General features: G+C 64.3%; 115 protein-coding genes, 2 tRNA genes and 1 riboswitch (2 of these 118 only partly in view). Of the genes, 20 read left to right on the top strand and 97 right to left on the bottom strand.

What is annotated here, in order from left to right:
- The 19 genes from dnaE to ATJ78_RS12035 form a co-directional block, all read right to left on the bottom strand.
- Nucleotides 1-3035, bottom strand: partial view of a DNA polymerase III subunit alpha gene (gene dnaE / locus ATJ78_RS11945; protein ID WP_098408179.1) — the 5' portion only. The gene continues 487 nt to the left of window position 1, outside the view; 3035 of the gene's 3522 nt are visible here — the first part of the coding sequence; the start codon lies at nt 3033-3035; its stop codon lies off the left edge, out of view.
- 33 nt (nt 3036-3068) lie between these two features.
- Nucleotides 3069-3989, bottom strand: a complete 921-nt coding sequence (locus ATJ78_RS11950) for an RluA family pseudouridine synthase (protein ID WP_098408184.1) — start codon at nt 3987-3989, stop codon at nt 3069-3071.
- Nucleotides 3989-4630 (bottom strand): signal peptidase II, encoded by a 642-nt coding sequence (lspA, locus tag ATJ78_RS11955; protein ID WP_098408200.1) that lies wholly within the window; start codon nt 4628-4630, stop codon nt 3989-3991. Before lspA ends, ATJ78_RS11950 begins: the two co-directional genes overlap by 1 nt.
- 3 nt (nt 4631-4633) lie before the next feature.
- The gene (locus tag ATJ78_RS11960; protein WP_098408203.1) at nt 4634-5275 is read right to left on the bottom strand and encodes a DivIVA domain-containing protein; all 642 of its coding nucleotides are present in this window, start codon (nt 5273-5275) and stop codon (nt 4634-4636) included.
- A gap of 162 nt (nt 5276-5437) precedes the next feature.
- Nucleotides 5438-5734: a YggT family protein gene (locus ATJ78_RS11965; RefSeq protein ID WP_281253393.1), complete on the bottom strand. Its 297-nt coding sequence runs from the start codon at nt 5732-5734 to the stop codon at nt 5438-5440.
- Between the two features lie 7 nt (nt 5735-5741).
- Nucleotides 5742-6224, bottom strand: a complete 483-nt coding sequence (locus ATJ78_RS11970; protein ID WP_098408207.1) for a cell division protein SepF — start codon at nt 6222-6224, stop codon at nt 5742-5744.
- A gap of 163 nt (nt 6225-6387) precedes the next feature.
- A complete protein-coding gene (ftsZ, locus tag ATJ78_RS11975) occupies nt 6388-7584 on the bottom strand; it encodes a cell division protein FtsZ (RefSeq protein WP_098408213.1) in 1197 nt (398 codons plus the stop codon).
- Between the two features lie 159 nt (nt 7585-7743).
- Complete coding sequence (locus tag ATJ78_RS11980; RefSeq protein ID WP_098408219.1) at nt 7744-8757, bottom strand: cell division protein FtsQ/DivIB; 1014 nt, start codon at nt 8755-8757, stop codon at nt 7744-7746.
- On the bottom strand, nt 8754-10160 hold the full coding sequence (gene murC, locus ATJ78_RS11985) for a UDP-N-acetylmuramate--L-alanine ligase (RefSeq protein ID WP_098408224.1): 1407 nt from the start codon (nt 10158-10160) through the stop codon (nt 8754-8756). Before murC ends, ATJ78_RS11980 begins: the two co-directional genes overlap by 4 nt.
- Nucleotides 10161-10192: 32 nt before the next feature.
- Nucleotides 10193-11266, bottom strand: a complete 1074-nt coding sequence (locus ATJ78_RS11990) for a UDP-N-acetylglucosamine--N-acetylmuramyl-(pentapeptide) pyrophosphoryl-undecaprenol N-acetylglucosamine transferase (protein ID WP_098408230.1) — start codon at nt 11264-11266, stop codon at nt 10193-10195.
- Complete coding sequence (gene ftsW / locus ATJ78_RS11995; RefSeq protein WP_098408234.1) at nt 11263-12468, bottom strand: putative lipid II flippase FtsW; 1206 nt, start codon at nt 12466-12468, stop codon at nt 11263-11265. The genes ATJ78_RS11990 and ftsW overlap by 4 nt, the downstream gene beginning before the upstream one ends.
- Nucleotides 12431-13966 (bottom strand): UDP-N-acetylmuramoyl-L-alanine--D-glutamate ligase, encoded by a 1536-nt coding sequence (gene murD, locus ATJ78_RS12000; protein WP_098408238.1) that lies wholly within the window; start codon nt 13964-13966, stop codon nt 12431-12433. The genes ftsW and murD overlap by 38 nt, the downstream gene beginning before the upstream one ends.
- Nucleotides 13963-15075, bottom strand: coding sequence for a phospho-N-acetylmuramoyl-pentapeptide-transferase (gene mraY / locus ATJ78_RS12005; RefSeq protein ID WP_098408240.1), 1113 nt, complete (start codon nt 15073-15075; stop codon nt 13963-13965). Before mraY ends, murD begins: the two co-directional genes overlap by 4 nt.
- The gene (locus ATJ78_RS12010; protein WP_098408242.1) at nt 15072-16484 is read right to left on the bottom strand and encodes a UDP-N-acetylmuramoyl-tripeptide--D-alanyl-D-alanine ligase; all 1413 of its coding nucleotides are present in this window, start codon (nt 16482-16484) and stop codon (nt 15072-15074) included. The genes mraY and ATJ78_RS12010 overlap by 4 nt, the downstream gene beginning before the upstream one ends.
- Nucleotides 16485-16523: 39 nt before the next feature.
- The gene (locus tag ATJ78_RS12015; RefSeq protein ID WP_245836304.1) at nt 16524-18302 is read right to left on the bottom strand and encodes a peptidoglycan D,D-transpeptidase FtsI family protein; all 1779 of its coding nucleotides are present in this window, start codon (nt 18300-18302) and stop codon (nt 16524-16526) included.
- A 29-nt stretch (nt 18303-18331) separates the two neighbouring features.
- Nucleotides 18332-18928, bottom strand: a complete 597-nt coding sequence (ftsL, locus tag ATJ78_RS12020; RefSeq protein ID WP_098408246.1) for a cell division protein FtsL — start codon at nt 18926-18928, stop codon at nt 18332-18334.
- Nucleotides 18925-19881 (bottom strand): 16S rRNA (cytosine(1402)-N(4))-methyltransferase RsmH, encoded by a 957-nt coding sequence (gene rsmH, locus ATJ78_RS12025; RefSeq protein WP_098409356.1) that lies wholly within the window; start codon nt 19879-19881, stop codon nt 18925-18927. The genes ftsL and rsmH overlap by 4 nt, the downstream gene beginning before the upstream one ends.
- Before the next feature lie 97 nt (nt 19882-19978).
- On the bottom strand, nt 19979-20410 hold the full coding sequence (mraZ, locus tag ATJ78_RS12030) for a division/cell wall cluster transcriptional repressor MraZ (protein WP_098408249.1): 432 nt from the start codon (nt 20408-20410) through the stop codon (nt 19979-19981).
- Between the two features lie 378 nt (nt 20411-20788).
- The gene (locus ATJ78_RS12035) at nt 20789-21163 is read right to left on the bottom strand and encodes an SCO2097 family morphological protein (RefSeq protein ID WP_098408252.1); all 375 of its coding nucleotides are present in this window, start codon (nt 21161-21163) and stop codon (nt 20789-20791) included.
- 83 nt (nt 21164-21246) lie between these two features.
- Between ATJ78_RS12035 and ATJ78_RS12040 the strand changes: the two genes are divergently transcribed.
- A complete protein-coding gene (locus ATJ78_RS12040; RefSeq protein ID WP_098408255.1) occupies nt 21247-22338 on the top strand; it encodes a polyprenyl synthetase family protein in 1092 nt (363 codons plus the stop codon).
- On the opposite strand, the gene ATJ78_RS12045 is transcribed toward ATJ78_RS12040, so the two are convergent.
- The gene (locus ATJ78_RS12045) at nt 22335-22676 is read right to left on the bottom strand and encodes an Rv2175c family DNA-binding protein (RefSeq protein WP_098408258.1); all 342 of its coding nucleotides are present in this window, start codon (nt 22674-22676) and stop codon (nt 22335-22337) included. The genes ATJ78_RS12040 and ATJ78_RS12045 overlap by 4 nt on opposite strands.
- Nucleotides 22677-22908: 232 nt before the next feature.
- Between ATJ78_RS12045 and ATJ78_RS12050 the strand changes: the two genes are divergently transcribed.
- Nucleotides 22909-24285, top strand: coding sequence for a muramidase family protein (locus ATJ78_RS12050; protein WP_098408263.1), 1377 nt, complete (start codon nt 22909-22911; stop codon nt 24283-24285).
- Between the two features lie 85 nt (nt 24286-24370).
- Nucleotides 24371-26314: a Stk1 family PASTA domain-containing Ser/Thr kinase gene (gene pknB / locus ATJ78_RS12055; RefSeq protein WP_098408267.1), complete on the top strand. Its 1944-nt coding sequence runs from the start codon at nt 24371-24373 to the stop codon at nt 26312-26314.
- Nucleotides 26315-26369: 55 nt separating this feature from the next.
- On the opposite strand, the gene ATJ78_RS12060 is transcribed toward pknB, so the two are convergent.
- The 3 genes from ATJ78_RS12060 to ATJ78_RS12070 form a co-directional block, all read right to left on the bottom strand.
- Complete coding sequence (locus tag ATJ78_RS12060; protein ID WP_098409357.1) at nt 26370-27698, bottom strand: class II 3-deoxy-7-phosphoheptulonate synthase; 1329 nt, start codon at nt 27696-27698, stop codon at nt 26370-26372.
- A gap of 101 nt (nt 27699-27799) precedes the next feature.
- A complete protein-coding gene (locus ATJ78_RS12065; RefSeq protein WP_098408271.1) occupies nt 27800-28489 on the bottom strand; it encodes a lysophospholipid acyltransferase family protein in 690 nt (229 codons plus the stop codon).
- Nucleotides 28490-28516: 27 nt separating this feature from the next.
- Nucleotides 28517-29473: an ROK family glucokinase gene (locus tag ATJ78_RS12070; RefSeq protein WP_098408279.1), complete on the bottom strand. Its 957-nt coding sequence runs from the start codon at nt 29471-29473 to the stop codon at nt 28517-28519.
- A gap of 177 nt (nt 29474-29650) precedes the next feature.
- Here ATJ78_RS12070 and ATJ78_RS12075 point away from each other — a divergent pair, with 177 nt between their 5' ends.
- Nucleotides 29651-31471, top strand: coding sequence for an AMP-dependent synthetase/ligase (locus tag ATJ78_RS12075; protein ID WP_098408284.1), 1821 nt, complete (start codon nt 29651-29653; stop codon nt 31469-31471).
- A gap of 45 nt (nt 31472-31516) precedes the next feature.
- Here the strand turns inward: ATJ78_RS12075 and def are convergent, their stop codons facing one another.
- The 3 genes from def to ATJ78_RS12090 all read right to left on the bottom strand — a co-directional run bounded on the left by def (nt 31517) and on the right by ATJ78_RS12090 (nt 37055).
- Nucleotides 31517-32008 carry a peptide deformylase gene (def, locus tag ATJ78_RS12080; protein ID WP_098408288.1) on the bottom strand — a complete coding sequence of 164 codons (492 nt, stop codon included), beginning with the start codon at nt 32006-32008 and terminating at the stop codon, nt 31517-31519.
- 13 nt (nt 32009-32021) lie between these two features.
- Nucleotides 32022-33554 carry a MinD/ParA family ATP-binding protein gene (locus tag ATJ78_RS12085; protein ID WP_245836305.1) on the bottom strand — a complete coding sequence of 511 codons (1533 nt, stop codon included), beginning with the start codon at nt 33552-33554 and terminating at the stop codon, nt 32022-32024.
- Between the two features lie 96 nt (nt 33555-33650).
- Complete coding sequence (locus ATJ78_RS12090; protein ID WP_098408293.1) at nt 33651-37055, bottom strand: pyruvate carboxylase; 3405 nt, start codon at nt 37053-37055, stop codon at nt 33651-33653.
- A gap of 77 nt (nt 37056-37132) precedes the next feature.
- Between ATJ78_RS12090 and ATJ78_RS12095 the strand changes: the two genes are divergently transcribed.
- On the top strand, nt 37133-37975 hold the full coding sequence (locus tag ATJ78_RS12095) for a ParA family protein (RefSeq protein WP_098408297.1): 843 nt from the start codon (nt 37133-37135) through the stop codon (nt 37973-37975).
- Between the two features lie 84 nt (nt 37976-38059).
- Here the strand turns inward: ATJ78_RS12095 and ATJ78_RS12100 are convergent, their stop codons facing one another.
- The 4 genes from ATJ78_RS12100 to ATJ78_RS12115 form a co-directional block, all read right to left on the bottom strand.
- The gene (locus ATJ78_RS12100; RefSeq protein WP_098408301.1) at nt 38060-38605 is read right to left on the bottom strand and encodes a MerR family transcriptional regulator; all 546 of its coding nucleotides are present in this window, start codon (nt 38603-38605) and stop codon (nt 38060-38062) included.
- Nucleotides 38606-38736: 131 nt separating this feature from the next.
- The gene (gene ftsR, locus ATJ78_RS12105; protein WP_098408304.1) at nt 38737-39444 is read right to left on the bottom strand and encodes a transcriptional regulator FtsR; all 708 of its coding nucleotides are present in this window, start codon (nt 39442-39444) and stop codon (nt 38737-38739) included.
- Nucleotides 39444-39914, bottom strand: coding sequence for an FHA domain-containing protein (locus ATJ78_RS12110; protein ID WP_434061512.1), 471 nt, complete (start codon nt 39912-39914; stop codon nt 39444-39446). The genes ftsR and ATJ78_RS12110 overlap by 1 nt, the downstream gene beginning before the upstream one ends.
- A 50-nt stretch (nt 39915-39964) precedes the next feature.
- Nucleotides 39965-40582 (bottom strand): CDP-alcohol phosphatidyltransferase family protein, encoded by a 618-nt coding sequence (locus ATJ78_RS12115; RefSeq protein WP_245836307.1) that lies wholly within the window; start codon nt 40580-40582, stop codon nt 39965-39967.
- Between the two features lie 119 nt (nt 40583-40701).
- Between ATJ78_RS12115 and ATJ78_RS12120 the strand changes: the two genes are divergently transcribed.
- Together ATJ78_RS12120 and ATJ78_RS12125 are read left to right on the top strand one after the other, a co-directional pair.
- A complete protein-coding gene (locus tag ATJ78_RS12120) occupies nt 40702-41556 on the top strand; it encodes an SGNH/GDSL hydrolase family protein (protein ID WP_169923451.1) in 855 nt (284 codons plus the stop codon).
- Nucleotides 41557-41560: 4 nt separating this feature from the next.
- Nucleotides 41561-41941, top strand: coding sequence for an RNA-binding S4 domain-containing protein (locus ATJ78_RS12125; protein WP_098408313.1), 381 nt, complete (start codon nt 41561-41563; stop codon nt 41939-41941).
- A gap of 14 nt (nt 41942-41955) precedes the next feature.
- Here the strand turns inward: ATJ78_RS12125 and ATJ78_RS12130 are convergent, their stop codons facing one another.
- The 6 genes from ATJ78_RS12130 to orn form a co-directional block, all read right to left on the bottom strand.
- Nucleotides 41956-42774 (bottom strand): PfkB family carbohydrate kinase, encoded by an 819-nt coding sequence (locus ATJ78_RS12130; RefSeq protein WP_098408317.1) that lies wholly within the window; start codon nt 42772-42774, stop codon nt 41956-41958.
- Nucleotides 42771-43568 (bottom strand): YggS family pyridoxal phosphate-dependent enzyme, encoded by a 798-nt coding sequence (locus tag ATJ78_RS12135; RefSeq protein WP_245836308.1) that lies wholly within the window; start codon nt 43566-43568, stop codon nt 42771-42773. The genes ATJ78_RS12130 and ATJ78_RS12135 overlap by 4 nt, the downstream gene beginning before the upstream one ends.
- Before the next feature lie 34 nt (nt 43569-43602).
- Nucleotides 43603-43675: transfer RNA gene (locus tag ATJ78_RS12140), tRNA-Arg, on the bottom strand.
- An 82-nt stretch (nt 43676-43757) separates the two neighbouring features.
- A complete protein-coding gene (locus ATJ78_RS12145) occupies nt 43758-44090 on the bottom strand; it encodes a DUF7882 family protein (protein WP_098408320.1) in 333 nt (110 codons plus the stop codon).
- Between the two features lie 155 nt (nt 44091-44245).
- Nucleotides 44246-44321: transfer RNA gene (locus tag ATJ78_RS12150), tRNA-His, on the bottom strand.
- A gap of 50 nt (nt 44322-44371) precedes the next feature.
- Nucleotides 44372-44992: an oligoribonuclease gene (gene orn / locus ATJ78_RS12155; protein ID WP_098408324.1), complete on the bottom strand. Its 621-nt coding sequence runs from the start codon at nt 44990-44992 to the stop codon at nt 44372-44374.
- 99 nt (nt 44993-45091) lie between these two features.
- Between orn and ATJ78_RS12160 the strand changes: the two genes are divergently transcribed.
- Together ATJ78_RS12160 and ATJ78_RS12165 are read left to right on the top strand one after the other, a co-directional pair.
- Complete coding sequence (locus ATJ78_RS12160) at nt 45092-45433, top strand: metallopeptidase family protein (protein WP_098409362.1); 342 nt, start codon at nt 45092-45094, stop codon at nt 45431-45433.
- 56 nt (nt 45434-45489) lie between these two features.
- A complete protein-coding gene (locus tag ATJ78_RS12165) occupies nt 45490-46722 on the top strand; it encodes a D-alanyl-D-alanine carboxypeptidase family protein (RefSeq protein WP_098408328.1) in 1233 nt (410 codons plus the stop codon).
- Between the two features lies 1 nt (nt 46723).
- Here the strand turns inward: ATJ78_RS12165 and ATJ78_RS12170 are convergent, their stop codons facing one another.
- The 10 genes from ATJ78_RS12170 to gatC form a co-directional block, all read right to left on the bottom strand.
- Entirely contained in the window at nt 46724-47290 is a 567-nt protein-coding gene (locus ATJ78_RS12170; protein ID WP_098408333.1) for a nucleoside/nucleotide kinase family protein, read from the bottom strand.
- Nucleotides 47283-48065 (bottom strand): energy-coupling factor transporter transmembrane component T family protein, encoded by a 783-nt coding sequence (locus tag ATJ78_RS12175; protein WP_098408338.1) that lies wholly within the window; start codon nt 48063-48065, stop codon nt 47283-47285. The genes ATJ78_RS12170 and ATJ78_RS12175 overlap by 8 nt, the downstream gene beginning before the upstream one ends.
- Complete coding sequence (locus tag ATJ78_RS12180) at nt 48062-49468, bottom strand: ABC transporter ATP-binding protein (RefSeq protein WP_342744796.1); 1407 nt, start codon at nt 49466-49468, stop codon at nt 48062-48064. Before ATJ78_RS12180 ends, ATJ78_RS12175 begins: the two co-directional genes overlap by 4 nt.
- 65 nt (nt 49469-49533) lie before the next feature.
- Complete coding sequence (locus ATJ78_RS12185) at nt 49534-50154, bottom strand: ECF transporter S component (RefSeq protein WP_098409363.1); 621 nt, start codon at nt 50152-50154, stop codon at nt 49534-49536.
- Between the two features lie 33 nt (nt 50155-50187).
- A riboswitch (TPP riboswitch) is annotated at nt 50188-50297 on the bottom strand.
- Nucleotides 50298-50332: 35 nt separating this feature from the next.
- The gene (locus ATJ78_RS12190; protein WP_098408344.1) at nt 50333-50689 is read right to left on the bottom strand and encodes a spore germination protein GerW family protein; all 357 of its coding nucleotides are present in this window, start codon (nt 50687-50689) and stop codon (nt 50333-50335) included.
- A 48-nt stretch (nt 50690-50737) separates the two neighbouring features.
- The gene (gene dinB, locus ATJ78_RS12195; protein WP_098408348.1) at nt 50738-51994 is read right to left on the bottom strand and encodes a DNA polymerase IV; all 1257 of its coding nucleotides are present in this window, start codon (nt 51992-51994) and stop codon (nt 50738-50740) included.
- Between the two features lie 33 nt (nt 51995-52027).
- Nucleotides 52028-52621 (bottom strand): hypothetical protein, encoded by a 594-nt coding sequence (locus ATJ78_RS12200; protein ID WP_098408351.1) that lies wholly within the window; start codon nt 52619-52621, stop codon nt 52028-52030.
- Between the two features lie 97 nt (nt 52622-52718).
- Nucleotides 52719-54215 (bottom strand): Asp-tRNA(Asn)/Glu-tRNA(Gln) amidotransferase subunit GatB, encoded by a 1497-nt coding sequence (gatB, locus tag ATJ78_RS12205; RefSeq protein ID WP_098408354.1) that lies wholly within the window; start codon nt 54213-54215, stop codon nt 52719-52721.
- On the bottom strand, nt 54215-55729 hold the full coding sequence (gene gatA, locus ATJ78_RS12210) for an Asp-tRNA(Asn)/Glu-tRNA(Gln) amidotransferase subunit GatA (protein WP_098408357.1): 1515 nt from the start codon (nt 55727-55729) through the stop codon (nt 54215-54217). Before gatA ends, gatB begins: the two co-directional genes overlap by 1 nt.
- Nucleotides 55729-56028: an Asp-tRNA(Asn)/Glu-tRNA(Gln) amidotransferase subunit GatC gene (gatC, locus tag ATJ78_RS12215; protein ID WP_098408361.1), complete on the bottom strand. Its 300-nt coding sequence runs from the start codon at nt 56026-56028 to the stop codon at nt 55729-55731. The genes gatA and gatC overlap by 1 nt, the downstream gene beginning before the upstream one ends.
- Before the next feature lie 96 nt (nt 56029-56124).
- On the opposite strand from gatC, the gene ATJ78_RS12220 reads away from it, so the two are divergent.
- The gene (locus ATJ78_RS12220) at nt 56125-57810 is read left to right on the top strand and encodes a long-chain-fatty-acid--CoA ligase (RefSeq protein WP_098408364.1); all 1686 of its coding nucleotides are present in this window, start codon (nt 56125-56127) and stop codon (nt 57808-57810) included.
- Nucleotides 57811-57816: 6 nt separating this feature from the next.
- Here the strand turns inward: ATJ78_RS12220 and ligA are convergent, their stop codons facing one another.
- The gene (ligA, locus tag ATJ78_RS12225) at nt 57817-60132 is read right to left on the bottom strand and encodes an NAD-dependent DNA ligase LigA (protein WP_098408369.1); all 2316 of its coding nucleotides are present in this window, start codon (nt 60130-60132) and stop codon (nt 57817-57819) included.
- A 64-nt stretch (nt 60133-60196) separates the two neighbouring features.
- Here ligA and ATJ78_RS12230 point away from each other — a divergent pair, with 64 nt between their 5' ends.
- Nucleotides 60197-60940 carry an IclR family transcriptional regulator gene (locus ATJ78_RS12230; RefSeq protein ID WP_141896947.1) on the top strand — a complete coding sequence of 248 codons (744 nt, stop codon included), beginning with the start codon at nt 60197-60199 and terminating at the stop codon, nt 60938-60940.
- A 1-nt stretch (nt 60941) separates the two neighbouring features.
- Here ATJ78_RS12230 and mnmA read toward each other — a convergent pair whose 3' ends face one another.
- Both mnmA and ATJ78_RS12240 read right to left on the bottom strand, forming a co-directional pair.
- Entirely contained in the window at nt 60942-62072 is a 1131-nt protein-coding gene (mnmA, locus tag ATJ78_RS12235) for a tRNA 2-thiouridine(34) synthase MnmA (protein ID WP_098408377.1), read from the bottom strand.
- A gap of 30 nt (nt 62073-62102) precedes the next feature.
- Entirely contained in the window at nt 62103-63317 is a 1215-nt protein-coding gene (locus ATJ78_RS12240) for a cysteine desulfurase family protein (RefSeq protein ID WP_098408382.1), read from the bottom strand.
- Between the two features lie 105 nt (nt 63318-63422).
- On the opposite strand from ATJ78_RS12240, the gene ybaK reads away from it, so the two are divergent.
- Nucleotides 63423-63908, top strand: coding sequence for a Cys-tRNA(Pro) deacylase (gene ybaK / locus ATJ78_RS12245; RefSeq protein ID WP_098408385.1), 486 nt, complete (start codon nt 63423-63425; stop codon nt 63906-63908).
- Nucleotides 63909-63945: 37 nt separating this feature from the next.
- On the opposite strand, the gene ATJ78_RS12250 is transcribed toward ybaK, so the two are convergent.
- Nucleotides 63946-64914 carry a tetratricopeptide repeat protein gene (locus ATJ78_RS12250; RefSeq protein WP_098408387.1) on the bottom strand — a complete coding sequence of 323 codons (969 nt, stop codon included), beginning with the start codon at nt 64912-64914 and terminating at the stop codon, nt 63946-63948.
- Nucleotides 64911-66743 (bottom strand): DUF8094 domain-containing protein, encoded by a 1833-nt coding sequence (locus ATJ78_RS12255; RefSeq protein WP_098408390.1) that lies wholly within the window; start codon nt 66741-66743, stop codon nt 64911-64913. Before ATJ78_RS12255 ends, ATJ78_RS12250 begins: the two co-directional genes overlap by 4 nt.
- A gap of 189 nt (nt 66744-66932) precedes the next feature.
- On the opposite strand from ATJ78_RS12255, the gene ATJ78_RS12260 reads away from it, so the two are divergent.
- Entirely contained in the window at nt 66933-67985 is a 1053-nt protein-coding gene (locus ATJ78_RS12260) for an AI-2E family transporter (protein WP_098408393.1), read from the top strand.
- Here ATJ78_RS12260 and ATJ78_RS12265 read toward each other — a convergent pair.
- From ATJ78_RS12265 to rpsB, 9 genes are all read right to left on the bottom strand, one after another.
- Nucleotides 67982-68707, bottom strand: a complete 726-nt coding sequence (locus tag ATJ78_RS12265; protein ID WP_098408395.1) for an alpha/beta hydrolase — start codon at nt 68705-68707, stop codon at nt 67982-67984. The genes ATJ78_RS12260 and ATJ78_RS12265 overlap by 4 nt on opposite strands.
- A complete protein-coding gene (locus ATJ78_RS12270; RefSeq protein WP_098409364.1) occupies nt 68704-69000 on the bottom strand; it encodes an Rv1322 family protein in 297 nt (98 codons plus the stop codon). Before ATJ78_RS12270 ends, ATJ78_RS12265 begins: the two co-directional genes overlap by 4 nt.
- A 27-nt stretch (nt 69001-69027) precedes the next feature.
- Nucleotides 69028-69708, bottom strand: coding sequence for an aggregation-promoting factor C-terminal-like domain-containing protein (locus ATJ78_RS16115; RefSeq protein ID WP_245836309.1), 681 nt, complete (start codon nt 69706-69708; stop codon nt 69028-69030).
- A 57-nt stretch (nt 69709-69765) separates the two neighbouring features.
- Complete coding sequence (locus ATJ78_RS12280) at nt 69766-70308, bottom strand: DivIVA domain-containing protein (protein ID WP_098408397.1); 543 nt, start codon at nt 70306-70308, stop codon at nt 69766-69768.
- Nucleotides 70309-70344: 36 nt separating this feature from the next.
- The gene (locus ATJ78_RS12285; RefSeq protein WP_245836310.1) at nt 70345-71325 is read right to left on the bottom strand and encodes a phosphatidate cytidylyltransferase; all 981 of its coding nucleotides are present in this window, start codon (nt 71323-71325) and stop codon (nt 70345-70347) included.
- A 27-nt stretch (nt 71326-71352) separates the two neighbouring features.
- Nucleotides 71353-71907, bottom strand: coding sequence for a ribosome recycling factor (gene frr, locus ATJ78_RS12290; protein ID WP_098408399.1), 555 nt, complete (start codon nt 71905-71907; stop codon nt 71353-71355).
- 35 nt (nt 71908-71942) lie between these two features.
- Entirely contained in the window at nt 71943-72653 is a 711-nt protein-coding gene (gene pyrH, locus ATJ78_RS12295) for a UMP kinase (RefSeq protein WP_098408402.1), read from the bottom strand.
- A gap of 110 nt (nt 72654-72763) precedes the next feature.
- Entirely contained in the window at nt 72764-73591 is an 828-nt protein-coding gene (gene tsf, locus ATJ78_RS12300; protein ID WP_098408405.1) for a translation elongation factor Ts, read from the bottom strand.
- A 26-nt stretch (nt 73592-73617) separates the two neighbouring features.
- On the bottom strand, nt 73618-74523 hold the full coding sequence (gene rpsB / locus ATJ78_RS12305) for a 30S ribosomal protein S2 (RefSeq protein ID WP_098408408.1): 906 nt from the start codon (nt 74521-74523) through the stop codon (nt 73618-73620).
- A gap of 288 nt (nt 74524-74811) precedes the next feature.
- Here rpsB and ATJ78_RS12310 point away from each other — a divergent pair, with 288 nt between their 5' ends.
- Entirely contained in the window at nt 74812-75393 is a 582-nt protein-coding gene (locus ATJ78_RS12310; RefSeq protein WP_169923452.1) for a M23 family metallopeptidase, read from the top strand.
- Here the strand turns inward: ATJ78_RS12310 and ATJ78_RS12315 are convergent.
- From ATJ78_RS12315 to ATJ78_RS12355, 9 genes are all read right to left on the bottom strand, one after another.
- Entirely contained in the window at nt 75356-76279 is a 924-nt protein-coding gene (locus ATJ78_RS12315) for a tyrosine recombinase XerC (protein ID WP_098408413.1), read from the bottom strand. The two genes, ATJ78_RS12310 and ATJ78_RS12315, sit on opposite strands and share 38 nt — an antisense overlap.
- An 80-nt stretch (nt 76280-76359) precedes the next feature.
- Nucleotides 76360-77556 carry a DNA-processing protein DprA gene (gene dprA / locus ATJ78_RS12320; protein ID WP_169923453.1) on the bottom strand — a complete coding sequence of 399 codons (1197 nt, stop codon included), beginning with the start codon at nt 77554-77556 and terminating at the stop codon, nt 76360-76362.
- Complete coding sequence (locus ATJ78_RS12325; protein WP_098408418.1) at nt 77553-79091, bottom strand: YifB family Mg chelatase-like AAA ATPase; 1539 nt, start codon at nt 79089-79091, stop codon at nt 77553-77555. Before ATJ78_RS12325 ends, dprA begins: the two co-directional genes overlap by 4 nt.
- Nucleotides 79091-79450 carry a YraN family protein gene (locus ATJ78_RS12330; RefSeq protein WP_098408421.1) on the bottom strand — a complete coding sequence of 120 codons (360 nt, stop codon included), beginning with the start codon at nt 79448-79450 and terminating at the stop codon, nt 79091-79093. Before ATJ78_RS12330 ends, ATJ78_RS12325 begins: the two co-directional genes overlap by 1 nt.
- A 142-nt stretch (nt 79451-79592) precedes the next feature.
- Nucleotides 79593-79916 carry a DUF2469 domain-containing protein gene (locus tag ATJ78_RS12335; RefSeq protein WP_098408423.1) on the bottom strand — a complete coding sequence of 108 codons (324 nt, stop codon included), beginning with the start codon at nt 79914-79916 and terminating at the stop codon, nt 79593-79595.
- A gap of 12 nt (nt 79917-79928) precedes the next feature.
- A complete protein-coding gene (gene rnhB / locus ATJ78_RS12340) occupies nt 79929-80570 on the bottom strand; it encodes a ribonuclease HII (RefSeq protein WP_098408425.1) in 642 nt (213 codons plus the stop codon).
- Between the two features lie 11 nt (nt 80571-80581).
- On the bottom strand, nt 80582-81316 hold the full coding sequence (lepB, locus tag ATJ78_RS12345) for a signal peptidase I (protein ID WP_098408428.1): 735 nt from the start codon (nt 81314-81316) through the stop codon (nt 80582-80584).
- A 64-nt stretch (nt 81317-81380) separates the two neighbouring features.
- Nucleotides 81381-81728, bottom strand: coding sequence for a 50S ribosomal protein L19 (rplS, locus tag ATJ78_RS12350; protein ID WP_098408431.1), 348 nt, complete (start codon nt 81726-81728; stop codon nt 81381-81383).
- A gap of 165 nt (nt 81729-81893) precedes the next feature.
- Entirely contained in the window at nt 81894-82409 is a 516-nt protein-coding gene (locus tag ATJ78_RS12355; protein ID WP_098408434.1) for an MFS transporter, read from the bottom strand.
- A gap of 86 nt (nt 82410-82495) precedes the next feature.
- On the opposite strand from ATJ78_RS12355, the gene map reads away from it, so the two are divergent.
- On the top strand, nt 82496-83260 hold the full coding sequence (map, locus tag ATJ78_RS12360; RefSeq protein ID WP_098408437.1) for a type I methionyl aminopeptidase: 765 nt from the start codon (nt 82496-82498) through the stop codon (nt 83258-83260).
- Here map and ATJ78_RS12365 read toward each other — a convergent pair.
- Genes ATJ78_RS12365 through rpsP form a run of 5 tightly spaced genes read right to left on the bottom strand, consistent with a single transcriptional unit; the run spans nt 83247 to nt 85891 of the window.
- Nucleotides 83247-83885, bottom strand: a complete 639-nt coding sequence (locus ATJ78_RS12365) for a UdgX family uracil-DNA binding protein (RefSeq protein ID WP_098408439.1) — start codon at nt 83883-83885, stop codon at nt 83247-83249. The two genes, map and ATJ78_RS12365, sit on opposite strands and share 14 nt — an antisense overlap.
- Before the next feature lie 51 nt (nt 83886-83936).
- A complete protein-coding gene (gene trmD / locus ATJ78_RS12370) occupies nt 83937-84623 on the bottom strand; it encodes a tRNA (guanosine(37)-N1)-methyltransferase TrmD (protein ID WP_098409366.1) in 687 nt (228 codons plus the stop codon).
- A gap of 38 nt (nt 84624-84661) precedes the next feature.
- Nucleotides 84662-85231 (bottom strand): ribosome maturation factor RimM, encoded by a 570-nt coding sequence (gene rimM, locus ATJ78_RS12375; RefSeq protein ID WP_098408442.1) that lies wholly within the window; start codon nt 85229-85231, stop codon nt 84662-84664.
- A 1-nt stretch (nt 85232) separates the two neighbouring features.
- The gene (locus ATJ78_RS12380) at nt 85233-85469 is read right to left on the bottom strand and encodes an RNA-binding protein (protein ID WP_098408444.1); all 237 of its coding nucleotides are present in this window, start codon (nt 85467-85469) and stop codon (nt 85233-85235) included.
- Nucleotides 85470-85471: 2 nt separating this feature from the next.
- Nucleotides 85472-85891 (bottom strand): 30S ribosomal protein S16, encoded by a 420-nt coding sequence (gene rpsP / locus ATJ78_RS12385; RefSeq protein ID WP_098408446.1) that lies wholly within the window; start codon nt 85889-85891, stop codon nt 85472-85474.
- 242 nt (nt 85892-86133) lie between these two features.
- Here rpsP and ATJ78_RS12390 point away from each other — a divergent pair, with 242 nt between their 5' ends.
- Nucleotides 86134-87264 carry a glutamate--cysteine ligase gene (locus tag ATJ78_RS12390; protein ID WP_098408449.1) on the top strand — a complete coding sequence of 377 codons (1131 nt, stop codon included), beginning with the start codon at nt 86134-86136 and terminating at the stop codon, nt 87262-87264.
- On the opposite strand, the gene ffh is transcribed toward ATJ78_RS12390, so the two are convergent.
- The gene (gene ffh / locus ATJ78_RS12395; RefSeq protein WP_098408452.1) at nt 87261-88814 is read right to left on the bottom strand and encodes a signal recognition particle protein; all 1554 of its coding nucleotides are present in this window, start codon (nt 88812-88814) and stop codon (nt 87261-87263) included. The two genes, ATJ78_RS12390 and ffh, sit on opposite strands and share 4 nt — an antisense overlap.
- Nucleotides 88815-88917: 103 nt before the next feature.
- On the opposite strand from ffh, the gene lipB reads away from it, so the two are divergent.
- Together lipB and lipA are read left to right on the top strand one after the other, a co-directional pair.
- On the top strand, nt 88918-89559 hold the full coding sequence (gene lipB / locus ATJ78_RS12400) for a lipoyl(octanoyl) transferase LipB (RefSeq protein WP_098408455.1): 642 nt from the start codon (nt 88918-88920) through the stop codon (nt 89557-89559).
- Nucleotides 89556-90578 (top strand): lipoyl synthase, encoded by a 1023-nt coding sequence (gene lipA, locus ATJ78_RS12405; RefSeq protein ID WP_098408458.1) that lies wholly within the window; start codon nt 89556-89558, stop codon nt 90576-90578. The genes lipB and lipA overlap by 4 nt, the downstream gene beginning before the upstream one ends.
- A gap of 8 nt (nt 90579-90586) precedes the next feature.
- Here the strand turns inward: lipA and ATJ78_RS12410 are convergent, their stop codons facing one another.
- From ATJ78_RS12410 to ATJ78_RS12480, 15 genes are all read right to left on the bottom strand, one after another.
- Nucleotides 90587-91087, bottom strand: coding sequence for a DUF2004 domain-containing protein (locus ATJ78_RS12410; protein ID WP_098408460.1), 501 nt, complete (start codon nt 91085-91087; stop codon nt 90587-90589).
- Entirely contained in the window at nt 91088-91966 is an 879-nt protein-coding gene (ftsY, locus tag ATJ78_RS12415; RefSeq protein WP_098408463.1) for a signal recognition particle-docking protein FtsY, read from the bottom strand. It abuts the gene before it with no gap.
- Nucleotides 91967-91992: 26 nt separating this feature from the next.
- Entirely contained in the window at nt 91993-95658 is a 3666-nt protein-coding gene (locus ATJ78_RS12420; RefSeq protein WP_098408465.1) for a chromosome segregation SMC family protein, read from the bottom strand.
- Between the two features lie 138 nt (nt 95659-95796).
- A complete protein-coding gene (locus ATJ78_RS16305) occupies nt 95797-95886 on the bottom strand; it encodes a zinc finger domain-containing protein (RefSeq protein ID WP_434061497.1) in 90 nt (29 codons plus the stop codon).
- A 162-nt stretch (nt 95887-96048) separates the two neighbouring features.
- Nucleotides 96049-96744 (bottom strand): MAE_28990/MAE_18760 family HEPN-like nuclease, encoded by a 696-nt coding sequence (locus ATJ78_RS12430; RefSeq protein WP_098408468.1) that lies wholly within the window; start codon nt 96742-96744, stop codon nt 96049-96051.
- Nucleotides 96734-97870, bottom strand: a complete 1137-nt coding sequence (locus ATJ78_RS12435) for a DUF262 domain-containing protein (protein WP_098408470.1) — start codon at nt 97868-97870, stop codon at nt 96734-96736. Before ATJ78_RS12435 ends, ATJ78_RS12430 begins: the two co-directional genes overlap by 11 nt.
- A gap of 504 nt (nt 97871-98374) precedes the next feature.
- Nucleotides 98375-99271, bottom strand: coding sequence for a bifunctional DNA-formamidopyrimidine glycosylase/DNA-(apurinic or apyrimidinic site) lyase (gene mutM, locus ATJ78_RS12440; protein ID WP_098408473.1), 897 nt, complete (start codon nt 99269-99271; stop codon nt 98375-98377).
- Nucleotides 99255-99977: a ribonuclease III gene (rnc, locus tag ATJ78_RS12445; protein ID WP_098408476.1), complete on the bottom strand. Its 723-nt coding sequence runs from the start codon at nt 99975-99977 to the stop codon at nt 99255-99257. The genes mutM and rnc overlap by 17 nt, the downstream gene beginning before the upstream one ends.
- A gap of 1 nt (nt 99978) precedes the next feature.
- Nucleotides 99979-100182, bottom strand: a complete 204-nt coding sequence (gene rpmF / locus ATJ78_RS12450) for a 50S ribosomal protein L32 (protein WP_098408479.1) — start codon at nt 100180-100182, stop codon at nt 99979-99981.
- A gap of 3 nt (nt 100183-100185) precedes the next feature.
- Entirely contained in the window at nt 100186-100680 is a 495-nt protein-coding gene (locus ATJ78_RS12455; protein ID WP_098409367.1) for a YceD family protein, read from the bottom strand.
- 77 nt (nt 100681-100757) lie between these two features.
- Entirely contained in the window at nt 100758-103001 is a 2244-nt protein-coding gene (locus ATJ78_RS12460; RefSeq protein ID WP_143741418.1) for a transglutaminase TgpA family protein, read from the bottom strand.
- Nucleotides 102991-104166 carry a DUF58 domain-containing protein gene (locus tag ATJ78_RS12465; protein WP_098408484.1) on the bottom strand — a complete coding sequence of 392 codons (1176 nt, stop codon included), beginning with the start codon at nt 104164-104166 and terminating at the stop codon, nt 102991-102993. Before ATJ78_RS12465 ends, ATJ78_RS12460 begins: the two co-directional genes overlap by 11 nt.
- 7 nt (nt 104167-104173) lie before the next feature.
- Complete coding sequence (locus ATJ78_RS12470) at nt 104174-105196, bottom strand: AAA family ATPase (RefSeq protein WP_098408486.1); 1023 nt, start codon at nt 105194-105196, stop codon at nt 104174-104176.
- A complete protein-coding gene (coaD, locus tag ATJ78_RS12475; protein ID WP_098408489.1) occupies nt 105193-105675 on the bottom strand; it encodes a pantetheine-phosphate adenylyltransferase in 483 nt (160 codons plus the stop codon). The genes ATJ78_RS12470 and coaD overlap by 4 nt, the downstream gene beginning before the upstream one ends.
- 44 nt (nt 105676-105719) lie before the next feature.
- Nucleotides 105720-107891: an ATP-dependent DNA helicase RecG gene (locus tag ATJ78_RS12480; RefSeq protein WP_098408492.1), complete on the bottom strand. Its 2172-nt coding sequence runs from the start codon at nt 107889-107891 to the stop codon at nt 105720-105722.
- A 49-nt stretch (nt 107892-107940) separates the two neighbouring features.
- Between ATJ78_RS12480 and ATJ78_RS12485 the strand changes: the two genes are divergently transcribed.
- On the top strand, nt 107941-108537 hold the full coding sequence (locus ATJ78_RS12485; RefSeq protein WP_098408494.1) for an RsmD family RNA methyltransferase: 597 nt from the start codon (nt 107941-107943) through the stop codon (nt 108535-108537).
- Here the strand turns inward: ATJ78_RS12485 and thiL are convergent.
- Nucleotides 108507-109523, bottom strand: a complete 1017-nt coding sequence (thiL, locus tag ATJ78_RS12490; protein ID WP_098408497.1) for a thiamine-phosphate kinase — start codon at nt 109521-109523, stop codon at nt 108507-108509. The genes ATJ78_RS12485 and thiL overlap by 31 nt on opposite strands.
- Nucleotides 109524-109544: 21 nt before the next feature.
- Here thiL and ATJ78_RS12495 point away from each other — a divergent pair, with 21 nt between their 5' ends.
- On the top strand, nt 109545-110021 hold the full coding sequence (locus tag ATJ78_RS12495; protein ID WP_245836311.1) for a DUF3515 family protein: 477 nt from the start codon (nt 109545-109547) through the stop codon (nt 110019-110021).
- Here ATJ78_RS12495 and ATJ78_RS12500 read toward each other — a convergent pair.
- The 6 genes in view from ATJ78_RS12500 to leuC are tightly spaced (at most 20 nt apart) and all read right to left on the bottom strand, a layout consistent with a single transcriptional unit that may run on beyond the window.
- Entirely contained in the window at nt 110018-111115 is a 1098-nt protein-coding gene (locus ATJ78_RS12500) for a D-alanine--D-alanine ligase family protein (RefSeq protein WP_098408499.1), read from the bottom strand. The two genes, ATJ78_RS12495 and ATJ78_RS12500, sit on opposite strands and share 4 nt — an antisense overlap.
- A complete protein-coding gene (locus ATJ78_RS12505) occupies nt 111018-112145 on the bottom strand; it encodes an NAD(P)H-dependent glycerol-3-phosphate dehydrogenase (RefSeq protein WP_245836312.1) in 1128 nt (375 codons plus the stop codon). Before ATJ78_RS12505 ends, ATJ78_RS12500 begins: the two co-directional genes overlap by 98 nt.
- Entirely contained in the window at nt 112135-112917 is a 783-nt protein-coding gene (locus tag ATJ78_RS12510; RefSeq protein WP_245836313.1) for a lysophospholipid acyltransferase family protein, read from the bottom strand. Before ATJ78_RS12510 ends, ATJ78_RS12505 begins: the two co-directional genes overlap by 11 nt.
- A gap of 7 nt (nt 112918-112924) precedes the next feature.
- The gene (murA, locus tag ATJ78_RS12515) at nt 112925-114289 is read right to left on the bottom strand and encodes a UDP-N-acetylglucosamine 1-carboxyvinyltransferase (protein ID WP_245836314.1); all 1365 of its coding nucleotides are present in this window, start codon (nt 114287-114289) and stop codon (nt 112925-112927) included.
- A 20-nt stretch (nt 114290-114309) separates the two neighbouring features.
- A complete protein-coding gene (leuD, locus tag ATJ78_RS12520; RefSeq protein WP_098408510.1) occupies nt 114310-114906 on the bottom strand; it encodes a 3-isopropylmalate dehydratase small subunit in 597 nt (198 codons plus the stop codon).
- A 5-nt stretch (nt 114907-114911) separates the two neighbouring features.
- On the bottom strand, nt 114912-115343 hold the final stretch of the coding sequence (leuC, locus tag ATJ78_RS12525; protein WP_098408513.1) for a 3-isopropylmalate dehydratase large subunit. The gene runs 1002 nt beyond the window's last position; only the last 432 of its 1434 coding nucleotides appear in the window; its start codon lies off the right edge, out of view; it ends in the stop codon at nt 114912-114914.

Here is a 115343-nt window from a genome sequence, read left to right on the forward strand (position 1 = left end):
CCGTCTTGCGTGTGCTCGGACGTCGTCAGATCGGTGATCGTCGTACTCGCCAGCTTGGCCAGCTGCACTTCGAGTCCCGCGAGCGGGTGGTCCGAAACGTAGAGGCCGAGCATCTCTCTCTCGAACGCGAGCTTGTCCCGCTTTGACCATTCGGGTCTCTCGGGAACCTGAGTCTCAACCGCTTCACCGACCTCGGCGAAGAGACTGTCGAAGTCGAACCCGACCTGACCTGTCGCCTCCATGCGCTTGTCGCGAACGGCGGAATCGACAGCATCCTCATGAATCTCGACGAGTGCACGTCGCGATGACTTCATTTCGTCGAAGGCGCCCGCCTTGATGAGCGATTCGACGGTGCGCTTATTCGTGACGTGCGCGGGGACCTTGCGCAGAAAGTCGTGGAAGTTCTCGAATTTTCCATCTTTCTCGCGTGCGGCCACAATGCCGTCGACGACGTTGCCCCCCACGTTGCGGACGGCACCGAGTCCGAAGCGGATGTCTTCGCCGACCGCGGCGAAGAAGTTGATCGATTCGTTGACTTCGGGAGGAAGCACGCGAATGCCCATGCGCCGGCATTCGTTCAGGTACATCGCCAGCTTGTCGCGCGAGTCGCCGACACTCGTCAGCAGGGCTGCCATGTACTCGGCGGGATAGTGCGCCTTGAGGTAGGCCGTCCAGTACGCAATGACGCCGTATGCCGCCGAGTGCGCTTTGTTGAACGCATAGTCGGAGAACGGCAGAAGAATATCCCACAACGCCTTGATGGCGCCCTCGGAGTAGCCGCGCTCGGTCATGCCGCCGCTGAATCCGACGTACTGCTTGTCGAGCTCCGACTTCTTCTTCTTGCCCATCGCGCGCCGAAGAATATCTGCTTGGCCCAGCGAGAAGCCCGCGACTTTCTGCGCGATCGCCATGACCTGCTCTTGATAGATGATCAGGCCGTACGTCGTGTCGAGGATGTCGGCGAGAGGCTCCTCGAGCTCGGGGTGGATGGGCGTGATCTTCTGCAGGCCGTTCTTGCGCAGCGCGTAGTTCGTGTGGGAGTCGGCGCCCATTGGTCCGGGACGGTACAGCGCGATCACGGCGGAGACGTCCTCGAAGTTGTCTGGCTTCATGAGGCGCAGGAGGCTGCGCATGGGGCCGCCATCAAGCTGGAAGACACCGAGTGTATCTCCGCGCGCCAGCAGATCGTACGACGGGCGGTCATCGAGCCCGAGCGTTTCAAGGTCGAGCGTCTCGCTGCGGTTCGTCTCGATGTTCGCGAGAGCGTCGGAGATGACCGTGAGGTTGCGCAACCCCAGGAAGTCCATCTTGATCAGTCCGAGGGACTCGCACGATGGGTAGTCGAATTGCGTGACGATCTGCCCGTCTTGCTCGCGTTTCATCACGGGGATGATGTCGAGAAGAGGGTCGCTCGACATGATCACGCCTGCAGCGTGAACGCCCCACTGCCGCTTGAGGTTCTCGATGCCCAGTGCAGTGTCGAAGACATTCCTCGCATCTGGATCGGTCTCGACAACGGAGCGAATATCGGAGGCCTCGCGATAGCGCGGATGCTCTTTGTCGAAGATTCCCGTGAGCGGGATGTCCTTGCCCATGACGGGCGGCGGCATGGCCTTTGTGAGCTTCTCCCCCATTCCGAACGGGTAGCCGAGAACCCGTGCAGAGTCCTTGAGCGCCTGCTTCGCCTTAATGGTGCCGTACGTGACGATCTGCGACACGCGCTCGTCGCCGTACTTCTCTGTCACGTACTTGATGACCTCGCCGCGACGACGGTCGTCGAAGTCGACATCGAAGTCGGGCATCGACACCCGGTCCGGGTTGAGGAAGCGCTCGAAGATCAGGCCGTGCTCAAGCGGATCGAGATCGGTGATGCGCATCGCGTATGCCGCCATCGACCCTGCTCCGGAGCCGCGACCGGGACCGACCCGGATGCCGTTGTCCTTCGACCAGTTGATGAAGTCGGCGACGACGAGGAAGTACCCGGGGAACCCCATTTGCGAGATGACGCCGATCTCGTAGTCGGCACGTTCCCGCACGGCATCCGGGACCCCACCCGGGTAGCGGTAGTCGAGCCCCTTATCGATCTCCTTCACGAACCACGACTGCTCGCTCTCGCCCTCCGGAACGGGGAAGCGCGGCATGTAGTTCGCCGTCGTGTCGAAATTGACGTTGCAGCGTTCGGCGATCTCGAGCGTGTTGTCGCAGGCGTCCGGGTGGTCTCGAAACAGTAGACGCATCTCTTCGGCCGATTTGAGATAGAACTCATCGGCGTCGAATTTAAACCTGTTCGGGTCGTCGAGCGTCGCACCTGACTGCACGCACAGCAGCGCCGAGTGGCTTTTCGCATCGGATGCGTGCGTGTAGTGCAGATCGTTTGTCGCGACAAGCTTCAGACCGAGATCCTTCGCCAAATCGAGAAGCTCTGTAGCCACACGCTTCTCGATGCCGATGCCGTGATCCATGAGCTCGCAGTAATAGTTCTCGTACCCGAAGATGTCGCGGAACTCTGCGGCTGCCTCTCGCGCCTCTTTGTATTGCCCGAGTCGCAGCCTGGTCTGCACTTCGCCGCTGGGGCATCCTGTCGTCGCGATGATCCCCTTGGAGTACTGCGACAGCAGTTCACGATCCATGCGGGGCTTGAAGTAGTAGCCCTCGATCGATGCGCGGGACGAGAGGCGGAACAGGTTGTGCATGCCCTCTGTCGTCTCGGCGAGCATCGTCATGTGCGTGTACGCGCCCGATCCCGAGACGTCGTCGCCACCGCCGTTTCCCCAGCGCACCCTCGTGCGATCGCTGCGGTGAGTTCTCGGCGTGATGTACGCCTCTGTGCCGATGATGGGCTTGATTCCCGCTGAGGTGGCAGTGCTCCAGAAGTCGAACGCGCCGAACATGTTTCCGTGGTCGGTCACGGCGAGGGCGGGCATCTGCTGATCGGCCGCTGCCTTGACGACCTCGTTGATGCGCGCTGCACCGTCGAGCATCGAGAACTCGCTGTGAACGTGCAGATGGACGAACGAGTCAGTTGAGGACACCATTACTCCGAGTGACGACGACGGTACGCTTCCAGACTAGTCGCGGGCGAGGACATCGAGCGCGTGCTGCAGGTCGGGAGCGTAGGGCGCCGAGAACGAGGTCCACTCCCCCGTTGCCGGGTGAGCAAAAGACAGTCGAACGGCCTGCAGCCATTGCCGCGTGAGCCCGAGCCGCTCCGAAAGCGTCGGATCGGCCCCGTAGAGCGGGTCGCCGACGCAGGGATGCTTGACGGCGGCCATGTGCACGCGAATCTGATGAGTTCGACCGGTCTCGAGCCGCACCTCGAGCAGACTCGCGTACGGGAATGCCTCGAGTGTCTCGTAGTGGGTGACCGAGGGCTTGCCGTCGCTCGTCACGGCGAACTTCCAATCGTGTTTCGGGTGACGCCCGATGGCAGCGTCGATCGTTCCGGTGAAAGGGTCTGGATGCCCCTGGACGACCGCGTTGTAGATCTTCTCGACCTCACGGTCGTGAAATGCGCGTTTGAGCGCGGTGTAGGCGCGCTCGGTTTTCGCGACGACCATCAGGCCGCTCGTGCCGACGTCGAGCCGATGCACGATGCCCGCGCGTTCGGCCTGTCCGGACGTCGCGATTGTGTAGCCCGCCGCGGCAAGAGCGCCGAGCACCGTGGGCCCCGTCCAGCCGACCGAGGGGTGTGCGGCCACCCCCGTCGGCTTGTCGACGACGACGATGTCGTCATCGTCGTGCACGATTGCGAGGTCGTCGACCGCGATGGCCTCGATCACGGGCTCGTGGCGTGGCGTCCATGACACCGTGAGCCAGCCGTTTGCGCGGAGCCGATCGGATTTCTGCAGCCTCCGCCCATCGAGCTCCACGCCGCCGGCGTCGATGACCTCAGCGGCGAATGAACGCGAGAATCCGAGGAGCTTCGCGATTCCGGCATCCGCTCTCACACCCTCGAGGCCGTCCGGCACCGGAAGACTGCGGGATTCCATCAACTGCCCTTCTGCGGGTTCGGGCTCTCGGGGGTGCTGTCACCGTCCTCGACGCGCTGATCGGCGACCACGCCGTCGTGAGCACCGTCATCCGCCGCATTCGCCGACTCTGCGCTCTCGTCTGGCTTAGGCTGGCGCTTTCCATCAAGTCCAACGCCCAAGAGAGTGAGCACGATGAACAGCGCCATCGCCACGCAGATCCCAATGTCTGCAACGTTGTAGATCGCGGGCATCATCCAGGGCGTTGAGATGAAGTCGACGACATGCCCGAGGCCGAATGACGGCTCGCGGAACAGGCGATCGAGAAGGTTGCCGAAGACACCGCCCAGCAGGAGGCCGAACACAAGACCCCAGCGCACGGAGCGGATGCGGCGAGCCATGACGATGATCGCGACGACGACGCCGGTCGCGAGAATCGAGAAGATCCACGTCGCGCCGCTCGCGAGCGAGAATGCGGCCCCGGGATTGCGCACGAAGACGAACTGCAGCACATCCCCGATGACAGGGATGCGCTCGTTCTCGTGCATGTTTGTGACGACGAGGTGCTTGGTGAGCTGGTCAAGGCCCACCCACAGCACAGCCACGGTCGCGAGGACGCTGAGTGCCCTGACCGTGGCTGTGCGTGAAGGTGATTCGGGCAAGACCTAGTTGCTCGTCGATGACGACAGCTGCGAGGAGCCGTTCGACGGGCTTGCCTTGTCGAGGTCCTTCAGGTGGCCCTCGATGTAGCTGCGGAGATTGGTGCGGTACTCCCGCTCGAACACGCGCAGTTCGTCGATCTTCTTCTCGAGGCCCGACTTCGCGGTCTCCAGCTTCGACAGCTCTTCGCGCTGCTTCGCCTCGGCCTCGGAAACGACGCGGGCAGCGGTGGCGTGCCCCTCAGCGATGAGCTGGTCGCGCTTCTCGGAGCCCTCGCGCACGTGCTCGTCGTGAAGACGGCGTGCGAGCACAAGAAGGCTGTTCGAGCTCTCGGACTCATCGCCCGACTCTGCCGCTGCCTGCGCCGGAGCCTCGGTCGACGCCGGTGCGGCAGGAACGGGAGCGGGAGTCGCCGGAGCCTGCTGCTGGGCGACGAAGTCTGTCTTCGAGCCGTTGTCGCCCGATGCGGCGGAGCTGGACTCGGCCTTGGAGACCTGCTCCTTGAGGTCCTGGTTCTCCTGGATCAGGCGGCGCAGCTCAACAACGACCTCGTCGAGAAAATCGTCGACCTCGTCCTGGTCGTACCCCTCGCGAAACTTTGTCTGCTGAAACTGCTTATTGACTACGTCTTCCGGAGTGAGCGCCATGGCTTACCACCTTCATGTGTTCTGTGTTCATGTATAGCGTGCCCACGTTAGCAAACACGACGGCAAATTGCCGGGACGCACGACGCGTGACGCTTGTCCCAGATTACAGCCCTCGTGTCTGAAACGGCGGCCACTTTATTCGGAGAGTCTCAAAGTCCTGCGTCAGAGGAATCCGACGAGAAACATCGCGACGATGACGCAGAGCATGGTCAGCGACCATCCGAGATCGAGTGCGACTGCGCCCAAGCGAACGGGAGGGAGGATGCGACGAAAGAAGTTCACGGGCGGATCGGTGACGGAGTACACGACCTCTGCCGCGACAAGCCCGGCCCCCCGAGGTCGCCACGCACGGTTGAAGGTTCGCATGAGGTCGAGAATGAACCGGCCCCACATCACGAAGAAATACAGGAGCAGCAGGAGATAGAGGATGCTGCCGATCAGAGAAATGACGGAACTCACCCGTCAATTATTGCTGAGCGAAGAAGGTCGCGTCTGCTTCTGGCTTGCTGTCGCTCTCTCCGGAGATCGACACATGCGACGGTGACAGAAGGAACACCTTCGACGTCACGCGCTCGATCTTTCCGTAGAGGCCCTGCGACAGGCCGCTTGCGAAGTCGATGAGACGACGAGCATCGCCATCGCTCATCTGCGACAGATTGATGATCACAGGAACTCCGTCACGGAAGCTCTCGGCAATCGACTGGGCGTCGCGATACTGCTTCGGGTGCACCGTGAGAATCTCGCTGAGCTCGGTCGGTGCTGCCTGCTTGACAGCAGTGGGACGGCGCAACGGGGTAACAGGCGCGGCGCGGTGAGTCGTCGCGGGCTGGGCTGATGCCGTCGACTGCGCGGGTTGAGAGGGAGCCTGCTGCTGAGCCTGCTCCTCGTACTCAAGCTCCTCGTCTGCGAGCCCAAGGTACATCATGGTCTTCTTGAGGGGGTTCGACATCGCTTCCTCCGATAATGGTTCGTCCCTTCCGAGGTTAATGGCCAGGTTGCCGGTTTCCGCTCATTGAACCGGGCAATTCGTCCGCGTGTCGCGACCGTGGAACAAACACAGCGCCCGTATCCGCGAACGGAGTACGGGCGCTGTGCTCGGAGGAGGTTGGCTGCTACTTGAGGAAGTCGGGAATGTCGAGCTCGTCGTCGTCAGAGAACGACGCGTCTGCGGACGCCGATGCCGGGATGTGCTGAGGCGCACGCGGTGCTGTCCAGGGTGAACGTTCTGGCTCTGCCTCGGGCTCAGCGTCGGGAGCGCTCTGGCCGTCGTCGGACGCAGACTCCGCGTCGGGGTTCGATGCCATGACGCCGCCCGTTGTGATGACGGCATCCTTCATCGGCTCAACCTGGCGAGCAGGCGGCTCGCCTCCGTCGAAACCCGCGGCGATGACCGTGACGCGCACTTCGTCGCCGAGTGTGTCGTCGATGACCGCGCCGAAGATGATGTTCGCCTCGGGGTGCACGGCCTCCTGAACGAGCCTGGCAGCGTCGTTGATCTCGAAGATGCCGAGGTTGGAACCACCCTGGATCGAGAGCAGCACACCGTGGGCGCCTTCGATGCTCGCTTCGAGCAGCGGAGAGGCGACCGCGAGTTCAGCGGCCTTGATGGAACGGTCAGCGCCCCGCGAGGATCCGATGCCCATGAGAGCCGAACCCGCGCCCTGCATGACCGACTTGACGTCGGCGAAGTCGAGGTTGATGAGCCCGGGCGTCGTGATGAGATCGGTGATGCCCTGCACACCCGCGAGGAGAACCTGGTCTGCCGTTGAGAACGCCTCAAGCATGCTGATGCCGCGATCGCTGATCTCGAGGAGACGATCGTTGGGCACGACGATGAGCGTGTCGACTTCTTCTTTCAGAGTCGCCACGCCGAGTTCGGCCTGCTGCTGACGGCGTCGTCCCTCGAAGCTGAATGGCTTGGTGACGACACCGATCGTCAGGGCGCCGATCGACTTCGCGATGCGAGCGACGACGGGTGCACCTCCGGTGCCCGTGCCGCCGCCCTCGCCCGCAGTGACGAAAACCATGTCGGCACCGGCGAGAGCCTCCTCGATCTCTTCTGCGTGATCCTCGGCGGCACGGCGGCCGACCTCGGGGTCAGCTCCGGCACCGAGTCCGCGAGTGATCTCGCGCCCCACGTCGAGCTTGACGTCGGCGTCGCTCATGAGCAGCGCCTGCGCGTCGGTGTTGATGGCGATGAATTCAACGCCCCGCAGCCCGAGTTCGATCATGCGGTTGACGGCGTTCACGCCGCCGCCACCGATGCCGACCACCTTGATCACTGCGAGGTAGTTCTGGTTTGTAGTCACGTCCGGCCTCCGATGAGAACTTTCAACCTCTAGTTAAGGGTTAAAGTTATGCTCAGTATGCATTTCCTGAGGTTCACGTTATGCGTGCAGAGTCGGCATGCTCGGGTGACACGCGGGCGTGTCGCAGAGCCACAGGCAGATTTCCCGAATCGTGGCCGATCAGCGCGGTTTGACGACGGCGTTCTCCGTGCTCGAGACGTCGTAGAGCGACACGGTGTCTGGCGGGTACGACTCCATCAGAACCGCAAGGATGCGCGCCTTCTCGGCGGACTCTTCTGCACTTCCCCAGCGCACCTCCGCACCACTGTCTGCGAACACGAGAACGACATCGTCGCGTGTCGTTGCGGTGACGGAGTCCACAGTGGCGCGCACGTCGTCTGGCAGAGCGCGCAGCACGGCGACCGCCGCCTGGAATCCCTTGCTCTCGGGATCAGCATCTGTGTCGATGATCGGGAAGCCGTCAATCCGCTTCTCCGACGCGCGCAGTGTTACACCGGCCGCGTCGACGAGAGCGAATCCCTTGTCTGCGGCAATGAGGCCGAGAGGTTCTCGTTCGACGAGTCTGACAACAAGCGTCGACGGGGGCACCGCCTCGACCGTGTAGCTCTGAATGAGCGGATACTTCACAAGTGACGCCTTGATCGCTCGCTGGTCCACGAGGGGAAGCGGCGTTCCGATCTGGGACTGAAGATCGTTGACGATGCCGTCGCTGTTCACGAGCCGCGCGCCCTCGACCGTGATCGTCCGCACCGCCATCACCGGCGAGTACGCCGTCGCAATAGCCGCGATCGCCACGACCAGAACGGCGCTGAGAGAAATCCACGTATTGCGTCTGCGCCGGCGCTGTCTCGCCGTGAACCGGCGAACCTCGGAACGCTCGACGCGCTTACGCGCCCGAATCGCTTGACGGAGCGACCACGATGTTCCCATGGAGTTCCGGCGGCCGCCGTAACTCCGTGAGATCTCTGGTTCCTTGTGCGTGCCCGCATCAGCATCAGGGCCTCGTTCCGCAGCGGCGGCCGACGCGGCGTCATCGGCCCGACCGGCGTCCCCGTCGGCATCCGGTCTTCCGAAACGTCCGATGAACGATACAGGAGCCGGTGATTCGTCTGGTGCGTCGTTCGGCCCGCCCTCCGCTCCCTGCTGGGGCGAAAACCCGCCGGGCCGCCTCACACGTCCTGCCCGCGTTCGCGCTCGAGTGAGGCAAGCAGCTGCGGAATGATCAGATAGACGTCGCCGCAGCCGAGGGTGATGATGTAGTCACCGTCCCGCGCGATCTCGGCCGTGCGATCCGCGGCCTCCTGCCAGTCCGGAACATAGTCGACGTGCGCCGCATCAGCGAACCGCTCCGAGACGAGAGCGCCGGTGACTCCGGGGATCGGATCTTCCCGAGCACCACAAACGTCAAGGACGATCGTGTGGTCAGCATGCTTCTCAAGTGTCTCGGCGAACTCTCCCGCAAACGCCTTGGTGCGACTGTAGAGGTGCGGCTGATGCACCGCGATGATTCTGCCGTCGCCCACAACGCTTCGCGCTGCCGACAGTGCGGCGGCAACCTCGGTCGGATGATGCGCGTAGTCGTCGAATACGCTCACGCCGCCGATAACGTCGTGCAGCTCGAACCGTCGCTTCGTGCCGCCGAATTCTGTCAGCGCAGCGACGATCGCGGCGGGCTCGAAACCGAGTCCGACGAGCACGGCGAACGCGCCCGCGGCATTGATCGCGTTGTGAACCCCGGGAACGGCTAAGGATGCCGTAATGCGCTGCCCCTTGTAGGCAATCGTGAACGACAACGGTCCAGATCGGCTGATGTCAGTCACCCGGACATCCGCGGACTCCGACTGTCCGAACGTGATGACGTTCTGGTGCGACAGGCGAGAACGCACATCGCGTGCTCCGGGGTCGTCGGCTGAAATCACGACGCTCTCGGACGAGCGGTCTGCGAATTCGACGAAGGCCGCGAGGAAGTTCTCGCGCGTACCGTAATGATCGAGGTGGTCGGGATCCACGTTGGTGATCAGGGCGACGGCCGTGTTGTAGAGCAGAAACGAACCGTCCGACTCGTCGGCTTCGACGACGAAGAGGTCGTCTCTTCCCGGCGCCGAGCTGACGCCGAGAGACTCGATCACACCGCCGTTGACGAAGCTGGGGTCGGCGCCGAGCGCGAGAAGGGCAGTGACGATCATGCCCGTCGACGTTGTCTTGCCGTGTGCACCGGCGACCGACACGAGACGCGAATCGGCAACGAGCCATGCAAGCGCTTGTGACCGGTGGAGCACCGGAACGCCGCGATCGCGAGCGGCCACGAGTTCAGGGTTGTCGGGCCAGAGAGCACTCGTCACGATGACCGCGTCGACGTCCCCGACGTTCGCTGCATCGTGGCCCACGTGTACCGTCGCGCCCAGAGCGCGAAGCTGCTCGACGTTCTCGGACGGGCCACGATCGGAGCCCGTGACGGTGATGCCTCTCGCGAGGAACAGCCGGGCGATTCCGCTCATTCCGGAACCTCCGATGCCGACGAAATGCACCGAGCTGAGGCTGTCGGGAACGGGAGCTGAGAGATCTGGCTTGATCACTGTCTGTCTTTCGAAGTCGGGTGAGCGTTGTGTCAGTCGTCGAGCGCGTCGTCGATCAGCTGAAGCATACGCTGTGAGCCTTCACGCGAGCCGATGTGACGGCTCTGCACCGCCATGTCGTGCAGCTTCACGCGGTCGCTCAACAAGGGAATGAGCGTCGCACGAACCCACGAGGGCACGAAGAGTGCGTCGGCGATCAGCAGGGCGCCGTTCGCGCCGACAACGTCAGATGCGTTCAGCCTCTGCTCACCGTTGCCCACGGGATAGGGCACGTAGACGGCCGGGACGCCGACAGCTGTCAGCTCGGACACCGTCGCGGCACCTGCCCGCGACACGGCGAAGTCCGCAACGGCGAGGGCAAGTTCCATCCGATCGCAATAGCGAACCATGTTGTAGTGCTCGATCTGCGGATCGGTGACGTCGGCTTTTCCTCCGACGAGGTGAATGATCTGCCAGCCGCCGTCGATGATCTGCTGCGCGGTCTCGATAACCGTCGAGTTCAGTCGGCGCGCTCCCTGCGAGCCGCCCGTGACAAGCAGCGTTCGACGCTCGGGATCCAGATCGAAGAATGTGATGCCCTCTCGCCTGGCGTCATCGATGTCGATGCGCTCGATCTCGGGCCGAAGCGGCATTCCGACGAATCGTGCGTGTCTCAGGCGAGTGCCGTGAAAAGCGACGCCGACGAATCGCGTGTATCGCGCTCCGAGACGGTTTGCCAGGCCGGGGCGAGCGTTGGCTTCGTGAATGACGAGCGGCACGCGGGACTTCTTCGCCGCGACGTACGCCGGCGTCGATGCGTAGCCGCCGAAACCGACGACGACGTCAATCGCACGTTCTGCAATGACACGGATCGTCTCACGTCGAGCCTGCCGAAAGAGTCCGGGAAATCTCAGCGCGGCGCCATTGAGCTTTCGGGGAAACGGAACCTTGGGAATGGTGACGAGTTCGTACCCGCGCTCTGGAACGAGCCGAGACTCGAGTCCCTCCTTGGTTCCGAGAACGATGACCTCAGAATCGGGCTCCCGTTCACGAATCGCGTCAGCGGTTGCGAGCAGCGGATTCACGTGACCGGCTGTTCCGCCCCCGGCGAGGAGATATCGAGTCATTGTCCTGCCTTTGCGCGAGCGAGGCTCGCGTCATCGTGGCGCGCGCACGAAAGCACGACGCCGATCGCCATCATTCCCGTGAGCAACGCGGTTCCACCCGCCGAAATGAACGGGAGTGGAACCCCGAGCACGGGGAACACCCGAAGCACGACTCCGATATTGACGAAGGCCTGTCCGATGATCCAAACCATAACTGTACCCGTCGCGATGCGCGTGAACGGGTCGGTCGACGATCTCATGATGCGCACGAAGACGATCGTCATGACGACGAACAGCCCGAGAAGCACCACGCATCCGATCAGGCCGAGCTCTTCTCCGATGATGGCGAAGATGTAGTCATTGGATGCTGCGGGGAGCCACGCCCACTTCTCATGCGAGTTTCCGAGTCCACGCCCGAAAATGCCTCCGCCGGCCAGAGCCCACGTTCCGTGCAGGGGCTGCCAGCACAGTCCCTCGTAGTCCAGGCACTCCGCGTCGAGAAACGACGTGATGCGCCGCATGCGGTTCTCACTCGTCAGCGCGAACGCCGCGAGAAGCGCCACCCCGCCGATTACCGGAACGGCAAGAAAGCGCAGCTTGACGTTGGCGAAGAACAGGGCGCCGAGCACGATCGCGGCCATAATGCTCACGGTCCCGAGGTCATGGCCGAGCAGAACGAGTCCGATTGCGAGACCGGCGACGGGAAGCACGGGAATGAGCACGTGCTGCCACTTGCCCAGGAGCGGCTGCTTGCGCGCGAGGACCGTTGCCAGCCAGATGACAAGCGCCACCTTCACGATTTCCGAGGGCTGCCCGCTGATGGGACCGATCGCGATCCAGTTCCTGTTTCCGCCGTCCTCGATGCCGAGCGGTGTGAAAACCAGCATCTGCAGTGCAACGGACCCGACGATGACCGGCCACGCCCAGGCCTTCCAGAACGAGATCGGAAATCGGCTCATGACGAGCATGAGCGGAATGCCGATCGCCGCGTACGTCGCCTGCTTCCAGAATCCGCCGAAGAAGCCGTTGGAATCCAGGTACGAGTCAATCGTCGACGACGACGCGACCATGACGAGGCCGAACGCGACCAGAAAGAGTGTGACGCCGAGCAGCAGCACGAAGTTCGAGGGCAGAGACGTTTCGATCTTGCCCAGCGAGATCCGCGCTGACGTGAATCCTCTGCGTTCAGTCCTCGCGTCGGTGAGGCTTTTCTCGCTGGTCATTGGCCCCACCTCCCTGAATCTCGTTGACGGCCTTCGCGAAGAGGGCTCCGCGCTCGTCGTATCCCGTGAACTGATCAAGGGATGCTGCCGCCGGAGCCAGCAGCACGACATCACCCGCTTCGGCCATTTCGCGCGCGGCATCGACTGCACGCACCATCACAGAATCAGTTTCGGTCGGGTCGACCCGAAAAACGGGAATGTGCGGCGCGTGTCGCTGCAATGCGGCGGCGATGACGTCCTGCTCCGTGCCGATGATCACCGCACCGCGCAGTCGGGACGCGTGTCGTTCCACCAGCGGGTCGACGTCCACACCCTTGAGAAGCCCCCCGAGCACCCAGACGACGGAGTCAAATGCTGAGAGCGACGCATCGGCTGCGTGGGGGTTCGTCGCTTTCGAATCGTTAATCCAGCGGATGCCGCCGAGCTCGACGATTAGCTGAATACGATGTGCGTCCAGCGAGAAGCCGTGTAGGGCCACTCTGATGACCTCGGGCGCTATTCCGTACGCGCGGGCGAGCGCGCTTGCGGCCAGGATATTCGCGACGACGTGCGGTGCATCGAGACCGCGCGTGCGCAGATCGTCGAGGGTGATGATCTCGAGCGCGGAGCTGCGGCGGTCGTCGAGGAACGCTCGATCACACAGAATCCCGTCGACGATGCCGAGATCGCTCGGGCCTGGGACGCCGAGATCGAAGCCGATCGCGCGAGCGCCCTCGATGACGTCAGCGTTCTCGACCATCGTCCTCGTGGCAGCATCCGCCTTGTTGTAGACGCATGCGACGCGCGTGTTCTCGTACACGCGCGACTTGGCCTTTCGGTACGCCTCGAACGAGCCATGCCATTCCAGGTGGTCGCGCGCGATATTGAGGCACACAGCAGAATGCGGCGTCACAGGCGCCTCGGTCAGGGCCAGGTAGTGCAGCTGATGACTCGATAATTCAACAACGAACACATCGAAGCCCTGGGGGTCGCGAACGGCGTCGAGCACGGGTACGCCGATGTTTCCGCACGGCGCGACGCGGTGTCCAGCTGCGGCGATGAGCGTCGCTGTGAGCTGCACCGTCGTCGTCTTGCCATTTGTCCCCGTGATGAGGATCCATTCGGCCGGTGTGCCCACTTTGTCGCGCACCCGCCAGGCGAGCTCGATGTCGCCCCACAGGGGAATGCTCTCCGCCGCCGCCCACTTGATCAGCGGGTGATGCGGAGCGAAGCCGGGAGACGCGACGATGAGCTCTGGGTCGTGCTCGATGAGTTCGGTTGGTGGATGCTGCAGGTCACCGACGACGAGTCGAGCGCCGATCACGGGGATGAGCTTCGCGTGCTCTTCGGACGCCGTCTCGGCAACGACGAGAACGTCGGCACCGAGTTCGGTGAGGGTGTCGGCGACAGAGAACCCGGTGGCGCCGAGCCCGAGCACGGCGACGCGAAGCCCGCTCCAGTCGGCGTGCCAGCTCGTGAGCTCATCCAGTCGTCCCGGCGCAGCGTGCTTCGGGCTCATCGCGAGATCCACTCGAGATAGAACGTGCCGACGCCCGCCGCGACAAGCAGACCTCCGATGATCCAGAAGCGCACGACTACCGTGATCTCCGCCCATCCCTTGAGCTCGAAGTGGTGGTGAATGGGGCTCATCAAGAAGATCCGTCTGCCGTGCGTGAGTTTGAAGTACACCCGCTGGACGATGACGGACCCCGCCTCGATCACGAACAGTCCGCCGATGAAGATGAGAAGGATTTCGGTGTGGGTGAGGATCGCGAGGGCGGCAACGGCCCCGCCCAGCGCAAGCGAACCGGTGTCGCCCAGGAAGATCTGCGCCGGGGTGGTGTTCCACCAGAGAAAGCCGATGAGCGATCCGACGATCGCCGCGGCAACGATCGCCAGCCCCAGTGGGTCAACGACCTCGTAGCACTTGTACGCGAGGTCTCCCTGCAGCCCCGTGCTGAAGCAGGACTGGTTGTACTGCCAGAATCCGATCACGACGTACGAGCCGATTGCGAGAATGCTCGCACCGGTTGCGAGGCCGTCGAGTCCGTCGGTGACATTGACTCCGTTCGACGTCGCGGTGACGATGAACGAGATCCAGACGAAGTACAGGATGAACCCGAGGATCGTTCCGGCAAGACCCCACTGCGTCAGCGCGAGAAAGTCGATGTTGAGATCTCTGATGAACGAGATTGCGGTTGAGCCCGGTGTGACGCCCTGACTGTTGGGAAAGCCGATAGCGAGCACGGCGAAGATCGCGGCGACGATCACCTGACCGACGATCTTCTCCCACCCGCCAAGGCCGAGGCTCTGCTGCTTACGAGTCTTGAGAAAGTCATCGACGAACCCCACCACGCCGAGCCCGACCATCATGAACAGCACGAGAAGAGCCGAGACGCTGATGCGATCGCCCGTGATCAGCATCGCCGTGAAGTACCCGAACAGCACGCCGACGATCACGACGATGCCGCCCATCGTCGCCGTGCCCTTCTTGGAGTGGTGCGACTGTGGTCCGTCGTCGCGAATGAACTGTCCCCAGCCGAGCGCGCGGAAGAGTCTGATGAACAGCGGCGTCATGAAAAGCGAGAACGCTCCCGAGAGGGCTCCGGCCGTGAGTAGTGCAATCACGAGAACAATTCTCCCAATCGGTCGCCGAGAAATCGCAGTCCGACGGAATTCGACGACTTCACGAGCACCGTGTCACCGGCACGCAGCTGCTGCTCCAGGTACTCGTACGCGTCGTCCGCGGTCTCTACGTAGACGGACTCGCCCGCCCACGACCCTTCGTTGATGGCGGAGATGTGCAGTCGGCGGGCTTCGGGCCCCACGACGACGAGCTGATCGATGCCGAGGCGAACCGCCAGCAGACCGATCCGATCATGCTCTTCGCCCGAGAACTCTCCCAGTTCGCTCATGGCGCCCAGCACGGCAACGGTGCGCTGGCCCCTCTCCGTCACGAGTGCGAGCGTCTTGAGTGCTGCCGACATCGAGTCGGGACTCGCGTTGTACGCGTCGTTGATGATGGTGACACCGTCGCGGCCGCCCATCACTTCCATGCGCCAACGCTCGGCTCGCGACACGGACTCGAGGCGACGAACGGCGACGTCCATCGGCACGCCCAGTTCGCGAGCGGCGGCGAGGGCTGCGAGAGCGTTCCACACGTGGTGCTCGCCGAGCACTTTGAACGACACAGGGATGCTGTCGCCATCGGGCGTTATCACGGTGAAGTGCGTTCCCGTCGCTGTCACGACGATGTCTGATGCGCGGATGTCGCTCTCGTCGTGCTCGCCGAACCACACCACGCGAGCCGGAGTCTTGTCGGCCATCGCGACGACGCGCGGGTCGTCGCGATTGAGGATCGCGACGCCGTCAGCAGGAAGAGCGGCGACGAGCTCTGTTTTTGCCGCAGCCGTCTGCTCGATGCCGCCGAATCCTCCGGCATGTGCCATGCCCACTTTGAGCTCGATGCCGATCTTCGGCCGGGCGAGAGCGGCCAGGCGTGCGATGTGGCCCGGTCCAGACGCACCCATCTCAGAGATGAGGTAGCGCGTGCCCTCGGTAACGCGAAGCATCGTGGTGGGAGCTCCCACGGTGTTGTTGAACGAGTTTCGCGGCATCACGGTCTCCGCGTCGGGCGAGAGGATCGCGCCGAGCAGGTTCTTCGTCGTGGTTTTGCCGTTCGAGCCGGTGATACCGATCACGGTGAGGTCGCCCGCCGCCTTCACGCGACGCACCACCTCTGCTGCCAGTGCTCCGAGCGCTATGACGGCGTCGGGAACGACAATTTGAGCGACCGCGACGTCAACCGTGTGCTCCACGATCGCCAGTGCAGCCCCGTTATCGACTGCCGGCCCGACGAAGCGGTGGCCGTCTGTGACGTCTCCTGGCTTGGCGACGAAGATTCCGCCGGGCTCGATCTCGCGCGAGTCCGTCTCGACGTAGCCCGACACGGGCGTGAATTCGGACGCGTCCGTGCCCGCAGCCTCGAACCGACCCGATACGGCGGCGGCGATCTCGCCGAAGGTGAGAGTGATCACCGGTGCTTTGTCTCCTTCGTGTTCGACCGACGCGAGTGGTCAGAATCGCGTGGGCCAGTTTGGAGCCGGCTCCGTCGACGGCGGAACGTCGTACGACTTCAGCACCTGAGTCATGACCTGCTGAAAGGTGGGAGCCGCGGCCGCAGACGACCTAATGGTAGTCGGGTTCGCGATCGTCACCGAAACAACGTACTCAGGATCATCGGCCGGAGCCATGCCCGTCATCGACACGATGTACGTCGATTTGAGGCCGCCCTGACCGTCGCCCTGCTGCGCCGTTCCCGATTTGGCTGCGACACGATATCCCGGAATCTGCAGGGTTGTCGAGAAGTGTCCATCGGTGGGAACGCTCTCGAGCATCTGCACCGTGAGATCCGCAGCGTTCTCTGAGACAACGCGTGTTCCCTCGCCGGACGGCACATTCGTCACGGTGCCGTCGGGCTGAACGCAGCCTTCCACGAGCTGCACGGGAAGCCGGACTCCCCCGTTGGCGAGGGTCTGATACGCGCTCACATCCTGAATGGCCGTTGATGTCAATCCCTGGCCAAACATCGTCGCGTAGAACGTCTGGTTGTCCCAGTTCTTCCACGGGTGGAGCACGCCGGAAGATTCGCCGGGAAACCCGACCGAGGTTTCTGTTCCAATCCCGAACTTCTGCAAGTATTCGTATCGGTCCTTCGCCGACATTCGTTCTCCGAGCTGAGAGATCCCGGTGTTCGACGACTCCGCCAGCACCCCGGTGAGTGTGAGGTTCATGGGCCCATGCGGAAAGGAGTCCCTGATCTCTGCGCCGTTGCTGGGGTAGTACCATCCATCGGCAACCACATGCGTTGTGGGGTCGGCGAGCCCTGCGTCGATGAGCGATGCGGCCAGAAGCGTCTTGAATGTCGATCCGGGTTCGTACGGCGTCGTGAACGCGCGCGCGCCGCGGTCCGCAGGGTTGCTCGAGGCGACGTCTGTCGGATCGACCGATGGATACTCGGCGACAGCCTTGAGCTTTCCCGTCTTCGCCTCCATCACGGTGACGATCCCCCACGTGCCGTTCGTCGCCTCGACCTGCTCCGCCAGCCGCTGTTGGGCGTACCACTGCAGATCCGCGTCAAGTGTGAGCTTGACCGTGCCGCCATTCTCTGCGGGCTGCGTCGTCTGCATCGATCCGGGAATCGCGACGCCGTCTTTGCCCCGCTGGTATGCCTGCGTGCCGTTCTGTGATTTGAGGCACGAGTTCATGTAGCGTTCGACGCCCGCGAGAGGCGACTGATCAGAGCCGACGAAACCGATGATGTTTCCGGCGACGGCGCCGTTGGGATAGAAACGGGCCGGATGCTGTTTGGCGTACAGCCACGGAATATCCAGTGCTTCGACCGCGCGGTACTTGTCTACGTCAACTGACTTGGCGATGCGCGCGTACAGCGAGTTCTCGTTCTCCTCAAGCGCACCAGCGACGACATCGAGAATGTGCTTGCCCGAGACACCGATGATGTCTCCGAGCTCACTCGCCGCCTGTTCGACGCTCACCTTCGACGTGGAACCGTCATCGTCCGTGCGTGTGAATTCATTCACGTTGACGGGAGCCACAGAGAGGTCGTACCGCATCACGCTTCCGGCCAAAACTTCGCCTTCGGAGTCGACGATGTCGCCTCGTTCCCCGTAGACGACCAGCTCGCCGGACGTCTTGTCCGAGGCAGCCGTCTGCAGCTGCGACGCATTCACGACCTGAATGTCGATGAGGCGAATCACGAATGCGGCGAAGACTCCCAGCACGCAGATGACCGCGACGAAAGCACGGCGTCTGCTGGTTCGGTTCGTGTGTTGCACTTGTGGATCCTCACGACGGCGCGGCTACGTCAATGGGTTTTCGGCGACGGTAGACCGTTTTCGAAGATTACCTGCGCCGGTGGCGGATTCGAGCTCGACTCGCCTGCCCCTGTCGAATCCTCAGACTCCTTCTTCTCGGCAGCATCCTTGTCGCTGCCGACCGGTCCGAGCTGGTCGACGAGGCTATTGCTCACGGCGCCGTCAGCGAGAGGACGTTCGGTCGCTTCCCCGCCGGGTCCGGGCTGACCGAGCACGCTCCCGTCGGAGAGACGAATGTAGACAGGGCTCTGGTTGATAACCATCCCGAGCTCTTGCGCGCTCTCTGAGATGTACTGCGGCGAGCTCAGCACTTCGACCTGCTCGGTGAGCGACTGCTGCTCGAGCTTGAGATCACGCTGCTGCGATTTCAGCGCGGACAGTTCGTATGCCCCTTGACTCAAAGCAACGCTCGACAGCAGCTGAGCCACGACGATTCCGCTGACGGCGGCGATCGTCGTGATGGCGTACGCGATCTTCGGTCGCGCCCGCCGCACGCTGCGGACCGGTACGGCGCGAAGCGGCGTGCGCTGCGGCTGCCTCTCCGGCGACCGGAGCGGGCGAATGCTGTGTGCCACTCCCGTGCTCATGCGTTGTTCCCCCTGATTCGTTCTGCTGCGCGCAGCCTCACGGGCGTCGCGCGCGGGTTCGCAGCCATCTCTGTCTCGCTTGCTCGCTCTGCCCCACGAGTGAGCAGGCGGAACTCCGGCTGGTGCTCGGGCAGCTCTACCGGAAGTCCCGCGGGTGCGCTCGATTGCGAGGCTGTGTGGAACGCTCTCTTGACGATGCGGTCTTCGAGCGATTGATACGACATGACGACGATCCGACCCCTAAGGGCCACTGCGGCCAGCGCAGCGGGAATCGCGTTCTCAAGCACGGCGAGCTCACGGTTCACTTCGATGCGCAGCGCTTGAAAGACACGCTTTGCCGGGTGCCCGCTCCGTCGCGCGGCAGCGGGAGTCGCGTCGTCGATCACGGCCACGAGCTGCGCCGAGGTGCGCAGCGGCTCGTCGTCGCGCGTGCGCACGATCGCTCGCGCATAGCGCGCCGCGAGCTTCTCTTCGCCATAGCGCTGAAAGATGCGCCGCAGCTCTGCCTCGCCGTACTCCGCGAGCACGCGCTCCGCCGTGACGTCGCTGTCCGCGTCCATGCGCATATCGAGGGGAGCATCCTGCGAGTACGAGAATCCGCGCTCGGCCCTGTCGAGCTGCAGAGACGAGACACCGAGATCGAAGAGGATGCCGTCGACGCGATCGACTCCTGCCTGATCGAGCGCGCCGGCGATGTCGTCGTACTCCGTTTTGACGAGGGTCGTTCGGTCGCTGAACGGTGAGAGCCGCTCGCCCGCGAGCTCGAGAGCGTCTGCGTCCCTGTCGATGCCGACGAGGTGAACATCAGGAAACCGCTCGAGCATCGCCTCGCTGTGCCCGCCGAGCCCGAGGGTCGCGTCGATGACGATTCGGGCTTCGCCCTCGAGAGCGGGCGCGAGCAGTTCGACGCAGCGGTCGAGAAGTACCGGGGTGTGAATGTCGTTGCGTGCCATGGTGTTTGCCGGGCCCTCATCGCTGATCCCCATCCGTTCGACCTGGCACCGGGGAAGTGTGTCAGGGCGCCAACGGCTGGGAGTCGGCGACGAGGGATCAGAACAGTCCCGGGATCACCTCCTCCGCTGTATCGGAGAACGCGGACTCCTGCTCGGCGAGGTAGGTCTCCCACGCCTCCGAGTCCCAGATCTCGGCACGGCTTCCCGCACCGATGACGGTCAGCTCACGATCGAGACCCGCGTACGTGCGCAAGTTCTGCGGAATCGTTATGCGGTTCTGCTTGTCGGGCGTCTCAGGACTCGCTCCCGAGAGGAAGACGCGCAGATAATCGCGTGCCTGCTTCGAGGTCACCGGGGCCTGCCGGATCTTCTCGTGCATCTCCTCGAACTCGCGCGTGCTGAACACGTAGATGCAGTTCTCCTGGCCGCGTGTCATCACGACGCCTCCTGCAAGCTCATCGCGAAACTTCGCCGGAAGAATGATGCGCCCTTTGTCGTCCAGCTTCGGAGAGTACGTGCCGAGAAACATCGGACCCTCCCCCCCCTTTTTCGCCGGCCAACGTGGAGATATGCTCCACTTTACTCCACAAACATCCACAAACTGAAGCACTTGACCGCAATTGCTCCAAACGTACCGAGAACTTCCGCGGAAACACAAAGAAAATGGCAGTGGAGAGTAGTGGAGGAAGTTTGCCGTAATTGGCGCAGAATGCAGCGTTGAACCGTGAATCATCACGTGCGTTGTGTCGCGATCGACCGACCAGAGTCAAAAACGACAGGATGCTGTCAGCTCGCGCAGCCGTGGTGGGGCAAAGTGGAGGATGGTCCGAGAAACTCCCGTTAACGACAAAAAGGACCGACCCTCAGGTCGGTCCTTCTCCGGGCTCCCGCCGAAGCTACATCATTGTCAGCGGTCGTTATCCTGCCGGCGATCCCATCGGTCGTTCAGCTTGTCCATAAGATTGCCACGGCTGTTCCCTGTTCGCGCCTGCCGTGCACTCTCGCCCGATGGCGCGGGAGCGTTCTTCGATGGCTTCATTGCCAAGAGCACGCCGCCGAGCATGACGACGAAGCCGATCACTCCGACGATCGGCTGCTGAATCATCACAGCAGCGACGAGAGCAGCGATGCCGACGAGCACCACGAGGCTGCCCAGGGCGATGCTGCGATACGAGGGGCGTCCCCGTCGGTCTCCCGACGTCGAGACGAAATCTGCGTCATTCCTGTAGAGGTGACGCTCCATCTCATCGAGGAGCTTCTGCTCCTGTTCTGATAGTGGCATCGCCTTCCCCCTTCTCACGAGTTCGGATGCGACTCAATGTCTACACCGATTCTATCCCGACCGCCTGTGGCTAGGCTAGATGCGTGCCCGATCCACAACGTCTCCTCACGTTCATCCAGAACCGACTCGACGAATTTCTCGACGCGCGCACGACTATTCTCGCCCGTGTCGCGCACGAGGCGACGGAATTCTCTGGCTTCTCAAGGGAGTTTCTCAGTGGTGGAAAGCGGTTCAGGGCGCGGTTCTGCCACCAGGGCTGGTTTGCCGTCACGGGCGAATCCGCGACAGACGCATCGTCCCCCATCGTCGGCGCCGGCGCCGCGCTCGAGATCTTTCACGCAGCCGCGCTCGTCCACGACGACATCATCGACAACTCAGACACGCGCCGGGGCCGTCCATCTGCACACCGTCGATTCGAAGCGCAGCATCGCGACGCTGCATGGGCGGGCGACTCCGCGGAGTATGGCCGCTCTGCGGCGATTCTGCTCGGAGATCTGCTTCTGGGCTGGAGCGATGAGCTGCTCGACGATGCTCTCGCTGCACTGCACGACGCCGAGGCGGCCCGGAGCGCACGTGATGAGTTTCGGCGCATGCGCACGGAGGTGACCGCGGGGCAGTTTCTCGACATCCTTGAAGAGCAGTCCTGGTCGACGCACAGTGACGCAGAGCAGATCCAACGTGCCGAGACGGTCGCCACCTTCAAGTCGGCCAAGTACAGCATCGAGGCTCCGCTTTCCCTCGGTGCGCTCGCGGGGGGCGGGAGCCACGAGCAGATCGGCGCACTTCGCGCCTACGGACTTCCCCTCGGCATCGCCTACCAGCTGCGCGACGACCTTCTCGGCGTGTTCGGCAACTCAACCGTGACGGGCAAGCCCAGCGGCGACGATCTTCGAGAGGGGAAGCGAACGGTGCTCATCGGGCTCACACGCACGGCGGTCTCCACCCAGCAGCGCGCCGAACTCGATCGGCTTCTCGGCAACCCGGAGCTCACCGACGCCGATATCGAGCGCGTTCAGACCATGATCCGCGAAAGCGGGGCGGAGGCGCGCCTCGAAGAGCGCATCAGCGACGAGGTCAGCAAGGCGACGAGCGCCCTGGAAGATGCGCCTATGAACGCAACAGCCGTCGACGGGCTCATGGCACTCGCGGATGCTGTCACACAGCGTGACGCCTAGGCGAGGGCCTGGGCGACGCGGCGCACCTCCGACTTCCGTCCGGCTCGCAGCGCATTGAGTGGCGTGTCCCCGATGGCGTCGTCGGTTTCGAGAAGCCACGCGAGGATCTCTTCGTCATCGAACCCGGCGTCGGCGAGCAGAATAATCGTGCCGCGAAGCTCCTTGAGGGGCTCCCCATCGCGAACGAAGTCCGCGGGAACGACAAGCACACCCTCTCGACGCACGGCGAGAAGATGCCGCTCCTCGATCAGCCGGCGCACTCGGCTGAGCTTGAGATCGAGAATTTCGGCGAGGTCAGGGATGGTGTGCCATTCAAATGCAGCGGCGTGTTGGGTCACCGTTTGAGTGTCGCACGGTTCGGCACCGCGGGCCAGCGGCGGCGCACACCAGCATCCATCTGGATTCTTCAAGACAGAATTGTTTTATAACGTTCGCCACATTTACAACACTGATAACTCCAGCCTCAGTAATCCGTCAAATAACACACATCTCACTGTTCTCGTTTATTGACACGCTTCACACGCCTGTGCCACGGTTGGGACGTTGTATGACAAATCGAGGGGGAACAGGATGCCGACGACACGCGTCACAAGAGGCATCGTGCCGATTGCGCTCATGAGCGCCGTGGCCGCCGGAATGCACATTGCGCCGGCGAGCGCAGCCGAGCACGACACCGCCGACTATGGACCCGATGGATTCACCCGCGGATCCGGGCTTCCGACCCAGAAGCCGCATTTTCTTCCGGCCCCGGCGTCGTACACGGTCAGCTCAAGCGACACTCTCCACGTCATCGCGACCCGGTTCGGTCTCGACGCCGGGACGGTCGCGGCCCTCAACGGACTGGCATCGGACAGCTCTGTTCACGAGGGGCAGACTCTCGCTCTCACCGCGGGCAGTACTGGAACGGCGTCACCGGCAGCGGCGAGTGCCTCGACCGCGGCAGTTCACGTCGTCACGTCGGGAGACACCGTCAGCAGAATCGCGTCGTCGTTCGGCGTCAGCACACAATCGGTTCTCGATGCGAACGGCCTGTCGTGGTCAAGCGTCATCTACCCGGGCCAGAAGCTGACCATTCCGGGCGCCTCCGCGCCATCGTCCACTCCTGAGACCGAGTCGAAGAGCAGCGGGTCGTCGACGGGCAGCACCTACACGGTCGTATCCGGAGACACCGTCGGCGCCATCGCGTCGTCGTTCGGCGTCAGCACGCAATCGGTTCTCGACGCGAACGATCTGTCGTGGTCGTCGGTGATCTACCCCGGCCAGAAGCTCACGGTCCCCGGTGCATCGTCGAGCCACTCTGAGTCGAAGAAGTCCGAGTCGAAGAAGTCCGATTCACGTGACTCGACGTCGAAAGGCGGGACGTACACGGTCGTCTCGGGCGACACGGTCAGCAGCATCGCGGCTACGCACGCCGTCAGCATTCAAGCGATTCTCGACGCAAACGGACTGTCGTGGACGAGCATCATCTACGTCGGCCAAACGCTCACGATCCCCGGCAAGGCGTCGCCCGAATCCGAATCGTCGAAGAAGGTGACGGACGACTCGGTCACACCGCTCACCGCCGAAATGTCGACGAACGCCCAGACCATCATCCGGGTCGGTCGATCGCTTGGTGTCAGCGACTACGGGCTCGTCGTCGCCCTCGCGGCGGCCATGCAGGAGTCAAGCCTGCGCAACGTCGACCACGGCGATCGTGACTCACTCGGCCTCTTCCAGCAGCGAACGAGTCAGGGCTGGGGAACCGAAGAGCAGATCATGAACCCGGAATACGCAGCGAAGGCGTTCTTCGTCGGCGTATCGGGAAAGACGCGGGGCCTGCTCGATATCTCCGGGTGGAAGAACATGTCGGTGACGGAGGCGGCGCAGGCTGTGCAGGTCTCGGCCTACCCCGATGCGTATGCGAAGTGGGAGACGTCGGCCCGCGCCTGGCTCGCACAGCTTGGCTGACAATCCCATAACGAAGCTCGGCGAATTAGGCACACACTCCGTGTGTCCGTGCGTGCACTCAGTGTGCTCTTCGTAGACTCGTGTCGTGACGACTAGCCAGCAGACCGACCCTCTGATCGGCCGTGTGATCGACGGTCGATACGAGGTGCGCTCGCGCATCGCGCGAGGCGGCATGGCCACAGTCTACGTCGCCACAGACCATCGGCTGGAGCGGCGTGTCGCCATCAAGGTCATGCACGGTCACCTGAGCGACGATCAGGCGTTCACGAATCGCTTCGTGCAAGAGGCACGCTCCGCTGCTCGGCTCGCGGACCCGCACGTCGTCAGCGTCTTCGACCAGGGGCAGGATGGCGACATGGCCTATCTGGTCATGGAGTACCTGCCGGGCATCACGCTGCGCGAGCTGCTTCGAGACCACGGCGCTCTCTCGCCACAGCACGTCGTCGACATCATGGATGCTGTGCTCACAGGACTCGCCTCGGCACACAGGGCAGGCATCGTGCACCGCGACGTGAAGCCAGAGAACGTGCTGCTCGCCGACGACGGGCGCATCAAGATCAGCGATTTCGGCCTCGCCCGAGCGGCGTCGGCGAACACGGCGACGGGACAAGCGCTGCTGGGAACCATCGCATACCTCTCCCCCGAACTCGTCACGCGGGGCACGGCAGACACCAGAAGCGACATTTACGCGCTCGGCATCATGATGTACGAGATGCTCACAGGCGAGCAGCCGTACAAAGGCGAGCAGCCCATGCAGATCGCCTATCAGCACGCGAATGATTCTGTGCCGCGCCCCAGCACCCGAGCCGCCGACATACCGGACGAGATCGACGACATGGTGCTCTGGGCCACGGAACGCGACCCTGACGAGCGACCGGCTGACGCGCAGGAAATGCTCGACCGGCTTCACGAGGTCGAGGCAGAGCTCGGGTACACGCTCTCGAGCATGCCGGTTCAGCACACCTCGGTGCTTCCTCTGGATGACACGGTTGCACTGGGCGCGACGACCTCGTTCGAGCCTCAGCGATCGACAACGGGTACCACAGACCCGCTCGGCCCCATGATCGCCACGACGGGCTCGGTCAAGCAGCTCACCGCCACCGTCGATCGGCGGCGCCGCAAGGGGCTGTGGATGTTCCTGATCGTGGTGCTGCTCTGCGCTGTCGTGGGAGGCACGGGCTGGTATTTCGGCACGGGCCCTGGATCGCGCGTCGCCGTGCCCGACAACCTCGTGGGCGGCTCCCCTGACAAAGCCGCCGCCGCGCTGAGCGACCTCGGCCTCATCGTCGAGCCTGGTGAAGAGTACAGCCTCGAGGTCGAGAAGGGTGCCGTCACCAGCACAGATCCCGCAGCGGGAGATCTCGTGTACCCCAACTCGACCGTCACCGTGAATGTTTCGCTCGGGCCGAAGCCCGAGACTCTCCCGTCGCTGGCGGGCGTGAGCTTCGACGACGCGAAGGCTACCGTCGAGGACCTTGGTCTGATCGTCGGCGACGCCGCCTACCAATTCACATCGGACGTAGCTGCAGACGGCGTGATTGCAGCATCCATCGACGGTGAAGACGTGACGGCGGGCGCCGACACCTTCCAGGGGAAGACCGTTGACTTCGTCGTCTCGGTCGGCGCGGTGCCCGAGCTCGTCGGGCAGTCGCAGGATGCCGCGACGGCAGCGCTCGATGAGGCCGGTCTCGCCCTTGGCTCTGTCTCTGAGAAGTTCAGCGATTCGGTCGCGAAGGGCAACGTGATCTCAGCCCACTACGACACTCCGCTCGCGCCAGGAGACAGCGTCGACCTTGTCGTCTCGAAGGGTCAGGACCTCGTTCAGGTGCCCGACGTTGTGGGAATGACGGTGAACGAAGCAAAGCAGACGCTTGAAGACGACGACTTCGCCGTGACGATCGACTCGAACATTCCCGAACAGTATTGGGACGCCGTCATCAACGATCTTTTCGCCGTCGACTCGACGGACCCTGCCGCGGGAAAGATGATCAAGCGCGGCTCAACCGTGACGATCGTCGCCAACCTTTAGACGAGCGACGTGGGGCGACCCGACGGTTGCACCCCACGTCGCTGCGCCCCGAGCCTTAAGCGTTCCCCAGCTGCTCGGCAACGAGGAAGGCGAGTTCGAGCGACTGCATGTGATTGAGTCGCGGATCGCACAGGGACTCGTAGCGCGTTGCGAGCGTCTCTTCGTCGATGTGCTCGGACCCGCCGAGGCACTCGGTCACGTCGTCGCCCGTGAGCTCGACGTGGATTCCTCCCGGGTGGGTTCCGACGGCCCTGTGAGCTTCGAAGAAGCCGCGGACCTCGTCGACGACGTCATCGAAACGGCGCGTCTTGTAGCCGGTGGGCGTCGTGATGCCGTTGCCATGCATCGGGTCCGTAACCCAGAGAGGGTTGGCTTCTTCGTTCTTGATGCGCTCGAGAAGAGGCGGAAGCGCGTCGCGAATCTTTCCCGCACCCATGCGCGTGATGAACGTGAGCCGTCCGGGACGGCGCTCGGGGTCGAGCTTGTCAATGAGTCGCAGCATGTCATCGGCCGACGTCGTCGGACCGAGTTTGACGCCGATCGGGTTGTGCACGCGCGACAGGAAGTCGACGTGCGCACCGTCGAGGTCGCGAGTTCGCTCGCCGATCCAGATGAAATGTCCAGAGGTGTTGTACGGCTGACCCGTGCGCGAGTCGATGCGCGTCATGGGGCGCTCATAATCCATGAGCAGCCCCTCGTGCGCCGTGTAGAACTCCACGCGCTTGAGCTCGTCGAAGTCCGCACCAGCGGCCTCCATGAACTTGATTGCGCGATCGATCTCCTTCGCGAGGTGCTCGTAGCGCTGATTCGCGGGGTTCGCGGCGAATCCTTTGTTCCACGAGTGCACTTCTCGCAGATCGGCGAAGCCTCCCTGTGTGAACGCGCGAATGAGGTTCAGCGTCGACGCGGCCATGTGGTACCCGCGCAGGAGCCGGTTCGGATCTGCGCGTCGTGACTCCGGGGTGAAGTCGTAGCCGTTGACGATGTCGCCTCGGTAGGCGGGAAGCGTCACATCGCCGCGCGTCTCGGTATCGCGCGAGCGCGGCTTGGCGAACTGACCCGCCATGCGTCCCATCTTGATGACGGGCATCGAGGCGCCGTAGGTGAGCACGACGGCCATCTGGAGGATCGTCTTGACCCGATTGCGGATTTGATCTGCGGTCGCTCCGGCGAAGGTCTCTGCACAATCGCCGCCCTGCAAGAGAAACGCCTCTCCGCTGGCGGCACGAGCGATGCGCTCCCGGAGAAGGTCGACCTCACCGGCGAAGACGAGGGGCGGCAGCGTCTCGATCTCACGCGAAACCTCAGCGACAGCATCCTGATCCGGCCACTCCGGCTGCTGCTTGATCGGAAGCTCGCGCCAATAGTCGAGACCGGCGATCACTGATTCATCAGCCTTCACTACCGGGTCGTTTGACGTTGTCACGGGCGTTCCTATTTCTCTTGAGAGCGGAGGGCGGACGTGCGCAATGCGCGGTTTTCAGCCTACCGTGAAACGCGAGACTGCTTGTCCTTCACTGTCGTCGCGTACACGTCCACGTACTCTTGCTTGCTGAGCTTCTGAAGCTCGTACATCAGCTCGTCTGTCACGGAGCGCAAAATGAAGCGATCCCCCTCGAGGCCTTCGAAGCGGCTGAAATCGAGGGGCTCGCCGAAAATCAGTCCCGGTCGCTTGATGCGCGGCACCGTCGTACCGATCGGCATGATCTGCTCGGTGTTGACCATGACAACGGGAATGATCGGGACGCCGGCCTCGAGAACCATGCGTGCGACCCCCGTGCGCCCCCGGTACATGCGGGCATCAGGACTGCGCGTGCCCTCGGGGTAGATGCCCAGAAGCTCACCGCGCCCGAGAACCCCGAGACCGGTGTTGAGCGACGCCTCCGACGCTTTTCCGCCCGAGCGGTCGATCGGAAGCTGTCCCGTTGCGTTCATGAAGGCTCGCGTCGCCCAGCCCTTAAGGCCTTTTCCCGTGAAGTAGTCGCTCTTGGCGAGAAACGAGATGCGGCGGTCGAGATACAGCGGGAGAAAGATCGAATCGATCACGGAGAGATGGTTGCTCGCGATGATCGCGGGCCCCTTCGTGGGAACATTCTCGGCGCCGACGACCCATGGCCGGAAGATCGCCGTCACCAGGGGGCCGACGATCACGTTCTTCATGATCCAGTAGAACATCGTAGATAACAGTATCTCGCGTGAGGACTAAGCCTCTTGTTTGGCGGCCGCGATGCGGGCAAGGTCCGCGGCTCCGACAACCCCAGCGTCGTTAACCAGTTCCGCGATCACGAACTCCGGCTCCGGGTGGAATCCGCGTGCAGGCAGGCTGTCGAGATATGCCGATCGCACGGGCTCAAGCAGAAGCTCCCCTGCCTGAGCGACACCGCCGCCGATGACGAACATCTGCGGATCCAGCACCGCTCCGAGTGTCGCGCAGCCCTGGCCGATGTACGAGCCGAGGCGACGCAGAGCCGTGATGGCGCCGCCATCTCCTGCGACGATGAGTTCGTAGATGTCTGCGCCAGAAAGCGTACCGCCCGCCGCTTCACGCTTATCGGCGAGCACTTGTCCGATTCCCCCAGCATCCGCAAGCTCATCGGCGAGGCGGCCGAGCGCGCGCCCTGACCCGTACTGCTCGAGACAGCCGCGAACTCCGCATCCGCATGGCAGTCCTCCGGGAACAAGGCGGATGTGCCCGAGCTCGCCTCCGGTTCCGAACCCCCCGCGAAAGAGTTCGTCGCCCGTGACGATCGCACCGCCGACGCCGGTTCCGATCGTCAGCATCACCATGTCGCTCACCAGCTGAGCTGCTCCGAATCGGAATTCCGCCCAACCCGCAGCGTTCGCGTCGTTCTCGATGACGACGGGCATCGACAGACGCGCGGTCAGCTTGGCGCGGAAGGGCTCATTGCGCCAGCTGAGGTTGGGGGCGTAATACACCGTGGACTGCGCGGCGTCGATGAAACCGGCTGCCGCGACTCCGACTCCCGCAATCTCTCGTCCGTCTCGGAGCCGGGAGACCATCTCGACGACAGCATCCTCAATGGCCGAGCTGTCGCGTGCGGGCGACGGAACGCGGTCTTCGGCGACGATCACGCCATCGTCATCGACGACGGCGCCGGCGATCTTGGTTCCCCCGATGTCGATCCCGATGGCGTGCACGCTCTACCTCCACACATGATTATGTCGCGCGAACTGACGAATCCCACAAAAAATGGCTTGCTCCTGCGCGTTCCGTGCAGGGAAATCCCCGAGCGGCCGCGGCCGATCGCGTCTACGCAGGCGTCCTCACTTTAGAGTAGAGGAAGCCGTACCCGACCACGTACCGAAGGAGCTACTGTGGACCACCACACCGTACCGCCCCTCGTCCCTGCCGACCCTCAGGCAAACGCCTCTGACCTCTTGCTCGATCGAGTCAAGGCGACCCCCGACGCCGCCCTCTTCTCGGTTCCTTCCGGGGATGGCTGGACGGATGTGTCGAGCTCGGAGTTTCTCCGTCAGGTGACGGCACTGGCGAAGGGCTTCGTCTCTGCGGGCATCAACCCGGGAGACAAGATCGGCTTCATGTGCAAGACGAGCTACGAATGGAGTCTCGTCGATTTCGCCGCGTGGTTCGCAGGCGCTGTGCTCGTTCCCGTCTACGACACGAGCTCGCCGTCACAGATCCAGTGGATCCTCAGCGACTCCGGCGCGACGGCGATGATCGTCGAGACGCCAGAGCACTTTGCCCGTTTCGATGAGGTGCACGGAGAACTCCCCGACGTGGGCACGGTGTGGCAGCTTCACCTCGGAGATATCGACAAGCTGTCTCAGAGCGGCTCCGACGTCGACGACAGCGAGATCGAGCGCCGGCGCGCACTCGCCACAGGCGAGGACATGGCCACGCTCATCTATACCTCGGGCTCAATGGGCAGGCCGAAAGGCTGCGTCCTCACGCACTCGAACTTCGTCGAGCTGTCGCGCAACGCTGCAGTCGCGATGAAGGAGGTCGTCGCTCCCGGTTCGTCGACACTCTTGTTCATCACCATGGCGCACGTCTTCGCGCGGTTCATCGCCGTTCTCGCCATTCACGCCGGCGTGAAAGTCGGCCACCAGCCGGACACGAGCCGGCTTCTCGAATCGCTTGGCTCGTTTAAACCGACGTTCCTCCTTGCCGTGCCTCGCGTGTTCGAGAAGGTGTACAACTCCGCTGAGCAGAAGGCGGAGGCCGGTGGCAAGGGAAAGATCTTCCGCAAGGCGGCGGCTACGGCCATCGAGTACAGCAAGGCGCTCGAGTCCGGGTCTGTGCCGTTCGGTCTGAAGATGCGGTTCATGCTCTTCGACCGGCTGGTGTTCGCCAAGCTACGAGCAGCAATGGGCGGGAACGTGCGCTATGCGGTCTCAGGCTCTGCTCCGCTCGGCGCGCGGCTCGGGCACTTCTTCCATGCACTGGGAATCACGATCCTCGAAGGGTACGGTCTGACAGAGACCACGGCACCGGCGACAGTGAATACGCCCTCGGCGTCGAGGATCGGAACCGTCGGACCACCGCTTCCCGGCATGAGCGTGCGAATCGCAGACGACGGCGAGATCCAGGTCAAGGGCATCGACGTCTTCAAGGAGTACTGGAACAACCCAGAAGCGACAGCGGAGACCTTTGTCGATGACTGGTTCTGCACAGGCGACCTCGGCGCTCTCGACGATGATGGGTTTCTCACAATCACCGGCCGCAAGAAGGAGATCATCGTGACCGCCGGCGGCAAGAACGTCGCGCCTGCGGTTCTCGAGGATCCCGTGCGCGCAAACCCCATCGTCGGTCAGATCGTCGTTGTCGGCGACCAGAAGCCGTTCATTGCCGCGCTCGTGACTCTCGACTCCGAGATGCTGCCGACCTGGCTGCAGAACAACGGTCAGGACGCGTCGATGTCGGTCGCTGAGGCCGCGACGCATCCTGTAGTCCTCGCTGAGGTTCAACGTGCCATCGACGCCGCGAACACACGGGTTTCGCGAGCAGAGTCGATCCGCAAGTTCGAGATTCTCGACACGGAGTTCACCGAAAGCTCTGGCCACCTCACGCCGAAGCTGAGCATCAAGCGAGGCGTGATCGTGAAGGACTTCGCCGACACGATCGAGCGGATGTACACGACGCCGCAGCCCACTCAGGGCCTCTCGCTCTCCTGACCGAGAAGGTGGCGGGGTGCATGATCAGCGCACCCTGCCACCGGTTTAAAACCAGTCGGACTCTCGAACCTGCTTCATCGCGGAGCGGCGCTCGTCCCTCTCGAGACGGTCGAGGTACACGTACCCGTCGAGATGATCGACCTCGTGCTGCAGGGCCTGCGCGAGCACGCCCGTTCCCTCTACCGTTACCGCTCGTCCATCAAGGTCGATCCCCGTCACTCTCGCATACGGGTGCCGTGGAGTCGGGTGCCACTGCTCCGGAACCGAAAGGCAGCCCTCGTCGATGAGCTCCTTGTCGCCCCGAACCTCAGCGATGACCGGGTTGATCACATAGCCGACGCTGCCATCGACGTTGTAGCTGAACGCCCGCAGCCCGACTCCGATCTGGTTCGCCGCCACGCCGGCGCGTCCGGGAAGCTGAACGGAATCGAGAAGGTCGGTGATCAGTGCTCGGACGCCGTCGTCAATCGTCGTGATCTCCTCGCACGGCGCCTTCAGCACTGGATCGCCGAAAAGTCGAATGGTGCGTTCGGTCATGTCTGTGTTCCCTTCACTGAACCGCGAGTGTCGGACGTTGGGCTGGGAGGCCGTCGACGACGGATGCTGCAAGCAGTCGAGCAGCGTGGCGGGTCTCCGGTCGAAGCGCGTCGAAGTCGACGGCAGCACCAGAAGCCAGCACTGGATCGTAGGGAATTCGCGTCACGGCACGCACGCGAGACGAAAAGTGCGCGTCAAGCTCGTCGAGCTTCACCATTGAGCGTGACGACGTGCGGCTGTTGATGGCGACGACAGCGTTCTTGGCCAGCTGCGTGTGACCGTTCGCCTCCAGCCATGAGATCGTCTCTGACGTCAGGCGCGCCTCGTCGATGCTCGTCCCCGACACGATGACGACGCTGTCGGCATGATCAAGCGTTGCGCGCATGACATCGTGCACCATTCCGGCGCCGGAGTCGGTGATGATCATCGAATAGTACTGCGAGGCGAGAGATGCGACGACTCCGTAATCGGCGTCGCTCAGCGCAGACGAGACGGCGGGGTCGGTCTCGGAGGCGAGAACATCGAGCCGCGTCTCGTCGCGAGCGACGAGCGTCGAGAATTCGGTGTATCCGGTGATGTCGCCGGTGCGTCTGATGGCGTCCCTCACCGTATAGTCGCTTGTTCCCCTCACGCGGTCGCACAGAGTGCCTCGGTCGGCGTTCGCGTCGATAGCGATGACGCGATCTTCCCGCGCATCGGCGAGCGCCATGCCGAGCAGCAGAGAGACGGTCGTCTTGCCGACACCGCCCTTGCGCGTGATCACCGGAACGAAGCGGGCTGCACCGGCGAAGGGCTTGGCGATGCGGTGCGTCAGGTCCTTGCGAGCGCGTGCCTTCCTGCTGTCGCCCAGGTTGACGAGCTGCCCTGTCGCCCGATAGACGAACCGTTGGATGCCGCCGTCCGGCGCCCGCCCGCGGGCGCTCCGATCGTCGAGAAGACGCTCCGCCGTGAGCATGCTCGCGCTCTCCGATCCGCCGTTGGTAGCTTGACGAGCGCTCATGCTCTTTACCTGAGCAGTCTCCTCCGGTCGAGCGGATGCTGCGGGTGCGCTGGATGCGGCGTGCTCAGCGGCCTGCGTCCCCGATGTCGCTGGTCCAGCGCCGGCCGAGCTCTTCGCGCTGCTCCCGGCTGGTGCTGACGAGGTCTGCTTTTCCGTCGCGCGCTGCTTCGGCCGTTCCATGGCGGGCGATACAGGTGCGGGAGTTGACCCGGAGGACTTCTGTGATGCGGCTGCCTTCTTTTGGCGTGGCGCCGCCTTCTGTGCACTGCCGACGCCCCCGGCCGCGGGCGTCGGAGAGGGTACTTTCGGGTCCGACTTTGCCGTCGTCGCAGCAGGTGCAGATGTCCCGGTTGCCGGATCGCTGTCGACGCGCTTCACGACGTCGTCGCGGATCACATCGTCATCGTCGAGTTCGTCATCGTGGCTCGTGGGAATCGTGACGCTGATGGTCTGGCTGCGGAGTTGCGGCTTCTCAGGTGAGGAAGCCAGTTCTCTGCTGTCGCTCTCCGGCTCAGCGGGCTTTCTTTCGTCATGCTTCGAGGGCATGGTGATGATGCTCCTAGGGGTTGCGGCGCACACGAGCGCCAAAATCGTCCGTGAACAGTGTAATGAACAGCGAGCGAGCCGGACGCCCGCCCCTGCTCAGGATGCCGTGACCGACACGATCAGATCCCCGGACTCGACCTGCTGAGGCGAATTGATGGCGACGCGTTCCACCGTGCCGCCGACCGGACTCGTGATCGCGGCCTCCATCTTCATCGCTTCGATCGAGGCGACGGCCTGACCGGCTTCGACCTGGTCTCCTGGAGACACCTTGACCGTCACGACACCGGAGAACGGTGCGGCCACCTGACCGGGCCTGCTCACGTCTGCTTTCTCTGCCGCCTTCGTCTCGACCTCGACTGATCTGTCGCGTACGAAAACGGGGCGAAGTTGCCCGTTCAGAATCACCATGACCGTGCGCATCCCCTTGGAATCGGGCTCGCCAACGGCCTCAAGACCAACGTACAGGCGCACACCCTTCGCGATCTCAACATACGTCTCGCGCCCCTGCTCGAGACCGTAGAGGTAGTCAGCCGTCTCGAGCACGGATAGGTCTCCGAAGAGCTCGCGGCGCTGCTCGAACTGCCGGGTCGGAGCGGGGAACAGCAGACGGTTCAGCGCAGCACGCCGTTCGGCCGACGTGCCGTTCAGCCGCGCGCTGTCTTCGGTGCTCAGCGGAGTGGTTCCGATCGTGATGTCTCTTCCGCTGAGCACCTTCGAACGGAACGGCTCGGGCCAGCCTCCCGGCAGCTCCCCCAGTTCTCCGGCCATGAATCCGATGACAGAGTCGGGAATGTCGTATCTGTCGGGGTTCTCAGCGAAGTCGCGCGGGTCAGCGCGCACTGCGGCGAGATGCAGCGCAAGATCGCCTACGACCTTCGATGAGGGCGTCACCTTGGGAACTCGTCCGAGTATCGCGTCGGCGGCCGCATACATGTCCTCGATCAGCTCGAAGTCGTTCTCGAGCCCGAGCGCGATCGCCTGCTGACGAAGATTGGACAGCTGCCCGCCGGGAATCTCGTGCTTGTACACGCGACCGGTGGGACCGGGCAGTCCCGACTCGAACGGGCGATACAGGTGCCGCACCGATTCCCAGTAAGGTTCGAGGTCCGACACGTTCGTGAGTGACAGTCCGGTATCGCGCTCTGTGTTTGCCAGCGCAGCGACAAGCGCGGAGGCCGATGGCTGGCTCGTGGTTCCCGACATGGGAGCAGATGCGACGTCAACAGCATCCGCCCCGGCCTGCGCAGCCGCAAGCAGAGTCGCGAGCTGCCCGCCTGCGGTGTCGTGCGTGTGCACATGCACGGGCAGGTCGAAGCGCTCGCGCAGGGCTGAGACGAGCGTTGCGGCCGCCGCCGGGCGCAGAAGACCCGCCATGTCTTTGACCGCGAGAATGTGAGCGCCGGCGTCGACGATCTGGTCGGCGAGGCGCAGATAGTAGTCGAGAGTGTAGAGGTCCTCGTCGGGATTCAGGAGGTCGCCGGTGTAGCAGACGGCGACCTCGGCAACGGAGCGATCCGTCGCGAGTACAGCCTCGATCGCCGGACGCATCTGGTCAACATCGTTGAGGGCGTCGAAGATGCGAAAGATGTCAACGCCCGTGCGCGAGGCTTCAGCGACGAAGGCGTCGGTGACCTCGGTCGGGTACGGCGTATAGCCGACGGTGTTTCGTCCCCGAAGCAGCATCTGGATCGCCACGTTCGGCAGCGCCTCTCGCAGGCTCTCCAAGCGCTCCCACGGGTCTTCGCCGAGGAACCGCAGCGCAACATCGTACGTTGCCCCTCCCCAGGCTTCGACCGAGAGCAGCTCCGGTGTCAGCCGGGAAACATAGGGAGCGACGCGCAGCAGCTCCTTTGTGCGAACGCGTGTGGCCAAAAGCGACTGGTGGGCGTCTCTGAACGTCGTGTCGGTGACCGCGAGCGCCGTCTGATCGCGAAGATCGATCGCAAAGTTGCGCGGGCCGAGCTCGAGCAGCCGCTGGCGGGAGCCCGCGGGCGCCGGAGACCCCAGGTCGATGTGGGGAAGCTTCTCTTCGGGATTGATGCCGACGGGGCGGGGGCCGTTCGGCTGATTGACGGTGACGTCAGCGAGCCAGTTCATCACCTTCGTGCCGCGGTCTTTCGACGTGCGTCCCTGCAGGAGCTCCGGGCGTTCCTCGATGAACGAAGTGCTGATGTCTCCCGCGAGGAACGACGGGTCGTCGAGGACGCCCTGGATAAACGGGATGTTCGTGGCGACACCCCGAATACGGAATTCTGCGAGCCCGCGGCGGGCACGAGCCACGGCTGTCGGAAAGTCCCGACCGCGGCACGTCATCTTGGTCAGCATCGAATCGAAATGGGGGCTGATCTGGGCGCCGGGGTTGATCGTGCCGCCGTCAAGACGAACCCCGCTGCCGCCGGGAGAGCGATACGTCGTGATCTTGCCGGTGTCGGGCCGGAATCCCTGCGTCGGGTCTTCGGTCGTGATGCGGCACTGAAGCGCTGCTCCCCTCAGCGTCAGCGACTCCTGCGACAGTCCCAGGTCGTGGAGGCTCTCGCCTGAGGCGATGCGCATCTGAGACTGAACGAGGTCGACGTCGGTGACTTCTTCTGTCACCGTGTGCTCGACCTGAATGCGCGGATTCATCTCGATGAACACGTGCTCGCCAGCGCGTTCCCCGGCAGTGTCGACGAGAAACTCGACAGTGCCCGCGTTCACGTAGCCGATGGACTTCGCGAAGGCGACAGCATCCCGGTAAAGCGACTGCCGAAGCTCGTCGCTGATGTTGGGAGCGGGGGCGATCTCGACGACCTTCTGATTGCGTCGCTGCACGGAGCAGTCACGTTCGAACAGATGGATCGTGTCTCCATCGCTGTCGGCGAGGATCTGCACTTCGATGTGCCGTGGGCGGATGACCGCCTGTTCGAGAAACATCGTCGGGTCGCCGAATGCGCTGTCTGCTTCTCGCATCGCCTCGGCAAGCGCAGGCGCAAGAGCGTCCTTCGTTTCGACGCGTCGCATGCCGCGCCCACCGCCACCAGCGACGGCCTTCGCGAACAGCGGGAACCCGACGGCGTCTGCACCGTCGAGGAGCACATCGATATCGTTCGATGCCGGTGTTGATCGAAGCACGGGCACGCCCGCGGCAATGGCATGCTCTTTCGCCGTCACCTTGTTGCCGGCCATCTCGAGAACCGAGGTATCGGGACCGATGAAGGCGATTCCCGCGGCAGCGGCTTTCTCGGCCAGTTCGGGATTCTCGGACAGAAATCCGTATCCGGGATAGATGGCGTCGGCGCCGGCATGCCGTGCGACTCGAATGATCTCGTCAACGTTGAGATATGCGCGAACAGGATGCCCCGGTTCGCCGATCTCGTACGCTTCGTCGGCCTTCAGGCGGTGCAGCGAGTTCCGATCCTCGTGGGGGAAAACAGCGACCGTGTGGGCGCCGAGTTCGTAGGCGGCACGGAACGCCCGGATCGCGATCTCTCCCCTGTTGGCAACGAGAATCTTCTTGAACACGCGATGTCCTCCTTGGCGTTGTACCGCTCAGCCAACATTTAGGTTCTCCAACCTTAGTAACGGTAACGTATGTGATTGTGCACGTATTAAGCGTCAGCAGCCTCAAAGGCGGCGTCGGCAAGACCACGGTCAGTCTCGGACTGGCGTCGGCTGCGTTCGCTCGAGGCGTTCGCACGCTCGTTGTGGACCTCGACCCGCAGTCCGATGTCTCAACGGGACTCGACATCTCGCTGTCCGGCCGTCTCAATATCGCCGACGTGCTCACTTCTCCGAAGGAGAAGACCGTGCGGCAGGCGATCGCTCCATCGGGCTGGACCACGACCCATCCGGGCAAGCTCGACGTCATGATCGGCAGCCCCTCGGCCATCAATTTCGATGGTCCTCATCCTTCGATCCGTGACATCTGGAAGCTTGAGGAAGCACTCGCCTATTTGGAGAACGAGTACGACCTCGTTCTCATCGACTGTGCGCCCTCGCTCAATGCGCTGACGCGCACGGCGTGGGCGGCAAGCGACCGTGTGAGCGTCGTCACGGAACCAGGCCTCTTCTCGGTTGCCGCCGCCGACCGTGCACTTCGCGCGATCGAAGAGATCAGGCGCGGGCTTTCCCCCCGGCTGCAGCCGTTGGGAATCATCGTGAACCGCGTGCGCAATCAGTCCCTTGAACACCAGTTCCGTATCAAAGAGCTTCGGGACATGTTCGGACCGCTTGTTCTCAACCCGCAGCTGCCTGAACGCACGTCTCTACAGCAAGCGCAGGGAGCGGCGAAGCCACTGCACATCTGGCCGGGCGACAGCGCACAAGAGCTCGCCCACTGCTTTGACCAGCTTCTTGAGCGAGTGCTTCGCACCGGCCGTGTCGGAGAGTACGCTGATAATGCCGCCGCCGACAAAGCCGAGCCGATCGAACCGGTCTCCTAGTACACGACGGTTCTCGTGACGGCATTCGCTGTCACGCGCCGATCAGCGGCGAGAGTCAGACCGCGCTGGCGCAACGCGATGATGTCAGGCGCTACGGGCTGCGCGTCGGGCAGCGAGTTCATCCATCGGGTCTGGAGCCTGCGGGTCGAACTCGATGAGCGTGGTCTCGACCTCGCGCAGCACCTTGCCCACGGCGATGCCGAAGACTCCCTGGCCTCGACTCACGAGGTCGATAACCTCATCGTTCGACGTACACAGGTAGACGCTCGCACCATCGCTCATGAGCGTCGTCTGCGCCAAGTCGTATACCCCCGCGGCATGCAGCTGGTTGACGGCCGTGCGGATCTGCTGCAACGAGATCCCGGTGTCAAGCAGTCGCTTCACGAGTTTGAGAACGAGGATGTCACGAAAACCGTAGAGCCGCTGCGTACCTGATCCCGACGCATTGCGGATCGTCGGTTCGACGAGCCCTGTTCTCGCCCAATAGTCGAGCTGGCGATAGCTGATGCCCGCCGCGCGAGCCGCAACGGCACCTCGATACCCGGCATCGGCGTCGAGGTCGGGAAGGCCGTCGGTGAACAGAAGGCCAAGGTCGTAGCGAGCGCTATCGTCGCGGCTGAGTTCGCTCATCGTTCTCCCTTGCTCCTTCCGCACGGCTTTCAGTGCGCTTCCTCTACGCTATCGACAGATGGTCGATATGCGTACGACATTCGCTCGAACGAGGTCGGCGTGTCGAGTCCGAGAGTTCCTCTGACGACAGTCTAAGCCTCGGGACTGATTCGTCCTAGTGCTGTTCGCACCAGACTCGTGCGAACGGTTTCGAGACTGCTCGCGATGTCACCGGCGAGTTCGGCAGCTCGGGCTCGGCTCGACGCGTCTTTGCGACGAAGCATCGGCGTCAGCGCACTCTCGATGAGATCGACTTCCCTGGCGGCCGCAGTGCGAAAACCCCGCAGATGCCGCGGCTCGATGCCGCACTTCTGCAAGCTGACGAGAGACGAGAGCATGACAAGCGCATCGTCGCCAAACGATTCTCCTGGCTGAATGAGCGACGCCGAGATCGCGTCCGCAAGCAAGGCCGGAGTCGCTCCCGACTCGCGGAGCAGGTCGCTCTTCTTATAGCGCTTTCCCCCGGGAATGATCGTCGGCGTTGCTGACCCGTCTGGCAATCCGGGAAACGCAGGCGAACGCCCCGCGTCTCGTTCCGACAGGTACACGCGAATGACCTTGAGCGGGAGGTAGTGGTCGCGCTGCATCGACAGGATGAGCCGCAGGCGTTCCACATCGTCCATGCTGAACTTGCGGTATCCGCTCGCCGTGCGCGATGGAGAGACGAGACCTTGCTCTTCGAGAAAACGAAGCTTCGAGTTTGACAGATCAGGAAAGTCTGCTCGCAGACGCGCCAACACCTGACCGATGTTCAGGAGTTGCGCCCCCGGTGCCTGCGACCTGGCAGCCCCCGCAGCCACTAGCTTCCAGTCGTGGTTCGCATGTCTCGACGCGACGCGTAGAACGTGAGGCGATACTTGCCCACCTGCACTTCCGCTCCGTCGGACAAGAGGGCTGTGTCGATGCGCACACCGTCGAAGTAGGTGCCGTTGAGAGAGTTGAGATCAGCGATCTCGAACGTCGTGCCGGAACGGCGAAACTCGGCGTGGCGGCGCGAGACCGTGACGTCGTCGAGAAAGATGTCGGCTTCGGGGTGGCGCCCGACCGACGTGATGTCTGAGTCGAGGAGGAAGCGCGCGCCCGCGTTCGGTCCGCGCCGCACGACGAGAAGGGCCGACCCCGAGGGCAGAGCAGCGATCGCTTCCTGCTCCTCGCGTGAAACCGAGGCGTCGAGCCCGGCAAGGGCGTTGCTGAAGTCTTCACCGTAGCCGACAGTGGTGTCGTGCAGTCCGCCGCCAGCGTGATCGTCCGGCGAGGATCCGCGCCTGATCACACCGGTGGCCGGGTGATTGTTTTCGGGTTGGGGCACCGTGGTCCTCCTTACGTATCCAGCGTATCTGATGAATCAGACTCTGGAACAGGCCGATCGAGAATCAACCGGCGAGTCTGAATAACGTAGATGATTCCCGCAGCCCAATACAACACGGCACCGAGAACGGAGAACGCGAGCCCGAACGGGAGCGCGTACTCTCCAATGTCCGGCAGTGCCGCGGAGAGCATGAGGAGGGGCAGGCCGACGAAGAGAGCCGCTGTCGCCGCCTTCCCCGTCTTCACGACGGGAAGCGCGCCAATTCCGTGCTTGGCCAGCACACCGCCGAGCACGAGCAGCATGACATCGCGCGCGACGATCACGATCGCCAGCCAGAACGGAATCAGCTCGCGCCAGCCCAGACCGAGCAGCGCGGCAACGATGTAGAGCCTGTCAGCTGCGGGATCGAGAATCTGCCCCAGACGAGTCACTTGATTCAGGCGTCGTGCCAGGAACCCATCGAGAAAATCGGTGAATCCTGAGACGCCGAGGACGATGAGGGCAGCGACGTCGTTCCCCTCGACGAGAAGAATGAGAAAGACCGGTACGAGAGCAAGACGCAGAAAGCTCAGCAGGTTCGGCAGCGTCACGATGCGATCGCTGACCTCGGTGCTGCTCGGTTTGCCCACGCTGCGAGCATAGCCAACCGGCCTCACGAAATCCTGCGCGCCCGTCTCCAGCTGACGTCCCCCGGATGAGGGTCGGGGTCGATTCGGGAAAATGCTTCTCGCGCGCGTACCCTATACGCATGACTCGAAGGGATGCTGCCCGAAGCCCGCGCACCGTTCGATGGAGAATCACCGCCATTCTGGCGTGCGCTGTCGTTGCAGCATCCATCGTCACGGGCGTGATCGCTGCGGTGCGACCGGTCGACTCGCGGCCGGTGACGATCGCGCAGCAAGATCCCGAGACGGGTGGCACGGCAGTGCTCGCGTCGATTCCGTTCACCGAGGCCTGGAGCAGGATCTCGCAGGCCGACACGCCCTTCGTCGTGACTGTCGCCGGTGACTCAACAGGCAATGCGCCTGGCGAGTGGGTCGATCGCGCATTCCACACTCTCGCCGCAGAGAAGGAGCGTCCCCTCGTCATCCACTTCTGGAATGAAGAGACGCACAAGTACGATCTCGTGTCGCGCGCCAACAGTGACGCGGAGGGCGCACCGATCGTCGTGTGGAACGGCTCCGCCTCGGGCAAGACGGCCGCATACTCGCTGAAGCACATCGACCTTCTCGTTCCTGAGCAGCCTGACGCCGTCATCATCAACCACGGACTCAACAACGTTCGCAACCCCGACAGCGCAGCGCCGCAGATTCAGGCATTCGTGCGGGCCGTCGACGAGCGCTGGGAAGAGACGATCGGGTACGCGGTCATTCTCGAAAACCCGCGGTTCGACCGGTGGAAGGAGCCGTTCGAGGATGTCGTCTCGAACGTGACCGACTGGGCGCAGCCGCTCAGCAACGTTCTGCTCATCAACGTGTACGAGGCATACCTCGATTCGGAGAACCTCGACCAGCTGCTGTTCGACGACAGGTTGCACCCCAACACGGCAGGATCGCAGTTTACGGCTCAGGTCGTGCTCACGGCGATTCAGGACGCCTCCTGAGACCATGCCAGCGGAGACGTCTGACGCTGTTCGCGTTGACAGCTGGATCTGGGCCGTACGGCTCGCGAAGACCCGGTCGGCAGCCACGACGGCGTGCAAGGCCGGGCATGTGCGCGTGAACGGCGATCGCGCAAAACCGGCTCAGCGCATCCGCGCAGGAGATGACGTGCGCGTGAGACGCGGCACTGTCGAGCACATCGTCACCGTGACGAAGCCGATCGTGAAGCGCGTTTCTGCAGCCGCCGCTGCCGAGTGCCTCATTGATAGAACTCCTCCACGCCCGAAGAAGACGGATGCTCCCGCGGCTGTCGTGCGCGAGCGCGGAGCGGGCCGTCCGACGAAGCGAGACCGCCGCGCAATCGACCGGCTCCGCGGGCGACCCTGAGCGCACCGGGCGCCTCAGCCAGGCGCTGTCTCGGCGCTCCGGATGGCATCGGCCACCGCGATTCCGGCGAACTCGGCGGCCTTCTCAACCGAGTCACCCGCAAGTAGGCGCACGACAACGGTCGCGGCGAAGATATCTCCGGCGCCCTTGGCGTGGGTTGTGATACGCGCGTGCTCGACGGTCGTGCAGCCTGCATCGGTCACGACGAGGTTGCTCACGCTATCGTCAGCGGAGTGTCCCGCACTGGTCACGATCACCCAGCCGTCGGGGCTGCACAGGCGCGAGGCGGCCTCCGCGATGCTCGCGGCGTCGTCGACAACAGCATCCGTCAAGAGTCCCAGTTCGAACCGGTTGGGGGTGAGGCCGGCGGCGAGGGGAAGCAGGTGCTCTCCGTAAGACGCGGCGACGGCGGGCTCGGTGTACATTCCGACGTCATCGTCGCCCATTGCCGGATCGACGACGAGCCGAACGTCTGGCAGCCTGTCGCGGAGCCGAGTGAACCACGAGGCGATCATGCGCGCCTGTTCGGGATGCGCGAGGTATCCGACGAGCACGTACTTCACGGAGTCGAGCGCGTCGAGCTCCAGCAGGTCGTCAAGGATGCCGGCGAGCCACTCATCGGGAAGGGGCCCGCCGTGCAGGCGGTCGTAGTGCGGGAGCGTCCCCAGTATCACGGTAGGAATGTGCACACAGCGGTACCCCGCTTCAGTGAGCACACGAACTGTCGCAGTGTTCCCGACCGCCCCGTACGCCACTTGCGAGCTGATCACGACGGCATCGACAGGGCGCCTGTCCATCTCCCAGCCGCTCGTGAGTACGGTGACGTCACTCATGCGGTTTCCGCGCCGCCGCTTCCTGCAGGCCAGTAGTGGCTGTCGGGAAGGGCTCGGGCGCCGAAAATCGCCTGTCCGACGCGAACCGTCGTCGCGCCCTCGTCGATCGCCGCCTCGAAGTCTCCCGACATGCCCATCGAGAGCTTGTCAGGACGCATGCCGCCAGGCGCGGTTTCGCACACGCGATCACGCAGCGATCGCAGCATCCGAAAGCACTCGCGAACGCGCGCTTCGTCTGCGCTGAAGATCGCGAGGGTCATGAAACCGACGATGTTGAGGCGATCGAACGGGGGCAGCTGTGCGACGAACTGCTCGACGTCGTCTGGCTGGAGACCGAACTTGCTCTCTTCGCCCGACGTGTTGACCTGCACGTAGACGTCGAGCGTGCGGTCTTCGATCTCGAGGCGCCTCTGCAGCGCCTCGGCGGTCTTGATCTGGTCGAGCGCGTGAAACTCGGAGGCGAAACGCGCGACGTCCTTCGCCTTGTTCGTCTGCAGGTGCCCGATGACGGCCCACTCGAGTCCCGCGATATCCGCGAGGTTCTCTGATTTGCGCAGAGCCTCTTGAACCTTGTTCTCGCCGAGCAGCGTCGCTCCCGCGTCGATCGCGAGTCGCAGCCGCTCTTCGGGAACGGTCTTACTCACCGGCAGCAGACGCACGCTCTGCGGATCGCGCCCGGCACGCTGCGCCGCAGCATCCATTCGCTCGCGGATATCGCGAATGTTTGCGGCGAACTGCTCTGTGGTCTCGGCCGTCGGATATGCGGAGCCGACGGTATCCGGCTGATCGGTCACGTGCGCGCTCACTTTTCTGGCCCGAATGGTTGAGTGCCCCCGGCAGGATTCGAACCTGCGACCAAGAGATTAGAAGGCTCCTGCTCTATCCCCTGAGCTACGGAGGCATGTGTTTTTCAGGATACCGCAGGCTCCAGCACATGCGGAATCTACGCTCGCTTACTCCCCCGCGCGGGCCCGTCGAGGCCGCTACTCGATAATCTCGCCCGACTCGTACGCCTGCTCCGCTTCGGCCTCGCTCATGACGAACAGTCCTCGCGCACCATGTGAGGTGTCGGCAAGCGCCTGAACCCAGTGGCGATTCATGGGCCCGACGTCTGAGCTGCCGACGTAGAACTCGATCGGAAGCGTCGGCGAGACCCAGATGGTGGTGCGGCCCGAGCCCTGGTCGGGTGGATAGACCCAGCTCACGGGAAAGCTCTCTTCGCGGCGAAGCTTTGAGGCGATCACGACTTTCAGGTGTGCGATGGTTCTATCGTCGAACTCGTACCGTTGAGCATCGCTGTACCTGATGTATCCCATACATGAAGCATGCACCCAAGGTGGGGCGAATGCCAAGCTTTGGCAACGACGTTTCGCGCGCCGGCCCGCGAGAACCGGCGGGGGCTCGCCGCCCGAGGGGACGCGGAGCGCAGACACTCCCATGCGGAGCGGACTCGCCGCAACGCGCACACATTTGGGGTGAGTAACGGGACTCGAACCCGCGACATCCGCGACCACAACGCGGCGCTCTACCAGCTGAGCTATACCCACCATGAGCGGTTCTTCACGCAGTCGTGAAGAACAGCAACCACACGATTGTATTACACGTTTTGAGTGGTTTGTGACAGCACCGACTCCGCGGCCGCTTTCGCCTCGTCTGACGTCGGTCCCGGCTCGGGCACGAACACGATCTTGCGGTAGTACTGCAGCTCGCGAATCGATTCGAGAATGTCGGCCAGTGCACGGTGTCCGCCCTCTTTCTTGGGGGCGTTGAAGTACGCGCGCGGGAACCACCGGCGCGAGAGCTCTTTGACCGAGGAGACGTCGACATTGCGGTAATGCAGGTGTGCATCGAGTTGCGGCATGTAACGTGCGAGGAACGCGCGATCGGTGCCGATCGTGTTGCCGGCGAGAGGCGCTTTGCGCTCGTCGGGAATGTGGCTCTTCACGTAGTCGAGCACGCGCTGCTCTGCGTCTGCGAGACTCACGCCGTTCGAGAGCTCCTCGAGCAGTCCAGATGTCCGGTGCATCTCGGTGACGAACTCGTTCATGTTCTCCAGCGCGGACGCGCCCGGTTTAATCACGATGTCGAGTCCGTCGTCGACAATGTTCAAGTCGAAGTCCGTAATCACGACCGCGACCTCGACCAGTTCATCGACGGAGACGTCGAGGCCGGTCATCTCGCAGTCGATCCACACCAAATGGTCGCTGAGGTTGCTCATACGCTCCATGCTATCCGGCGCCCGCGACGCCCGCGTTCGAGCCTGTCGCCGCCTAGGCTGGATTTCACGCGAGAGACAGACGAGGTGGCCGTGTACGAGATGAGTGAAGACGAGTTCGAAGAGCTTGTCAGCGACGAGTTCGATCAGCTCCCCGACGACATGCTCTCAGGACTCGACAACGTCGCGATCTTCATCGAGGACCTTCCCGAAGACGGCTCGATGACGCTGCTCGGTCTTTACCATGGCGTTGCACTCACAGAACGGGGACAGTACGGGTTCGGAGAGCTTCCCGACACGATCAGCATCTACAGGCTGCCGCTGCTGTCCATCGTGAACAGCGAGCAGGAGCTTCGAGATCAGGTTCACGTCACGCTCGTGCATGAGATCGCTCACTTCTACGGCATCGATGATGACGAGTTGCATCGCCTCGGCTGGGCGTAGCGGCGCGCGCGCTATCTCGCGTTAGCCTCGAAGCACACGCGAGCTGGAGGGCGCACATGCGAGTATTACGGGCATTCGGAATTGCCATCGGTGCGCTCGTGATCCTCGCCGTCGGCCTCTACGCCCCGGCGACGCTGCTCGCCCCTCTGCCCAACGCGACAATGGCCGAGCGCGACGTGACGGAGTCGACGGATGGCACGCCGCCTGCGCTGCCCGATGCTGGGGCGAGTGCGATCGCCGAATCCGCTGAGGGGCCGGTCATCGCGCGGGCGGGCGAATCAGAACCTGTACCGATGGCGGGCATCGCCAAGGTCGTCACGGCGCTGGTTGTGCTCGACGCCCATCCGATGAGCGCTGACGAGGAAGGCGAGACGGTTCCGATCACCTCGCGGGACTTTCTGCGATACAACGACTACCGGGATGCTGGGGCACGCGTCGTCACGGTGTACACGGACGACACGTGGTCTCAGCGCGCCATGCTGCAGGCGGTGCTACTCGGTTCAAGCAACAATCACGCCGACACGCTCGCGGCGTGGGCGTTCGGCTCTGTCGACGCATACGTCAACGAGGCTGCGAAGTGGCTCGCGCAACATGAGCTCACCGACACGACGGTCGTCGACGCGACGGGGCTGTCGCCCGACGACGTATCGACAGCATCCGATCTCTCGCGGCTTGCCGCGCTCGCCATGGCGAATCCCGTGATACCCACGGTGCTCGAGCAGGACGTGAGCGGCATTGCCGAGGTGCGCGGTGTCGAAAACACAACGTCGTACATGGCCGAGCGCAATGTCACGGGCATCTCGCGCAGCTTCACCACTCAGGCCGGAATCTGCCTGCTGTTCGCGGCGACGGTGCCCGTCGACGACACGACGTACACGTTCTACGGCGCGATGGTGCGCATGCCTGACTGGGACTCGCTCGATGCCTCGATGTCTGCGCTCATGGACAGCGCAGAGAAGGGAGTCCACACGGGACCCGTGCTTCCGGAAGGCACTCCCGTCGCGACGTTCACCACGCCGTGGGGCGCGACTGCCGACGGCGTGATCGGTTCATCGGCAGCGGTGACGCGCTGGGTTGGCGCGTCACCGGTCGTGCACGTCACGACAAACGGATTCGCCCTCGCCACCGAGGGTGACATCGTTGCAACGGCTTCCGTCTCTGAGGGCGCCTCGACATCGGACATTCCCGTCAAGATCGACAAGACCGTGCACGCTCCCGACGTTCTGTGGCGGCTCTCGCACCCGATTGAGCTCATTCCAGCATTCGTCGATCAGATCTTCGGCGGCTGACTCAGCGATCCGACCAGAGCACAAGGTCTGCCGAGGCCACCGGGTCATGCTTGGCGATGAATTCGTCCACCTGCTCAGACCACTCGTCCCAGTGATCGTCGAACCCTCCCCTGTCTCGTTCCAGAGCTCGCCGCTTGCGTGTGTGCGGCTCTCCGTCGAGCCAGACATTCAGATGGCTCAATGGAGCATTGCCGCGTGTGAGCACGCCGCAGCCTTCGATCAGGAGAGCACGGTCGGGCCCCACCTCGTGCCACTCGGCGAGATGCCCCGCATGCCAGTCATAGCGCTGCCAGTGACCCCGCACTCCCCTGCTCAGCGGACCGAGCAGGTGCTGCTCGACATGCTCGCCCGCTCGCGCGAGTCCGCCCCACCCGGGATAGATGTCGTCCATGCGCACGAGCACGGGAGGCTCACCCGGCCAGAAGGCGACCACCGCGTCGGCGGTCGACGACTTGCCGGCTCCGGAGGGTCCGTCGATCAGCAGAATCGGGTGCTGCGTGGGCAGCCGCAGTGCCGCCGCGGCGATCGCGCGGGCGTTCTGCACGATGCGGATCGGTATCTCAGGCAAGAACGAAGCTCCAGGTCCCCACGGCGAGCGCGCTGGAGACGGCGGCCGCGGCGATCAGCACGCCGATGCCGACGAGCACGACCTCCGCCGTGCCAAACCGGGACTCGCGTGCCCACGTACGAGGGGTCGACGAGCCGAATCCCTTCGCTTCCATCGCCGTCGCGAGCTTGCTGCCCCGGCGAATAGCAAGAACCAGGAGGGCGAAAGCCTGCGCGGCGAACCGTCGAATCGGCTGTGAATCTGCGACGCCGCGTGCGCGACGCGCGCGGCCCATCGCTCGCCAATCGTCGATGAACAGTCCGATCATGCGCATCCCCGCGAGAGCGCCGAGAACGAACCGCGCCGGGAGCTTCAGCACCTGGGACAGTCCGTCGGCGAGTTCGGTCGGATCAGTCGTCGCCATGAGCACGACACCGGGAATGCCGATGGCGAGCACGCGAAGCATGATGGCGACGCCCAGCATCAGCGATCCCTCGCTGATCGTCGCAATGCCGAATCCGGCCAGTTGCGCACCCGCGTCTTCTCCGTATAGAACCGTCGTGATCGCTGCGAAGGGGGCTGCGAACCAGACGGGGGCCGTCCGGATCCAGAATGAGCGTGCGCTGAGGCCGGCGAACCCGACGAGCGCGAGCGTGAGCACGAGGGCGACCGCTGCCGAGACGATATCGACAGACAGCAGAAGCGTGACACTGATCACGAGCGCGGCGATGAGCTTGGCAACGGGATTGATGCGCGCCGCGAGCGACGGCGCGAGCGGCACGGTCTCGGCACTCATCGCAGAACTCCCTCGGGGCTGCCGAGACGAATCGTCGCGTCGGCGAGGGCGTCGACGAGCGGGCCGTCGTGCGTCACAGCGACGACGCACGCTCCTTCGTCGACGAGTCCTCGAAGCAGCAGCACGAGCTCGCGCCAGGTCGTCGCGTCCTGCCCGAACGTCGGCTCATCGAGAACGAGCATGCGCGGGCGAGAGGCGAGCACCGTCGCGACCGAGAGGCGCCGCTTCTCGCCCCCTGAGAGCGTGAACGGATTGGCATCGGCGACGCGAGCGAGCCGTAGCCGTTCAAGCAGCTCGTCCGTCCGCCGTCTCACCTCGCTGTCGCTGAGCCGAAGCGCCCGCGGCCCGACGGCGAGCTCGTCTCTGACTCGCCCGGTCAGAAATTGATGTTCGGGCTGCTGAAAAACCGTCCCGATGCGCGTGAGCAGCTCTCGAGACCGCCACCGGTGCGGCTGCGTAGCGGCGCCGTCCCTGAGTTCTGGCATCGCCTCGAGACGTCCTGCCGCCGGCGGCAGGAGGCCTGCTGCGGTGAGCGCAAGCGTGCTCTTTCCCGCTCCGTTGACGCCGACGACGGCCGTGGTCGTCCCGGCGTTGAGATCAAACGTGAGATCGGACGCCGCGATGACGGGGCGCTTCTGCGCAAACGGCACCCGGCCGACGGCGAGCTCTTCGCTCCGCATCAGAAGCGCACCGGGTTCGCGCTCCGGCGGCGCACCGACAGCCGGCGGGTGATCTGGCGTCCAGATGCCCCTCTCCGCGAGGCGCGCTCCCTGCCTTGACAGGACCTCGCGCGTCGGCCCGTCAGCGAGCAGTCCTCCGCCGGGCTCGAGCACGACGGTTCGCGTCACGACGTCCTGCCATACAGCGACGCGGTGCTCGACGACGACGAGAGTCATTCCCGTCTCTCGCGCGACGTGTGCGACGACATCGCGCACCTCGCGCACGCCGTCGGGATCGAGATTGGCCGTGGGCTCGTCGAGCAGCAGCAGTCGCGGCCGCATGGCCAGAATGCCCGCCAGCACGAGCCGCTGCACCTGACCGCCCGACAGCTGAGACGTTGGGTGGTCGAGCGCAAGGTCGAGCCCGACCGCATCCAGTGCCCACCGAACTCGGCGCCAGATTTCGTCGCGGGGAATGCCGAGGTTCTCGCATGCGAAGGCGATGTCGTCTCCCACGCGCGCCATGACGATCTGACTGTCGGGGTCTTGGAGTACGAGACCGACGACACCGCGCGCATCAGCCGGGTGTCGCCCATCGACGGCGATGCTGCCCGCCTGGTCTCCGTCTTCGTCTCCCCCGAGAACTCCCGCGAGTCCGTGCAGGAGCGTGGACTTTCCTGCACCGGATGCTCCGAGCAGAAGCACGCTCTCGCCTGGCTCGATCGTCAGGTCGATGTTATGCACTGCCAGTCGATCGCGACCTGCGTGGGTCCACCCCCATTCGCGCAGTCGAACGTGGGCGCCCGCCATCAGGATGCCTTCCGGCGCACCTCGCGGCCGGCGGCGAAGCGGCTCAGCGCGCCGGCCGAGGCGAGTCCTCTCATTGCCGCCCACGACAGCAATCCCGCGATCACGACTCCGGAGACCGCTGCGCTCACGTAATAGACGACTTTGAACTGCGGAGCGAGCACGGCGTAGTCCGTGAACGTCGTGTCAAGAAATGCCATGGCGATTCCGGCGCCGAAGCCCGCCAGCAGCGCGACATACACACGGTAGTTCCCGTACAGGAAGAGTGCGAACACGATTTCGGCGCCGAGTCCTTGAACAAGTCCCCAGATGAGCGTCGAGAACCCCCACTGATTGCCGACCAGCGCGGAGACCGTCGCGGCGACGACCTCGGCAAACAGCGCGGCGCCGGGCTTGCGGATGATCAGTCCGCCGAGCACGCCGGCGAACAGCCACCCGCCGCCGAGAAGCGCACTGAGTCCAGGCGTAACCGCGAGCGGCAGACTGAGCGGCCCGTATGCGATGTTCCAGAATAAGAAGACGACACCGGACGCGACGCCGATGACGCTCGCGACGACGATATCGACCACGCGCCAGCGAAGCGTGCGGTGGGTGGACCCGAGGACTGGTTTGGTTGTCTGCACGTACGTGCCCCTTTCGCAGGTGAATTGGGCACGGGTTATGAGAATGTCACTCCCTGCGCTGGCATGACCCAGATCAGGTTCGACGGTCGAAAGTTGAGAACTTTCCTCTCAGCCCGGCTCACCGGACTCCCGTGTTAACTGCCAGTGTAGCCTCTCGCGGCGGCCGTCTGGCGGCGAACTACTTTTTGAGCGCCTTGATGATTCCCTTGAGAGCCGTGCCTGCGACGCACACGAGGGGAACCCCGACCGCGAGCAGCGAAATCAGGTTGGGCTCGAAGCGCACCGTGTCGCCCGTGCGGATATAGGCGCCGACGGGCATGCTCATGCCTCCGCCACCGCCTCCGCCACCCTGTGCCCCTGCGCTCTTCTCTGAGGAGAGGCCGCCGGTCGCGTCTCCCTCTCCGGCGCCGAACCCGTATGAGGCGAGTGCAACGGGCACGATCTTCACTCCGTCGACGTCGACGACGTCTCCGTACACCGTCGTGACACCGACCGACTTGAACTTGTCTGCGAGATCCAACGCTACGTTTCCCATGTGCCAACGCTACCCCGCAATCGTCCGCTTGCCCAGGGTAAGCCGCACTCAGGTTGCGCGCTGCCCAGGATGGCGGGTTCCGCCAGCGGTCGACGGCCGGGGCGAGAGAAGGGATGCTGCCGTAACGGCGTCGGCGCCGAATCGTCCTCTGAGAGCATCCACCGTGTTCTCAGCATCTCGCCACTCTTCGTCGGGGTCCCACAGACTCATCGACGGTGCTCCATCGGTAAGCCGTTCTGCGCGCACTCCGATGAGGCGCACCGGTCTGCCGCTCACCTGCAGTTCGCGGAACAGCTCGAGGCTCGATTCGTAGAGCCGTCTGGCCACGTTCGTGGGTTCGGGGAGCCTGCGGGAACGGTTGAGCGTCGTGAAGTCGCTGTAACGCAGCTTGAGAGCGACTCCTTCAGCCGCGACGCCGCCTGCCCGCAGTCGCGCCCCCACTCTGTCGCTCAGTCGCAGAAGCTCACGTTCCAGCAGAGCCTCGTCTGTCACGTCTTCGTGGAACGTGACCTCGTGGCCGACGCTCTTCTCGACGCGTTCGGTCACCACGCTTCGCGGGTCTTGCCCCGACGCGAGAGCGTGCAGACGCTCGGCCGTGGCCATACCGAGGGCCGAGCGCAAAACGGAAGGGGGAACCTCGGCCACGTCAGCGACGGTGCGCAGTCCGAGCCTCAGCAGAGCCTCCTCCGTCTTTCCGCCGACGCCGGCCAGAGCCCGGATCGGGAGTGGATGCAGAAAATCAAGCGTCTGTGCGGGCGGTACGACGAGAAGGCCGTCGGGCTTTGCCATGCCCGAGGCGAGCTTTGCGATGAACTTCGTCCCCGCAGCGCCGACAGAGCACGTCAGCCCCGTCTCATCGGCGACGCGGCGCCGAATCAGCCGAGCTATCGCCGCGGGACGTCCGAGCAGGCGGCGAGCGCCCCGCACATCGAGAAACGCCTCATCGATGCTCAGACGCTCGACGGTCGGAGTGATGTCGTCGAAGATGCTCATGACGCGTGCCGAGTAGTCGCGATAGAGGTCGTGGCGCGGTGGCAGCACGATCGCCTTCGGGCACAGCTGAAGGGCACGCGCCATCGGCATCGCCGAGCCGACACCGTATGCTCGCGCCTCGTACGTCGCCGTTGTCACAACAGACCGCCCCTCGCGACCGCCGACGATCACGGGCAGCCCGCGCAGCTCCGGATGATCGAGCAGCTCGACCGACGCGAAGAACGCGTCGAGGTCGACGTGCAGAATGGTCGCACCTGAATCGTCGACGTCGTCGCCTGAGACGCGGCGGGCGCGACCGTCTTGACGTGACATGGTGCCATTCTCCCCCACGTGGCTGACAGCGTGTCAGACCAACGCGATGACGAGCGGATGCAACCACGCTCGGAACGCCTCCGCGTCGTCGCGGAGACTCTCGCTCACGACGATCGTGTCCGGCGCGGCCACCCACGCGCCCGAGTCCGACAGCGGCAGAACCGCCAGGTCGAGACGGAACGACGTCGCTTGCCTGCGCAATTCGAACTGGCGCTTCTGAACCATTCCATACACATCGGCGAGCGGATGGTCGCGCGTCTCGACGGCCTTCAGGTATTCGTAGCGACGGATGCGCGCCCACTCCATCGCAGTGTCGTATCCGCGGTAGACCGCCTCCTGCAGTTCGAGCGCCCGATCAAATGCGGCGAAGTGCGGAGGGAGCACTTCGCTGATGAACGGGCGCGTCTCGAGCGGCACGATTGCCGCCCACCAGCCGCGCCATTGGGTGATGAGCTGCCCGGTATCGATGCCGGACGTATCGATCCTGCCGACATCGGGAGTGCCCCGTGGCAGCTCGGGCGCGCAGTCGTCGCTGAGGCCGGCGAGGTCTCTCAGGGCAAGCGCCAGCAAGAGGTCCCACGGACAGTCCTCCGTGACCTGCCAGCGAATCGTGCCCTCGACGAGCATGACTACATAATAGGTCGCCGCATGCGCGGGCGCCAGGGTACGAGAACGGCGGCAGCGCCGGTCTCAAGAACCAGCCGCTGCCGCCGTTGATCGAGTCCTACTCTGCCGCGCGTTCGAGAATGAGCTCGCGCACTCGAGCGGCGTCCGCCTGACCGCGCATGGCCTTCATGACCGCGCCGATGATCGCGCCGGCAGCCTGCACCTTGCCGTCCTTGATCTTCTGCATCACGTCGGGCTGAGCAGCAAGCGCCTCGTCGATCGCGGCAATCAGCGCTCCATCGTCAGAGACGACGGCGAGTCCGCGCTTCTCGACGACGTCGCTCGGTGTGCCCTCGCCGTCGATGACGCCCTCGAGCACCTGACGCGCCAGCTTGTCTGTGAGGGTTCCCTCATCGACGAGCGTGGTGAGCTCGGCGACATTCGCGGGCGTGATGAGCGCGGTCGGCTCGTCACCGCGAGCATTCGCGAGTCGGCTGATCTCTCCCGTCCACCACTTGCGCGCGGCAGCGGGCGCGGCACCCTCGGCGATCGTCGCTGCGACCTCGTTCACGAGCCCGCCGTTCTGAACGTCTTGGAACTCCAGGTCGGTGAAGCCCCACTCGGCCTTGAGGCGTCGGCGGCGGGCTGCGGGCGGCTCGGGCAGGGCTGCCTTGAGCTCCTCGATCAGCTCAGCGCTCGGCACGACGGGCAGGAGGTCAGGCTCTGGGAAGTACCGGTAGTCGTCGGCATCGCTCTTCGGACGACCGGCCGACGTCGTTCCCGTGTCTTCGTGCCAGTGTCGCGTCTCCTGGGTGATCGCGCCGCCCGCGTCGAGAATCGCCGCCTGACGACGGATCTCGTACCGTACGGCACGCTCCACCGAACGCATCGAGTTGACGTTCTTCGTCTCCGTGCGCGTGCCGAGCTTCTCCTGACCCCACGGGCGCAGTGAGACATTCGCGTCGCACCGCAGGTTTCCCCGCTCCATGCGCGCCTCGGAGATGCCGAGCGAGATCACGATGTCGCGAATCGTCGCCACGTACGCCTTTGCGATCTCCGGTGCGAGAGCCCCGGCCCCGAAGATCGGGTGGGTGACGATCTCGACAAGGGGGACGCCTGCGCGGTTGTAGTCGACGAGCGAATGATCGGCGCCCTGAATGCGGCCGCTCGTGCCCACGTGCGTGAGCTTTCCGGCATCCTCCTCCATGTGCGCGCGCTCGATGGGAATGCGACGGATGCTGCCGTCGGAGAGTTCCACCTCAACCTCGCCCTCGAAGGCGATGGGCTCGTCGTACTGCGAGATCTGATAGTTCTTCGCCAGATCGGGGTAGAAGTAGTTCTTGCGCGCGAACGATGACGATTCGGCGATCGAGCACCCCAGCGCCAGTCCGAGGCTGATCGAATACCTGACCGCCTGCTCGTTGACGACGGGCAGCGATCCGGGAAGGCCGAGGCAGACCGGCGATACGTTCGTGTTCGGCGCGTCTCCGAATCCGTTCGGCGCCGCAGAGAACATCTTCGTCTTCGTGCCGAGTTCCACGTGCACCTCGAAGCCGAGGACCGGCTCGAACTTCTCAATCGCTTCGTCGAAGTCCATGAGTTCAGCAGTCGACATCAGCGCGTTCCTCCCAGCTGCGGTGCTTGTGACATGAGTGTGTGCCCCCACGACGATTCGAGCAGGGCCTCGAGCGATGCCCCGACCTGATACAGGCGTGCGTCCTCGCGGGCCGGTGCCATGAACTGGATGCCGACGGGAAGACCGTCTTCGGGAGCGAGACCGACCGGAACGCTGATGCCGGGCACGCCCGCAAGGTTGGCCGGGATCGTCGTGACGTCATTGAGGTACATGGCCATGGGGTCGTCGAGCTTCTCGCCGAAACGGAACGCCGTCGTCGGCGCACTCGGGCTCGCGAGCACGTCGACCTGCGAGAACGCGTTGGCGAAGTCGCGCTGAATGAGGGTGCGAACCTTCTGAGCACTGCCGTAGTAGGCGTCGTAGTATCCGGCGCTGAGGGCATAGGTGCCCAAGATGATGCGGCGCTTCACCTCGGGTCCGAATCCGGCTTCGCGCGAGGCGGCCATGACCTGCTCGACGGTGCCTCCCGATTCTGGGGTGACGCGGAGGCCGAAGCGCACGGAGTCGAAGCGCGCGAGGTTCGACGATGCTTCGGCGGGGAGGATCAGGTAGTAGGCGGCGACGGCGTACTCGAAGTGCGGTGCCGAAACCTCGACGATCTCTGCGCCGTTCTTCTCCAGCACGTCGAGTGCTTCGCGAAAGCGCGTCGCGACTCCGTCTTGAATGCCCTCGCCGATGAGATCAGAGATCACGCCGACCTTGAGCCCCTCGACGCCCTCGCCGCGAGCTCCTGCTCTGGCAGCATCCGCCATCGACCCCCACGTGTCGGTGAGCGACGTCGAATCGCGCGGGTCGTGACCCTGAATAGCGTCGTGAAGCAGACCGGCATCGAGAACGGTCCGCGAGACCGGGCCGATCTGGTCGAGCGACGAGGCAAGCGCAATGGCACCGTAGCGGCTGACCGCGCCGTACGTCGGCTTCACGCCGACCGTGCCCGTGACGTGGGCGGGCTGACGGATGGAACCGCCCGTGTCGCTGCCGAGGGCAAGAGGTGCCTCGAGCGCCGCGACAGCTGCGGCAGAGCCGCCGCCCGAGCCGCCGGGAATGCGCTCGAGGTCCCACGGATTGCGCGTCGGCCCGAATGCGGAGTGCTCGGTTGACGACCCCATGGCGAATTCGTCCATGTTCGTTTTGCCGAGCGGAACGAGCCCGGCACGGCGCGACCGCTCAACAGCTGTGGCGTCGAACGGCGACATGTATCCCTCAAGGATGCGGCTTCCCGACGTCGACGGCATGTCGGTCGTCACGAGCACGTCTTTGATCGCGAGCGGCACACCGGCGATCGGCCCGAGCTCCTCACCCGCCGAACGCCGAGCGTCGATATCTGAGGCCACGTCGAGAGCGTGATCCGACACGTGGAGGAACGCGTGAACGTCTCCGTCGACGGCTGCAATGCGATCGAGGTGAGCCCGGGTAGCCTCAACGGAGCTGATCTCGCCCGACGCGAGCTTCGCCGCCAGGTCGGCAGCTGACAGTGCGGTGATCTCGCCCATTACTGCTCCTCTCCCAGGATCGCCGACACGACGAAGCGCTCTCCGTCATCGTCTGGCGCGTTCTGGAGCGCCTGCTTCTGCGTCAGCGTGTCGCCGACGACGTCGGGACGATAGACGTTGCGCAGCGGGATCGGGTGGCTCGTCGCCGGAACGTCGTCAGTCGCCACCTCCTGAACTTTCGCGATGCTGTCAACGATCTGGTCAAGGTCCGATGTGAGACTCGTGATCTCATCGTCGGTGAGCGCGATACGAGCGAGGCTCGCCAAGTGCGCCACCTGCTCCTCGGAAATTTCAGACATAGGTCTCCGTCACATGGATCGTGGGGTTCGGTGTTCATTCTAGGCCGTGATGCCTTCGGCACCGCTCGCGGAGCCCGTCGGCGTTAAGGTGGATGCGTGAAGCACGATGACGACGCCCCATGGCTGAGCAGCTATGCACCGAACGTTCCGCCCACGATCGACGAGCAGACCGGCTCCCTCGGTGACATTGTCGCCGAGTCCGCTCGGGCGTTTCCGGATGCTGTCGCACTGGAGTTCTTCGGATCCGAGACCACGTACGCCGAGCTCGACGAGTCCGTGAGCCGCGTCGCCGAGGGGCTCCGCCGTCGGGGCGTCGATCACGGCGACCGTGTCGCGATCGTGCTGCCGAACTGTCCCCAGCACATCATCGCGTTCTACGCGGTTCTGCGCCTCGGTGCCATTGTCGTCGAGCACAATCCGCTGTACACAGCGCGGGAGCTTCGACACCAGTTCGAAGATCACGGCGCGTCGACGGCCATCGTCTGGAACAACGTCGTTGACACCGTCAAGGACTTTCCCGACGACGTCGCCGTCGACACGCTCATCTCCGTCGATGTGGTCAGATCGCTCCCCGCGACGATGCGGCTGGCGCTCAGACTGCCGCTCAAGAAGGCTCGGGAATCACGTCGAGCACTCACGACGCCCGTGAGCGGCACGATTCGTTGGGATCAGCTGACGGACTCGGAACCGCTCGCCGGCGACCATCCGTCGCCCTCAGAGCACGACGTCGCCGTGATTCAGTACACGAGCGGCACGACGGGCTCGCCCAAGGGCGCGGTTCTCACGCACAGCAATCTCCTCTCGAATGCAGCACAGGCACGCGCCTGGGTTCCGACAATCACGCGCGGTGATTGTGTCGTCTACGCCGTGCTGCCGATGTTCCACGCGTACGGGCTCACGCTGTGCCTGACGTTCGCGATGAGCATGGGAGCTCGGCTCGTGCTCTTCCCCAAGTTCGATCCCGATCTCGTGCTCAAGGTCATGCGCAAGCATCCGCCGACATTCTTCCCCGCTGTGCCGCCGATCGCCCAGCGATTGCTGACGGCTGCCGTTGACAAGGGTGTCTCACTGCGGGGAACCGAGATCTGCATCTCCGGGGCCATGCCGCTGTCTCAGGACCTCGTCGAGCCGTGGGAGGAAGCGTCGCACGGCTACCTCGTCGAGGGCTACGGACTGAGCGAGTGCTCCCCCGTGCTCATGGCCAATCCGGTCTCCGATGCGCGCAAAGCGGGAACCGTCGGCCTTCCGCTCCCCAGCACGAGCGTTCGCGTCGTCGATCCCGAGAACCCGTCAGCCGACGTCAACGCAGGCGAGCCTGGAGAGCTCATCGTTCGCGGACCGCAGGTCTTCAGCGGCTACTTCAATAAGCCCGACGAGACGGCTGCCGTGTTCACCGAAGACGGGTGGTTCCGCACGGGAGACATCGTGACTCTCGACGACGACGGCTTCGTCACGGTTGTCGATCGCATGAAGGAGCTCATCATCACGGGCGGGTTCAACGTCTCGCCGTCCGAGGTCGAGAACGCGCTCCGGTCGCACCCGAGCGTCGACGATGCGGCGGTCGTCGGCATGCCGAGCGAGCACTCAGGCGAAGATGTCGTCGCTGCGGTCACACCGGCCTCGGGAGCGTCGATCGACCCTGAGGAGCTACGGACGTTCGCGCGCAGCATCCTCACCCCCTACAAGGTTCCGCGACGCATCGTTCAGGTCGAAGAGCTGCCGACATCGCTCATCGGCAAGGTGCTGCGCAAGAAGGTTCGCGAGTCACTCCTCACGCGCTGAGAAGACTCAGTCCGCATTCTCAGTGCCGGCGAGAAACGCGGGCCCTTCGGTCACGAGGCGTGCGAACTGCTCGGCGTCGAGAATCGGAAGCCCGAGTTCTTCGGCCTTGCCGAGTTTGGAACCTGCGCCGGGACCGGCGGCGACGTAGTCCGTCTTCTTCGACACGCTTGATGCCGCCTTTCCGCCCGCAGCGATGATCGCCTCCTTCGCTTCGTCGCGTGTGAAGCCCTCGAGCGATCCTGTTGCGACGACCGTCAGCCCTGCGAGCACCCCGCCCTGCTTCGCCGCCGCTCCAGGCCCCGGATGACCTGGCGTCGAGAACTGCACCCCGGCGTTGGCCCACGCCGTGACGATGTCACGGTGCCAGTCGACATCGAACCAGTCGAGCACGGAATCTGCGATGATGCCGCCGACCCCCTCCACATCGGCGAGCTCCTCGCGGCTCGCGTGGCGAATCTCATCGAGAGACCCGAACCAGTCGGCGAGAGCCCGCGCCGCCACCGGCCCGACGTGCCGGATGTTCAGCGCGACGAGGATCCGCGACAGCGGCTTCGTCTTCGCACTCTCTAGCTCTCGCAGCAGTGTCTCCGCCTGCACGGACGGATACGTCGCGCGGTAATCTTTGCGAATGCCGCGACGGCGCCGCTCTGCGGCATCCATGTCTGCGGCTCCCGGAGGATACTCGAGCACAATTTTCTTGAACGGCGTGCGCTGCTTCGGCTCGCCGTCTTCGACCTGCTCGAGCCCGGTGTCCGCGTCTTTCACGATCACCTCGACGTCGATGATGTCGTCGAGCGTCAGCGAGAACAGCCCGGCCTCTGTGACCAGCGGCGGCGTCTCGGGAATGAACGGCTGCGTCAGGGCGGCCGCCGTCACCTCTCCGAGCGCATCGATGTCGAGGGCTCCCCTGCTGCCGATGTGTTCGACGCGCCCGCGCACCTGGGCGGGACACGACCGGGAGTTGGGGCAGCGCAGATCGATGTCGCCCTCTTTCGCAGGGCGCAGCGGCGTGCCGCACTCCGGGCACGCACTCGGCATGACGAACGCTCGTTCGGCTCCCGTGCGCATTTCAACGACAGGTCCGAGGATCTCGGGAATGACGTCGCCTGCCTTGCGGAGCACGACAGTGTCACCGATCAGCACGCCCTTCGCCTTCACGACGTCTTGATTGTGCAGCGTCGCCTGGCTCACCGTCGACCCTGCGACCCGCACGGGGTCGACAACCGCATACGGCGTAGCGCGACCGGTTCTCCCCACGCTCACGACGATGTCGCGCAGGAGCGTATTCACCTGCTCTGGCGGGTACTTGAACGCGGTCGCCCATCGCGGCGCCCGGCTCGTCGCTCCGAGCTCGTCGTGAAGGGCAAGTTCGTCGACCTTGACGACGATGCCGTCGATCTCATGCTCGACGGACCCGCGGTTCTCTCCGTACCAGTGAATGAAGTCGACCACGCCGTCGATCCCGTCGAGCACGCGATAGTGGGTCGATGTCGGCAGACCCCACTCCGTGAGCAGCTCATAGATGCCCGACTGGCTGTCGACGGGAGGATTCTGCCAGGCGCCGATGCCGTGCACGAGCATCTGCAGTCTCGAGAGCCGGTCGCGCATGAGCTCACGCTGAGCGTCCGTCTTGCTCTCGGCCTTCTGCCGGAGGCTTCCGCTTGCCGCATTGCGCGGATTCGCGAAGACCTTCTCACCGACCATCTGCTGGCGCTCGTTGAGCGCCGTGAACGCCTCAACGGGAAAGAAGATCTCGCCCCGCACCTCGACGAGCTCTGGGTGCCCCTCTCCCAACAGCCGGCGCGGGATCGACGGAATGTACCTGACGTTCTCGGTGACGTCCTCGCCGACGACGCCGTCTCCGCGGGTCGCCGCCGACACGAGCCTGCCGTTCTGATATCGCAGGTTCACGGCGAGCCCGTCGATCTTCAGCTCGGTGAGGTAACGGATGCTGCGGCCCGCCGCGCGCTCGGTGCGCGCCGCCCATTCCCGCAGCTCGTCGTCGCTGAAGACGTTGTCAAGACTCAGCATCCGCTCGGCATGCACGACGGGAGCGAACAGTGTCGTCTCTGCCCGCCCGCCGACGGTCTGCGTCGGTGAGTCCTGCCCGCGCAGCTGCGGGTAGGCGTCTTCGAGTTGCGCGAGCCGTCGCAGCAACTGGTCGTACTCCTGGTCGGAGACGAGCGACGTGTCGCGGTCGTAGTAGGCGTCGCGCAGCTCGACGATGCGCGAGGTCAGCTCGCGGGCTTCGTCGGCGGCCTGCTCAGGACTCAGTTCACTCGCGTCAGTCACGAGTCCAAGTCTAAGTTCAGCGTCCGACATTCGACGTGGCGAAATCGCCTAGCATAGGGGTCGGTCTCGAACCACCGTGAGTTACAGTGATTCCGTGGCTCAGAATGCGGACCCCTATCGGGTCGAATCGGTTGATCGGGCAATGCAGCTGCTCGATCTGCTCACCGAGCGCGGAGCGCTCAGCGTCACCGAAGCGGCTGCCGAGCTCTCGGTCGCCGCATCGACGGCGCACCGCCTGCTCACGACGATGACGCACCGCGGATTCGTCGAGCAGGGAGAGAAGCGCCTGTACCACCCTGGCTCAAAGCTCACGGGGCAGCGTGCCGACGGAAACCAGCTGCGCCAGATCGTACGAACGATGCGGCCACACGTCGAGTCGCTCGCGCATCGGCTGAACGAAACGGTTCACCTGCTCATCCTGACCGGCCCCGACGTGCGGTTTCTCGACGGCGTCGAGGGCACGCAATGGCTGAGGGTGGGTCTGCGCATCGGCTCGCGAACGCCCGCATTCGCGACGTCAGGAGGCAAGGCGATCCTCGCCGACCTCGGCGACGCGTCCATTCCCGCCCTCTACCCCACGGGCCTGCCGCGATGGCGAGACCAGCAACCGGCGCCTCTCGACGCCCTCCGGCGCGAGCTGGCGCACGTTCGCGGGCGCGGATACGCCGTCAACTTCGGAGAGAGCGAACCCAACGTCGTCGCGATCGGCGTCTGCATCGGCCGAGAGCCTTCACTCGCGCTGTCCGTCGCGATTCCGAAGGAGCGCTACGACGAGAACGTCGAGAAGGCTCTCGCCCGGGAGCTGCTCGCTACCGCAGCATCCATTCGCTCGCACTGACTCAGGCCGATGCGCCGACCGGGACAGCGCTCACGGTACGGTCGATCGTGAACTGCCCGAGCACGCGCGTGCCCACATAGAGCACCGCGCTCTGTCCCGGTGCGACTCCGTCAAGAGGAGTGTGCGGTCGAACGACGACCTCCGGTTCACCCGTCTCGTCGTTCTGAGTGAGTGAGGCCGTCGCGGGAACGGGATCGGCGTGGGCGCGGATCTGCACGTGGCACGCGAACTCCTCTTCGCTGTGCTGCGGCGGCTGCCCGGCCCAGCTGTAGCGAGTTCCGGCGATCTCGGCGATCGCGAGAGCCTCCTTGGGGCCGACGATCACCTCGTTGCTGCGCGGCTTCACTTCGAGAACGAATCGCGGTCGCCCGTCAGGCGCAGGAACACCGAGGTTGAGCCCGCGACGCTGCCCGACCGTGTAGGCATGAGCGCCCTCGTGCGAGCCGACGATATTTCCCTCGCGATCCCGGATCTCGCCTGTCGCGGAGCCCACGTGCTCGGCAAGCCATCCGCGCGTGTCACCGTCGGGAATGAAACAGATGTCGTGGCTGTCTGGCTTGCTCGCGACAGTGAAGCCGCGCTGCGCCGCCTCCTCGCGAACGAGATCCTTCGAAGGCGTGTCGCCGAGAGGGAAGAGCGAGTGCTCGAGCTGTTCTGCCGTGAGAACGCCGAGAACATACGACTGGTCTTTCGCCCATGCGCTCGCGCGGTGCAGTTCGCGGTTGCCGTCAGCGTCGTAGTCGATGCTCGCGTAATGACCCGTGCACACAGCGTCGAAACCAAGATCGAGAGCCTTCTCGAGCAGCGCGGCGAACTTGATCTTCTCGTTGCAGCGCAGGCACGGGTTCGGCGTGCGGCCCGCCGCGTACTCGGCGATGAAGTCGTCGACGACGTCTTCTTTGAAGCGCTCGGAGAAGTCCCACACGTAGTACGGAATGCCGATCATGTTGGCCGCGCGCTGCGCGTCCATGGAGTCCTCGATCGTGCAGCACCCGCGGCTGCCTGTTCGCAGCGTTCCGGGCATTCGGCTGAGAGCAAGGTGAACCCCGACGACGTCATGACCCGCGTCGACAGCGCGCGCGGCTGCGACAGCCGAGTCCACTCCTCCGGACATGGCAGCGAGAACCTTCATCGTTCCAGTCTACGTCGATGCTCCTGAACGTCAGCGCCGCGTCACGTCACGGTCCGAGAGGCCGGCCTTGTGCGCCTGCCTGTGGGCGCCGGGAAGCGCCGTAAGGAACGCGTCGACGTCATCGCGAGTGGTCGTGCGCCCGAGCGACACCCGTAATGCGCCGCGAGCCTCCTTCTCGTCGCGCCCCATCGCCTGCAGCACGTGGGACGGCTCGGGGATTCCTGCTTGGCACGCAGACCCGGTCGAAACGGCGACGCCCGCCATGTCGAGCAGGAAGAGCAGCGAATCACCCTCGCAGCCGGGAAACGAGAAGTGCGCGTTGCCCGGGAGCCGGTTCTGACGCGAGCCGTTCACCACGACGTCGGGAACGGTCTGCTCAACACCCTCGATGAGGGCGTCCCTGAGGGCTTCAAGGCGCCTCGTTTCGTCGGGCAGTTCGCGCATCGCCGGCTCTGCTGCCGCGGCGAAGGCGATCGCACCGGCGACATCCTGTGTTCCCGACCGCACGTCTCGCTGCTGCCCGCCGCCGTGCATGAGAGGCTCCACGGTTGCGCTGCGGGAGAGGTAGAGCGCTCCGACGCCGACCGGCCCCCCGATTTTGTGTGCCGATACGCTGAGGGCGACAAGACCGGATGCTGCAACGGCCCCGCTCCGAGTACGAATATCGGCAACGTCGATCGGCAGATGTCCGTATGCGGCGACGGCGTCGACGTGCAGAGGCACGTCGTACCGCGCGCAGACGCGGCTGAGCTCGACAATCGGCTGAACGGTGCCGACCTCGTTGTTCGCGTGAATCACGGTGACCACAGCGCACGCGTCGCCCGCTTCTGTGAGCGCCTGGTCGAGAGCTGCGGGCTGCAGCATCCCCTCGTCATCGAGCGGGAGCCACCGCACGTCTGCTCCGTCGTGCGAGGCGAGCCATTCGACGGTGTCGATCGTCGCATGGTGCTCTCCCCCGGGCACGAGCATGATGGGGCGTGTTCCGTCAGCATTTCGCGACCAGAACAAGCCCTTGAGCGCAAGATTTATTGACTCAGTACCGCCCGAGGTGAGAATCACCTCGATGGGGTCGCAGCCGAGCGAGCGGGCGATCGTCTCACGCGATTCTTCGAGCCGCTGCTTCGCGCGCTGACCCGTCGAGTGGATGGACGCCGGGTTCCCGATATGCGCGAGCGCCTCGGTGTACGCCGTGAGCGACTCCGCGCGCATGGGAGTCGTCGCAGCGTGGTCGAGGTAGACGCTCACGTTATGCCCTTCGTTGTCATCAGATGCCGTATGGCTGCCCCTTCACTACTCTAGATTGTCGAGTGCGCGTGAGATCGCTGCGCGCACGTTCATGAACGGAGGCTCGTGGCGCGTTCTCACGAAACCGCACGCACCCCGGCGACACGTGCCCTCACCGTCGCCGAGGTGCCATTCACGCTCCACCGCTACGAGCACGACCCTCGCGCCACCGATTTCGGCGCAGAGGCCGCAGAGAAGCTCGACGTCGCGCCCGAGCGCATCTTCAAGACCCTCGTCGTCGATGCTGGGGGCGGCCTCGCCGTCGCGGTCATTCCCGTGCACTCGCGAATGCGCCTCGCAGCCGTCGCGTCAGCGCTCGCTGTCAAGAAAGCGCGGCTTGCCGATCCGGCGGTCGCCGAGCGCAAGACCGGTTATGTCGTCGGCGGCATCAGTCCGGTCGGCCAGAAGACGCATCTGCCGACGGTCATCGACAGCTCGAGTCTCGCGCACGAGACCATCTTCGTGTCGGCGGGACGCCGAGGGCTCGACCTTGAGATCGCACCGCGGCTTCTCGTTGCCGTGACGCGAGGCGACACGGCGCCACTCACGTAGGCATTCGCGCCCGGAGCGGGCGTTCAGCTGCCGATGCTCAGAACAGCAGTCCGGCGAGACGCGCGCGCGCTTTCGTCACGCGGGGGTCTGCGGCGCCCACAATCTCGAACAGTTCGAGGAGTCGTTCGCGCACCGCTGTCTTCCCATCGTCATCCAGCTCGGGAAACAGGGTGAGCAGTCGGTCGAATGCGTCGTCGACGTGCCCGCCCGAGACATCCATATCGGCAACGGCAAGCTGAGCGTCGACATCGCGAGGGGCGGATGCTGCGGCATTGCGCACGTTTTCGAGCGAAGCTCCGCTCACGCGAACGAGCAGCCGCACCTGCGCACGCCCTGCCTTCGCCTCCTCGTCTTTCGGGTTCTGCGCGATCGCCTTGTCGTACGCGGCGATCGCCGACTCGTAGTCACCGCGCTCGATCGCATCCAGCGCCTCCTGGTGCAGAGGCGGGAGCGGCTCAGGTTCTGGCTCCGCGTTCTCGGCTGCGCTCGTGTCGCCCGAGACCGTTGCGGTGCCCGTCACGCCGTTCTGAGCGGCGATCTGCAGCACCTGCTCGAGCACCTCGCGAACCTGCGCCTCCGGAACGGCGCCCTGGAACACCTGCATCGGGCGTCCGCCGAGAAGCACCCCGACGGTCGGAATCGACTGCGCCTGGAAGACCTGCGCGAGTTGGGGATTCGCGTCGACGTCGACCTTCATCAGCAGAATTCGGCCCGCGTAGTCGGTCACGACCTTCTCGAGGACGGGCGTGAGCTGCTTGCACGGACCGCACCATTCAGCCCACAGGTCGACCAGTACAGGCACCTGCATCGACAGCTCGACGAACTTCTCGACCGTGCTGTCTGTGCCGTCGAGAATCAGGCTTTCGACGACGAGCGGGCTGTTGCCTGACTGCGCGGATGCGCCAGGCGCTGGCTGCTGTTGCGCGGGCTGGGCTCCGCGATTGGCGAGGCTGGACAAATCGACGGCACCGCGCACAGCGGCACCATCATGGGGCTTTTCGCTCATTTCAACTCCGTGGCGCTCAGGAGCCCCTGACTGAAGCCGAGAAGCGTGATCTTGGCTTCGGAGTCAGCGGGCGGAACATAGAACAGCAATTGATCAGAATACGTCGATTCGATGCCCTTTGCAGTCTCGTCGAGTCCGGCAAGTGCCGCCATGGTCGTGCCTTCGATCTTGATGAGGGCACCGTCTTCCTTCGGCTTCACGGTCTCGACCTCGTGCATGTTCACCGCGACGAGCGCTCCAGAGTTCAGCGTGGCAAGAGATACGGGCTTCGCGTCGCCTGCTGTCGTCGAGAACGAAATCGTCGCCGTGTCGGGAAGTTCCTTCTTTTTTGTCTCACGATCCGAGGCGATCGCCGAGATGAGGGTGTCGTTGCTGACGTCGAACTTCGAGGCGAATTCGCTCTCGTCGCCCTTCGCGACAATGTCGGCGTACGCCGCCGCGACCTCCCCGGGCGCCATGGTCAGCCACGCAGAATCAGCGGGGATGCTGGCAGCGCCGACGCTCGCGGGGGCAAGCTGCGGCACGACGGCGTCGGGCTCGAGTCGCTGCGTGTAGACAACCTTGTAATTGTCGCGCGGAGTCTCCTGCCTGAGCACGACCGAGGTCGGCGCGACGGTCGGGTCCTCGTCTTTGACCATGGCGATGACTGTGCGCGGCCACGTCTCGGTCGCCTTCGGAAGACTGATCGTCAGCGGCGCTGCCGGAATGGGAGCCGGAGCGGAGTAGTCCGAGATCTTCTCTCGAATCTTGTAGTTTGCCGTACGCTCCTTGAGCGCGGCGCCCGCGAACCGCGTCGCGGCGAGGTCGGCGTCTCGCGCGCTGTCGGCTTCTGTGGCGACGGCGGAGACGTCGGCCATGATGCGCTCCAGCTGCGGTACCGAGACCGAGGGTGGCGGCAGCTCTTCGTCGTCTGCCGTCGCGGTCGGCGTCGGTGTTTCAGACAGCCTCGGGTCTGGAGTGAAGTCGGGCCAGAACGCCTGGGAACAACCGCTGAGGCTAATGGCGCCGACAAGCACAACGGGCACGACGGCCATTCGCAATCGCCCGCGACCGGCGCCCTTCCCTGCCGTGAGGGCGCGCGGCCGGGATCCTCGCCCGAGGATTCCCCTCTTGCGGCCCTGATCGATGCCCTTTCTGCGCGGCCCTCGCGAGCGCCGCAGATGGTTGATTCCGAGGAGGTAGAGAATGAGACCGACGATGATCATGATGATTCCGCCGACGATGAGCGGACCCGCCCACGGTGTCGAGTTATCGCTCGGCCAGGTGAGCTTGAGCTGCGACGGCGCCGGGTGCGTCCCATCGGAGGCGATGAGAACGCTGACTCCCTCGGGAATGTTCATCGGAGCGATGACCGCCTCCTCTTCAATATTCTCCATGAGCCACAAGTCCGAGCCAGCCGGGTTCGGGCCAGCGTCTTGCTCGTTCGTGTCGTCAGTGGCCTCAGGCTCCGGTGTCTCCGTGGCTTCAGGGTCGGGAGTCGCTGTCGCGTCAGGCTCGGGCTCCGTAGCCTCGTGCGTCGTTGCGACGAGCTCTGTCTTGTCGTCATTGAACGTGATGGTGTTGTACGCCTCGTCTCCCAGCCACGCTGTGACGTCGCCCGTGCGCCCGTACGCCACGAAGACGGTGTCAGAGCCCGTTGCGGTCACCGACTGCTTACCGGGAAGCGCCGTCATCGTCTCGCCGTCGATAACAGTGAATGCCGCGTCGCCCGGCACGGTCACGTCGTACGAGACAGCGGCGGGCGGAAGAAAGACCGTCCGCTGGGCGATGCCGAGAACGATCATGGCCGCCGCAGCGACGAACGCGGCTATGGCCAGGACGAATCGCACGAGTTACTCCTCCAGCGTCACCGAGAGTCGGGTGTAGCATCCGGGTTTCGAGCCACCACGGTGACGAATACAGACGCTACAGAGTAGCCCACTTGTCTGAAAACCCGCTCGGCGACTCGGTCCGCGCGCTGCTCACGACGGCCGCCGAGGGCGTTTAGGATGAGGGGCACGCATTTCAAGGGGGCACGAGTGAAAATCCAGAACGCGTTCCGGGTCGGACTCATCGGCACCCTCGGCGTTGGCATCGGTCTTCTGATCATCAACTCTGTTGTCACGCTGTCGACCGTCATCATCTACATCGGCGCTGCGCTCTTCATTGCACTCGGACTCGACCCGATCGTGACGTGGCTTGAGAAGAAGAGCTTTCCCCGCTGGGCGGCGCTGATCACCGTCATGCTGTGCGTACTTGCGCTCTTCACAGGCGTGATCTGGATGGTCGTGCCGATCATCGTTGATCAAGTGGGTAAGCTCGTCGCGCTCGTGCCGCAGATACAGCGCCAGATCGGCGATCTCACTCTGCTTCAATTCCTGCAGCAGCAGTTCCCGTTCGTGCCCTTCGATGAGATCATCGACAGCGCTGCCGGATGGCTGACCGACGCCAGCAACGTCTCCAATCTCTCAAGCGGGATTCTCAATGTCGCGCTCTCCATCGGATCGTTCTTCTTCGGCGCGCTCATCATCCTCATCCTCACGCTCTACTTCACGGCCTCGCTTCCGACGATGCGTCGCGGAATGTACCTTCTTGTCCCCGCGTCGAAGCGCGCTCGCTTCGCAGACTTGAGCGAGCAGATCACCGATTCGATCGGCTACTACGTGATCGGCCAGACAAGCATCGCCGCGTGCAACGGAATCCTCTCGTTCATCTTTCTATCGATTATCCAGGCGCCATTCCCGCCCGTTCTCGCCGTCATAGCGTTCATCGCGTCGATGATCCCCCTCGTCGGCACGCTCTCCGGTTCGATCATCATCACCCTCGCGTGCCTCATTCCCGGGCTCGGCTCACCGTTCACGGCTCTGGTTGCCGGCGTCTACTACCTCGTCTACATGCAGATCGAGGCGTACGTGATCAGCCCAAACATCATGCGGCGAGCCGTGTCGGTTCCTGGCGCGGTTGTCGTCATCGCGGCGCTCGCGGGCGGTTCCCTGCTGGGGCTTCTCGGCGCGCTTGTCGCGATTCCGACCGCGGCCGCGATCCTGCTGATCATCAAGCAGGTCGTCATTCCGCGGCAGAACGAGCTCTAGGCGAGCGGGCCGTCCCACTCGGTCGCGAGCGGAAGCGCGTCGGGATTCACGATCGTGAGAATCTCGCTCAGCACACGGCGCGTCTGCTTCTCGCCGACCCAGAGGTGCCGGCCATTTTCGACGGGCACGAGCGTCGCGTCAGGCACAAGCGAGAAGCGCTCCTCTGCCTCAGCCGGACGCAGGTAATCGTCGAGCTCAGGAATAATCGCCACCAGGCGCCGTGAGTCTCCAGCCCAGGCTCGGAGCTCGGCGTCTGTCGTGCGGTGAAGCGGCGGCGAGAGCAGTATCGCCCCCGTGATGGAGTGAGCGCGACCGTATTTGAGGGCAAGCTCCGTGCCGAACGACCAGCCCAGAAGCCACGGGTTCGGGAGGCCGCGCTCTGTGACGAAATCCACAGCGGCGGCGACGTCGAATTCTTCATCGATTCCGTCTCCGAAGAACCCCTCGCTCGTGCCCCGAGGAGAGGTCGTGCCTCGAGTGTTGAAGCGCAGAACGGCGAGGTCGGCGAGTGCGGGAAGGCGCGCCGCAGCCTTCTTCAGAATGTGCGAATCCATGAACCCGCCTGCCGTCGGGAGTGGATGCAGCGTGACGAGCGTCGCTACCGGGGTGCGATCGGTCGGGGTGGCGAGTTCTCCCACGAGCGTCAGCCCGTCATCGGTGTGCAGCGTGATCTCCTCACGTTGGGCGGGAAGCGTGACAGCGCCGCGAATATCTGTCGTCACGAAATGCTCCAGCAATGCGAGTGCCAGTGTCGTCGGGCCGCAAGGTCTGCAGAGTCACCGAGGACTCCGTCGGCGCGCCAGGCGACGAGGTGCGGATTTCCGGGTTCGACGACGCCTCCGCAGCCCGGACAGATGTACTCCTTGAGCGCGCGAGCGGCAGATACGGGTTGAATGTTCCAGGTCACGCCCCGTCGCACTTCCGATCTCTTCCAGCCCGAGAGCAGACGGCTGAGGTCGCCGTCGTCGTGTTCGGCGGCGCGGCGTCGTCGACGCGGCCGGTTGCTGCGCGGCATCATCAGCTCCACGGAGATCGTGCGGGATCAGTACCAGCCGGTCGCTTGGGAGTGCGACCATGCGCCGCACGGTGAGCCATAGCGACCGGAAATGTACCCGAGCCCCCAGGAAATCTGGGTTGCCGGATTCGTCTGCCAATCAGCGCCGGCAGAAGCCATCTTGCTGCCGGGCAGGGCCTGCGGAATCCCGTAGGCTCCTGACGAAGCATTATGGGCGTAGACGTTCCATCCGGATTCGCGGTCCCACAAAGCAACAAGACAGTTGTACTGATCGGCTCCCCAACCGCGGGAAAGAACCATGTCGTAGGCGATGGCCTTTGCGGAACCCGGGTCGGGAGTGCCTGCAGCGGGAGGAGCACTCGAGCCCGAACGTGACGTATCGTCCGCTGACTCATCTTCAACGGGATCCGGCTTCGGCTTGGGCTTCGGCTTGACGTATACGTCGTAACCGTCGCGATCCACGGCCGTCTCATACGTTCCGCTGACGACCATCGACTGCGCGTCTGCCGCGCGATCCGTCTGAACCACCTGGAAGTACGGCGACGCCGTGGCACCCGAATACGGGTCGACGACGTTCACAGCCAAGAAGCCGAACGCGGCGAGAAACGAGAAGAACCCGAGTACCAGAGTGCGCCGAGTGCGGGGTCGCTGGCGCCGAGCCTTCACCGCGTGAACGGAGGGCGAGATTTTTGCAACATGCTTTCCCACGATAACGGTTATGTTACACGAGAGCCCTGTCGCAGCTCCAGCGCCACGCGAACACGATCAGCGAACGGCCAGCATGACGCTCACGACAGCGTCAAGAACCGCGTCAACTTGAGCCTCGTCATAACCGCCCCGCTCACTGGGGAAGACGACGGACCGCACGCGATCGACGCTGATCGGCGCGCCGTCGGTGAAGTAGTCTTCGATCTTGCGCGCGAACGCGTCGACATCCTCGCGTCGGTATCCCTGCGTGATGAAGCTGACGCGCCGAAAGCGTTCACGGTCGGGCCGGGCCAGACGGTTCAGGACGACCTGAGCTGTCGTGGTCGCGTCCTCGAGCCAGCGATCGCGCCCTTGCTCTTCGTAGGCGACGTCGCGCTCTCGGCGCGCGAACGCATCTTCAAGTCGTTCGAGAGCCGCGTCGACGTGCACGGGCGAATAGCCCTTGCGCTTCATGCTGAACGAAGCCGCGCGGAGATCGTCAGAGGTCATCGTCTCGTCGCCGGTCTCGTCGTACGCTTCGCGTGCCCGCGCGAGAAAGGCGTCGACCTCGTCGATCGCGTATCCCTTACCGTGTTTCACGAGCGGAAAGTGTGGCGTCACGTTCTCATTCTCTCCCTGTACCGGCTGAAAGCACCATCAGTGCACGACGAGAGTGTAGACAGCGAACATGACGGCGGCCGACGGAAGTATCGAGTCGAGCCGGTCAAGAAAGCCGCCGTGCCCGGGGAGCCATGAACTCATGTCCTTGATTCCCATATCTCGCTTGATCATGGACTCGGCCAAGTCACCGACCGTGGCGCTGCCCAGAATCAGCACGCCCAGAATGACGCCGATCCACCACGGCTGGTCGATCATGAATACCGCAAGTAGCACACCGGCGAGGATGCTGCAGCCGACAGCGCCGGCGAAGCCCTCCCAGGTCTTCTTCGGACTGATCTTCGGCGCCATCGGGTGCTTGCCGAACGACAGACCAGCCGCGTAGGCTCCGATGTCGACGCTCACTACAAGGATGATGAACGCGAGCGTCCACCACTCGCCGCGCTCCTGGGAAACCAGCACGACGGCGAAGCTCGCAAGCCATGGAACGTAGATCTGTATGAATGCCGCCGTGGCAAGGTCGCTCACGACGTCCCTGACGCTTCGTCGAACGCCCGAGGCCATCTGGGCGACAAGCCGATACACCACGACGAAGGCGATCGCTCCGGCAAGAACCATTCCGCGACTCGGAGCATCGATGAAGTATGCAGTGCCGATGATGAACACCGCCGCGATCACCGCCGCGATCGGGTCGACGTAGCGCCCCGTTCTACGAAGCGCCTGGGCAAGCTCGAAAGCGGTGAAACCGACGATCATCGTCGCGAAGACAGCAAACACGACCTTGACGAAGATCAGGCTCGCGACAAGCACACCCCCGAGAACCACGCCGATCAGAATGGCGAGGATCAGGTTGCGTCCCGTGCGCTCGGTGATCCGCTCGTTGACTTGATCAAACCGCTCACGGCCGTCGCGAACCTGCCGTTCAATATCATCCCGCGTCACCTTCAACTGGGCTTGCAGCTCAGCCTTCCGTCGGCGAACGGCATCGCGCGGGGACCGGGAATCGTCGTCAGCGTTCACGATTTTGCTCGACTACGGTTCGCCACGTCACACCTCGAGAAGCTCGGCCTCTTTGCGCTTGAGCGCCTCGTCGATGGCATCTGTGTGGGACTTTGTGATCTGCTCGAGTTCCTTCTCGCCCCGCGCGACCTCGTCGTCGCCGACTTCGCCCTTGAGCGCGTCAAGATCGTCTTTGCCACGACGGCGGATGTTTCGGATGGCAACACGCGCGTCCTCGCCCTTGCCGCGCACAAGCTTCACGTACTCCTTGCGCCGCTCCTCGGTCAGCTCCGGCATCGTCACGCGAATGATCGTGCCGTCGTTCGACGGATTCACTCCGAGGTTCGGCGCGTCTCTGATCGCCTGCTCAATATCTTTCATCGCCGTCTTGTCGTAGGGCGAGATCACGATCGACCGAGCATCGGTGTTGTTCACGGACGCGAGCTGCTCAAGCGGTGTCGGCGAACCGTAGTAGTCCACGAGAAGGCGCTGGAACAGCTGTGGGTTCGCCCGACCGGAACGAACGGTCGCGAAGTCGTCCTTGGCCACCTCAACGGCTCTGTCCATCTTTGATGAAGTCTCGGTCAATACGTCGGCGATCACTCGTCGCTCCTTCTCGTCGTGGGCCTTGAACCAGTCTAGTTGCTGACGAAGGTTCCGATATCGCTGCCGCGCAGGGCAGCGGTGACGTTGCCCGAAGGCTCCATCCCGAACACCTGCATCGGCATATGGTTGTCCATGCAGAGGCTGAATGCTGTCGAGTCGACGACCTTCAATCCCTGCTGAAGAGCTTCCTGGTACGTGATCGTGCGAATGAGCGTGGCGCTCTCATCGACCCGCGGGTCGGCGGTGTACACGCCATCGACGCCGTTCTTCGCGACAAGCACGACGTCGGCTCCGATCTCAAGCGCGCGCTGCGCAGAAACCGTGTCTGTCGAGAAATAGGGAAGACCTGCACCGGCACCGAAGATGACGACGCGCCCTTTCTCGAGGTGACGCTCGGCCCTGCGGGGAATATACGGCTCTGCCACCTGCGTCATCTCAATCGCCGACTGCACGCGCGTGGTCGCACCCGCCTGTTCGAGAAAGTCCTGAAGAGCGAGAGCGTTCATCACGGTTCCGAGCATTCCCATATAGTCGGCTCGCCCGCGCTCCATGCCGCGCTCCGAAAGCTCGGCACCGCGAAAGAAGTTTCCGCCACCGACGACGACAGCGACCTCAACCTCACGTGCTGCTTCCGCGATCTCGCGGGCGATGTTGCCAACGACATCGGGATTCACTCCGAGTCGACCGCCTCCGAATGCTTCACCAGACAGCTTCAGCAGTACTCTGCGCTTCTTCTCCGACATGCGGTCGACATCCTTCCGATCGTGTGCTCTTCAAACTACTGCGTGCCGCGCTTTCGTGCACACACAAAGGAGCCCGGGCTGCTTGTGCAACCCGGACTCCTCTTGTGTGCTTACGCGCCGACCTTCAGGCGGGCGAAGCCTGTGACGGTCAGCCCCGAATCGGCGAGGACCTTCTTCACCTGGACCTTGCTGTCCCTGGCATAGGCCTGTTCGACGAGCACGACCTGCTTGAGGAAGGCATTCAGGCGGCCCTCGATAATCTTCGGAAGCGCCGCCTCCGGCTTTCCTTCGTTTCGGGAGATCTCGGTAACGATCTCCCGCTCCTTGTCGAGCACGTCGGCCGGCACGTCGTCGGCGGTCAGGTACGCCGGGTCGAACATGGCGATGTGCTGAGCAATGGCTCGCGCCGTCTCAGCGTCGTCACCGTCGTATGCCACGGCAACGCCGATCTGCGGAGGCAGGTCCTTCGAGGTGCGGTGAAGGTACACCGCGAAGTGCGATCCCTCGACCCGTGCGACACGGCGCAGCTCGATCTTCTCACCGATCGTGGCAGCCTGCTCACTGATCACATCAGCGACGGTCTTGCCGCCAGCGTCTGCGCTGAGTCCTTCGTCGGCCGACGACGCGCCGGCCGCAGCAACGGCATCCGCCACGGTGTCGGCGAGGGCAACGAACTTCTCGTTCTTCGCGACGAAGTCAGTCTCGCACGCCAGCTCGATCAACGTGGTCGAGCCGTCGGACTCGCGAGAGACGATCAGGCCCTCGCTCGTCGACCGGTCAGCGCGCTTTGCGTTGCCCTTCGCACCCTTGAGGCGAAGGATCTCCGTGGCCTTCTCGACGTCGCCGTCAGCCTCGACGAGCGCGGCCTTGGTGTCGGCCATACCCGTACCGAGCTGCTCGCGCAGCGCCTTCAGGTCGGCAATGCTGAAGTTTGCCATTGTCTGAAACTCCTCGTTGTCGAAAGTTATTTTGCGTCGTCGGCGGCCGGTGCCTCAGCGGCCTCTGCCGCAGGAGCCTCGGTCTTCTCCGCTGCGGGAGCCTCAGTCGTCTCCTCCGCGGCAGCTTCGGAGGTGTCCTCAGCCGCGGGGGCCGGAGCAGACTCGTTCTGCTCTGCTGCAAGAAGCTCCTGCTCCCATTCGGCGAGCGGCTCAGCCTGCTCAGATCCCTCGGCGGGCTTCTGGTGGCGCTGGATGAGTCCCTCGGCGGCAGCATCGGCGACAATGCGCGTGAGCAGGCTCACGGAGCGGATGGCGTCGTCATTGCCCGGGATCGGGTAGTTGACCTCGTCGGGGTCGCAGTTGGTGTCGAGGATCGCGACGACCGGAATGCCCAGCTTCTTCGCCTCGTCAACAGCGAGGTGCTCCTTCTTCGTGTCAACGATCCAGAGCGCCGAAGGAGTCTTTGTCAGGTTGCGGATTCCGCCGAGCGACTTGTGGAGCTTGTCGAGCTCACGCTTCTTGATCAGCAGTTCCTTCTTCGTGAAGGCCGACTTCGAGGCGTCCTCGTAGTCGAGCTCCTCGAGCTCCTTCATGCGTGCAAGGCGCTTTGACACGGTCTGGAAGTTGGTGAGCAGTCCGCCGAGCCAGCGCTGGTTGACGTACGGCTGTCCCACACGGGTCGCCTGCTCTGCGATGGCTTCCTGCGCCTGCTTCTTCGTTCCGACGAAGAGGATGCTGCCGCCGTGGGCAACGGTCTCCTTGACGAAATCGTATGCGCGGTCGATGTAGGCGAGCGACTGCTGCAGGTCGATGATGTAAATGCCGGAACGCTCTGTGAAGATGAAGCGCTTCATCTTGGGGTTCCAGCGGCGGGTCTGATGCCCGAAGTGCACGCCGCTGTCGAGCAGCTGGCGGATCGTTACGACGGCCATGGCCGTGTCTCCTTCTCTGGCGCCGTGTGGCGCCTCTTTCGGTTGGTAACGCGATCGAATGATCGCTTGTCCTGGTGCCCGGCACACATCCGCGACGCTCACAGAGCGAAGACCGTTGGATGAGGAGGCCGATTGGGCACGCGTAGTCACCTCGACATGCGAGATGCTCCCGACATCCTAGCACCTGCATGCTGCGACATCGCCGTCCACAGGTCGCAGACGACGCCCGCCATTCACAGCTTCGTCTCTGCGGACTCCAGCCGGGCGTCTGGTCGCGACAATCTCACTATGAGCACTCCCCGTCACCCTGGTCGAACACGAGCGGCTCTTGCCGTCGGCGCGATCCTCCTTGCGCTCGTCACCGCACTCATCGATGCGCCGGCCGCTGCGAGCCCGTCGCGGGCAGCTTCTCCCTCGAATACGGAGTGGCGGTGGCCCCTCGACGACGACCGCACGATTACCCGCGCGTTCGAGGCACCCGCGGCACCCTGGGGAAGCGGGCATCGGGGCATCGATGCGGCGGCGAGCGCGGGTCAGCAGGTTCGCGCCCCTGCCGATGGGGTCGTCTTTTTCGCGGGAATCGTCGTTGACCGCCCTGTCATCACCGTCGCCCATTCGGGCGACGTGCTCAGCAGCTTCGAGGCGGTTCGCGCCTCTGTCGAAGAAGGAGAAAGCGTCGAGCGGGGGCAGATAATCGGAACCGTCTCTGTGGGCCCCCACTGCGACGCGGACTGTCTGCACATCGGCGTCCGCGTGCACGGAGAATACGTCAATCCCCTCATCTACTTCGGCGGCATCGAACGTGCCGTGCTGCTTCCGCTTGCTCGCTCCGTCACGCTCGCGGATGTGCCTGCCGATAGCTTTCCCTGAGTCGATCCGCGGATACGTGCGTGTAGATCTGGGTCGTCCCGAGACTCGAGTGACCGAGGAGCTCTTGCACGGCTCGCAGATCGGCGCCACCGTCGAGGAGATGTGTCGCTGCGGTGTGCCGAAGCGTGTGGGGACCCACGCCGCTCGCAGCAGGGACCCGCGACAGGATGCGCGAAATCACGGCATACGCCGACCGGGTGCTGAGCCGAGACCCCCGCGCACCGAGAAAGACGGCGGAGGAAGCGTCAGTCGTCACGGTGCCCCCTCGTCGGAGCAGTTCACCGCGAGCATCGCGCAGATAGTCGACGAGCGACGACTGCGCAGGAACGCCGAAGGGAACCACGCGTTGTTTCGATCCCTTACCAGTCACTCGGGCGGTCAGACGATCGAGATCGACATCGTCGACGTCGAGGCCACACAGCTCGGATACTCGCAGTCCCGCCGCATACAGCAGCTCGACGATGGCGCGGTCCCTCACCTCGATAGGACCGCCTTCCGCTGCGGCGACCCCCAGCTCGTCGAGCATGTTCGCCATGGAGTCTCGGGGAACTACAGCGGGAAGGTGACGCCCGGTCTTCGGTGAGCGCAAGCGCGCCGCCGTGTCCGTATCGGTTGCACCTTCCCGCCACATCCACGCGGACCAGCTTCGCAGCGTCGCCGAGCGTCGCGCGATCGTCGACTGGGCAAGTCCGTCATTCGACATCTTCCAGAGCCAGTCGCGATAGTGGTCCAGGTCAAGCTGGCGGGTGTCGGTTATGTCACGCTCTGATGCCCATGTCGCGAACTCGCTGAGATCTGATGCGTAGGCTCGCGCGGTCTGCGGCGAGAAGTTGCGTTCGATGCGTACGTGTTCGAGGAATTCCGATCGAGCCGCGACGATGTCCATGGCCTCAGTCTCGCGTTGGCAGGGACGGTTGCGATGACGGCACACCGCCTCGTCGCGAGTACGAGATCGCTCGTGCTCGCTCAGGACATGATCCAGCCATTCGGGGTATGCCTCGCATCGCCGAGCACATCGAGCTCTCCGAGGCACGCGCGCACGGAGTCATGGTCGAGACCGCTTCTGGCGGCGATATCGTCGATGGTGCGTGGACGACGAGAGCTCATAGCGTCGAGGACCCTCGTCTCCGTCGCGCTCCGAAGCGGCTGCAGCAGCTCAGCATCTCCCCCGACGCCAGCGAGCTCAGCGACCTCGTCCGCAGTCGTGACGCAGATGGCGTCATGTTCCCGCAGTAGCCGGTGACACCCGGCCGAGGTCGGGCTCGTCACGGGACCGGGAACCGCAGCGAGCGGTCGGCCGAGTGTTGCGGCGTGCGCAGCCGTGTTGAGCGACCCGCTGCGCCAGCCCGCCTCGACGACGACGGTCGCCGACGCCAGCGCGCTGATGAGCCTATTGCGCTGAAGGAATCTCCATTTCGTCGGCGTCGCACCGCACGGGACCTCACTGACGACGGCTCCGTCTGCCGCGATGCGCTCGATGAGCTCGCTGTGACCTCTCGGGTAGGGACGATCGACTCCCCCTGCCAGCAGCGCGACCGTCGCGCCACGCGAGGCGAGCGCGGCCCGGTGCGCATGACCGTCGATTCCGTATGCTGCTCCGGAAACGATGCCGATGCCACGAGCCGCGAGGCCGGAGGCGATCTCAACAGTGACGTGCTCTCCGTACCCCGTCGAATTGCGAGATCCCACGATGGCCACGGAAGGGTCGGGAAGCACATCGAGCTGCCCACGCACCCAGAGCCCAAGAGGTGCATGCTCGCCAAGATCGTCGATCGACGCCGGCCACTCTGCGTCGCCTGGGATGAGGAACCGTGCACCGCAGCGGTCGGCCGCGCGGCGCGCGGAATCGTTGTGGGCAGATCCGGTGCGACCTTCCCACCGTTGCAGCCCGGTGCTGATGAGATCGACGAGATTCGTGATCTCACCGGCACCGGCACCGGTCGTGGCGAGCAGCGCCTCGGCGATTTCCGCAGCAGTCGCTCCCGCCGAGACGAGATCGAGTGCACGAGAAGCGCCCAGAGTACTGACTAACGCATGTGCTGTGCTGTCACCGGGCTCGACGATGCCTGCCCACCACTCACGAGCACTCCGTTCCGCGTCGGTCGAACCGACGTCGCCGGAGACGTCCCGTTCTCTCGCGTCGTGATCATGCTGCGAACTCACGTTGTCATTCCCTTCCTCAGATACAGCGCCTTCCCGACGTGTTCCGCCGTCGGATGCGGTGAACCGGCAAGATCGCACACCGTCCATGCGACTCGGAGGACCCTGTCGTATCCGCGCATCGTGAGTGAGCCGCGCTCAAGCGCTCGATCGATCGTCGCCGTCGCGTGGCGCGACAGCGCGCCCTCCCCACGAAGCCAGGCACCGGTCACCTCGGCGTTTCGAGTCCACGGCGTCGCACGCAAGCGGTCTGCGGCCTTCGCTCGAGCCTCAGAAACGCGCACACGTGCCTCAGACGACCGGGGACGCGAGGCCGACGAGGCTTCGGCCACCCGCAGGTGCGCTGCAGACACCCGAGGCACGTTCAGGTGGTTGTCGACACGATCGCGCAGCGGTCCGGAGAGCCGGCCGAGATACCGTCGGATCGCAGCGGGTGGACACGTGCACGTTCCCTCTGCGGAGCCGTACAGCCCGCACGGGCACGGATTCGCTGCAATCACCAGCTGAAATCGCCCGGGGAACTGCGCGACAGCGTTCGCCCGATGAATGGTGATCACGCCGCTTTCGAGTGGCTGCCGCAGCGCGTCGAGGACCGTGCGTTGAAACTCCGGTGCCTCGTCGAGAAACAAGACACCATTGACCGCTCGTGCTGCGGCTCCGGGGCGAATGGTGCCGCTGCCACCACCGATGATCGACGCGGTCGTCGCTGTGTGGTGCGGAGATTCGTAGCTCGGGCGAACGCGAAGCTGCGAGCCAATCGCCTCCCCGGCGAGAGATCGAACGCTCGCCGCCTCGAGCGCCTCGTCGACCGTCAGATCCGGGAGGATGCCAGGCAATCGTTCGGCGATCATCGTCTTTCCCGCTCCGGGAGGGCCAAGCATCATCAGATGATGCCCGCCCGCTGCTGCGGTCACGAGAGCGTCAACAGCCTCAGCTTGTCCGATGACATCGCCGATATCGAGGTTGTCTGTCGGCGCAGCGGGCTGGGCGGCGCCCTCGATGGGCTCGACAACGTGGGCGTCGAGGTCCGCGCCGTGATAGATCGCGGCGTCACGAAGAGAAGCGACGGGCACAATCGTCGCGCCAGGCACGAGGCGAGCCTCGTCGGCGTTCGCCGTCGGCACCATGACGACGGGTCTCCCCTCGCGGACGGCCGAGCGCACGGCGGGAAGGACTCCAGCGGTCGGCCGCAGCCGTCCGTCGAGCCCGAGCTCGCCGATGTGTACAACGCGCTCGACGGAATCCCGGTCGATCGTCGCATCCGCGGCGAGGCAGGCGAGTGCGATCGCGAGATCGAACGCCGCTCCGTGCTTCGGCAGGCTCGCCGGCGACAGATTCACGGTGATGTGGTGCGGCGCAAGGCGGCATCCGGAATTGCTTGCTGCTTGCCTGACCCGGCCCTCGGCTTCGCGCACAGAACGATCGCCGAGACCAATGAGAACGAAGGCCGGCAGCTGTGCCGAGATGTCTGCCTCGACTTCGATGAGCGTGCCGTCGAGTCCGATCAGCGCGATCGCCCACGTGCGTGCGACCGCCATCAGCACACCCGCTCGAGATGCTCGATGGTCGGCACACCGTCGCGAGGCCAGAGCACGGCGATGGCGTCGATGCGCATGCGCCGCGGCACGGACTGCGCGCCAGCCGCCCACTGGCCCGCGAGACGCCGGAGACGACTCGCCTTCTCACGGGTGATTGCCTCGAAGGGGTGGCCGAAACCGACCCCCGAGCGCGTCTTCACCTCAATGAAGACGACCGTGTCACCCTGCAGGGCGACGATGTCGATCTCGCCGAGGCGATGCCGCCAGTTGCGCTCGAGAATCTCGTATCCGGACTGCTCCAAGTAGGTGCAGGCCGCGGCTTCTCCCCGTGCGCCGAATTCGATGGTGGTCGCTCGCATGCGACCATCGTGGCGTTCACACCCATCGGGCGCGACGACGCATCACTCGATTGTGTGCGCCGGGCGTCAGTCGACGCGTTGTGGACGACAAGTCGCGAGCTGCATCATGCCGGCGACGTCGTCGCACAGCATCCTGATTCGCCTACTCGTCGAGAGCGAGATCTTTCGGGAGCTCGAACTCCCTGCTCTGCAGCTCCTCGATGTTGACGTCTTTGAACGTCAGGACGCGCACCGACTTCACGAAACGATCCGAGCGGTAGATGTCCCACACCCAGACGTCCCGCATCGTGATCTCGAAGTAGAAGTCGTGCTCCGTGTCGCGGCGCACAAGCTCGACTTCGTTTGCGAGATAGAAGCGTCGCTCGGTCTCGATGACGTAGCCGAATTGACCGACGACGTCCCGGTACTCGCGAAAGAGGGCCAGCTCGACCTCGCGGTCGTAGTCCTCGAAATCCTCGTCATCCATTGTGCTCTCATCCTACGCGGTCTTCAGCCACGTCAGGCGGTGCGCAGATGCCGGCCCGCTCAGCCGAATCGCCTCCATGTGCTCAACGGACCCGTACCCCTTGTTCGACCGCCAGCCATACGCAGGAGTCAGCTCGTGCTCGGCGATCATGAGCGTGTCACGGTGCACCTTGGCAACGACGGAGGCAGCCGCGATGGAGGCACAGTCGCGGTCACCCTTCACGCGTGTTCGCACGTCGAGGGGTGAGCGCAGGGTCGGCGTCAGATAATCGTGGCTTCCGTCGAGCAGCAGGACGCCGGAGGCGATGGCGAGTCCTTGTTCGTGCAGCAGCGCGAGCGCTCGTTTTGCCGCGAGGCCGAGAGCAGCGATGATGCCGAGGTCGTCGACTTCGCTGGGACTCGCGAGACCGACCGCGGAATGCAGAACCCACGATTCGACGACGGGCACGAGCGCGGTTCGCTTCTTCTCGCTGAGCATCTTCGAGTCGCGCAGCCCTTCGGGAATGCTCACGTGCGTGGCGTCGACGACGGCCATGCCGACAGCGACGGGCCCGGCGATGGCACCGCGCCCGACCTCATCGCACCCGATCACGAATGGCGCTCCCCCGCCGATCAGTTCGGTCTCGAGGTCGAGCGTTGGATCACAGACCACCATGAGAAGCTCGCTCAGCTCCCAGCATCCGGAATGCCGTCAAACGTCTCGGGGTAGTCACTGAGCCACTGCCACCGGTCGATGGGCCAGCTGATCACGAACGCGCGGCCGACGACGTTGTCGACGGGTACGTACCCCTTGCCCGGAGTGTTCCCGTTGTAGCGGGAGTCCTTTGAGTTGTAGCGGTTGTCGCCCATGACCCAGAGCGAATCGTCGGGAACCGTCACGTCGAACGACACCGCCGACACCGCTTGTGCCGATTGCGGGAGCAGCAGGTACGGTTCGTTCAGAGGAACACCGTTGACGCTCATCTGTCCGAGGGCGTTGCAGCAGGTGACGTGGTCCCCCGGCAACCCGATCACTCGTTTGATGAGATGGTCGTTGCTATCGCTCACCGAAAGCCCGACGGCGGTCATCAGACTGTCCCACGCGCTGACGATCCACGGGACATCCGCGGCAGGAGGAGGCGAGCTCAGCCATCCGCCGGGGTCTGTAAACACGACGACGTCACCGCGCTGGAGGTCGACGACGTCGGGAACCAGCTCGTTCACGATGATGCGGTCGTCGATCTGAAGCGTGTTCTCCATAGAACCGGAAGGAATGTAGAAGGAGCGGACGAGGAACGTCTTCACAAGGAACGACACGAGGAGCGCGACGAGCACGATGATCACGAGGTCGCGAAGGAATGCCAAGGCACCGCGCCGTCGTCTGCTTGCGGTGTCTTCCGCCGCCACTGATTCTTCTGTCATTAAACCGTCCGAGCTCCCCACCATTCTAGGTGGGGAGCTCGGCTGAATTTACCAACGGCGCGGATCAGTTGGCGCGCTTCTCGCGAATCTTCGCCTTCTTGCCGTGGAGGTTGCGCAGGTAGTAGATCTTCGCGCGACGCACGTCACCGCGTGTCACGAGCTCGATCTTGTCGACGACGGGCGAGTGCACGGGGAACGTACGCTCGACGCCGACCTGGAAGCTGACCTTGCGAACTGTGAAGGTCTCACGCACGCCGTGGCCCTGTCGTCCGATGACGGTGCCCTGGAAGACCTGAATACGCGAACGCGATCCCTCAATGATGTTCACGTGCACCTTGACGGTGTCACCGGGGCGAAAGTCAGGGATATCTGACTTGAGGGATGCTGCATCGACGCTGTCGAGGATGTGCATGGTCGTTCACTCTCTGCGCCCGCCACAGGTCGAGCACGAATCATTAGGTAAGTTGAAGGTGCGTGCCGTTTCGGAAAGTCCGGTGCGCGTAGGTTCCCCTGTGGCAGAACCGAGCCAAGGCACGAACGTCAATTCTGCCACGATTGTGCCCGCGACGCCAATTCGTCAGGCGCTCTTGTCGCGACGCCCTTCGTAGACGACGAACACGTCGTCGGACGACGGACGACCGTCGGTGCGCTCGCGCGACGAGTGCACCGTGCCGTGAGTCGGACCGCTCGCCATCGCCTCGAACTCCTTGAGGGTGTCGCGCGCCCTTCTCGTCACGCTGCGTACGAGCTCCCAGAGCGCGACCCAGAATGCCGTGAGGCCGAAGACCACTGTGAGCACGGCGAAGAGGGAGGCCGTCGGTCCGAAGCATCCAAACCCGACGATGCTCGCGTGCCATCCAAGCAGAATCGCCATGTCGATCCACGACACCGCGTTGTGGTTGCGCACTTCGGCCCGCCCATAGATGACGAGCGTCACAATGAGGAGGGCGACGAACAGAACGGGGGCGGCTACGACGACACCGACGAACGTCCACGCGCTCCCGCCCCAGATTCCCCAGCCGACGAAGAGCCACAGAGGAAGAAGCAGCACCGCGGCGAGTTGCCAGTAGTAGACGGCCCTGCGAAGAAACATGACTTCATGCTAGGGCGAGAGGCTGAGAGAACCACCCACGCCCACTGCGTACTGGCTGGCTGAAAGAATAGGGGACGGAGGACCACATGATCGAACTGAAAACGCCAGACGAAATCGAGCAGATGCGACCCGCCGGACGCTTCGTCGCTGAGACGCTGACGGCGCTGGCCGACGCCGCGGATGTCGGCGTCAATCTGCTGGAGCTTGACCGGCTCGCCCACGATCGAATTCGCGCAGCCGGCGCCGAGTCGTGCTATATCGACTATCACCCGTCGTTCGGAGCCATGCCGTTCGGCAAAGTGCTCTGCACGTCTGTGAACGATGCGGTGCTCCACGGTCTTCCGCACGACTATCGGCTGCGCGACGGAGACCTGCTGAGCGTCGACTTCGCAGCATCCGTCAACGGCTGGGTCGCCGACTCGGCCCTCAGCGTCATCGTCGGCACGCCGCGTGACGAAGACGCACGGCTCATCGACGTGACGATGCGGGCCCTCGACGCGGGTGTTGCTGCTGCACGCACCGGGTCGAAGATCGGCGACATCTCGGCCGCGATTGCCCAGGTCGCTCGCGGCGCGGGCTATTCGATCAACACGGACTTCGGGGGTCACGGCGTCGGGCGCACGATGCACGGCGACCCGCACATTCCGAACGACGGGCGCGCTGGCCGCGGCTACCCGCTGCGCCCCGGCCTGGTCGTCGCGATCGAACCGTGGTTTCTGCAGTCGACAGACAAGATCGTCACGGATGCTGACGGGTGGACGCTCCGCAGCGCGGACGGTTCGCGAGGCGCCCATATGGAGCACACGATCGCCATCACCGAAGACGGGCCGCTCGTTCTCACCGCGCGCTGATGTCCCGCGCGACGATGAGGTCGTCGACGAGCGCCGCAAAGGCCGCGTCTCGCTGAGCCTCTTCTCGCACGCGAAGAACGGCTGAGGGGTGGGTCGTCACGACGACGCTCTGGTCGCGGCCGTCCGCGACCAGCGGGTGTCCGCGTTCGGCTGTCACCTTCGTCGGGCGTCCGAGCACGGCGCGTCCGGCCGTCGCGCCGAGGCATACGATGACGTCGGGGTCGACCGCGCGCAGTTCAGCGTCGAGCCATGGATGACACGCGACGATATGGCCGACCGCCGGCTTCTCGTGGATGCGCTTCTTGCCACGTTGTGCATGACGAAAATGCTTGACGGCATTCGTGAGATACGCATCACTCCGAGCAATGCCTGCCGCGTCAAGGGCTCGATCGAGAAGGCATCCCGCCGGGCCGACGAACGGCTCGCCCTCGACGTCCTCGCGGTCTCCGGGCTGCTCCCCCACGAACATGAGCGCGGCGCTCCTCGTTCCAGACGAGAACACGGCTTGAGTAGTATCCCGCCACAGTTCGCAGCCGCGGCAATCCTGAACGGCCGCGCGCAGGCGACGCAGCTCGACCGTGTTCGGCACCCACTCGTCAGCTCCCGGACGCTCTGGCTCACTCATGGGGCGAGTGTAAGTCGCCGCCCGCCCACGCGGCGACGGCTTGACAGCAGCTTAGTCAGCGAGCAGATCAGGGCGGACGCGCCGCGTTCGCTCAAGCTGCTGCTCGTGACGCCAGGCATCAACGGCCGCATGGTTTCCGCTCAGGAGCACGGGAGGCACGTCGAGGTCGCGCCAGCGAGACGGCTTTGTGTAGCTGGGGTACTCGAGGAGTCCGTCTTCGTGGGACTCCTGCACGAGGCTTTCGGGGTTTCCCACGACGCCGGGCAGAAGCCGGCCGATGGCCTCGATCATGGCCATGACCGCGACCTCTCCCCCATTGAGAACATAGTCACCGAGGCTCACCAGCCTCATTCGAGCACGCGACGCCGTGTGGTCGAAGACGCGCTGGTCGATACCCTCATAGCGTCCGCACCCGAACACGAGGTGCGATTCTTCTGCGAGCTCACGCGCAGTTCTCTGGGTGAACACTTCGCCGGCCGGCGAGGGGAAGATCACAAGAGGGTCGTCGGAGTCCGTGAGAACTTCATCGAGGGCCTCTCCCCATGGCTCCGGTTTCATGACCATTCCGGCACCCCCGCCATAGGGTGTGTCATCGACGGTTCGATGCCGGTCGTGTGTGTAATCGCGCAGGTCATGCACGCCGAGATCGATCAGTCCGCTCTGACGTGCCCGCCCCAGCAGCGAGATGTCGAGGGCCCCGAAGTACTCGGGAAAGATCGTGACGATATCGAAGCGCATCATGTGAGTCTAAGCGGGCACCGCCGAGAGGTCGCCGTTTAGTCGGACTCCGTCGTTTCGGCGTCGTCCGGGATCTCCTCGAAGAGGCCAGCAGGCGGCGTCACGACGACGCTGCCGTTGTCGATGTCGACCGTCGGCACGATGTCAGCGACGAAGGGCACCATGACCTCGCCGCCGGGCGTCTCGACGATCAGCAGGTCCTGGGAGGGAAGATGATCGACGCGGCTCACAGAGCCGACCTCTGCACCATCCCTGAGGACACGAAGACCGACGAGCTGGTGGTCGTACCAGGCGTTGTCCTCGGCTGGCTGCTCGGTGTCGTCGGTCCAGAGGATGGCTTTGACGAGTGACTCGGCCGCCGTGCGGTCGGTCACTCCCTCGAAGAACGCCACGGGCGAGCCGTTGTACCAGCGCAGCTCCGTGAGCACGATCGACGAACCGTGCCACGGAGAAGACGCGGGAACCTGAAGGCTGAACGCTGCTCCGGGAACAAACCGGCGATCCGGATCGTCCGTGTACAGCTCGAGCTTGAGCGCGCCCTTCAGACCATGCGCCTTGGTCAGCCGCCCGACGCGGAGCGCTGTGTGACGAGGATCGTGCGATGCCACGTCAGTTGTCGGTATCGACAACGTCGACACGAACACGCGAGCCGTCAGCGAGAGCGCCGACGACCGTGCGCAGTGCTTTGGCCGTGCGGCCCGAGCGACCGATGACACGGCCGAGGTCCTCGGGGTTCACGCGAACCTCGAGGACCTCGCCGCGCGAGGTGCTCTTGGCAAGGACGTTCACGTCGTCGGGATTGTCGACGATTCCCTTGACGAGGTGTTCCAGAGCGGGAGCGAGCAAGACTAGGCCTGCTCCTCGGCCGGTGCTTCGGCGTCGCCCGCTGCATCGTCGGCAGGCTTCTCGGCTGGCTTCTCGGCCTTGGGCTTGAGCACCGGCTTCTTCTTCTCGTCAGCAACGAACTCGGTCTTTGCCTCGGGCGACTTCACCGTCGAAACGGCATCCTTGTCTCCCTTGAAGATTCCCCAGTCGCCCGTGAGCTTGAGGAGTGCTTCTACCTGCTCCGTCGGCTGCGCACCGACCGAGAGCCAGTACTGCGCGCGCTCCGAGTCGACCTCGATCAGCGAGGGCTCCTCGGTCGGGTGGTACTTGCCGATCTCCTCAATGACCCGACCATCACGCTTGGTGCGTGAGTCAGCGACGACGATGCGGTAAAACGGCGCCCGGATCTTGCCGAGGCGCTTCAAACGAATCTTGACAGCCACAATTCTCCTGAGATGTCTGTTGGTTGGTGTGCTCGGCCCGACCGGTGGGGTACACAGACGGCGCGAAAACTCATGAATGACCGTGACTGCCGGATAGAGGGTCGAGCAATCACAGGTTCAGCGACTCATTCTGCCAGATTCCGGGGCCGACTGCTAATTCGCCTCCTGAATCGCGACGGGGCTGTTCGGTGGTTGCCAGGCGTGTGAGGATGGTGGCCTCGGCAGAGGAAGGTCGCAGCCCCATGACGATTGAATTTGCACGGTCCGCCCGATCATCGATCGGCATCGAGTGGGAGCTCGCCCTCGTCGATCAGGCGACCGGTGAACTCACGAATGCTGCGGGCGACGTTCTCGGTGACCTGCAGAGGTCTGATGGTCACGAGCATCCGCAGATTGTCTCTGAGCTGCTGCAGAATACCGTGGAGCTCGTGAGCGGTGTACACCCGAGCGCCCCCGGAGCCGTCGCCGAGCTCGCCGGCCTTCTCGCGGAGCTCAGAGGCGTCGCTGCCGCCCGCGGCGTCTCCCCCATCGCAGCCGGTGCACATCCCTTCGGCCAATGGTTCAACCAGCCGGTCACCGACAAGGAGCGCTATCACAAGCTCATCGAGCGCACTCAGTGGTGGGGACGAAACATGCTCATCTGGGGCGTTCACGTGCACGTGGGACTGGATCACGTCGACAAGGCCATGCCCGTCGTCGCAGGGATGCTCCGCTATTTCCCGCACATCCTGGCTCTGTCGGCGTCGAGCCCGTTCTGGGGTGGCGTCGACACAGGATACGCGTCGAATCGCTCGCTGATGTTTCAGCAGCTTCCGACGGCGGGGCTGCCCTACGAGCAGATTCGCACATGGAGCGATTACGAGCGCTACGTTGCGGATGAGCTCGCCACAGGCATCATCGAGGACCAGACCGAGGTGCGCTGGGACGTTCGCCCCTCAGCCAGGTGGGGCACCGTCGAGGTGCGGTTCTGCGACAGCATCTCAACGATGTCGGAGCTCGCTTCCGTCGCGGCGCTTGTGCACTGCCTCGTCGACGACCTTGCCCAACGGCTCGAGGACGGGCTTCCCGTCGAGGAGCTTCAACCGTGGTTCGTGCGCGAGAACAAATGGCGCGCGGCGCGCTACGGCCTCGAGGCGACGATCATCGTCGATCGAAACGGCACGCAGCGCGCCGTCACTGACGACATCACGCGACACGTGGAGCGGCTCGAGCCGGTGGCTGAGCGCCTCGGCTGCACGGCAGAGCTCGCTTCGATCCGTGACATGATCGCGAACGGCGGAAGCAGCGATCGTCAGAGACGTGTCGCTGCATCGACGAACGGCGAGCTGAGCGCCGTCGTGGAGCACCTCTCGCAGGAGATCAGTCTCGGTTAGCGGCCGAGGAACTTCTGCAACGAGGCCAGCTCTTCTTCGCTCGGCGGCTTCTGCCCCGCCGCACCGAGCCCGAAACCATTCCCCTTCGGAGCCGCGGCGGTCTCGCCGATCTGGGCATTCTCAGCGGCGCGCTTTGCCGGATTGCCCGACCGCGAACCGCCCTTCTTCTTGCCCTTCTTCGCCTTTCGCGAACTTCCGCCGTGGGCCCCGGGAACCGGGCCCATGCCCGGCATCTGCGGCATGCCGCCCTTGGAGACGGTCTTCATCATCTTCGCCGCTTGCTCGAAGCGGGTGACGAGCTGGTTGATCTCGGTGACCGTCGTTCCGGAGCCGCGCGCAATTCGAAGCCGGCGGGACCCGTTCAGAAGCTTCGGATTCGTGCGTTCCCCCCGCGTCATCGACTGGATGATCGCCTCGGTGCGAACGATCTCCTTCTCATCGAAGTTCTCGAGCTGATCTTTCATCTGCCCCATGCCGGGCAGCATTCCCATCATCTTCTTGATGGAGCCCATGTTGCGCAGCTGCTGCATCTGCTTGAGGAAGTCGTCGAGCGTGAAGGTGTCGGTCGCGAATTTCTCGGCAACCTGACGCGCTTCTTCCTCATCGAACGCCTGCTGGGCCTGCTCGATAAGAGTGAGGATGTCACCGAGGTCGAGGATGCGGCTCGCCATGCGATCCGGGTGGAACGGCTCGAAATCGCCGAGCGACTCTCCCGTGGAGGCGAACATGATCGGGCGTCCCGTGACCGAGGCGACAGAGAGCGCAGCACCGCCGCGAGCGTCGCCATCGAGCTTCGAGAGCACGACTCCGGTGAAGTCAACGCCCTCCTGGAACGCTTTCGCCGTCGCGACAGCATCCTGGCCGATCATGGCGTCGATGACGAAGAGCACCTCGTCAGGATCGACGGCTTTGCGGATGTTCGCCGCCTGTTTCATGAGTTCAGCGTCGACGCCGAGGCGCCCAGCGGTGTCGATGATGACCGTGTCGTACATCTTGTCGCGAGCGTGCTTGATGGAGTTCTTGGCGACCTTGACGGGGTCGCCGACACCGTTGCCCGGTTCTGGGGCAAAGAGTTCCGCGCCTGCCTGCTCGGCCACGACGCCGAGCTGAGTCACGGCGTTGGGTCGCTGGAGGTCGCACGCGACGAGAAGCGGTGTGTGGCCGTCTTTCGCGAGCCACCGCGCGAGCTTGCCCGCGAGAGTCGTCTTTCCGGCACCCTGCAGACCCGCGAGCATGATCACCGTCGGCGGCGTCTTCGCAAACTCGAGTCGCCGCTGCTCTCCGCCGAGAATGCCCACGAGCTCGTCGTTCACGATTTGCACGACTTGCTGCGCGGGATTCAGCGCCTTATTCACTTCGTCTCCGAGCGCACGTTCGCGAACGCGCGTCGTGAAGTCCTTCACCACGTCGAAGGCGACGTCCGCGTCGATCAGCGCACGCCGGATCTCCCGAACGGTGCCGTCGACGTCCGAAGCCGACAGTGTTCCCTTCTTGCGAAGGTTCTTGAATGTATCGGCGAGCCGATCTGAGAGCGTTCCGAATGTAGCCATTTGGACACCAATTCTACTGGGTTTCACTGAGCGCGCGCGTCACAGGCTGCCCACCGGCACCCCACTATTTTTAGTCTGAGTACATTAACGCTATCGTTGCGCCATGCTGACCACATCGATCGTCGGGCTCGCGCCCGACTACGTCCCCTATCACGAAGCGTGGGAGCTGCAAAGGCGAACGCACCGCGACGTCGCCGACGGCAGCATCCCGGATTCTCTTCTGCTTCTCGAACACGCAGCCGTGTACACCGCGGGCAAGCGCACCGATGCGAACGAGCGTCCAGACGACGGAACTCCCGTGATCGATGTCGATCGCGGCGGGAAGATCACGTGGCACGGTCCCGGACAGCTCGTCGGCTACCCGATCGTGCGACTTGCGGACCCGGTCGACGTCGTGGCCTACGTGCGTTCACTCGAGGCGATGCTCATCACCGTGCTGTCGCCGCTCGGCATCACGGGAGTCCAGGTGCCCGGACGATCCGGAGTCTGGGTGCGCGGCGGCGGCGCTGACGCGAAGATCGCGGCGATTGGAGTCCGGGTCGCCGAGGGCGTGACAATGCACGGCTTCGCCCTCAACTGTGACAACGACCTTGCGGCATTCGAACGCATCGTCCCGTGCGGCATTCGCGATGCCGGGGTGACAAGCATGTCGCAGCAGCTCGGCCGGCGCGTGACACCGGCGGATCTGGTCGACCGTGTGTCGCGTGCGTTCGAGGACGCCTTTTCGGTCGGAGCTGTCGCGTGAGCGGGTGCGGCCCGACGGGCGAGCAGGGGCGTCAGTCGATCGCGCCGAGCGGGCGTCCGCTGCTTCGCCTCGAGGCGCGAAACGCCAAGACCCCGATCGAGCGCAAACCGGACTGGATCAAGACGAGAGCACGAATGGGACCAGAGTTCACCCAGCTCAGCGCGCTCGTCGCTGATGAGAACCTGCATACCGTCTGCCAGGAGGCCGGCTGCCCGAACATCTACGAGTGCTGGGAAGATCGCGAGGCGACCTTCTTGATCGGCGGCTCTCAGTGCACCCGGCGCTGCGATTTCTGCCAGATCGACACGGGCAAACCCGCTGCATACGACACCGACGAGCCGCGGCGCGTTGCAGCTTCCGTTGCACGCATGCAGCTGCGCTACGCGACGGTCACGGGCGTCGCGCGCGACGATCTGCCCGACGAAGGCGCGTGGCTGCACGCAGAAACCGTACGGGCGATCCACCGGGAAAACCCGGGAACAGGAGTCGAAATCCTCGCTACCGATTTCTCGGGCAACCCGCATCACCTTGCCGAGGTCTTCTCCGCGCGTCCCGAGGTGTTCGCGCATAACGTCGAGACCGTACCACGGCTGTTCAAGCGCATTCGTCCGGCGTTCCGGTACGAGAGATCACTGGGGGTGCTGACGCAGGCTCGCGACGCGGGACTGATCACCAAGTCGAACCTCATTCTCGGCATGGGCGAGGAACCTGACGAGGTGATCACCGCACTTCAGGACCTCCGCGTCGCAGGTACCGACATCATCACCCTCACCCAGTACCTTCGGCCGTCGCCACGTCACCTGCCGGTCGTGCGGTGGGTCAAACCGCAGGAATTCATCGAGTTCAAGGATGCTGCAGAGCAGATGGGCTTTCTCGGCGTGCTTGCGGGGCCGCTCGTTCGCTCGTCGTATCGCGCCGGTCGGCTCTGGGCGCAATCGATGGTCGCCTCCGGCCGCCCGATTCCCGCGGCGCTGCGCCACTTGGCCGACGACTCACGACCGTTTGCACAGGCCGTCTGACGCGACGATCAGTCCAGATACTCGGTGGAGACGGTCTCGCCCCGAATGCTCAGGTGCACCAGCAGGGCGAGCTCGCTCTCGTCGGGCGCGAGGGCGAACTCGAGCGACACGAATGCGTCGCCCTCCCCCACCTGGTGCGGATGGAACACGACGCGCAGCAGCTCCAGTGAGCGGAGCACGTCGATGTCGCGATCACCGGATTCGCGGGTGATGAACGACGCGAGCTCCGGTCCGAACTGCTCGTCGATGTCGAGCAGAAATGCGGTGACATCGGATGCTGGTGTGCCAAGTTCGGCGACGAGGGCCTCCCGTGCCCTCATGTCGAGCCCCTCAAGCGTGGCGATCATCGCCTGGGCGACCTCGAGAGCCTCGTCGCTCACCGCCGTGTCCGCGGGCGCGCTGAGAGAGACGTCCACCGTCTGGTCGCCGGCATCGACGGTCTCCGACCAGTACAGCGATCCGGACGCGTCCGATTCAATGACGCCGAAGAAGTCGTGTTCGATACCCATTTACGCTCCCACAAGATTCTGGGCGAAGACGTGAGGGGTGAATCCCGTGATGTCCCCGATCTTCTCGCCTTGGCCGATGAGCTTGATGGGAAGTCCCGTGCGCTCTTGCACAGCCAGCACGAAGCCTCCCTTCGCCGAACCGTCGAGCTTCGTCAGCACGAGCCCGGTGACGCCAGCGTGCTCGATGAATGCCTGCGCTTGCTGCACGCCGTTCTGCCCCGTCGTCGCGTCGAGAACAAGCAGCACTTCGGCGATGGGTGTCTGCTTCTCGACGACCCGCCGGATCTTCGCCAGCTCGTCCATGAGCCCGCCCTTGGTGTGCAGGCGGCCAGCGGTGTCGATGATCACAATCTCGGTTCCGGTTCCGAGCGCGTGCTCGACGGTCTGGTATGCCACAGACGCAGGATCCTGCCCCTGATGCTGAGGCTTGACGATCGCGACTCCAGCCCTCTCCGCCCACGTTCCCAGCTGCTCCACGGCAGCGGCGCGGAACGTGTCTGCGGCTCCGACGACGACGCTGCGACCGGCGTTGCTGATAAACCGGGCGAGTTTGCCGATCGTCGTCGTCTTGCCCACGCCGTTAACCCCGACCATGAGCACGACGGCCGGTCGCTCGCTCAGCTTCAACGTCGGGTCGAAGCGGCTGAGCCGCGCGTCGACGATCTCACGCAGCATCCGCTGGAGATCGCGCGGGTCCGTCGTGTGGTATCGGTCGACATTCGCCCGAAGCTCGTCGATGATCGCCTCGGCGATGTCGGACCCGAAGTCCGCCGTGATCAGCGCGTACTCGAGGTCGTCCCACGTCGTCTCGTCGATCGTGGGCTTCTGGAACATGCCCTTGAGGGCGCCCGACAGTGACCACGGAGTGCGTTGTGCCATGCGTCAAGCGTAGCCGCACGAGGCGGTCATGCGCTTGCCCGTTCACGCTCCTCGGCAAGCCGCTGACCGACAACAGCCGAGACGCCGTCCTGTCGCATCGAGACGCCGTAGAGCGCATCGGCGATCTCCATTGTGCGCTTCTGGTGCGTGATGACGATGAGCTGTGATGCTTCGCGAAGCGACTCGAAGATCGCCAGCAGCCGGCCGAGGTTCGCGTCATCGAGAGCTGCTTCGACCTCGTCCATAATGTAGAACGGGCTCGGCCGTGCCTTGAAGATCGCGATGAGCAGAGCCACGGCCGCGAGCGACCGCTCCCCTCCCGACAACAAAGAGAGTCGCTCGATCTTCTTTCCCGCCGGCCGCACCGCCACATCGATACCTGTGCTGAGCATGTCATCGGGATCGGTGAGAGAGATGCTTCCGGTCCCTCCCGGAAACAGAATCGGAAAGACCTCGCTGAACGCCCGCTTGGTGTCCTCGAACGCGTCGCGGAAGATCGACTGCATCTTCTCGTCGAGCTCGTCGATGATCGTCAGCAGGTCCTTCCGCGTGTTCGTCAGATCGGTGAGCTGCTCTGTGAGGAACTTGTGCCTCTGCTCGAGCGCTGCGAACTCCTCGAGCGCAAGCGGGTTCACACGGCCGAGCTTCTGCAGCTGGCGCTCCGCTTTCTCCAGGCGGCGCTGCTGCTCCGAGCGGTCGTACGGAACAGTCTCGAAATCGGGCTCATGCTCGGCGTCGTTCGCACCGTCATGCGATGCATCAGCGGGTTCACCGTCATCCCTCTCGCCCGCGGCGGACGGCTGCTCCCCGTCTCCATTCTCGTCAGCGTCTTCGCCCGGTTCCGCGGGCTCGGGCAGCTCGGGGGCATCCGCGACATCGACGGGAACCGGAACGTCAGGGCCGTACTCGGCGACCAGAACGTCCTCGACGAGACCGAGCTCGCTCCCGGCTCGCTCGAGAAAACTCGACAGCTGCAGCTTCTTCTCGTAGATCTGCAGTTCGAGTCCGTGCACATCGTCAGTCACCGCTTGCAGCCGTTCACGCAGTGCCGACTCCTCACGGCGCAGGTTCGCCAGTTCTTCGTTCTGGCTCGCGCGCTGCTCTTCGGCGCGCGCGAGGGTGACGGATGCTTCGCGCACCGAGCGGTCGACGGAGGCGAGCACGTCCGGAAGCGCCTCCGACACCCGGTTCGCGGCGTCCAGCTGGCGGCGGCGGATCACGGCCCGCCGAGCCGCTGCCTCGGCAGCCTGTCGCTCGCTCTCGCGGCGTCGCTTGAGTGTGCGCACGTGTTCGTCGTGCGCGGCCACGCGTTCGCGCGCGGTCTCAACGTGGAATCGCGCCTCGACCTCCGCTTCGCGGGCTCGCTCTCGTTCCGCCGCCAGCTCATCGCGGGCAGAAACATCGAGAATCGGCCGCGGGCGACTGCGGGCGCTCTCCAGCGCGGATTTCGTCTTCTCGTGCGCCGCTTCGGCGTCGGCGACGGCCGTCTCGGATGCCGCGAGTGAGGTGGTAAGGCGCTCGCACTCGGCGACTGATGCCTCAACTTGCACCTTCGCCTTGTTCAGGGCCTCGGTCTCGGCGGCAAGCTGCGCGTCAAACTCGCGCAGCGCCTGCAGAGCGAGCTGCGACTGCTCCTTCGCCGCCTTGTGCTCGACCCTCTGCGCGTCGAGGTCGAAGCGCAGGTGCTCGATGGCACTCGTCACCTCGGTGAGGCGTTCTGCTGCAGCATCCCTCTCGGCGAGCAGCTCGATGCGCCCCTGCTTGCCGCCCGAGCCTCCGCGAAGCACGTGCTCGGTGACGACGTCGCCGTCTTCGGTGACGAACGTGACGTGCGCCGCCGCGTCGGGCATCGCCGCGCTCGCGGTACGCGCCGCGGAGACATCCGAGACGATGCCGATGTGATCGAGAAGGCCGAGCACACCGTCGGGGGCCGAGACGACGGATGCTGCAGAGACCACGCCCGTTGTCGGCCACGTGAGCTGGCGCCGCGGCGCGTCGGCGAGAACGACCTCGACCCGCCCCAGATCGTTCTGCTTCGCATGCGCGAGTGCGCTCTCCGCGGCCGCTCTCGTATCGCTGAGAACTGCGTCGGCGAGCGTTCCGAGTCCTGCAGCAACCGCCGCCTCGTAGCCGGGCGTCACCTGCACGCTGTCGGCGACGATACCCGCGACGCCGTCAAGACCCGCCGCAACAAGGTCGGCTGCTCCGTCCCTGATGTCGAGCGCCCGAGACAGCGCACTTGTTTTCGCGGCGAGTGCATCGCGCTCACGCTCGTTGCCGTGCAGCTCATCGCGCAGCCGGTCGATCTCCGCTTCGGCGTCGAAGACGCGTGACTGCGCCAGCTCGTACGCCTCGTCGAGCCCCGACTCGCTCGCCGTGCTCTCGCTCGAGACGTCTTCGAGCTCGCCGAGGCGGTGCTTCGCCTCGTCACGGCGCTGCACTGCAGCATCCAGTGAATTCTGCTGTCTCAGCCGCTCTCCGCGCACGGCGGCGAGCTTTGACTCCGCGGTCTCAACCTGCCCCGACAGCTTGGCGATCTCGAGATCGTGCTGCGAGACGAGATCTGCCTGCGCCTGGATCTCCTGATCAACAGCGTCGAGGCGCTCGCGTGTCTGCGCCGTGTACGCTCGCGCCCCCTCCGCGGCCTGCTCTGCCGTGACGATATCGGCACTCAGCTGCTCACGCTCGCTCTCGGCATCGGCGATCATCTGCTCCGAAACGGTCTGCACAGTCTCGGTCTGCTCAGATTGAGCGTCGAGCAGGGCGATGCGCTGACCCGTGAGCGTGTGCAGGTTGCGCAGTCGCTGCTGCACAGAATCGAGACCGTACGAGATGCGCCGCGCCTCGTCGACGGAGTCGCCGAGCTGCGCCTTCTCAATGTGCGTGATGCGCAGCTGCTTCTGCTCGAGCTGCTCCTGCAGCACGATGCGCTCGGTGTGCCGCTCGCTTTCGCTGCGGCCGAATGCGTCGAGCGTCGTGCGCAGCGTCACGACGTCGTCGGCGAGAATGCGCGCCCGGGCGTCGCGCACGACAGCCGCGATGGTCTGCGCCTCGCGGGCGATCTCCGCTTGCCTGCCGAGTGGCTTGAGCTGACGCCGGATCTCTCCCGCAAGATCACTCAAGCGTGTGAGATTCGTCTCCATCGCATCGAGCTTGCGAACGGTCTTCTCTTTGCGCCTGCGGTGCTTGAGAATTCCCGCAGCCTCTTCGATGAAGCCGCGCCGGTCCTCCGGGCTCGCGTGCAGCACGGTATCGAGGCGCCCTTGCCCGACGATGACGTGCATCTCACGGCCGAGGCCGGAGTCGCTCAGCAACTCCTGCACGTCGAGCAGACGGCATCCTTCACCATTGATCGCGTATTCGCTTCCGCCGTTGCGGAAGAGCGTGCGGCTGATCGTGACTTCTGAATACTCGATCGGGAGGGCGCCGTCTGAGTTGTCGATCGTGAGCGTGACCTCGGCACGACCGAGCGGGCCTCGCGTCGACGTTCCCGCGAAGATGACGTCTTCCATCTTTCCGCCGCGCAGGTTCTTGACGCCCTGTTCGCCCATCACCCAGGCGAGCGCGTCAACGACGTTCGACTTTCCCGATCCGTTGGGGCCGACAACGCACGTCACTCCCGGTTCGAACGCAAACGTGGTCGGCTGAGCGAACGACTTGAAGCCTTTGAGGGTGAGGCTCTTCAAATACAACGCGCTGGCCTTTCGCCGACCGGAACTGTGCGGAACTCTGTGGACTACGGTAACGGATCTGCGGCGTCATACCGGTGAGCCGACGGGCTCGTCGCCCGAGAATGCCGCGCGAGCCGACCAGAACCGTCGTGGCTGCAATCACCGTTTCCACTGGCACCAAGGGCAAAAATGGCACGACCGGGCGGCGAAGGGAATGCGCGTGATCGGAGTGCCGCACCGGCGGCACAACTCGCCCGTGAGCCGTAGGCGTTGAGGCTGTGCGCGAAGTAGACGGCATCGCCGTTGGTAACGTCTATGTCTTGCAGAGCCCGCGTTTGACAGATGCTGCCATTTACATCCGTGATTCCTACCCCCGACGGCACCGGCCCTGAGCTTCCAGAAACAGCATGATCAGTGCGGCCCAAATGCCGTCGCCGTTACCTGTGTCCCGAGGTCAGTGGCCTTTCTCTGAAGCCGAGCAGCGAAAGTGAGCAGAAATTCCATATACCGAACGACATCCTCAGGAGTAGGCTTCCGCTCTGACTTGCCATGCGCAATGTCGTTCCTGCATTGAACTACGTCTCGCAGGCCAAAATCAATGCTCACAACTCGAATCTCGCCATTGCCTGATGTGACGTCAATGTCGCCGTCGCATACGAGGCCTCCGTTACCCATTCGCACAAAGAGGTCGTTGATGATCTCTGACTTTGCGCTCGTCACGAGCCTTGCAAACGTTTTCGCTTTGAGGGTTCCTTTCGGAGGCTTCGCATCGTCATTCCACAATTGCGAAATTGTTCCCAGCTTCCTTAGTAGCGTCGTACGCTGGGTATCGTCACGAGAGGTAACGATGGATTCAAGCTGCGGAAGTGTGTGAGCCATCCGTAGCCCCTCGGGTAGCTGTCGAGAGGTCGCATGACCTACACCGACTGTATCCACGAACTCCTCTGCGATCGCCTTGAGGAACGCTTCGAAGTGGCTCACTAGTAGAACAACAGCAGCGCGACACAGTGCGTTACTCTCGTCAATCGTGCCGCTGCTGGCTTTGGTAGCCAGCCGCTGAAGTACTTCGACTTCTGTCGTGCCGTCCTGGAATGACTCAAGCGCCACTTTGTCGTAGGCCTTCGCTAACGAGTTCTTCGGACAGCTGAGTTGCAATACCAAGTCGCTGGAGCCGGTCGGCTAACGCCGTCACTCTGTAGAGGACACGAGTCCGGTCTGCGGTGGCACGTCCGATGGAAGTTTGGAACTGCTCCTCGCGATTCAAATCCTCGAGAGCGGCCCTTGCAGCGTCTTTCCTCAAACCCAGCGCTTGAAGATCGGAGAAAGCCACGGCGACCATTACGGCATCGAAAAGCGCTTTGTTCACCGGATTCTGCGACCCCGACGATTTGAAGGGCCGGTCCCCGAAGACCTCTTTCACCGTCACGCAGACAGCTTTGAACTGTTCAGCATCTTCAGGAGTAAGCGGCAATTTGCGATGCGTCCGCATCTTCTCGTTTAAAAGTTGCCGGAGCGGTGGCTTATACGTCGCAATACCTTCTACGAGAGCGAAATAACGGAGGAGGAGCTCTTCGTGGCCCATACGGCGATTCGTGAAACTTCCAAGTAGATCCGTGAAGTACTTCTTCTTGGCAAGATCCTTAAGCGAGTCGTTGAACGAGCCACGATATACAGAATTTCGAAGCTCCTGCGCTGTCAGGCTAGCGGCTCCAGTATTTAGGCGCTCGAAGACGTCGAATTTGATGTCCGGGTGGCTGTCGGCGGTGATAACGATGCACCGAATCGTGCGCCCTTCAAGACGTCGCTGATCGCGCGGCTCCAGGTCGTCGAACGTAAGTCCGTTGAGCTCGGACAGCACGGAAGCACCAGTGAGTGCAAACTCATTGTCAAGGAAGTTACGGATCGTTGTTAGTCGCTGAAGCCCATCAATTACCTCATACACTCCGTCCTCGTCTTCCGCGAAGTAGCAGACGGGAATCGGGACGTTCAATAACAACGACTCAATCAGGCGCGAAGCTTTGCCGCTATCCCACACGTACTTGCGCTGGTAGGCGATATTCAGACTGATACGACCGGTTCGAATATCCTCACGGATCGATCGAACTCCGAGATCATACGGCTGCGTTACGAGCTTCCGCTCACTGGGTTCAATTGCGAGAGGCTCCGATTGTTCGTTCTCGCCGCTTTCATCGATGGTCTCACCACTGCGGATGTCATCGGAAGTTGTTGTCATGTCGGATGCCCTTCGGTCGGCGTTCTAACCATAACGGTGCGTCGCAGGCCCTGCCAACGCACACGCCACACGCTCGATGTGATCCGCAGGGCCTGGCACGGCGCACAGCCACTCAAGTACCGGCTCGAGACACACCTCAGCGAGCCGTCTGCGGATCGAGGCTGATCTGCGGATCCCAGATGTGCTGCCCCTGCTACTTGTAGCTGTGGCGGCCCCCCCTGCGACGGTCGACGGGCAGCGGCGCGACTCCAGTCAGGCATCAGCAAAGCCCGCGATTCCACGCACCGCGACGACAGCCCACGTCGCCAGCGCCACGACCCGAAATCGTGCGCCGCTGTCCGGCGCTCAGAGCCGGAGCAGTCGCCCTCACGAGGCTATACCCGCTGTACGTCAACGTCACTCAAAATGGGAAGTCCGTTTCTTCCCCCTATGCACGCACGTACACCTTGTCGAAGCTGCACCCCCGAGACGTCGTCGCGCGGCTAGTCGCGAGCGAACAGGAATTCAGCGTTTTCGCTGGCAGACCGTGCAGAAGTGGCTCGAGCGGTTCATGAACGCCGTACGCACGATGGATGTTCCGCAGCGCGGGCACGGTCGTCCCGCCTGCCCGTACGCGTTGAGGCTGTGTGCGAAGTACCCCGATTCCCCGTTGACGTTCACGTACTGCGCGTCGAAGCTCGTGCCGCCCTCGGCGAGAGCTTTCTGGAGCACCTCTGTGACGGCGTCGAGCAGCGTGCCGATGCGCGCTCGAGACATGCGGGATGCTGTCTGCTCGCCATGCACGCGCGCGGCCCACAGCGCTTCGTCCGCATAGATGTTGCCGATGCCGCTGATGAGCGTCTGGTCGAGCAGCACACGCTTGATCGCCGAGTTTCGACGGCGGATGCGGGTGATCACCGCCGTTCTGTCGAAGTCCGGGTCGAGGGCATCGCGCGCGATGTGCGCGACCTGGGAGGGAATACGCGGTGCGGCGATACTCGCTCCGGCAAACCCCGCGGGCTTGCCGTCTGCCGTTGGCTCGAGCCTATCGATCGACATGCTGCCGAAGATCCGCTGATCGGCGAAGTTCACACGGAGCTCACCGTGCCGCGGGCTTTCGACGGTGAGGGCGATGCGGGTGTGCCGATCATCGACGCCCGGCTCACGCAGCAGCACCTGGCCGCTCATGCCCAGATGGGTGACGAGTGCGTCGGTCGCGCCGAGCGGAAACCACAAGAACTTGCCTCGACGCACAGCGCTCTCGATGCGGCGCCCCGTGAGCACATCGGCGAACTTTCCCGCCGCGCGGTCGTGACGCCTGAGAGACCGCTCGTCTCTGATATCGACGGAGGTGACGAGCGCGCCCGTGACGGCGGGTTCAAGACCGTGCCTGACGACCTCGACCTCAGGAAGCTCGGGCATTGAGCTCGGTCCAGGCAGTTAGCGCTGCCGCCATTTCCGCGTGCTTCTTGCTCGTTCCCGTCCCCGTCGCCGTCACAAGATCGCCGACCGTCACGGTCGCGGTGAAGCGGCGGTCGTGGTCGGGGCCCGTGCTCTCGATGGAGTACTCGGGTGCCGGAGCACCGCGCTCGTTCGCGGCCTCCTGCAGGTGCGTCTTCGGGTCCATCGCAGCGCCGAAGCGCTCGGTGTCCTGCAGCAGCGGGCCGACGAGACGCATCACGGTCTCTGTCGCAGCATCCTGCCCCTTGTCGAGATAGACCGCGCCGAACAGGGCCTCCATGGTATCGGCGAGAATCGACGCCTTCTCGCGCCCCCCTGTGAGCTCCTCGCCGTTTCCGAGCAGAATGTACTGCCCGAGCTCGATCGTCGTCGCAACCTCTGCAAGGGCGACCGTCGAGACCACAGCCGCTCTCATCTTCGCGAGCTCGCCCTCGGGAAGCTCGGGGTTGTCACGATAGAGCGTCGTGGTGATCGCGAGGCCCAGAACGGAGTCTCCGAGAAACTCGAGTCGTTCGTTGTGCGGAACCCCGCCGTGCTCGTACGCGTATGACCTGTGCGTGAGAGCGAGCTCAAGCAGATCCGGGTCAAGCGAAACACCGAGGACCGCCAGAAGCGGTCCTCGGTCGATGTTCTCGCGCTCGCGTCGAGCGGATGCGGCGTGCCGCACCTTAGACGTCGGCGACCTTGCGTCCCTTGTACTCAAGGAACAGCTCGGTTCCGGCTGAGTCGGTGACGACCTTCGCGCGGTGCGGGAGGCTGTAGGTGACCTGACCGTTCTCAACGGTCTTCACCAGCGCCGGCGCGCTCGCCTTCCACTGCGAACGACGGGCGCGAGTGTTGGCGCGCGACTTCTTTCGCTTGGGAACAGCCATGGGTTATCTCTCTTCTCTGTCTGACGCACTCGAGTATTCGGTGCCTGGGCGTGAGGAGAACCGAGCGAGTGCTTCCCATCGGGGGTCAATCACCTCGCGGGGTTCTTTTTCGGGCATATCGGCTAGACGCTCGCCGGTCTCGGGATCGAGGCCGGGGCAATCTGGTCGGCAGACCGGCTGAAACGGCAGCGACAAAACCACTGCGTCTCTGACAAGAGGTTCAAGATCCACGTGGTCATCGTGAACCTCATGCTCAGAAGCTTCGTCACTAGAGTACGCGAAAAGTTCCTGAAACTCGACTTCGACGCTCTGGGCGATATCGGTGAGGCACCGCCCGCACTCCCCTGTCGCTGTCGTGGAGACGTCGCCGGTGACGAGGATCCCCTCGTGAACAGATTCGAGGCGCACGTCTTCGACGATCTCCGCGCCCTGCTTGACGGCAATAAGCCCTTCGCCAAGCTGCTCGGGCGCTTCAACGGTCAGCTTGTGCTCGCGCATGTGCCCTGGGCGGCCGATGAGATCGTGAACGTTGATCTCGAACGGGCTCTTCTTGCTTCCACTCACAAGGCTCGAGTCTACCGGGCGCGGTTGACTGTCGGCTGGACGCGCCGCGCGAACAGCGATGCCGGCCAGAGCACCGCTCGCAGTCGATCTGACATCCCGGCGGCTCTCCTGAGCGCAGCGATGACGAGGCGAGCGTCGGCATCGAATCTAGCCGATGGCGCGCCATGACGAGGTCCGTATCGTGCGCGCTCGACGGCGAAGACGAGACGATCGAGGGAAGCAACCGCTGCAGGATCCGCGGCAATGCGATCACGAATGCGCTCACGCAGCATGCGCGGCGTCTCAGAGACCGGATGCTGCCACCCGAGGTCGGTCGCGGTGTCGCTGATCTCCGCCCACACCGCCGAAACCCGGTCGGGTCGCGCTCTCGCTGCGCGCAGGCGAAGTCCGCGGCGGAGCTGCCGCGCACCGGCCGGAACCGCAAGCAGCACGACGAGTGCGAGAAACACGAGAGCGGCAGATGCGCTGTCGGACCGAGTGCTTGTGCGTGATTCCGGTGAGGCCGCCTCGGCTTCTGGCGTCGCCGTCTCTGTTGGCACCGACGAGCGTTCGATCGTGCGCGGGTCCATGTCGTTCGGACCCGCAGCTTCGGCCGTCGATGTGACCTCGGGGGCGTAGCTCGGCGTTCCGCCTCGACCCGGCGTCGGCTCGAACGCCACCCAGCCTGCGCCCTCGAAATAGAGTTCCGGCCATGCGTGGAGGTCCTCCGTGCGCACGACGCGAACGTCGTCGCCCTCGGCTGAGCCGGGCAGAAATCCGACAACGATGCGCGACGGGATGTCGATCATGCGGGCCATGGTCGCCATCGTCGCGGCAAAGTGCACGCAATAGCCCGCCTTGCGCTCGAGGAACGTCGCGATGACATCGAGGCTGTCGCCGTCATAGCCCTGGGAAACCGGAGCCGAGAGCGAGTACATGAAGCCCCCATCGCGCAGATAGTTCTGAATCGCATAGGCGCTCTCGTACGGGTTGTCGATGTCGCCGACGATGGAGTCGAGTGTCTCGGTGATGATGCCGGGAATCTCGTTCGGGAGTTCACGTTCGGCCGAAAAGATTCCGCGGTCGGGAAGGTCGGCCGCGCGAAGCTGCTCAGCGGTCGGGAGCGTCGGAATCGACGAGACGGTGTAATCGAGGCCGGTCGTGCTGGCGGTGCGACTGCGCATCGTCTCGTCAAAGGGGTCCCATAGCCACGTGCCTTCGGCCCCGCGCACCTCGACCGCTCCGTCGGGGATGGGAAGCAGGCGGTCTCGGAGGCCCTCGATCGATACGGCGGTTCTGGCGAGCGGGCCCGTCGGGACATCTGCCCGGTCGTCGCGCTCAAGGCCAGCACCGGACTCGACGGTGACGAGGCCCGAGCGCTCGCGCGTCGACCCCCAGGTGTCCCCGTCGAAGGATTCGAGCGTCATCATCCGAAATCGCGGCGGATCCTCGCTTGTCGAGCGATATCGAAATTGCACCGAGTTGCCGTCGCGCTGCAGGTCCTCGCCCAGGTGCAGGAGCGGCGATACGCGAGTCGCGAGCGATCCCTGCTTCGCGACAGAGAACGGGTTTGCGCCGGAGAACCCGGGAGCAGCCGCGGCGCCGACGCTCGCGACCGATGCCGCGACGACGCCGACAGCCAGCATCCGCATCAGTCCTCCGCGCTGCCGTTCGCGTTCTCGATCAGCCCACAGCACCGCCAGATACGCCAGCGCCGTCAATGCGAAGGCGACGAGCGGGACCTCTTCCATCAAGACAGCGGGCGGCACGACGATCGCGAGCGCGACAAGACCCGCGGGAGCCGCTGCACCGGCCGCCGCGGCCATGAGGTCGACGGACACCGACGCCATGAGACTCGCGAAGATCAGCAGGAACGTAATTCCCTCATCGGCCTGAGCAGGAATCGACTGCTGATAGATGGACTGACCCGCCGACTGCGAGAGCTCGACGAAATGGCTGATGGTCGTGGGAGTGGGAATCAGGCCCGCGAGAGCGGTTCCGCCGCCGCACAAGGCGGTGAGTGACAGCGCGCCGACCCCGGTTCCCGTGAGACTGCCGAGAAGGCGAGAGCCGCCTGCTGCACGAGTCGCCGCTGCAGCAGCGTTGACGACGAGTGCGACGACGGCGCACCCGAGCCACCAGCTCGCACCCTCGAGCACGGGGAGAAAGGCTGTGAACGACGCGGTGATCAGCGCCGCAAGCGCAACGCTCAGCGACACCAGGCGGCGTCCTTCCGCCCGCTTGCGGCGGTTCGTTGGAGCACGGTCATCGAACATGCGCGACACTCCGGTGCAGTCGTTCCCAACTCGCGGAAACGTCGACGCGGTCTGCGAGGCCTGTCGCTATCCACGGTGCGGGAACAGCATCCTGATCCAGACCCGAGCCGGTCGCGACGAACGCGATGGCAGGCGCCGCACGTACAGCGATCGCGTTGAGAGCAGCGAGCCGATCGGCATCGGTGGTCAGAACGAAAATCGGGATGCTGTCGGAGAACCTCTGCTCGATGCGCAGCGCCACCTCGCGCTCAGCGTCCAGCGCGCCTCCGGGCCAGACGGCGAGCGCGGTGAGAACGTCGCGAATGTCGCTCGGCTGCGCGGTCACCCACGACGAATCCGATTCGGCGAAGGTAACGCGGTATCCCATGCCTGCTACGTGCACGGCAAGCGAGGCCGCCATATCGACGAGCGCGTCGATGCGCTTTTGCCCCGGGGCGACGTCGAGCAAGAGCAGAGCCTCGGGGTCGGCCTGCGGTTCTTCCTGGCGAACCATGAGCTGACCGTGCCTGGCGGTCGCGCGCCAGTGCACGCGTCGCAGCGGGTCGCCTGGGCGGTAATCGCGCGCGATGAGCTCGTCTGCTCGCGGCGCTGTCGGTCGCGTTCTGTCGCGTCGTCGTCCCTCTCCCGCCGAGGCGAGAAGATCGCTCGGAGCAAGCGGGCTCACTCTCGGAAGCACCAGCATGCGCGACGTCTCGCCGACGGGGCGCGACGACTCGCACGCCCCGAGCGGGTCGGAGACGGTGACCTGGAAGGGCCCGACGTCGTACCACCCGCGAACGGACGGAACGACGGCATATCGAATGGCGGTGCGCCCTCCCCTGGCTAGCCGTTGCGGGGGCATGACTCCGTGGGGCGTAGAGCCGAACGATCGCGGAACCGCGTCGGTCCATCCCGTCACGGCGCTGCTCGAGCCGGCTGCCTGGATCTCGCACACGATATCAACGCGGTCTCCGCAATGAGCATCGGAGGGCACACGCCTGCCAACATGCAACGGCACTCGCTGCCGCGAGGCCACGAGTGCGCACAAGACGACGACGATGGCGAGAAACGAGGCGATGAACAGGCCCTCGCGACGGGTGAGCAGAACTGCGAGAACGAGAATGACCGCCGACGCCCAGGCAAGCGCCCATCCTCGACGAGTGAGGCGAAGCGTGCGCGCCGACATGATTGACCTACCGGAGGTCGGGGACCGGTGTCGACGCGACGATTTCCGCGACGATCTCGCGGAGAGCCGAGGCCGTGTCTGAGCTTCGCTCGCCGAGCCGTGGCACGGGAACCAGTCTGTGAGCGAAAACCGAGTCGGCAAGTGCCGCGATGTGGTCGGGAAGCACGAACTCGTGGCCCTCAACGGCAGCACGTGCACGGGCCGCTGTCAGCAACTGCAGCGTCGCTCGCGGACTCGCGCCGAGCCTGAGTTCGGGGTGATCACGCGTGGCTGTCGCAAGCGCCACGGCGTATGCCTTGACCGACGGAGACGCGAAGACTCGGTGACTCGCGTCGATCATCGAGACGAGCTCGGCGAGCGTGACGACGGGCTCGATCGCGCTGAGCGGATCCCACTCATCTCGGCTCGTGAGCATGGCCATTTCGGCTTGCGCGTCGGGATAGCCGATCGAGAGTCGAGCGGTGAACCGGTCTCGCTGAGCCTCGGGAAGAGGATACGTACCCTCCATCTCCACGGGATTCTGCGTGGCGAACACCGTGAACGGGCGCGCAAGCTCGTAGGTGGTGCCGTCTGCGGTCACCTGCCGCTCGGCCATGCACTCGAGAAGCGCAGACTGGGTTTTCGGCGATGCCCTGTTGATCTCATCGCCGATCACGATGTGAGCGAAGACCGGGCCGGGCTTGAACTCGAATCGGCTTTCGCGCTGATCGAAGACCGCGACACCGGTCACGTCGCTGGGAAGCAGATCGGGAGTGAACTGAATGCGGCTCACGGTGCCATCGACGCTCGCGGCGAGCGCGCGAGCCAGCATCGTCTTGCCGACGCCAGGCACGTCTTCGATGAGAAGGTGCCCTTCGGCCAAAAGCACCGTCAGCGCGGTGCGAATAGCCTCGCGCTTGCCGTCGATGACCGTCTCGATGCGGTTGATGATCTGCGACGACAGCTCGCTGACTTCGGCGACCGACAGGCCTCCACCACCGTGCAGGGGCTCGCCTACGCGTTCCCGCTCAGCTGCCGCCGCGTCTGTCATGACGACCTCAGGTACGCGGCAACGGCGTTGGGAACGTAGGGTGCGACGTCTCCGCCGAGCGCAGCGACTTGCCTGACGAGCGAACTCGACACGTGCGCGTGTGCCGGGTTGGGGAGCATGAAGACCGTCTCGACGCCGGCGAGGTCTCGATTCACGATCGCCATCGGGGTCTCGTAGGCAACGTCGATCTGCGAGCGTATTCCCTTGATGAGCACTGACGCTCCGACATCGGTGCAGTAATCGACGAGAAGGCCGACGCTCCATGACGACACGACGATGTTGCCGGGAAAGCCCGCGTCTTTCACCGCCTCTTCGAGAAGCGATACACGCTGGGCGATCGGCAGAAGTGCCGCCTTGTCGGGGTTGTGAACGACGACGACGTGCAATTCGTCATAGAGCGGTGCGGCCCGCTCAATCACGTCGAGATGCCCGAGGGTGACGGGGTCGAATGATCCGGGAACGACGGCGATCCTGCTCATGTCCCCCAGCCTACCCGTCGCGCGCGCTGGATTTCGACGCCCGGTTAGGACTTCGACATCGCTTCGCGCTCGGTCTCGTCGAGGCGTCTGTCGATCGCCTCGCGCAGCGCGGGGTGCCGCGTGAATCCGGGATCGTCGGCGTGCAGAGCCTCAGCGGCTTCCCGTGCCCTCATGATCACGTCGCCATCTGTTGCAACACGCAGCAGCCGCAGGGACGACCGCCCTCCTGACTGCGCTCCGCCAAGCACGTCGCCCTCTCGGCGCAGCTCAAGGTCTCGTTGCGCAAGCTCGAAGCCGTCGGTCGTCGACGCGACAGCCTCGACACGCTCAAGCGAGGTCGTTTCAGGAGCCGCGTTCGTGACGAGAAGGCACAGTCCGGGAACTGATCCCCTGCCGACGCGGCCACGCAGCTGGTGCAGCTGCGAAACGCCGAATCGATCGGCGTCGAGCACGATCATGGTCGACGCGTTGGGAACGTCGACACCCACCTCGATCACGGTCGTCGTCACGAGAACGTCGATGTCGCCGGCTGCGAAGCGCAGCATGATGTCGTCCTTCTCATCCGTCGTCATGCGACCGTGAAGGATCTCGATTGTGAGACCGCGCAGCGACGGCTCCGCTCGCAGCGAAGAAGCTGTGTCGAACACGGTCGCGATGGGGCGCCCGGCGTCGCCGTCGGCCTCGCTCACGCTCTCGTCACCGGGTTCGCCATCGCGATCCGAATCGATCGCGGGGCACACGACGAACGCCTGGCGGCCCAGATCGATCTCCTCGCGCATGCGCGCCCAGACCCGGGGCATCCACGTCGGTTTCACGGCGAGGGGCACGACAAACGTCTCGATGCCCTTTCGCCCGACGGGCAGCTCGGTGATGGTGCTCACGTCGAGATCTCCGAAGACCGTCATGGCGACGGTTCTCGGAATCGGCGTCGCCGTGAGCACGAGCGTGTGGGGGTGTGCGGCGCTCTTGCGCCTGAGCGTATCGCGCTGATCGACGCCGAATCGGTGCTGCTCATCGATCACGATGAGTCCGAGGTCGTAGAACTCCACGACATCGCTGAGTAGCGCGTGGGTGCCCACGACGATCTTCGCTTGTCCCCCGACGATGCGCAGCAGCGCACGTTTGCGGTCGGCTGCGGGCATGCGTCCGGTCAAGAGCACGGGAGCCATGTCGGCGGCGAGATCGGGACCGAGCGCGGCGACGATCGAGCGCATGTGCTGGGCCGCAAGCACCTCTGTTGGCGCCAGCAGCGCCGTCTGCCCGCCATCTTGTGCAACGGTCAGCATCGCGCGAAGCGCGACAAGCGTCTTGCCCGAGCCCACTTCGCCCTGGACGAGTCGGTTCATCGGGTTGCGCTGCGCCAGGTCGGCCGTGATCGCCTCCCCGACCGCGGTCTGATCGCCCGTCAGAGAGAAGGGCAATTGGGCGTCGAAGCGATCGAGCGGCCCCCCGGGTTCCGCAACGCGCGCCATCGCCATCTGCTCGCGCGCTTGCGCTCTGGATTCGATGAGCGCGGCTTGAAGAACGAACGCCTCGTGAAAGCGCAGGGTGCGGCGCGCGTGCTTCCAGTCGTCGTCGTTGCGAGGTCTGTGGATGCGTTCGAGCGCCGTGGCGTACTCGAGGAGTCCCTCGGACTCGCGGATCGCCGCGGGAACCGGGTCGTAGACGCCGAAAGTCGTCAGGTAATCAAGGACGACCGCGATGGATTTCTCGATCGTCCACGTCTGTATCGAACTTGTTGCCGCGTAGATCGGAATCGGGGTCGTCGCCCACACGCGAGCATCGTCGTCGCTCATTCCGGACTTCTCGAACAGCTTGTAATCGGGATGCGTCAGCTGCATGGAGCCGCGGTACGACGAGATCTTTCCTGAAAAGACTCCCCGCGCGCCAGGAACGAGCTCTTCTTTGCGCCACGTCTGATTGAAGAAGGTGAGAGTGAGGATGCCTCGGCCATCGGAGATCACGGCCTCGAAGATCGTTCCTTTGCGCTTGTTCATCGGCCGAACCGAGGCCCGCACAACGTCGGCGACAAGCGCGACGTTCTCGCCAACGGGGACTCCCCCGAGCTGCGTGAGTTCGCCGTGGTGAGCGTACCGTCGCGGGTAGTGTGCGAGCAGATCTCCGATCGAACGATGCCCGAAGACGCGCTCGAGCGCCCCGGCCGTACGTCCGCCGAGCGGCCCGGAAAGTCGTCCACCCAGTCCCGACTCGTTCATGTGTTCGAGTCTACGCGGAGGCGCCGACACACGTTATTCTCAGTAGGCAATGACCAGAATCATCGGCGGCGACGCCGGCTCTCTTGCTCTCAAGGTGCCTCCCCAGGGGACGCGCCCCACGAGCGACCGCGTTCGAGAGGCGATCTTCTCCGCCCTCGACTCTCGCGATGCGCTCCGCGGCGCCCACGTCGCCGACCTCTATGCGGGCTCGGGGGCACAGGGGCTTGAGGCGGCGAGTCGCGGCGCCGCATCGGTCACACTCGTCGACAGCTCACCGCGGGCAGGTGCTGTCTGTCGGGCGAATGCGTCAACGGTGACGCGCGCGGCCGAGCGCTCGCTGCACATTGAGACCGTTGTCTCCGCTGTGCAGCCGTGGCTCGACAGAGTGACACACGGCATCCGGTACTCGCTGGTGTTTCTCGACCCGCCGTACGACCTTTCCGAGGATCATCTCGCGGCGAACCTGTCGTCGCTCGTTCCGCACCTCGACAGCGATGCGACGATCGTCGTCGAACGCAGCTCTCGTTCCCCCGAGCCGTCGTGGCCCGATGCCATCACGCCCCTGCGCTCGCGGCGCTACGGCGAGACTGTCGTCTGGTGGGCCGAAGCAGCGGGTCAGCCCGCGGCACCGTCCCACGCCGTGTAGGGGTCCCATCCGCGTGCCGCGACCGGCGCGCCGTCGCACGTGACGTCTGCACCACCGGCCTCGCTCACCATTCCGATGCGAGTGAACCCTCCGGGCAGTTCAGCGCCGGGCGGGAAGCACGCGAGCAGGCCGTGGTCTTCACCGCCGTGCAGTGCGGCATCGACGTCATCGCCGAGCAGCAGGGACTCCAGGGCGAGCGTCACACCGCTCGCCCTGGCCATGCGCGAGGCATCGAGCGCGAGACCGTCGGAGATGTCCATCATGGCCGTTGCCCCGGCACGAGCGCCTCGAGGACCGTCCGCGATCGGCGGTGTCGGTGTCAGCTGAGCTGATACGAGATCGGGATGCTGCTCACGCACGCTGTTCGCCCGTGAGGCGTCGGGCACGCCTGCCTCGTCCACGCCCTCCGAGAACAACAGCGCCAGACCGTGAGAGGCTCGGCCGAGCTGCCCAGACACCGCGACGACGTCGCCTGTCCTTGCGCCCGTGCGCAGCACGGGCGCCCTCCCTTCGAGGTCGCCGAATGCCGTGACGGCGATCGTGAACGTTCCCGAGACCGACAGGTCGCCTCCGACGACCCCGCACCCGGGCGCCAACGCCTCGCACGCCGCTTTGAGCCCGTCTGCGAACTCTTCGAGCTCGTCGACGGGCGTCGAATCAGGAACGGCCAGAGCAACGACGAGACCCGTCGGCCGCGCCCCCATCGCAGCGACGTCCGAGAGGTTGGTGGCGGCGGCCTTCCATCCGAGGTGCCACGGCGTCGACCAGGCTCGTCGAAAATCGGGACCGTGCACCATCATGTCAGTCGTGACGACGAACCGTGCGTCGGGCGCTGCCATCACGGCACTGTCGTCGCCCGGTCCGACCAGCGCTGCATCAGAGGCGGGTAGTCGCGGGAAGATGCGCGACAGCACAGCACCTTCGGTGACCTCGGCAACGGTCTGCCCTGCTGTGCTGCTCCCGCGCGCACTGTCAGTGAAACCCATGGGATCAACGGTAGCCTGAAGATGATGCACACCCTCGCTCGAGCCGCGTCAGCGGCCGTACTCGCCTGCGCGTCGGCGCTCTCACTCACCGCGTGCGCCGGTGCCGTCGCTATGGACCCGGCACCGCATTCGAACGACCCCGCGTGCGCTGCGGTGACCGTGCGGCTCCCCGACGCCATCGGCACGTTCGAGAAACGGCAGACCACGGCGCAGGCGACCGGTGCGTGGGGTGACCCCGCGTCGATTCTCCTGCATTGCGGCGTCGAGCCGGTCGGGCCGACGACGATGCCGTGCTTCTCTGTGAACGGTGTCGACTGGGTGCGCGATGACAGCGACGATCCCGTGTTCCGATTCACGACCTATGGCCGTACGCCGGCGGTCGAGGTGATCATCGACAATCGCGAGGCCTCGGGATCGGCGCTGCTCGATCTCTCGCCCGCCGTGAGCGTCACCGAGGCGACGTCGAAGTGCCTCAATGCCGAAGACGTGACGGGTTAACGCTCACCGCGTTCCACGGCGGCCTCGATCAGCTCCGTGATCAAGTCGGCATAGCTGAGGCCCGACACGATCCAGCATGTGGGGAACATCGAGATCGGTGTGAACCCGGGCATGGTGTTCACCTCGTTGAGAACAAAGCCATCTGCCGTCAAGAAGAAGTCGACACGAGCAAGCCCCTCCGCGCCGACGGCGTCGAAGGCACGCAGCGCGATGTCCTTCATCGTGGCCAGCTCGTCGTCACTCAGCTCGGCAGGGCAGACGAGGTCGATGCCCGATGCACCGAGATACTTCGCGTCGAAGTCGTAAAAGGCGCGGCCCGAGACGACGATTTCGCCCGCCACGTCGGACGTGCGAGGCGTCGAACCAGCGCGGCCGCCGAGAACGGCGATCTCGACTTCACGGCCGTCGACTCCCTGCTCCACGAGAACACTGTCGTCTTCGGCGAAGCCGATGCGCAGTGCCTCGGCCAGCTCGTCCGGGTGCGACACCCTGCTGACACCGACGCTCGAACCGGCGCGCGCCGGCTTGACGAAGACGGGCAGCGTGAGCCCATCGAGCAGTGCCTCGACAGCATCCGGGTTCGACGGCACCTCCGCCTTGCGCACGCGCCTCCAGGGCGCGACAGCGATGCCGGCGTGCTGCAGCACCGACTTCGTATAGTGCTTGTCCATGCCGAGCGCGGACGCGAGGACGCCCGAGCCGACGTACGGCAGGCCAACGAGCTCAAGCAGACCCTGAATGGTGCCGTCTTCGCCGTACGTGCCGTGAAGAATGGGAAAGACGACGTCGACAGTGCCGAGCGACGAAATCTGCCCCTCGCGCTCGACGGTCAGCTCACGACTGTCGGCACCGTCGGGCCAGCGAACGCGCGTGCCGTTGTCGGTGATCTCGGGGAGCTCGTCGCCATCAAGCGCGAACGTGCGCGCATCGTCGTCTTCGAGCACGAACTGCCCCGACCGGGTGATTCCGATGGGAATCACGTCGAAGCGGTCGCGATCAATCGCTCCCAGCACTCCCCCCGCCGTTGCGCAGCTGATCGAATGCTCGCTTGAGCGCCCCCCAAACAGCACCGCCACCCGCAGCTTTCGCGTCATCGCTCGTCCTCTCCCCCTGGGGTTCGTCAGAATCCGTTGTCAGATGCGGGGCAATCCCCTTGGGGTCCAGGGTCCCCTCGAGAACCTGCTTGACCTGCTGCACGATCGGCATGCTCACGCCCACCGAATCCGCGATCTCCAGCACCGGCCCTACCGAGGCAAGGCCCTCGGCCGTCTGCTGCATCTGCTTGACGACCGACGAAAAACTATACCCTTGGCCGAGCAGTCTGCCCGCCGTATTGTTGCGGGATAGCGGGGATTGGCACGTCGCGATCAGGTCTCCGAGGCCAGCAAGACCCGACAGCGTCTCAGGCTGCGCGCCGAGCGCGACTGAGAAGTCGGTCATCTCGACGAGCCCGCGCGTGATGATCGAGGCCTTGGTGTTCTCGCCGTAACCCACACCGTCCACAATGCCGATCGCGACCGCGATCAGGTTCTTCAGCACGCCGCCGAACTCGGTGCCGATCACGTCCGTGTTGACGAACGTGCGAAAGTACGAATTGCGTGCGAGCAGGGCGACCGCCTGCGCAGTTTCGAGACTCTGCGACGACACCACGGCGGCCGTCGGCTGTTCTTTCGCGATCTCAAGCGCCAGATTAGGGCCGGATGCTGCCGCGACACGCGCCGGGTCCCACTCGAGCGTCTGCTCGATCACCTGACTCATTCGCAGTCCGGAGCTGCGTTCCACGCCCTTCATGAGCGAGACGACGCTCACGTCTGCGGGAAGGTGCGGACGCAGCTCGACGAGGTTGTCGCGCAGAGACTGGCTCGGAACGGCGACGAAGACGTGCTGTACTCCCGCGACAGCATCCGCCAGTCGAGTCACTGCCGTCATGCGCGACGGAAGCGTGACACCGGGAAGGTAGTCCTGGTTCCGGTGATTCTTGGTGATGTCGCGGGCCACCTCGCCCCGGCGCGCCCACATGGTCACGTCGCTGCCGCCGTCGGCGAGGATCTTGCCGAACGTGGTGCCCCAGCTGCCCGAGCCGATCACGGCTACGCGCGCTGGCGCGGTCGTCTTACGACTCAAAGCGTCCCGTCTCCTTCTGATTGTGCTTCGTCGGATCCCATCGTTCGTCCGGAGCGTCTTCGTGACGAATCATCTCAAGCTCGGCCGTTATGGCGTTCATGATCGTGTTCGTCGCCTCTGCGAACGTCGCCGAATCACGCGGTCGATCGGCACAGGCGCTCAAATCGACGACGTCGCCGACTTTGATCGTGATCTTCTTCGGTGGAAAAAAGCTCACCTTCTTGCCGTAGCGGGCCATGACCTTCTGGGTTCCCCAGTGGGCGACGGGGATCACGGGAAGATCGTGGGTGAGCGCCATGCGGGCAGCACCGGTCTTGCCGCGCATCGGCCACATCTGCGGGTCGCGCGTGAGCGTTCCCTCCGGGTACACGATCACGCCGCCGCCGATCGTGACGAGGTCTCCGGCAGCCTCGATCGGGCCCTTTCCTCGCGCCGAGCCTTCTCGTTCGACGGGAATCTGGCCCGAGGAGCGCAGCAGCCAGCCGACAACCGGAATGCGAAACAGGGAGGCTTTCGCCATGAATCGCGGCACGCGCCCCATCTTCCACGTGGCGATGCCGATCACGATGGGATCGATCTCGCTGAAGTGATTGGGCGCGAGAATGAACGGTCCGCTGCGGGGAAGCTTGTGTCCGTCGATGATGGTGATCTTCATCATCACTCGCGCGATCGGCAGGATCAGCGCAGCAAGCAGCCAGAAGATCGAGGGACGCGACTTCTCTGTGCTTCGCTTCACTGACGTCGACGACAGTGGCTCTGGGGTGTCTGACACTCCCCCATTATCCTTCGATCGTGAAATCGGCTCCGAGAACCTTGAGCTTCTCGAGGAAGCGCTCGTAGCCCCGGCTGATGATTCCCACATTCGAGACGCGAGAGCTTCCTTCGGCGCTGAGCGCAGCGATCAAGTGCGAGAATCCGCCGCGAAGATCGGGAACCACGATGTCGGCCCCGTGCAGTGTGCTCGGCCCGGAGATCACAGCCGAGTGGTTGAAGTTGCGCTGCCCGAACCGGCACGCTTGCCCGCCGAGGCACTCGCGATGAATCTGGATCGTGGCGCCCATCTCGACGAGTGCGTCCACAAATCCGAAGCGCTTTTCGTACACGGTCTCGTGCACGATCGATACGCCCTGTGCCTTTGTCAGTGCCACGACGAGCGGCTGCTGCCAATCGGTCATGAAGCCAGGGTGCACGTCGGTTTCGATGATGACCGGGTTGAGCTCGGTTCCGGGATGGAAGAAGCGAATGCCGTCTTCGTGGATCTCGAAGCCTCCGCCGACCTTGCGGAAGACGTTGAGGAACGTGAGCATTTCGGACTGGCGCGCACCGCCAACGAAGATGTCGCCCTCGGTGGCGAGAGCGGCTGCAGCCCAGCTCGCGGCCTCGTTGCGATCGAACAGCGCTCGGTGCGAATATCCGGTGAGCGTTGTGACGCCCTCGATGCGAATGACCCTGTCGGTGTCGACCGAGATGATCGCCCCCATCTTCTGGAGGATGTTGATGAGATCCATGATCTCGGGCTCGATCGCCGCGCCCCGCAGCTCGGTGATCCCTTCCGAGCGCACCGCTGTCAGGAGCACTTGCTCCGTCGCACCGACGCTCGGGTAGGGAAGCTCGATTTTCGCGCCGCGCAGGCCCGTCGGCGCCGAGATGCGAATGCCGCTGGGGAGCTTTTCGACGACGGCGCCGAAGGTGCGCAGCACGTCAAGGTGGTAATCGATCGGACGGTCGCCGATGCGGCATCCGCCCAGGTCGGGAATGAACGCCTCGCCCAGCTTGTGAAGCAACGGGCCGCAGAACAGGATCGGAATACGACTCGAACCCGCGTGCGCGTCGATGTCGGCCATGTGAGCGCTCTCGACGGCAGAAGGGTCGAGATGGAGCTCACCGTCTTCGTCACCGTCGCTGATCTTGACGCCGTGAACGTCGAGCAGACCGCGAACGACACGGACATCGCTGATGTCGGGAACGTCCCTCAGAACGCTGGGCGTGTCTCCGAGCAGCGAGGCCACCATCGCCTTGGTGACGAGGTTCTTCGCGCCTTTGAGTTCAATTCGTCCCGTGAGAGGACGCCCTCCGCGAATGGTGATTGTGTCTGCGTGAAGTCCCACGCCCGCCCCCAAAGCGTCCTCGAGAAGAGTCTTCAATACATGTCCCTGATATTCGGCTATCTGACGGGCAGGGTCTGCGGACGCCAGGTTGCGCGTGTGGCCTCGAATGCTGTGATCGCTTCTTCGTTTCGAAGCGTCAGAGCGATGTCATCGAGCCCCTCGAGCAAACGCCACCTAGTGTAATCATCGATATCGAATGGCACCTGAACATCGCCGACGCTCACCGTCTTGTCGGCGAGGCTGACGGTGAACTCGACGCCCGGATGCGCGTCGATCTCTGCCCAGAGTCGCTCAAGATTGTCTTCTGTGATCTGCGCGGCCAGCAGTCCCTGCTTACCGGAGTTTCCGCGGAAGATATCGCCGAACCGTGTGCTGAGCACCACGGAGAAGCCATAGTCGCGCAGAGCCCACACGGCGTGCTCGCGCGATGACCCGGTTCCGAAGTCGGGGCCGGCGACGAGGATGCTGGCGCCGGCGAACTCGGGCTGGTTCAGCACGAACTCCGGGTCTTGCCTCCAGCCGGCGAAGAGTGCGTCGTCAAAGCCCGTCTTCGTGACGCGCTTGAGGTAGACGGCGGGGATGATCTGGTCGGTGTCGACGTTCGATCGCTTCAGGGGCGCCGCGATTCCCGTGACTGTTGTGAATTTCTGCATGATGATCAGCTCTCCAGATCTGAGGGGCTCGACAGCGTTCCGCGCACGGCCGTCGCAGCCGCGACCACGGGCGAGACGAGGTGCGTGCGCCCTCCCTTGCCTTGACGGCCCTCAAAGTTGCGGTTGCTCGTCGATGCGCAGCGTTCGCCCGGCGCGAGCTGGTCTGGGTTCATGCCCAGACACATGGAGCAGCCCGCGAATCGCCACTCGGCGCCGAATTCTTCGACGATCTTGTCGATCCCCTCAGCCTCGGCCTCGAGACGCACGCGCGCCGATCCGGGAACGACCATGACACGCACACCGTCTGCCTTCTTCTTGCCCTTGATGAGGGTGGCGAACGAACGCAGGTCCTCGATGCGGCTGTTGGTGCACGACCCCATGAAGACAGCATCCACGGGAATCTCTTTGAGTTTTGTTCCCGGCGCGAGGTCCATGTA

Origin of the sequence: Paramicrobacterium agarici, assembly GCF_002563955.1 — a bacterium.
Classification (GTDB): Bacteria; Actinomycetota; Actinomycetes; order Actinomycetales; family Microbacteriaceae; genus Paramicrobacterium; species Paramicrobacterium agarici.

Coding starts and splice junctions, on each gene's coding strand:
- ATJ78_RS11950 (WP_098408184.1), bottom strand. CDS start 3,989: ATGGAATCCCGCAGTCTTCCGGTGCCGGACGGCCTCGAGGGTGTGAGA.
- ATJ78_RS11960 (WP_098408203.1), bottom strand. CDS start 5,275: ATGGCGCTCACTCCGGAAGACGTAGTCAATAAGCAGTTTCAGCAGACA.
- ATJ78_RS11970 (WP_098408207.1), bottom strand. CDS start 6,224: ATGTCGAACCCCCTCAAGAAGACCATGATGTACCTTGGGCTCGCAGAC.
- ATJ78_RS11990 (WP_098408230.1), bottom strand. CDS start 11,266: ATGACTCGATATCTCCTCGCCGGGGGCGGAACAGCCGGTCACGTGAAT.
- ftsW (WP_098408234.1), bottom strand. CDS start 12,468: ATGACCAGCGAGAAAAGCCTCACCGACGCGAGGACTGAACGCAGAGGA.
- murD (WP_098408238.1), bottom strand. CDS start 13,966: ATGAGCCCGAAGCACGCTGCGCCGGGACGACTGGATGAGCTCACGAGC.
- ftsL (WP_098408246.1), bottom strand. CDS start 18,928: ATGAGCACGGGAGTGGCACACAGCATTCGCCCGCTCCGGTCGCCGGAG.
- rsmH (WP_098409356.1), bottom strand. CDS start 19,881: ATGGCACGCAACGACATTCACACCCCGGTACTTCTCGACCGCTGCGTC.
- mraZ (WP_098408249.1), bottom strand. CDS start 20,410: ATGTTTCTCGGCACGTACTCTCCGAAGCTGGACGACAAAGGGCGCATC.
- ATJ78_RS12035 (WP_098408252.1), bottom strand. CDS start 21,163: ATGCCACTATCAGAACAGGAGCAGAAGCTCCTCGATGAGATGGAGCGT.
- ATJ78_RS12050 (WP_098408263.1), top strand. CDS start 22,909: ATGCCGACGACACGCGTCACAAGAGGCATCGTGCCGATTGCGCTCATG.
- ATJ78_RS12065 (WP_098408271.1), bottom strand. CDS start 28,489: ATGTTCTACTGGATCATGAAGAACGTGATCGTCGGCCCCCTGGTGACG.
- def (WP_098408288.1), bottom strand. CDS start 32,008: ATGACCGAACGCACCATTCGACTTTTCGGCGATCCAGTGCTGAAGGCG.
- ATJ78_RS12085 (WP_245836305.1), bottom strand. CDS start 33,554: ATGCCCTCGAAGCATGACGAAAGAAAGCCCGCTGAGCCGGAGAGCGAC.
- ATJ78_RS12100 (WP_098408301.1), bottom strand. CDS start 38,605: ATGAGCGAACTCAGCCGCGACGATAGCGCTCGCTACGACCTTGGCCTT.
- ATJ78_RS12120 (WP_169923451.1), top strand. CDS start 40,702: ATGACTCGAAGGGATGCTGCCCGAAGCCCGCGCACCGTTCGATGGAGA.
- ATJ78_RS12125 (WP_098408313.1), top strand. CDS start 41,561: ATGCCAGCGGAGACGTCTGACGCTGTTCGCGTTGACAGCTGGATCTGG.
- ATJ78_RS12130 (WP_098408317.1), bottom strand. CDS start 42,774: ATGAGTGACGTCACCGTACTCACGAGCGGCTGGGAGATGGACAGGCGC.
- ATJ78_RS12145 (WP_098408320.1), bottom strand. CDS start 44,090: ATGGGATACATCAGGTACAGCGATGCTCAACGGTACGAGTTCGACGAT.
- orn (WP_098408324.1), bottom strand. CDS start 44,992: ATGAGCAACCTCAGCGACCATTTGGTGTGGATCGACTGCGAGATGACC.
- ATJ78_RS12160 (WP_098409362.1), top strand. CDS start 45,092: ATGAGTGAAGACGAGTTCGAAGAGCTTGTCAGCGACGAGTTCGATCAG.
- ATJ78_RS12165 (WP_098408328.1), top strand. CDS start 45,490: ATGCGAGTATTACGGGCATTCGGAATTGCCATCGGTGCGCTCGTGATC.
- ATJ78_RS12175 (WP_098408338.1), bottom strand. CDS start 48,065: ATGAGTGCCGAGACCGTGCCGCTCGCGCCGTCGCTCGCGGCGCGCATC.
- ATJ78_RS12190 (WP_098408344.1), bottom strand. CDS start 50,689: ATGGGAAACGTAGCGTTGGATCTCGCAGACAAGTTCAAGTCGGTCGGT.
- dinB (WP_098408348.1), bottom strand. CDS start 51,994: ATGTCACGTCAAGACGGTCGCGCCCGCCGCGTCTCAGGCGACGACGTC.
- ATJ78_RS12200 (WP_098408351.1), bottom strand. CDS start 52,621: ATGCTCGTCGAGGGCACGATTCGCTGGCAGGTCACGGAGGACTGTCCG.
- gatB (WP_098408354.1), bottom strand. CDS start 54,215: ATGTCGACTGCTGAACTCATGGACTTCGACGAAGCGATTGAGAAGTTC.
- gatA (WP_098408357.1), bottom strand. CDS start 55,729: ATGGGCGAGATCACCGCACTGTCAGCTGCCGACCTGGCGGCGAAGCTC.
- gatC (WP_098408361.1), bottom strand. CDS start 56,028: ATGTCTGAAATTTCCGAGGAGCAGGTGGCGCACTTGGCGAGCCTCGCT.
- ligA (WP_098408369.1), bottom strand. CDS start 60,132: ATGTCGGACGCTGAACTTAGACTTGGACTCGTGACTGACGCGAGTGAA.
- mnmA (WP_098408377.1), bottom strand. CDS start 62,072: ATGAAGGTTCTCGCTGCCATGTCCGGAGGAGTGGACTCGGCTGTCGCA.
- ATJ78_RS12250 (WP_098408387.1), bottom strand. CDS start 64,914: ATGAGCGAAAAGCCCCATGATGGTGCCGCTGTGCGCGGTGCCGTCGAT.
- ATJ78_RS12270 (WP_098409364.1), bottom strand. CDS start 69,000: ATGCCGCGCAGCAACCGGCCGCGTCGACGACGCCGCGCCGCCGAACAC.
- pyrH (WP_098408402.1), bottom strand. CDS start 72,653: ATGTCGGAGAAGAAGCGCAGAGTACTGCTGAAGCTGTCTGGTGAAGCA.
- tsf (WP_098408405.1), bottom strand. CDS start 73,591: ATGGCAAACTTCAGCATTGCCGACCTGAAGGCGCTGCGCGAGCAGCTC.
- rpsB (WP_098408408.1), bottom strand. CDS start 74,523: ATGGCCGTCGTAACGATCCGCCAGCTGCTCGACAGCGGCGTGCACTTC.
- ATJ78_RS12310 (WP_169923452.1), top strand. CDS start 74,812: ATGAGCACTCCCCGTCACCCTGGTCGAACACGAGCGGCTCTTGCCGTC.
- ATJ78_RS12315 (WP_098408413.1), bottom strand. CDS start 76,279: ATGGACATCGTCGCGGCTCGATCGGAATTCCTCGAACACGTACGCATC.
- ATJ78_RS12325 (WP_098408418.1), bottom strand. CDS start 79,091: ATGGCGGTCGCACGCACGTGGGCGATCGCGCTGATCGGACTCGACGGC.
- ATJ78_RS12330 (WP_098408421.1), bottom strand. CDS start 79,450: ATGCGAGCGACCACCATCGAATTCGGCGCACGGGGAGAAGCCGCGGCC.
- ATJ78_RS12335 (WP_098408423.1), bottom strand. CDS start 79,916: ATGGATGACGAGGATTTCGAGGACTACGACCGCGAGGTCGAGCTGGCC.
- rnhB (WP_098408425.1), bottom strand. CDS start 80,570: ATGGTGGTCTGTGATCCAACGCTCGACCTCGAGACCGAACTGATCGGC.
- lepB (WP_098408428.1), bottom strand. CDS start 81,316: ATGACAGAAGAATCAGTGGCGGCGGAAGACACCGCAAGCAGACGACGG.
- rplS (WP_098408431.1), bottom strand. CDS start 81,728: ATGCACATCCTCGACAGCGTCGATGCAGCATCCCTCAAGTCAGATATC.
- ATJ78_RS12355 (WP_098408434.1), bottom strand. CDS start 82,409: ATGTTTCTTCGCAGGGCCGTCTACTACTGGCAACTCGCCGCGGTGCTG.
- map (WP_098408437.1), top strand. CDS start 82,496: ATGATCGAACTGAAAACGCCAGACGAAATCGAGCAGATGCGACCCGCC.
- ATJ78_RS12365 (WP_098408439.1), bottom strand. CDS start 83,885: ATGAGTGAGCCAGAGCGTCCGGGAGCTGACGAGTGGGTGCCGAACACG.
- trmD (WP_098409366.1), bottom strand. CDS start 84,623: ATGCGCTTCGATATCGTCACGATCTTTCCCGAGTACTTCGGGGCCCTC.
- ATJ78_RS12390 (WP_098408449.1), top strand. CDS start 86,134: ATGACGATTGAATTTGCACGGTCCGCCCGATCATCGATCGGCATCGAG.
- ffh (WP_098408452.1), bottom strand. CDS start 88,814: ATGGCTACATTCGGAACGCTCTCAGATCGGCTCGCCGATACATTCAAG.
- lipB (WP_098408455.1), top strand. CDS start 88,918: ATGCTGACCACATCGATCGTCGGGCTCGCGCCCGACTACGTCCCCTAT.
- ATJ78_RS12410 (WP_098408460.1), bottom strand. CDS start 91,087: ATGGGTATCGAACACGACTTCTTCGGCGTCATTGAATCGGACGCGTCC.
- ftsY (WP_098408463.1), bottom strand. CDS start 91,966: ATGGCACAACGCACTCCGTGGTCACTGTCGGGCGCCCTCAAGGGCATG.
- ATJ78_RS12435 (WP_098408470.1), bottom strand. CDS start 97,870: ATGACAACAACTTCCGATGACATCCGCAGTGGTGAGACCATCGATGAA.
- mutM (WP_098408473.1), bottom strand. CDS start 99,271: ATGCCCGAGCTTCCTGAGGTCGAGGTCGTCAGGCACGGTCTTGAACCC.
- rpmF (WP_098408479.1), bottom strand. CDS start 100,182: ATGGCTGTTCCCAAGCGAAAGAAGTCGCGCGCCAACACTCGCGCCCGT.
- ATJ78_RS12455 (WP_098409367.1), bottom strand. CDS start 100,680: ATGCGCGAGCACAAGCTGACCGTTGAAGCGCCCGAGCAGCTTGGCGAA.
- ATJ78_RS12460 (WP_143741418.1), bottom strand. CDS start 103,001: ATGTTCGATGACCGTGCTCCAACGAACCGCCGCAAGCGGGCGGAAGGA.
- ATJ78_RS12465 (WP_098408484.1), bottom strand. CDS start 104,166: ATGTCGGCGCGCACGCTTCGCCTCACTCGTCGAGGATGGGCGCTTGCC.
- ATJ78_RS12470 (WP_098408486.1), bottom strand. CDS start 105,196: ATGACAGACGCGGCGGCAGCTGAGCGGGAACGCGTAGGCGAGCCCCTG.
- coaD (WP_098408489.1), bottom strand. CDS start 105,675: ATGAGCAGGATCGCCGTCGTTCCCGGATCATTCGACCCCGTCACCCTC.
- ATJ78_RS12480 (WP_098408492.1), bottom strand. CDS start 107,891: ATGAACGAGTCGGGACTGGGTGGACGACTTTCCGGGCCGCTCGGCGGA.
- ATJ78_RS12485 (WP_098408494.1), top strand. CDS start 107,941: ATGACCAGAATCATCGGCGGCGACGCCGGCTCTCTTGCTCTCAAGGTG.
- thiL (WP_098408497.1), bottom strand. CDS start 109,523: ATGGGTTTCACTGACAGTGCGCGCGGGAGCAGCACAGCAGGGCAGACC.
- ATJ78_RS12495 (WP_245836311.1), top strand. CDS start 109,545: ATGATGCACACCCTCGCTCGAGCCGCGTCAGCGGCCGTACTCGCCTGC.
- ATJ78_RS12500 (WP_098408499.1), bottom strand. CDS start 111,115: ATGACGCGAAAGCTGCGGGTGGCGGTGCTGTTTGGGGGGCGCTCAAGC.
- leuD (WP_098408510.1), bottom strand. CDS start 114,906: ATGCAGAAATTCACAACAGTCACGGGAATCGCGGCGCCCCTGAAGCGA.